Source organism: Oscillospiraceae bacterium (assembly GCA_025757985.1).
In the GTDB taxonomy this organism is placed as follows: Bacteria; Bacillota; Clostridia; order Oscillospirales; family Ruminococcaceae; genus Gemmiger.
In genome coordinates this window covers 2,297,413-2,412,755 of record CP107210.1, presented here as the reverse complement: position 1 = coordinate 2,412,755, position 115,343 = coordinate 2,297,413, and the positions used below count along the sequence as shown (strand labels likewise).

Below are 115,343 nucleotides of genomic sequence, written 5' to 3'. Positions count from 1 at the left end.
GTGCCACCGTGCGCGAGTTAGAAGCGGCGGGGTATATTATCCGCCGCCGCATCCGCGACAAGAACGGTCAGATGCGCGGTATGGAGTACACGGTTTTAGAGCAGCCGCAGCCCCCGGAACAGGGTCCCGAAGAAGCTGCGCCTAAGTGTGCCCAACCAAAACAGGCAGAGCCTAAACGGGAAAAACCTGTACAGGAAAATCCTGCACAATTAAATACTAAAGAAATAAAGAAAGAAGAAACAAATAACGTATCGAATCCTATCCGCGCTGAGGGCCAGCGGACAGAGTACCGCGCCCTGCTGCTGAAAAATATCGAGTATCCGATTTTGGCGCAGAATAACCCGATGGATACGATGCGATTGGATGAACTGGTGGAGTTGATGCTGGATGTGGTTTGTTCCAGACGCGCGGCTATCCGCATTTCGGGTGAGGAAATGCCTGCCGAAGTAGTAAAATCTCGATTCCTAAAATTGGGCGCAGAACACATCCAGTATGTTCTGGATTGTATCAAGGACAACCCGCCCCGCATCCGAAACATCAAGCAATACTTACTGGCGGCGCTCTACAATGCGCCGCTGACGATAGAAAATTACTATGCCGCGCAGATCGACCATGACCTGTGCGGCAGAAATTGAGGTGATGCAATTTGCAGATGAAATTTTATTCTCCCTTGACTGCGGACTTTTTCCCTGACGAACCGGATTGGGAGGACGAATCTTACAACGAGTACGAAGGCTATCCAATGGACGGCCATGACCTGCTGCAATACGCAGACGCTGTTGATGAGGCTGTAAAAAAGGACATTGCTGATTTCAACGGCGACCTGATGCAGTACTACCACGAGGATGATTCTGTCCGCAGCAAGGTGGTAAATGCCGTGCCGTCCGTGGAAATTCACGGTAACAAGCTGTGCGGCTGTCTGAACGTGGAACTGCAGGAGTCCTTGAACGAGGGTGAGCAGGCTGTTCTCTGCGACTACATCTCCGGCCAGTACAGCGACGGCTGGGGTGAGGGCTTTGAGCAGAGGGATATTCGTGTGGAGGATGGCACGTTGGCCGTGCACTTCTGGCAGGAAGATGGATTCAAGATGACGCCGTCTTTTGAGAAAATTCAAGACCATATGCAGATGACCCAGCGTCCCAAGATGCAGCTGATTGGGCAGGACGGCAACATTTTCGCCATTATGGGGCGCGCATCCCGGCTGCTGAAAAGCAGCGGGCAAGGTGACAAAGCCAAAGAAATGCGTGATCGCGTTATGTCCTGCGACAGCTACCAGAAAGCACTCAACATCGTTTCCGAGTATGTGGAAACCGAACTGTCGCCCAGCCATACGCCCAAGCGTGACCGGGGTGATGCCAGATGAAGAAATACGAGATCACCGACATTGCCCATCCCGACAATCCCAACCTGCACCGCATCCGCGCGGTGACGGACTTAACCGAGGATGTCCTCAAAGGAATGCTCGGCGGCTATGTGGAAAGCTATGACAACCTCGACCAAGAGGGTCGCGCGTGGATTTCGGAGGATGCCATCGCCTGTGAAAACGCAGTTGTCTGTGGCGATGCAGTCCTTACAGATCACGCCGTTGCAAAGGGCTGCGCCTATGTCGGAAAGAACGCCACCGTAATGGGGGATGCCACTGTGCAGGATGATGCCATCGTATGCGGCGGGGTCATTATGGGAAAAAGCTGTGTCTGCGGTTATGCCGTGATTCGGCAGGATGAGCAGACCTTGTGCGCACCGATCATTGACGGCAGCGCCCGCATCTATGGTGAAATCTCCGGCAATGTAGTCTGCCGCGGCAATGCCGTTATCCTGCCCGGCACCAAGCTCGACAACAGGACGCAGGACTGCTTTGTACTCGAAGATGACCGTGTTTCTGTGCAGACAGCCAGCCGCACACCGCCCCCGAAAGAACTCTGTACCCATGATTTTGAACGATAAAACGAAAGGAAGATGCCTTTGACGAACACTCCCGAAACGCTTAACATTCTCAACCCGGATTTCCGGATGCCCGAACACTGCGGCGGTGACCGCTGGTCAATCCTGCACGGGGATTCCCTGCAGATCCTCCGCCAGTTTGAGCCGAACAGCTTCGATGCCATCATCACCGACCCGCCCTATGCCAGCGGCGGCAGCAACCAGACCACCAAGAACCGCAGCACCAACGAAAAGTACAGCAGCATGAGCAAAGAAAAGGCGCTGCCCGACTTCGATTCCGACCAGATGGATCAGCTGAGTTGGATGTTCTGGACGGCGGCATGGCTGCAGGATGCCCGCCGTATTGCCAAGCCCGGTGCGCCCGTCTGCCTGTTCATCGATTGGCGGCAGTTGCCCGCCATGGTGCTGGCTCTGCAGTGGGCAGGCTGGATCTGGCGCGGCGTGGCGGTTTGGGATAAGGTCGCCAGCCGCCCGCAGAAAGGACGCTTTCGTCAGCAGTCCGAGTACATTGTGTGGGGGTCGAACGGCAAAATGCCGCTTGAGAGAAATGTTGGGTGTCTGCCGGGCGTGTTCCGTTACCCGAATCCCCAGAACCGCATCCATGTCACCGAAAAGCCCTTACAGCTTATGCGGGATGTGGTGCAGATTTGTGAGCCGGGCGGGCGCATCCTTGACCCCTTTGCCGGGGCAGGCACCACCGTGCTGGCCGCTGTGCAGGAAGGCTATGAGGCTGTCGGCATTGAAATGTCGGACGCCTACTTCCGCCGCAGCACTGAACGGCTGAAAACTGCCCTTGAATCCGAAGTGAATCAGAACTGATTCACTATTTTACAAGAAATACCGAAAAGTGAATCAAGTCTGATTCACTCCCGAAAATGAAAGGATTGAACCGATATGAAACGACCCTGGGCTTTTATCTGCGCCAGTGAGGGCGCAACCTCCAAACATCTCCGCAACTATTGCCGCGAGGTGTACCTGCTGGGCTACCTGCCTGTATGCCCTAAATTGCAGGACAGCCAGTATTTGGTGCTGGAAGATGCCATGGAACGCAGTGAATACACCGCCATTGTGCGGGATAAGCTGCTGCGCTGCCCGATGCTGGTGGTCTGCAGCCGGAATCAGGACGCTACCACCAACGCACAGATCGGTTTGGCGCAGAAGTACAACCGCATTGTAACCACGCTGGACGGCTTGAAGAAAGCCGTTGCGGAGGGCGACGACCTTGTGTCATGAACCGTTTTGCGGGGTGTCGTGTTTGGCAAGCATAGCGTTTGGATATCCAAACGCACTTTTGGGGAGTTCCCCAAACCCCCATTGTGCGTAAACGCAGTCATATAATCCCGCTGCGGCTGAACGAGCGCGAGTACCGCCATCTTTGCGAACAGGTCAAAACAAGTGGATTCTCGCGCGAGGAATACCTGCGCTCCCTAATCTTGGGCAAAGAAATCTATCCCCGCCCCTGCACACATCATACGGAACTTGTGCGGCAAATTTCCGGTTTGTGCAACAACGCAAACCAGCTTGCGCACCGCGCCAACAGCACGGGCGTGGCGGGGCAGCAAAGCGTGGACGAGATGACGCGCATCGCCAAGGAAGTCTGGCGCGAGATAAAAGAAAACTACTAGGAGGCCCTATGAAATATGGCTTACACATCCGTGATCCCTGTCCGCCGCCTTGACCAGGCGGTGAAGTATGTGATGAACAAAGAAAAGACCACGGCGGTATCCTTGCAGGACGCCATCGACTATGCCGCCAACCGTGACAAAACGGAGCAATCCTGCTTTGAAAGCTCGTATGCCTGCACGCTGGAAACCGCCTTTGCCGATATGCGGCAAACCAAGGAACAGTGGCACAAACCGGGCGGCGTGCAGGGGTATCACCTTGTACAGAGTTTTGCAGCAGGAGAGGTTACACCCGAACTGGCGCACCAAATCGCAAAGGAACTGGCAGACCGTGTGCTGGGCGGGCGGTATGAATATGTTATCGGTACGCACCTGAACACCGAGCATATCCATTCGCATATTGTCTGGAATTCGGTCAGCTGCGTGGATGGCAAAAAGTATCACAGCAATGGCAAAAGCTATGTAACACAGATTCGCACAGTGTCAGATGAACTTTGTCGCAAATATAAGCTGTCCGTCATCGACACCGAAAACTCTAATCATGTGGCAAAGCCCTACGCCGAGTGGTTGGCGGAGAAAAACGGTCACCCCACATGGCGCACGGCTATTCGGCAGGATGTGGACGCTGCGATTGGGCAGAGCCTTACATGGCGGCAGTTTCTTAGCGCACTGGAACGCAAAGGGTATGAAGTCCGCATGGGGCGCAAGTACCCCGTCCTGCGTCCGCCCGGAAAAAAGCGCTTTGTTCGATTCAAAACGCTGGGCAAGCGGTACACACCCGAAGCAATTCAGACGCGCATTCTGTATCCACGAAGCTACCGTCCTTATGTGGAAAATCCACCAACAATCCAACGTGCTCGTCTGCGCGACAACGGCAAGCCCCGCCGCAAACTAACTGGGCTGCGGGCGCTGTACTACCGCTATCTGTACGAGTTGGGCGCACTTCCTCGCAAACCTCGCCGCCCCAGCTATGCCGTGCGGCAGGATGCTTACAAGTTGGATCAGCGAATTCGGCAGATGGAGTTTCTATCTAAGAACAACATTGACACGCTGGCACAGCTGGAAACTCACCGAAAAGCCCTGCAAACAGAAATTGGGCAGTTGCAGACAAAGCGTAAACAACTACCCAAAACCGATGATGTACAATCGCAGCATGAATCGGTCAACACAGCCCTAAAGCAGCTTCGCCAAGAAGAACGCCTCTGCCGTAAAATCGCAGAACACTCCCTAGAGGTGCAGCAACACCTCACCGAAGCTCGCCGTGACCGTGCTGAACAACAACAGCGCGAACAGGAACACGAGCGTGACCGCCGCCCTAACATTGATTTGACACTATAATCTTGAAAGGAAGGATGCCTATGAAATACCCCAACAAAGACTACATCGAACACCTGCGCCGCAAGTACCCGCCCGGCACGCGGCTGCAACTCAGCTGTATGGAAGATGAGATGGCCGTGCCTCCCGGCTCTACGGGAACCGTTGATTTCATCGATGATGCCGGACAAATCCACATGAATTGGGACTGCGGGCGCAGTCTTGCCCTCATCCCCGGCGTGGACTCGTTCAGTCGCTTGCCCTCGCCCAAAGAAAAGGCCGGTGATGCCAGATGAATTACGGCTCTGAACCCGCAGACCAGATCGTCCGCTACTCGTTGGAGGGCGCGGAGTTTGCCCTGCGCATCTCTGGCACCGCTGCGAAAAACTTCTTTATTTTCGCACAGGCAGTGCTGCACGACAGCAAAAAGACCCACGGCAAAACGCACCTAATCCGTTTGCTGAAAGAGCAGAAGCCGCTGAAATTTTTCACGGTAGACAAAGACCGTATGCACGATTTTGCCCGTGCCGCTAAAGCGCATGGGCTGCTGTTCTGTCCCATCCGTGACAAGATGGACCCCGACCACATTGAGATTGCTATTTTGCAGGACGACGCATCCAAAGCCAACCGCATCATTGAGAAATTGCAGTTGGATGTTGTTGACACCGGCATGGCAGAAATCATCGAGGACGCCCAGCAGAAATACGGAGAACCCACCCCAGAAACCGAGCGCGTCCAGACCGAGGACGGTGCGGTAGATTTTGAGGTCGGCGCAGACGAGGAACAGTTCAACATGGGTTTTCCGCAGGGCTCGGAGAACGCCAGTCCGTCCGAGCCTTTCTCCGACAGCAGCAAATCTTTTGCAAACTCGCCGTCGCCGCGCGCCGATCAGCTTCGGGCCAAGGGTGAGCGCCCCAGCGTGCGCATGGAATTAAGCGACATCACAGCTTACCTGCGCCGCAAAGTTGAACCGCCGAAAAACCGTATGCCTAGGATGCCGGTAAAAATCAAGCGAAAGGAGAAAACACTGTAAATGGACCTGAATAATTATCTCAACAACGTAGCGCCGTCAGAACCGCAGTATTCTAAGGAAGAATACGCTGCTATGAAGAAAACCGAGCGTGAAGCGGTTTGGGTGCAGGTGGATGCCCGCATGGGTGAGGTGCTGGCAGATGCCTCGACCTTGCAGGGATTTCTCGACTTTATGTCGCAATGCCGCAACTCGCTGCCGAACCAGCTTCTGCTGTCCGGGCAGAACGCCGACATCACGGACGCCCGCACATTCCAGCAATGGAAGGATGCCGGAAGGCATATCCGTACCGGAGAGGAAGGTTACACGGCCATTGTGGGGCAGGTGTACGAGAATAACGGCCGAAAGGCTTCCGGGTATAATATCGGCAAGGTGTTCGACATTACACAGACGCGCGGCAGACCGGTACCGCCGCCCGCTAACTACCAAGTGGATGAACTGGTCGCCGCGGCCATCGAGAGCAGCCCAGTGCCGATTCAAATCTCGGATAGTCTGCCGGACGGCATCCAAGCGCAGTATGTTCCCAAGAACCGCACGATTTATGTCCGCAACGGCATGGATGCAGGCACGACGCTGTGCGCCATCGTTCGGGAGTGCGCACAGGCAGATTTTCACAAGGATTACACCTACAACCGCCAAGCCTACGCTGCGCCGAGTTACTGTGCCGCCTACATGGTCGCGCATCGGTATGGGCTTGACACCACCGCTTTCAACTTTGACCGCGTGGTTGCCTTGTATGGCAATCTGGGCAAAGAACAGCAGCGAGGTTTTCTGTCGGATGTGAACACCGTCGGCGGTGGGTTGCTGCGCAGTCTGAGTCGCACGCTGGCTGTACAGACCCGCGAACTGCCCGCCGCAGAATACGCTGTTGCCGTGCCGTCTGCCAAGAAGCAATCTCGCCAGCAGGAACGCGGCTGATTGTTTTCCGTTTGTTTTCAAATGACGGATAGCTATTGCGGCGGTTCTATGATATGCTGTGAGCAAAGGATGGTGAAAAACAATGACAGAACGTAAAGTTAAACTTGACCGTGCCAACAAAAGCATCCTGCTCCGGGCGCTGGGTGATGTCTACTACGGCCAGCGTGCCAACGGCGGCAGCACCGAGGTGACCGGACGGCTCATCCTTCGGGTGAACGATCTGCCCACGGGCGGCAAACTGACGCTGTCGGCAGCAGAGTATCGGCTGGCAAAAGCAGCCCTCAACCAACTGCGCACCCAGCGCTTGGCCGAAGGTGGTTACACCGATGCCGTGGATGACGCACTGACCCGGCTGCTGCACGCGCACACGCCGCTGTTTATCTGGTGAATCCGACTATGACATGGGAAAAATTCTGGTCGATCATTGACCGAGTCCGCGCCCAAGCAGATATGCAGGATGAAGCGTCCGTGAAACAGTTCCTTTATCGCATTCAAAAAGCAACGACCCCTTCTGGGAAAAGTCCGAAACGGCGCTGCTCCAAGCCCTCATGCTGTACCTGCTGCACGAGGCTCCGCCCGAAGAACAAAACTTCTCGATGGTGATGGAAATGATCGCCGCTGCTGAAGTCCACGAGGATGATGACAACTACCAATCCCCGCTGGATATCCTGTTCGAGCGCTTGGAAATGCGTGAACCCGACAGCATCGCCTGCAAGCAGTACCGCATTTTCAAACAAGCGGCTGGTAAGACCGCGAAATCTATCCTCGTCAGTGTGGGTGTACGCTTGGCCGCATTCAATCTGCCGTCCATCGCCAAGCTGACGATGACAGACGAACTGCACTTGCAGGAATTGGGCGAGCGCAAAATTGCGCTGTTCTGCTGCATCCCGGATTCGGACAAATCCCTCAACTATCTGGTCGGTATGATTTACACACAACTCATCCAAACGCTGTATCGCCAAGCCGACCGCATACACAAAGGTCGTTTGCCTGTGCCGGTGCATTGCCTTATGGACGAGTACGCGAACATTTCCTTGCCGAAAGACACCTTTTTGTCTGCCCTTGCCACCATGCGTTCCCGCGCAATTTTCTGTTCCATCATCGTGCAGAACATGGCGCAGCTCAAAGCCATGTACAAGGATGATTGGGAGTCGCTGGTGGGCTTATGTGACGAGTTTCTCTACCTTGGCGGAACCGAGAAAGAAACCCACAAATATGTTTCGGAACTGCTGGGCAAAGAAACCATCTCCACGACCAGTTACAACCAAAGCAAGGGGCGCAGCGGCAGTTACAGCATCAACCACCAGCAGTCCGGGCGCGACCTTATGACCCCGGACGAGGTGCGGCTGCTGGACAACAGCAAGTGCATCCTGTTCATCCGTGGGGAACGCCCCGTGGTTGACCTGAAATACAATCTGCTGAAGCATCCGAACATCCGCTATACCGAGGACGGCGGCGCGGCTCCCTATGACTACACCGCCGCCGACAATGCGCTGGACGATCTGCCCGGTGCACCCGAAAATTATGAACTGCTGGATATGGACGACTTTCTGCCCGCCGAAGCGGCAGAAATGAAGCCAACCATACAAAGAATTAGGAGGCCCAAATGAAGCTGAATAACAACAAAAAATCCGTAAAAATTTCTCGCAGCCTGTTCATGCTGTACGCCGTCATGGTGTGCGGCGTTGTTTTTGCCCTGCCCGCCTTTGCCGCAGATGACCCGCTGGTCGTGGTCGAAAATCTCTCCACATTCATCTTTTCGCTGATCCGCGCGGTGGGGCTTATCCTGCTGGGGTGGGGCATTGTGCAGGTCGGTCTGTCTTTGCAGAGCCACGACCCCAGCCAGCGCAGTCAAGGCTTTTTGACGCTGGCGGGCGGGCTGGTGATTACCTTTGCCAAGGAAATCCTCGACATCATCACCGCGTGAGGGCCGCACCAAGAGGAAAGGCGGTGATGCCCTGTGGGTGAGTCATGGATCGTCAGCAACTTAAATGCCGCGCTCTCCACATGGAACGACAAGCTGGCGGAGATCTGGTCGCTGCTGACCGAAAGCCCGCAGACATTCAAGGGCGGGCAGGTCTGGGGCGTGATGACCGGCATTCACGGCACTTTGCAAGCGATTGGCTATGGGCTGCTGGTGCTGTTTTTTGCCGTAGGCGTTATGAAAACCTGCGGCAGCTTTGTAGAAGTCAAGAAACCGGAACACGCGCTAAAGCTGTTTATCCGCTTTGCGCTGGCAAAAGGCGCGGTGACGTATGGGCTGGAATTGATGCTGGCGGTGTTTTCTATCGTGCAGGGCATGGTGTCTACGATTATTACCCAATCGGGCAGCTCCGGGATGAGCAGCGTGACACTACCACAGGAGTTGATCGACGCCATAAACAACGTGGGGTTCTGGGATAGCATCCCGCTGTGGGCGGTTACGCTAATCGGCGGGCTGCTGATTACGGTTTTATCCTTCACCATGATCCTCACGGTCTACGGCAGAATGTTCAGCCTGTGGATGTATGCAGCCATTGCACCGATTCCGCTGTCCACGTTTGCGGGTGAACCCACCAGCAGCGTGGGTAAAAACTTCATTCGCAGCTATGCGGGTGTCTGCTTGCAGGGCGTGGTGATTGCCTTGTCCTGCATTATTTTCTCCGCCATCTCGTCCAGCCCACCCGCCGTGGATACCAGCGCATCCGTTGTCACGGCTGTCTGGACCTACGTTGGGGAACTGGCGTTCAACCTGCTGGTGCTGGTAGGAGCCATCAAGGGCTATGACCGCATCGTTAAGGAAATTATGGGACTATAAGGGGGCAATCTATGGAAATCAAAATACCGAAAGAAGTCCGCGACTACCACGAAAACATCTTTTTCGGGCTGAATACGCGGCAGTTTATTTGCTCGGTGCTGGCGGTCGGCGTAGCGGTGGGCATTCACTTTGCCTTGCAGCCGTATGTCGGCACCGAGGAAATCGGTTGGATGTGCATTTTAGGTGCTGCGCCGTTTGCCGCCTGCGGGTTCTTTACATACCACGGCATGACCGCCGAACAGGTGCTTTGGGCGTGGTTCAAGTCTGAAATCCTCTGCCCGAAACGCCTTGTGTTCAAGTCCGACAGTTACTACTACGAAGCCATGCAGCCCGCCATCCGCGCGGGCATGAAACGAAAGAGAGGCAAGCCTATGAAGAAAAGCGAGGATAACGCTTGATTAAAACCCTGACGAAAGCGCAGAAGATGGAACGCGAAAAGTTCCGGATTCCGCGCAGTGTACAGGACGCCATTCCCATCCGCCGCATCCTTGCGGATGGGATTTTCCAAGTCGGCAACCAGTATTCCAAAACATGGTCGTTTACCGACATCAACTACGCCATCGCCAGTAAAGAGGACAAAACGTCCATGTTCCTTGATTACTCGGAACTGCTGAACGCCCTCGACTCCGGCGCATCGGCAAAAATCACAATTTACAACCGACGCATCAACAAGGCCGAGTTCGAGCGCAGCGTCCTGCTGCCCGACAAGGATGACGGCTTGGACGAATACCGCCACGAATTCAACCAGATGCTGACCGCACAGGTCACCGGCACCAGCAACAGCATTGTGCGGGAACGCTATCTGACCGTGAGCGTTGTAAAGCGCAACCCAGACGAGGCCCGCAGCTACTTTGCCCGCGTCGGCACGGATCTGGTGACGCACCTTGCACAGCTTTCCTCGGTGGCAACCGAACTGACACTGAACGAGCGCTTGCACATTTTCCGCGACTTTTTCAAAGCAGGGGAACAGGCTGCGGCGGAGTTCAACATCCACGAACACGCCAAGCGCGGGCAGCATTTCAAGGACTGGTTCTGCCCCGACAGCATGGAATTTGCCGCCGATCATTTCAAGCTGGATGCCCGCTATGGCCGGGTGCTGTATTTGCAGGACTACGCCAGCTACATCAAGGACTGTTTTGTGTCGGAACTCTGTGACCTTGACCGCGACCTGATGCTGTCCATCGACATCCTGCCGGTTCCCACAGACGAAGCCGCTCGCCAGCTGCAAAGCACACTGCTGGGCGTGGAAACGAATGTGGCAAACTGGCAGCGCCGCCAAAACGCCAACAACAATTTTACAGCCACGATTCCCTACGATATGGAACTCCAGCGCAAGGAAACCAAGGAGATGCTGGACGACCTGACCACCCGCGACCAGCGGATGATGTTCGGGCTGGTGACGCTGGTGCATCTGGCGGACAGCAAGGAGCAGTTGGACTCCGACACCGAAACGCTTTACTCCACAGCGCGCAAGCACCTTTGCCAGCTTTCCACGCTGCGCTGGCAACAGAAAGACGGACTGGACACGGTGCTGCCGTATGGACTGCGGAAGATCCAAGCTCTGCGCACGCTCACCACCGAAAGCACCGCCGTGTTGATTCCGTTCCGCGCACAGGAAATCATGCAGCCGAACGGTCTGTACTACGGGCAGAACGCCGTCAGCAAGAACATGATCGTGGCGGATCGCCGCTTGCTGCTCAACGGCAACAGCTTCCGTTTGGGCGTTTCGGGTTCTGGCAAGAGCATGAGCGCCAAGGAAGAAATTGTGCAAATTGCGCTCTCTACCGAGGATGACATTCTCATTCTCGACCCGGAAAGTGAGTTCGGTTATCTGACCGAAGCCCTCGGCGGCGAGGTGATCAGCATCTCGGCAACCTCCGATACCCACATCAATGCGCTGGACATGGATCGCGCCTACGGTGACGAGCGCAATCCCATCGTCAGCAAGTCGGAGTTTGTGCTGTCGCTGTTCGAGCAGCTGATCGGTGACGGCATGGTGACCGCGAAAGAAAAGTCCATCCTCGGTCGCTGCACCGAGCAGGTGTACCTGCCCTACATCCGCAACGGCTACAAAGGCACGCCGCCCACGCTGCAGGACTTTTACCGTCTGCTCCAGATGCAGCCAGAACCCGAAGCGCAGGGGCTGGCGCTGTCGTCCGAGTTGTTCATTACCGGCACGCTGAACACCTTTGCCCGGCATACCAATGTGGACACGCAGGCGCGCATTATTGCCTACGACATTCGCGAATTGGGCGAGCAGCTTATGCCGCTGGGGATGCTGGTGACGCTGGATGCTATCTACAACCGCGTTATCCAGAACTGGAAGAAGGGGCGCAGAACGTGGATTTTCTGCGATGAGTTTTACAGGGCGAGACGTTCTGTGACTTAATAGGTCACAGGGTCAATGAGATTTATTGATACAACTAATAGAATGTTGCTCAAATGAGTGGCTAACACCACAAAGGGGCGCACATAAACTGCCTACGGCATGAGTAGCAGCGCCATGTGAAAATGTCGGAAAGCTAGGCTGGAGAGCAAAAATTCGACCCAAACAGTTTTAGCTGTGGAAATGTTTGTAGAGGTACAGGCTGTCGAAGATTATGTAGTGGGCTGTATATGGTGAGAATCCCGCAAGGGGGACGAACTGACGATTTAAAGGGTCTAAAATTCGAATGCGTTGAAAAGCGTATGTCCTAACAGGACGCTGATTACCGAAAAGTAGTTGGGTAGAAATGAAAGTCGGAATACTGTTAAAGGCAGTATAAATCAGCAGGCTCAAAGGAAGCACCTAAGTACAGTATCGCATTCTATTGGAACGTCGGAAGCAGCAAACGGTGAGCAGTGGCGACTGCTAAGACCCGTTGGCAGACAAATACATAAGCTGCCTTTATTGTTGTGAAAGCGGAGGCACGAGCGATGAAATTTCTGTAATGGAAATGGAGCAACAGCCTCTAGTGGGAGTGCCGCAACTAGCAGCGGCACAAAAGTAAGTGCAATAAAATAATGTAGTCAACATTCATAGGTTCGAGTATGACTAAGAGAAACCAACCAACAAAGGTGGTGTTGACTATGCGAAGAAAGGATATCAGAAAGCGGAAAGGTATTCGGTACGCCGAATACTACAATATGGTAGAAATTCAAGACGAATTATATCGGCAAGGAATGATGAAAAAGAAATTCTACCATCTTATGCCGATAATTGCCAGTCCACAAAATATCCGACTGGCATATCGCAATCTGAAAAATAACAAAGGAAGTAATACTCCCGGTGTAGATGGAAAAACCTTTGCTGACTATGCAAAACTTGAAGATGTTGAACTAATAAGAAAAGTGCAGGAAAAGCTGCTCAACTGTCAGCCCAAGGCTGTTAGGCGTGTATACATTCCTAAATCAAACGGGAAATTGCGCCCATTAGGGATTCCGACTGTACTGGATAGATTAGTACAACAGAGCATATGCTCTGTAAAGAAGGGTATGCAGATGTGTTATTTGAACTTGGGAACCGTATGTCACCCTTACAAAGTGTGGAATACTGCGATAACAGACTGGCAAGGTTTGTGGCATCCAAAGGAAAGTGCGAAATCACAGGGGAATTGTTATCTGTGAATGAAGTTCACTGTCATCACTTTCTGCCGCGACATCTAGGTGGAACAGACCAGTATTCAAATTTGCGTATAGTTCATGTGGATGTACACAGGCTTATCCATGCTACTACTCCGGAAAGTATTCAATTTTACTTGCGAAAAACAGGTTGTTATAAGAAACCATGTCTTGATAAAATCAACCGCTGGCGTACAAGTGCCAATCTTCCCGCTATTACGTTATAAAAATATATATAATCCTTACTTTGAAAGTGACTGCATTAACAATGAAAAACTTATCCCATGGAACGCCGTGTGCAGTGAAAGCTGCTTGCACGGTGTGGACCGGGGCGAAAGGCTCGAAAGAGTCTGACCTATCGGTATTTTTGTTCCGCTATGAGTACAGCGCCAACTTTTTCTATAAGCTGTGGAAACGGATTCGTAAGTACAACGGACTTGTGACCGGGCTGACGCAGAATGTGGATGAACTGCTGCGCTCCGACACTGCCCGCCTGATGCTGGCCAACTCAGAGTTTCTCGTGATGCTGAACCAGAGCGCCACCGACCGCGCGGAACTGGCGAAGCTGTTGAACATCTCGGATAACCAGCTTGGCTACGTCACCAATGTCCCCGCAGGCTGCGGGCTGATTCGCTGCGCGGGCAACATTGTTCCATTCACCAATTCCTTCCCGAAGGATACAAAGCTCTATAAACTGATGTCGACCAACCCATCTGAGAAAAGGGAGTAAATCTTTGCGTTATAAAAATAAAGGACCGCCGAAGCGGTCCCATGAATGCGACAAACTGGAAATTGTGATACAGAAAGTCTTTAACAACCCTGTTGAGCTGCTGTTCTATCAATCGAAAGTGAAATGCTATTTGTTTGGATACAAATGGCAACCTTTTACATGGTCATTGACAATCCCTATTGCCTGCATATAGGCATATATAATTGTACTACCAACAAACTTAAAGCCAAGCTTTTTTAAGTCTTTACTAATTTGGTCTGAGAGTGCAGTCCTTGCGGGTATATCAGTTTCAGTTTGGAACTGATTGAGAATTGGCTTACCATCAACATAGGACCATATAAACGAATCAAAACTGCCATACGATTCTTGGATTTTTATAAACTGTTGAGCATTTGTTATTGCTGATTTGATTTTTAACCGATTACGAACAATGCGGCTATTTTGCATTAGCTTTTCTATTTTTGCATCATCATATAGCGCTATTTTTTTGCAGTCAAAGTTATCAAAAGCAATTCTAAATGCCTCTCTTTTATTTAGTATTGTCAGCCACGATAGTCCTGCCTGCATACCTTCAAGTATTAACATCTCAAATAGTTTATTCTCATCATGAACGGGCTTTCCCCATTCATTATCATGATACTCTTTATATAAGTCGGTAGTTGCCCATGAACATCTTTGTATCAATTCTTCCATAAGTTTCTCCGTCCTGCAAATTTCGATTTTTATGTCTGCCTTAGTGCATCCAGATGTTATTTTCCAAGTCTTTTAGTCTACCTTTGTAGTCATCGATAAGAGGCTGTGCATTTTCGCCGTCCGGGAAAGTCAGCAAGTAGCCGTCCCCGGCCTCATGAAAGCCGATGATACCCGCCAGACCGGCCATTTCGGAAACTTTCAGCAAGGTGTGGTAGTCATATTCGGCAGCACTGATATATAGATTCATTCGGATACAGCCTCACTTTTGTAATGTGACCCCATTATAGCAAATATCCGGACTTTTGCAAAGAAAAAGAAAAACGATGTGCCAGCTGTCGGTTGACACATCGCTTGATTTTTATATGTAATGGCCATACAGCCTTGTTTGTTGTCTGGCCTTGACCGAGCAATTGCTCTGGCATGGTCTAAGGCGCAGTGTGTAATGCTTGCGGGAACCCTCCCGCGTCTGTTTCTTGATTACAAGTATAGTATACCAGCAGTTTGTGTGCGGAGTATAAAAGACTCTTGAACGATTTTGAAATTTCCTTTGAACAAAATATGACCGGAGTGATGCAATGAAAGAAATCAAAGAAAAGCTGTCAGGCGGAGTGCTGACAGAAAATGCTGCAGGGAATATCCCCAAAACAGCACTGAAAAAGGCATGGACAGAGGCCAAAGAAAAACGGAATATTCCTATGGAAAAGCAGGACGGTTCTGGTGAGCAGGGAGCCTACGCGGAGGCAGACCAAGCTTGGGGAAACATAGCCGATGGAACAACCGCTGCGGTTAGTGGAAGCCTCGATTTCAGCTATAAGCAGGGGCGCCAACTGGCCCAAAAGCAATACGAAAAGCGCAAGCAACAGCGCTCTGCCGAATGGGTCGCAGAAGAACGCGCCCACGCCGCCACAGAGCGCCATGTAAGCCCCGAAACGATCATCGGCGGCAAGCGGCTCGATGTACACGGTTCGGCGCAACGTGGGGCAAATTTGCCCCGCAAGTGCGCAAGAGAAAAGGCCGCAACCATCAAGGTTACGTCGCACGAGATTCGCGGCGTAAGCTATGAACAAAAGCAAGTCCGTACTGTGGCCAACGAAACTGTGCGGAATATAACAGGACGGGAGCGATTACAAAATTCTGCACAGCAAATTAAAATAGCTTTACAAAGCAGAGCCGCAGCAATACAGCAGAAAACCAAAGCCGCGCTTTCCGCAATTCGCCACTTCCTCGAAAGTCTGCGCAGTCTTGTAACAGCAATGATTGCGGGCACAAGTATTGCCATGAACATAGTTATTATAATCTGCCTTGTGGCCTTTGTGTCCGGCTCGGCCTATGGCATATTCTTTGCAGCCGATGTGCCCGGTAAAGATGCCATTTCCGTGCAGGAGGCTGTAGAAACACTCACAGACGAATACCGCGACAAACTGGAAACAATTTCCGATACCGTACAGCATGACCGCCAAGACATTGTTGCCAACGATGATGTATATTACATCCGCTGGCAGGACGTCTTGGCGGTCTTTTCTTCGTATGTATCCGGGAACGAACACGGCTCCCCGGTGGCTTCGTTGGGAAAAGAACAGGTGGATACGCTGCGAGAAATCATGTGGGCTATGAACGAGGTTGATTACACAACCCGCACCGAAACAACGGCCATAGAAACCACCAACGATACCGGCCAGCCGACCAGAACAACTATAACCGAAACCGTGCTTGAGATAGAACTAACACATAAAACACCGGCCGAGATGGCCGCAGACTATCACTTTAACACCCGCCAAAGCAACTACTTGCAGCTTTTGCAGGACCCGCAATATGAACAACTCTGGGCTGAACTACTCGGCGGCTATGCGCAAGGCGATGGAGAAATCCTGACCCCGGACAGCACCCGCGCCCCAACCGGCACGCTCCAATGGCCGCTGCCGGTGGCTGGGACAATAACTTCCCAATTCGGACACCGGGTGGACCCCATCACCGGCGAGGTCAGCTCCCACACCGGCACCGACATTGCCTGCGCCGAGGGTACTCCCATCCTCGCCGCCGCGGAGGGAACTGTCACCGTTGCCAACGGCCTTGACAGCTGGGGCGGCAGTTACGGCTACTATGTCCAAATTGACCACGGCGGCGGGCTGGAAACACTATATGCACACTGTTCGTCCATCTGCGTCACCACCGGTCAGCAGGTGCAGGCCGGGCAAATCATCGGCTATGTCGGCCATACCGGCCGCGCCACCGGCAGCCATCTGCATTTGGAAGTCAGGATAAACGGAAATCGTGCAAATCCGTTGCAACATTTTCTCTAATGGATGTGTCACCATTCCGTCAAAACACTAAAATAAAGGAAAACTGGTTTTGATTTTACTAGGATAGCTCGTATCCGTACCCTGTTATAGTTTTCGCGTGCTGTATACACAACTCCGATTTTTCTGCGTGTTTTTGCACTGTACATATCGTCAGTTCTGGTTTGAATCGGCAAAACAGTATAGCATGGCTGTATTGCAGGAAACAGGGTGCCAATATTGAAAATAATCTGCAAAAAAATTGCAATACACAGATGAGAGCGGATGGCGGTGCCAAGGGTGGACTCGACATTGGAAATGCCGATCTTTGCCAAGATCCAGGTCAGCATGGCGAACACGGCTGAGCCGATCACGTACAGAATGTGGGTGTTGCCCTTTGCAGAGGAGCAGCCGCTTTCTTCTCAACCACAAGAATAACGCCGCCAGATTGACAGCCAAACGGCCGTAGGCAGCTCGCGTCAGCGCGGTGCTATTTCTTGTGTGCCTTACGGTAGGCGCGAGGAGTGGTTGCTTTCATTCTGCGGAAGATGCGCCCAAAGTAGCTGCTATCTTGAAAGCCGCACCGAAAGGCGATGTCGGTAATGCTGATCTGCGTGTTACACAACAGTTCTGCCGCGCATTCAATGCGGTAATAATTTAGATATTCCATCGGAGTTTTACCGGTGACCTGGCGAAATGACCTGCAGAAATAGTTTGGGTTTAAGCCAGCCTCGCTGGCTAAATCCTGTAATGTGAGTGATTTTGCATAATCATTGCGGATACGGTTTAGTACATTTTTGACCGCACGGATTTGATGTGACTGCCGCAGGTTTTCTGAGTTTGTAGTTCGGTAAAGGCGGTGGACCAAAATTTCACCCAGGAGCTGCCAAAGGAGGCCGGTCGTGGTAAATTCGTATCCACTGTTTTCGGTCTCCATGGATTGAAACAAGTCGCTTGCCAGCGTTGCCGGTGTCGAACCTGCAGAAAAACGGTATTCCAGGCGTGCGCCTGATGCACGTAAGTCCGCAAGTCGGGTACCGCATTTGCTTGCATCCGGCATAAAGCGTTCCAGATCAAACACAACGCACTCATAGATGCAGCTGTCTGGCGTACCCCCGTGAATCGCCCCGTCAGGGATCATCAAGCTGTCACCCGCAGCTAAATCATATTGCGTTCCGTCAACAGCGAGATGGAGTGTACCCTGTAAAACCAGGACCAGTTCGTGTTCCATATGCCAGTGATAGGGCATTTCGTAGCGCAGATGCGTAGAGTCAACATAGTACAGCTCAATAGGGAAATCAAAAGTCCCACGCACACTGCGCTCATAGCTTGCGAGATATCGCATACAGCACTCCTCTCTCGACGCAAAAGTGAATAATATCCTATTATTTCTGATTATACACCGAGACGTTCAAGGCGGCAAGACGCTATAATGCCAATTGATTACAGATGGCACCGATGCGAAAGCTGATTTGAAAAAAGCAATAAAAAAGCAAGGTTTTATGGTATTGTTTACTTTGCGGCACAGAGGCGCAAAATTGAATTACTGTGCTTTTCACAATGCTTTGTTGCAATAAGGAGAAAATAGAATGGGAAAAAAGATTGTTCCCCGCGTGGTTGGGGTTTTGGTTGCCGTTATATTGATGGGCTTTTCCATTTCCTGGCTGAACCCGTGCGGCTTTGGCACCGACAGCTACACCGCCATGAACATGGCTATCTCCCAAAAATTGGGCATTTCGTTCGGCAACTGGCAGGCCGGACTGAACATTCTGCTGTTTTTGGTAGTGTTGGCCTGCGGCCGACATTATATCGGACTGGGAACTTTTGCCAATATGCTGCTGGTTGGGTACTCCTGTGACTTTTTCTCCTGGATATGGGATCAGGTTCTGCCAGCAACTTTTTTCAATACCTTTTCTGTTCGGGTGTTGGTAGCAATTCCGGCGTTAGCACTGTTCGTTTTGGCTGCGGCTGTGTACATGGATATGGATCTGGGCACCTCACCGTATGACGCGCTATCCTTCATTCTGCACAAAGTGATCGGCGAACGGGTGCCGTTCAGCGTTCTGCGAATTTTGTACGATTTGTTTGTAACGGTGTTGGGATACTTTTTCGGGGCTCCCTTTGCAGGCGTTACACTTGCGATGGCGTTCCTGCTGGGACCGGCTGTCTCGGCTGTTGGCCGCTGGCTGGAGAACATGACGTGCAGGATCCCTGCAAAAAACTGAAGGCATACCGGGTATTCGCAAAACAATCACCGTGTATGTGGTACAAGACCCTTAACAATGCAAACCGATTTTACAAATGCTTTTATTTATCAGATACACCCAAATTAAGCAATCAAACCGGTGCGTTTGGACAAAATTCACATATTATACAAACAGCTTGAAAAAACTTGAGGAATATTTTATAATATAAAAACACCAACTTGTCCATATACCAAGCGGGAAATCCGATTTGAAGGAGCCATGAAGATTGAAACACACTGTAAAAAAGATCACAGGAGCCTTCAAATACCGCTACCAGCGCATTATGTTTCTGGTTTTTATGGCGATTGCACTGGGCATAACGATATTCGGGACGGGCAATGTTATATGTAATACAGCGCAAACCGAGAGAAACCAAAACCGTATGTTGGCACAGAGCAACGCCCAGTCATTATCGGTGACTTACACAGTGGCGGCACAAACCGTTAACAACATTCGGTTAAGCAGTGAAGTCTCGCAATGGGCTGCCGCCGCTTCGGCTGCAGAGGAACGTCTGGCTGCGGCAAGCCTGCATAGTGTTGTGGCCAGGCAGATGACTGGTTTGGAAGGTTTGCAGTACACGGTTGGCATGTGGAAGTTAAACTCCTATGCCCCGGCCGTGTATATCAACGGCTATTCTTTTGACAAGGACACGTATATTTCAGAACAGTTTGGCATGGACGCGACCGCTTGGGAACAAGCCGTAGCTACGGCACGGGAAGGCGGAAGCTATTTTCTGGCAACTGCCGGTACGCCTTGTGCTGAAGAGTTGGTCTGCCTGTATTATCATAAATATGTAAGAGGTGAAGTTGTATTTTTCATCCTATTGCCCTGCGGAGAGGACGAAAACTCCTGGGCGTTAGCGTCAGGCGGGCGGCTCTTGGCCAGCAATGATCCAGAGAACCAGACCTTGGTCAAAACAATTGATGGGAACAGCGCCACGCCGAGAGGCGTCTATATTGAGCCGATAGTCAACGAACACCTTCAATATGTTTACCTGGTGCCGGACAAATCGCTGCAGCAGGCAGGAACCTATATTCTTGTGTTTCTTCTGCTGTTGGGGATCGGGACTGTTTTTATGTTCTTGATAACAAGGCAGATCTATAAACCGATTGACCGGCTGTTGCATGAACTGGATATCCAGCCTGTAAAGGGACAAACCGATGAATTTGCCTTGTTGAGAGATAATACAGTGCATTTGCAGCTGCTCAACAAGAAAATTCACGACGCCCTGAATGATACGATACTTCAGCAGAAAGAGGAAAAATACATCCGGCTGCTATATGGATTGGCCCACGATCCGGAAGACCCGGGTACGCGGTCTATCTGCCTTGTTCTGTTTGATTTTGACGAAAGCGCCAATGGGGACCAGTTGTTTGCCGCAAAAAACGATATGCGGCTGTATACGCAGCAGGATCATTTGGTGTTCTTGGGCATTCAACCCACGCGCTGGGCTTTGATTTTGTATGACACAACGCCGGAAGATGCGTGCGAAAAAACCCGCAGGTTACTGAATCTCTATTTGGCAGAACTGCCGGTCACAGCCATTGTTGGTGGGCAAATGCGCGGCATAACCGCCTTTCGCCAGGCATATCGGCAAGTGCTGCGCACGTTGGACATGCATGCGGTCACCCATACCGGCGAAATTTTGCGCGCCGACCAATTCAAGACGGGCGGCCCTGCCAATTTCCGCTATCCTGTTTCGATTGAAAGTGAAATCATACACGGTGTGCTGGAGGGTGACAACGCAGCATTGGAGGCGCTTGACGATAATCTGCGGGACAATCTCGGCCGTAAAACATTGCCGCCTCAGCAGGTCGAAAATTATCTTCTCGCGCTCAGCAGCACGGCGAACCGTATCTATAATCTGCTGCCCGCGCAGGTACAAAGTATGGCGCCACGTCCGGTCTCGGGGGCTGAAGTGCTCATGCAGTACGATTCCCAGGGGGAAACAATTGCTGTGAAAGCACTGCGCGGCTGTATGGAAGGAATGACCCATGCTGTGGCGGGACGCCGCAGTGCTGACAATACGCAGCTGATGCAAAAAATGCTCACTTACATCCACGAAAACTATATGCGCGACATCGGTTTGACGGATGTGGCCGATCATGTAGGCATCACACCGCAGTACTGCAGCCTGGCGTTCAAACAGCTTACCAACGATAACTTCAAGAACTATCTGAACGGATATCGGATCAAGCAGGCGCGGGCATTGCAGGATGCGAACCCAGGCATATCAACGACGGAATTGGCTGACCGCGTCGGGTTCAACAGCGCCAACAGTTTTATTAGAGCTTACAAAAAATATACGGGGATATCACCCCAGAACTACCGCAAGGGTGTCTCGCAAGAAGAAGCACAGAATAAATAATAAGGTTTTGCCCTGTCAGCTGTATAGGCACAGCTGGCAGGGATTTTTTGCGTTTTTGCAACAGCAGAGATTTGGGTGAACTGCAGAAAAATGAAAATAACACGCCTTGTCGTAGTGCACGAATAAAGGTAATCTGCATTGGTGAATATGCTCAAAAAGGCATAATTATTGCACGTGCGGTAATTTATTGGTGATTTACAGCTGTGAAATTTCAGTGATAGGATGATGAAGAATTAAGGCAAGGAGGAAATCAAATGATGAAACAACAAGGCCGAAGTTTACTTCGAAGAGCGGTAGCGTGCATCACATTGCTTTGCCTGGTGGCGGGGCTGGTGCCGCCAGTTCATGCCGAAACTCCAACAACTAAACTGCGAACGGTTTCTCTTGATGCGGCAAATTGGGAATGGGCGATCCGCCTTGGCCCGGAAAGCAATCCAGAGGCAAAGATTCAGGACGATGCGCCTTATCTGGACTCCTTTAAGGGCGGCGCGTTGGTCTCGCTGGGAACGTATGACATTACAGACGTCAGCAAGATAAACGTGTCCCTCGGACTGAAGGGAAAAAGCGACACCATCACACTTTTGGCAGATTGCGAGGTCGATGACAGCAGCTGGAACGCCAGTATATCGGTTACGAACACCAGCTCGCACATACAGGCGTATGATCGTGCCTGTGCGGATCAGGTGACGGGCGGGGTTGCGCTCGCTACCCTGACCGCTGCGGGCGGCTCCGGCTGGGATGCGCAAGACTATGAGGGAAAAGTGGTGCTTCCGGCAGGTTTCTCTGGCGAACATTCTCTCTATCTGCGCGTAGACGCTAGCAATAGCACTTCTTGGATGGGTAACTTGTACGGCGTTACCCTTACGGTAGCTCAGGCTGGTGACGAGGGCGAACCGGAAGGTTCGGACCTTGGCGCGGGCAAAGAAAAGCCGGGTGCGGACGGGCAGGAATCTGGTGAAGGCGAAGATCAGTCGGATGAAGAGACAGAGGCTGCGGAACCGGAAAAGCTGGATAGCACAGTAAAAATTGGGGATGTCATCTCCTTTGACAATGTCCAGCTGTTTGGCGCAGAACTTCAGCCGAAAGAGACAACGCCGACCGGCTTTCTGGCGGACTGGCCGTGGATGATTTACACGGGAACCAGCAGTGCAAAAGTCGGAAGCGACGGTGTGACCGATTCTTTCCGGGGCGGGTATATAGTCTGTCTGGGTGATCAGGATCTGACCTATCTGAACGAGGTCTGCATCAATATGGGGCTGAACAGCTCCTCCAGCGTGACCCTTCAGGTTGTGGCGGATTATACCCTCAGCCAGCCGACTGATACCTGGATGACCAGCTCTGCGGTTGCCAACGAGACGGAAAAGCCTGTCTATGACAAGGGCTGCGCCGCCTATTGTACCGATGGCACCCTGCTGGGCGAGCTGAGCACCGCGGGCGCAGATTCGAGCTGGAGCAACCATCCGTACACAGTCAGCGTCGAGATCCCTGCAGCCATACGAGGCCAGCACACGCTTTATCTGGTAGTCAGAGGTTCCGGCTGGTCTGGCAATCTGTATTCGGTAAATCTAATCGACCAGGAGTACACACCGCTGGGCGGCATTGGCGCATTGACTGCTGTTAGCAAAGATGGTGAACCATTGGAACTGGAGCAGACACAGGCCCTGGGCATTGAGTTCGTAGAGGGCATGTTCAGCTGGAACACTCTGGCGCTTGAATCGTCCGATGCGGGCAGCTATGCGCTGACCTTCACGCCGGATGCGGGCACCACTGCACAGGAGCGGACCGTTACTATACAGGTCGAGGCAAACGGCGATTACACCCATCCCGGTTTGATGTTCTCGTCTGACCAGATCCAGACCATCCGCACCAACTACCAAAATGGCATGGAACCCTGGGTAAGCGCGGGCAATGAAATCTTAGAGGAAGATGGTGTAAGGGAGAGCAAAGATGGTGGTTATGTCATAAAAGGATATGAAACTGTGGTGAATCAGGGTAACACCATTTGGACGGACACATCCACAGTGAAAGATAGCCCTTACGGGTTTAATAACCTTTTCCGGCAGGACTGCCAGACTGCCTACCAGGATACCCTGGCATATATCATTACGGGAGAAACGGGCTACGCCCAGTCTGCCATCAAAACTCTGAATAAATATGCTGCGCTTAGCCCTGCAATCGACGGGCACGATGCCGTCTTTGTGGCTGGGCAGATGGCTTTTCGGCTGTGCAACACAGCGGAAATCCTGCGCACCGCAACCGATGAAAAGGGTGAGCCTTTGTGGAGCAAACAGGATATCTTCAACTTTAAGAGTTGGATGATGGAGGACTTTGTCCCCTGGATCGAAGACTTTGGTGAAGCCAACGGAGGTGCCTGCGCGCTGAAGGGCATGCTTGCGATCGGTGTGTTCTGCGAAAACGATGCCATTTATCAGTCTGCCGTGAACGCGTTCTTCCACGATGAAAACATCGGCGTCACTGCGGCCATCAACGAGTTTGGGCAGAACCGGGAAAGCGGACGGGATCAGATCCATTCCCAGCTACTCATCGGCCATTTGGCGGAATTTGCCTGGTCCATGTACAACCAGGACCCCAGCATTGACTGCTTTGGGGCAGGCGACAATCGTATCCTGACCGGCTATGAATATATGGCGAAGTACATGGCAGGCGAGGATGTACCCTATGACAACACCTTCTACAGCAACAACTATGTCTATTCCTCTGTGATCTCCAGCTCCAACCGGGGATGGCTGCTTCCAATCTATGAGATCGTTTATAACTATTATGTGAATATTGAGGACATGGACCCCTCTGAGCTACCCTATACAACGCAAGCTGCAACCTTTGTGCGCAACGAGGGAATCACCTGCTATAATGGCGGCTATGACACCTACCACATGATTGGCTACGGTACCTTGACAGCTGCGGTTAATTTCTGCCCGGCAAAGGTAAAGGCGGACACCGTTCAGGTTACTACGGCTGTGGGTGGCACTGCCACCTTGCAGTGGGGTGCCGTCCAGGGGGCAACTGGTTACAACATTTACCGTTCGAACCAGCAGGTGACCAGTGACAATCCCGCCCAGTACCCTGCCATGTGGTTTGAAAAAGTCAATGAAGAGCCGGTTTCGGCTACCTCGTACAGCGACGATGGCCTTGTTGCAGGGGAAAAATATCTTTACAAGATCACTGTAGTGAATTCTGACGGAAACGAGAGCGGATGTTGTGCACCCATCCCTGTGACTGGACACGAGAGCGCTCCGAACCGGGCACCGGCTGAAATCCATACAAGTATTGTTAGCGATGACATTATCTGCATCAAGTGGGATGCTGTAAGCGGCGCTTCCGGGTATGACGTCTATGTTTCCACGGATGCACAGAATTACGAAAAACTTAACACGGCAACACTTACTGACACCAAGTGTTATCACATTGGTGTGAGCCCCTCCACGAAATATTACTATAAGGTACGCGCGGTCAACGCCTATGGCGAATCGGAACTGTCCGAGGCAACCGGCGCGCGCACATCGAGCGCCAGCGCCTACGGCAACGGCCTGGGCGAGATCAGCAGCTACCCGCTGACTGTCACGATGCCCGCGGTGGCTGAGTGCGCTGTGAAGACCGACAACACGGTTTTAACTTTTGAGCAGAGCACCACTGCCGATAGCAGCCAAGATGCATTCCTCAAGGTGGACCTGCGCAGCCTTGGCCTGAAAGCAGGTGAGGTGATTAGTGACGCCCGGGTGATGATCTATCGCAGCGGTTCGACAAGCCCGATTGCAGTGGACTGGATCGAGTCTGACGAGACGGACTACGATGACTGGGCCAACCTGACCTACGAAATCCCTGAGTATGCTGTTACCCTGCTGGGCGAAGCGGCAAAACCCTCTGGCGACAAGAGCTACAATACGGGTGATAGCGAGGGAATTGATATTACCGAGGCCGCGGCAGAGGACACCGACGATATCATAACCCTGCGAATCAGGGCGACCGGCACCGGCGGCAGTACGTCGATGAGTTTCCACTCGCTCACCTCAGAAAATGAGGCCCTGCGTCCGCATGTGATCGTGACCATCTCGAATCCGGTAATTTCGGAGTTTGAAAACAACCAACAGGAGCAGCTACCCGAGGAAAGCATCCCTACTGCTGAGGAGGAAACAAAACCTGGCGAATTCGATGAAGATACGGATGTTGAGGAGGGCGATACAGAGCCCGGCCAATCAGGTGGAGATACTGAAACGGCACAGGACGGCCAGGGCAGTGCCGGAAATCAGGTCGATGTCCACGAAAGTGACAGTGCAAACACCCCGGACAATGACAATGTGACGGTAATCACGGACCCCAATGGGAAGGCGACATCGTCAGTTCCCGCAACAGCTGACGAATCACCAGTTGAGTTGTGGGTGACTTTGACGATAATCTCGGCGGTTGCACTGGTCTGTCTCAAGGGAAAAAGAGGTGTCAGCCTTAAAATAAAGGGCAAGTAATAAGTACGCAGGTATGCATAAATTTTGGCAAGCCATTAAAAAATGTACGCGGCAAGAAAAATGTACAACCAAACAATTTGGCAAGATGCACAAAATGCACGGCTATTATTGCATGATTGCGCCAAAGGTGCACACAAAAATGCACGGCTCAAAAAAACAAGCGATTTACGCGATCGGCGGTTTGGTGTTATAACAAGGGCAACAAGGGCAGCACTGGCCAGCGACTGGCGGCTATGCGGCCAGAAAGAAACGAAGGAGGACTTGCAATGAAACTTGCTCTAAAAAAGCGGCTCAAAAAGACGGACTGGCAGTTACTGTTGATTCTACTGCCGGGGCTTGCGTGGATCATCCTGTTTGCCTATGTGCCGTTGAACGGCATCCGGATGGCGTTTTACAACTACAACGCCTTCAAAGGATTCGAGGGCAGCAATTTTGTAGGCTTACAGAACTTCATCTCCCTTTTCACAGGGGTAGATTTCCCCAGAGCGCTTAAAAACACCTTGATCCTGGGCGGTCTTCAGCTGCTGATCTGCTTCCCATTTCCGATCCTGCTGGCGATTCTGATCAACGAAGTCCGGGTGAAATGGCTCAGCAAAGTTACACAGACCGTTACGTTTATCCCTTACTTTATCTCAACGGTTGTTGTGGCCGGTATAGTCGTCAATTTCTGCTCGCCCAGCACCGGTATCATTAACCTGATCCTCAACAAACTTGGATTTGACTCTACCTACTTCCTGGTACAATCTCAGTACTTCCGCCCGATCTATATTATTATGACCTTGTGGCAGACTGCCGGCTATAACACTGTTGTGTACATTGCGGCGCTTGCAGGAATTGACAAGCAGCTCTATGAGGCCGCCAGCGTGGAAGGCGCGAACCGTCTGCAGCAGATCTGGCACGTCACCCTGCCCAGTTTGATCCCCACCATCGTGGTGATGCTGATCCTGAACGTTGGCAGCATTATCAAGGTCGGCTACGAAGCCATCATTTTGCTGTATCAGCCTTCTACCTATGAAACAGCCGACGTGATCAGTACGCTGACGTATCGCCTTGGCATTGTGCAAAATAACTTTGGCCTTTCCACTGCGGCTGGTTTGTTTGAGTCTGTGGTTGCGCTTGTGTTGGTACTGGTTACCAATTATCTGAGCAAAAAGTTTGCCGACTCTTCGGTGTGGTAAAAAGGGGAGGTAAAAATGAATCGTATACTCACAGAAAAAAAGATGCACCGCCATCATCATATCAAGATGACATGGGGCGACCGCATCTACAGTTGGATCGTTAATCTGATTGCTGCCATTATTTGCCTGCTGGTATTTTATCCCCTGTGGTATGTCCTGATCGCATCGGTCAGTAAACCGTTTTATGTCAGCGATGGCACCGTGATGTTCTGGCCGGTAGGTTTCAATCTTGATTCCTATGTGCAAGCACTACAGACAGACGGCGTGCTTCGCGGCTACCTCAACACGATCATTATTACGGTCGGTGGCACGATCGTGAATATGTTGCTGTCTGTTACGCTTGCCTATGCGCTGAGCAAAAAGAGCCTCCCGTTCCGCAAATTCTTTACGCTCCTGGTCTCCTTTACCATGTGGTTCAGCGCCGGTATGATCCCGCTGTATCAGACCATCCGAGACTACCATCTGACCAATAGCTACTGGGGAATTATCATCAGCTTCGGCATCAACGTTTACAATGTTGTGATCCTCAAGAGCTTCTTCGAGCAGCTCCCCGGTGATTTTGAGGAAGCAGCCAAGATTGACGGCGCAAACACCTTCACGATTTTTGCCCGCATCTATCTCCCGCTTTCCAAGGCCAGTTTGGCCACTGTCACCCTGTTCTACCTGGTCACCCGGTGGAACGGCTACTTCTGGGCAAGCGTGCTGCTGACCAATGATAAGTTACAGCCGCTGCAGGTCGTCCTGAAAAAACTGCTGGTGGAACAGCAGAGCCTGTCTGAATCCACCCTGACGATCACCCCGGATACCACTTCGGCTGCGGTCACAGTTTCCTATGCGATCATCGTCGTGGCGATCATCCCGATGCTTGTTGCTTACCCGTTTATTCAAAAGTATTTCAAAAAGGGCGTCACGCTTGGCGGCGTCAAAGGCTGATTGCCAACATCCAAACGTAAAACGAGGGATTCTACCCGTTTTAATGAAAAATTAGGAGGTATACCATGAAAAAATCGTTCATTTCCCGCTGGCTTCGCCCTGGCGTTGCCACACTGCTGGCAGCCACTATGCTGGCCGGTTGCAGTTCTGCTGGCTCGTCGAGTTCCAGTTCCAGCTCCGAATCGGGTACCGTCAAACTGACGGTGCATGACATCTACGGCACTGATGTTGCGGATTTCTCCCTGCCGGTTGCACAGGAGCTGCAGAAGCGTGTCGGCGTGACCCTGACCAACACCATCTCGGCTTCCAGTACAGATGAGAGCCAGGCATGGACGCTGATGATTTCCAACCCTGACAGTATGCCGGATATTGTTGTTTCCTCGGATATGAGCAAGATCGAGAAGCTCGGTATGGACGGCGGACTTATTCCACTGGAAGATCTGATCGAAGAAAAATGCCCCAACATCGTTGCAGCGTTTGAGAAGTATCCCGAACTGAAAACTGCTTCGACTGCCTCGGATGGCCACATTTACCAGGTGGCTGGCATGAAGGAAATGTCGGTGGCCAACGTCTGGGTCATCCGTCAGGATTGGCTGGACAAGCTCAATCTCGAAATGCCCACGACCACCGATGAACTGTACACCGTGCTGAAAGCTTTCCGGGATCAGGATCCCAATGGCAACGGCCAGCAGGACGAGACCCCGTTCATCACCCGCTGGCTGACTGCCCCTGATAACTTCACCGAGCATGCGCTCAGCTTGTTCTGCTCCAGCACCGGCCTGATGGTCCGCCAGGGCGAAGTGGTCTTTGATCCCCTGGAGGAGGACTTCAAAACCGGTATGGAGGCGCTGATCCAGTGGTATGCCGAGGGCCTGATCGACCCTGAAGTCTTTACCCGTGATGATGCCCGCAATGTTATGTACGGCAACAATCTCGGCGGCTTGACCTATGACTGGGCTGCTTCTACGACCCAGTACAACAAGACCCTGGCCGACAGCATCTCGGGCTTCCAGAACGTGGTCATGGCCCCGGTGCAGGCCCCCAATGGCCGTACCGTTGTGGACCACCGCTCGGCACCGTTTGCTGGTGCTGGCATCACGCAGAACTGCGAGAATGTTGATGACGCACTTCGTTTGATTGACTACCTGTACAGCGATGAGGGCCAAATCCTGATGACCTATGGCATCGAGGGCGAAACCTACACCATCGATGAGGACGGCAACTATCAATTCACCGAGGATATGCTCAACAATGAGGCTGGTCTGACCGATGCCCGCCAGAATGTCGGCTGCCTCCTGCACCTGGGCGGCATCGAGCCGATGGAGCTGGAGTATGCTGTCGCCACCAATGAGGAAACCCTGGCTGGCTACGAGCTTTACATGGAGCATCCTGAATGGTACCCGGAGGATGAACATTTCAACTTCAACTTCAAGTACACCACCGAGGAATCCGATGAAATCAACCAGCTGCTGCCCGGCATTACCGACTTTGTCAATGAAAAGTGCATGGGCTGGATCCTGGGCAACGGTAACTTTGAGTCCGAGTATGACAGCTTCATCACGGAGCTGCACAACCGTGGTGTGGACCGTGTGGTCGAGATTTCTCAGACTGCCTATGACCGCTTGAAGGGAACTGAGAGTTAGACATCGAATGATTGTGGGCTGAGAGTAAACGCAGGTGCGGAATTTTTCGGTGCCCGCAAACCCTTGGAAGGGGCGCCGCAGTAGATATGGCGCCCCTTCCTAATTTATTGAGAAGAAAAAAATTGGAGGAACCGAGAATGCAGTTCCCGTTGACGGAGAAAGAGCGGCAATTTGCCAGCCAGATTTCGCAGCGCATCCAGGCAAAGATGGACTGGGTCACAGATAAAAACAAAGACAAATTGCCTTATACGACAGGCAGCGATGGAAGCTATGACAATCACTCGGCCGACGGAATGGATGCAAGCTGGTGGACGAATGGCTTTTGGGGTGGATTGCTGTGGCAGTTGTACCATCGCACAGGCGAGGTCAAGTATAAACAGTACGCTGCCTTGTGTGAAGAAAAGCTGGATTGCTGCTTTGACACATTCAGCGGACTGAATCATGACGTTGGTTTTATGTGGCTTCCAACAGCAGTCGCAGACTATCAGATTACAAAAGATCTGCATTCGCGCACACGCGCATTGCATGCAGCCTGTTTGCTGGCAGGCCGGTTCAATCCTTCGGGACGCTTCCTGCGCGCCTGGGACGACTTGCCCGATCAGGATACCCGCGGCTGGGCAATCATCGACTGCATGATGAATATCCCGCTTTTATTTTGGGCGAGCAGAGAAACCAATGATCCTCGCTTTGCGCAGGTTGCAACCCAGCACGCGGATACCGTACAGAAAAGTTTTGTGCGCCAGAATGGCTCGGTTTGCCACATTGTCGAGTTTGATCCTGTTTCAGGCGCACGTGTGTGCAGCCACGGCGGCCAGGGATATGGCCACGGTTCTGCCTGGACAAGAGGACAGGGTTGGGCGCTGTACGGCTTTTCGCTGGCGTACCGCTATACACAGGATGAAGCGTACCTTCATACCGCAGAAAAGGTGGCGCGCTATTGCCTGTCGGTATTGCGCTCAGATGGTTTTGTGCCGATTGATTTTTGCCAGCCGGCAGATGCGCCGCAAGAAGACAATTGCGGCGCCTGTGTAATTGCATGTGGGATGTTGGAGCTGTATGAACAAACCAAAGATGAATCTTTACGTCGGCAGTGTCTCGAGGTGGCCCTGCATATTTTGCACCGCGTTGCAGAACTGCGCAGCGATTGGACCGATCGATGCGATGCCATTGTACAGTTTTGTTCCGCTTCTTGGCAGAACGGGGTCAACATGACGATGTGTTATGCGGATTATTTTTTTGCGGAGGCTATCTTCCGTCTGGAAGATAAAGCGTTCAGGATTTTCTGAGCGATTCCCTGACGTTCTTGCGGCGCAGGAACAAAATAGATTGCAGCAATTTGTAAGGAGAATTTCATGTCACTGCTTTTTGTGAATACAAACCGTTCAGTCGGTACGATCCATCGCAATCTCTACGGTCAGTTCGCCGAACATCTTGGCCATTGCATTTATGGTGGGGTGGCCAATCAGGATGGCAGTTTGCGTGCAGATGTTATCAGTGCGCTGCGAATGTTACATATCCCGGTGGACTAACCCGTAAAAGCAATACCGACTCAACAATACAGGATTAGGAGTATTTCTATGGTTACAATCAACTGCAAAGATACGACCACCCCGCTGCCGCACACGTGGTCGAACTGCGTTGGGGCCGGGCGTGCCAATGAGGGCCTGCGCGCTGACTGGCAAAGGCAGCTGGCGATGGTGCATAAAGAGTGTGGGTTCCGCTATCTGCGCTTTCACGGCCTGTTCCATGATGATATGCACGTCTGCGCTCTGCAAAATGGAAAGCTACATTACAATTTTCAATATGTAGATGCACTTTTCGATGCGTTGCTGGATATGGGGGTTCGCCCTTTTGTCGAGCTGAGCTTTATGCCCAAGGATCTTTGTTCCAACGACAAGAGCCTTTTCTGGTGGAAAGCTCGCATTGCCCCGCCGAATGATTACGGTAAGTGGGCTGACCTGGTAGAGGCTGCCGTCCTCCATTGGGTGGACCGCTACGGTATTGAGGAGGTCCGCAACTGGTACTTTGAGGTGTGGAACGAACCGAACCTGGATTCGTTCTGGGCGGGCACTCGCTCACAGTATTTTGAACTTTACCGTGTTACGGTGCTGCGCATGAAAGCAATCGATCCGAAACTGCGCGTGGGCGGGCCCGCCACCAGCAACTTTGTCCCGGACGCCCGGTTTGACGGTGAGGTTGAGGATGTGGCCGAGCAGGCAACCTTCAAGGTGGATGACCTGGACAGCCTTTCCTGGCACGGGGTTTGGATCGACGCATTCTTGCGGTTCTGCGCGCAAAACAGCCTGCCGGTGGATTTTGTTTCATGCCATCCTTACCCGACGGACTTTGCTCTGGACGGGCACGGGGTAAGCAGCGGGCGGACCCGTGGCAAAAACTCTTTGATGCAGGACATCCAGTGGGTCAGGGCAGCCATCGCCCGCAGCGCTTACCCGGATGTGGAACTTCACCTGACGGAATGGAGCTCCAGCCCCTCCTCCCGCGATTGCAGTCACGACTATCTGCCTGCCGCAACGTATGTGCTGCGCAGCAACCTACAATGTGCCGGGCTGGCGGACAGCCTGTCCTACTGGACGTTCACCGATGTGTTTGAGGAAGAAGGCGCCGGGCCGAAAGCCTTCCACGGTGGATTTGGCATGATGAACCTTCAAGGAATCAAAAAGCCGGTATTCCACGCTTACCGCATTCTGAACGAGCTTGGGGAGGAATGCTTGGCCAGTGGCGAAGGGTATATGGCCACCCGGCGGAATGGACGGCTGGCGATGGCCGTCTATCACTACCCCGATGAGATCACCGAGACGGTGCCGATGTCCATGTACCCTGATCAGAACCGTGCGCAGGAATTTGAGCGCCGCGGGCAGCCGCGCCGCTATGCCTTCACCCTGACCGGCCTGCGTCCCGGCGACAGCTATACGTTGCGGCTGCTCAAACCGGGGGCTGAGGCCGTGCATCTCTGGAACGCGATGGGGGCGCCCACTGCCCCGACCCGCGAGCAGGAGCAGATGCTGCGTCTGCAGGGGGAGATGTTGGAGCAAACCGTTTACACGGTGGGGGCCGATGGCAAATTGGAACTGGACTTTACCGTGCCGGCCTGGACGATTGGACAGCTGGTGTGACACAGAATAGGGTGAGTCGTATGGAACTATGGTACCGGCAGCCAGCTGAAAGCTGGGATCAGGCGCTGCCCTGCGGCAACGGGGCGTTGGGCGGTATGCTGTTTGGCGGCACACAGGCTGAACACATCCAGCTCAATGAGGAAAGCGTCTGGAGCGGCGGCCCGATGAACCGACTGAACCCGGATGCCCGCGCAGCTCTACCGAAAATTCAAGAGCTGGTGCGGCAAAACCGGATTCAAGAAGCACAGGACCTGGCGGTGGAAACGCTGTCCGGCGTGCCGGATTCAAGCCGTGCATACCAGCCTTTGAGCGACCTGTACATCGAACAAGCGGATGCGGCACCCTTTGAGAAGGCGTCCGGTTACCGCCGCTCTTTGAATCTGGAAACTGGGGAACTCTCCGTCCACTTCAACAGCTGTGGCACAGACTATACGCGGACAGTCTTTGCCAGCGCCCCCGATCAAGTCCTTGTGATTCGGCTGCAAGCCAGCGGTGGGCAGCAGCTGCGGCTGCGCTGCCACATGACACGCCCGGCCAACATTGACCGTGTAGGCAGTGAACACGGGAATACGATTTGGACGGAAGGCGCCACCGGCGCAGATGGCATATCCTATTGCGCGATGCTATCAGTGGTCGAATGTGATGGAGAGGTGTGCACTGCCGGTGAGTTTCTAAAGATAGATGGGGCGAATGAGACAATTCTCTGTCTGGCCGCCGCAACAAACTTTCGATGTGATGACCCGCGGGCAGCCTGTCGGGCAAGGATTGATCAAGCTGGACAGAAAGGGTACAGGACGCTGCGTACCCACCATCTGGCAGAATACAAGAGCCTGTTTGACAGTATGCATCTGGAACTGGGCGCACGGGACGTCGCCAAGGAAACTATGCCCACAGATGAGCGGCTGCGTAGCTATGCGCGGGGGCAGGCAGACCCCGGATTGGAAACGCTTTACTTCGCCTATGGGCGGTACCTGTTGCTGTCCAGCAGCCGTCCGGGCTGCCTGCCTGCCACACTGCAGGGATTGTGGAACGATAAATTGAATCCCCCTTGGGGCTCCCGGTATACCATCAACATTAACATCGAGATGATCTACTGGGCGGCAGCGCCCAGCGGGTTGGCAGTGTGTGAAGAACCGCTTTTTGATCTGCTGGAGCGGATGGACGGCGAACAAACCGGCAAACGCACAGCGCGGGAAATGTATGGCTGCCATGGCTTTGTGGCTCACCACAATACTGACCTGTATGCCGATACCGCACCCCAAGATCAGTACATCCCAGCCAGTTACTGGGTCATGGGCGCGGCCTGGTTATGTACCCACATTTGGCGGCATTATACCTATACGCTGGATACACAATGGCTGCAACGTCGGTATGTTCAGCTGGAAGATTGCGTGCGGTTCTTTCTGGACTTTCTGCAGGAGGATGAGGAGGGAAACCTCGTTACATCGCCCTCTGTCTCACCGGAAAATACATATGTTTTGCCAGACGGCAATACTGGCTGCATGTGCATCGGCCCCACAATGGATAATCAAATCCTGCGTGAACTTTTTACCGGATTTCTGCAGGCCAGTAAAGTGCTGGCGCGTAAAGGCGCGCTGATTGAACAGGCGGAAGACGCATACAGACGGCTTCGGCCTACGCAGATCGGGCAGGATGGAAGGCTACTTGAATGGCGCCACCCGTATCAGGAAGCTGAACCCGGCCACCGCCACATTTCCCACCTGTACGGGCTGTATCCAGGACGGGAAATTACCCAGAACACGCCTGCTCTGTTTACAGCAGCCCGCAAAACTTTGGAAGGCCGCCTGGCTGCAGGCGGCGGGCATACAGGCTGGAGCCGTGCCTGGATCATCGGGCTGTGGGCAAGATTGCGTGACGGTGGTAAAGCACACGAAAACCTGCGCGCACTGTTGAGCCAGTCCACTTTTGACAATCTTATGGATAACCATCCCTGGCAAGACGGTGCGGTATTCCAACTGGATGGCAATCTTGGCGCAACGGCTGCTATCGAGGAAATGCTGGTTGACAGCGGTCCGGGGCAGCTTTATCTGCTGCCGGCGCTGCCTACTGCGTGGGAAGAGGGCAAGGTGGAAGGGCTCTGTATTTGTGGCGGTGCAACGATTTCTCTGGTGTGGAAAAAAAGCAAATTAGAGCAGATCCGGCTGTGTGCCGGCCCTGCTTTGTCCGTTACGGTGCATTACGGCACTTTTTCTGCGGCAGTGAAGCTTGCAGCTGGCGAACAGCAGGCATTGGATGGAACACTGAATGAAGTCCGTTTAGTGAAAATGAACAACGGCGAGGAGAAAACGCAAGATGGAGCGGATCAAAGACTTTGACATCGCTATTATTCGAGACCCGAGCATTACGGCGCAAAACCGTCTTGAGCCGTACCCGGATACCATTTGGTACCACGATGAAAACGAGTACAACACCGGCAGCAGCAGTCTGATCCTTTCCCTGGATGGCTGCTGGCAATTTGCCAATGCGGAACGGCCGGAGGAAATCCCCGCTGAGTTTTGGTCTGGCGATACGGCCAGCTGGGCGCAGATTCAGGTCCCAGGGCATATCCAACTGCAGGGGTGGGGGCGCCCGCAGTATGTAAACTACCAGTACCCTTGGGACGGTTTACAGGATGTAAGCCCTACTGGTTGCCCGGAACAATACAATCCGGTTGGCTGCTATCAAACGACTTTTTGCCTGCCGATGGCGATGCAGGATAGGGAAGTGCATATCGTGTTTGACGGCGCAGAGAGCGCCCTGGCTGTCTTTCTGAACGGGCGATATGTTGGCTACGGCACGGATGGCTTTACGCCCAGCGAGTTTGATCTGACCCCGTTTTTACAGGCGGGTGAAAACCGGCTTGCCGTGTTGGTGTTCCAGTGGACCGCGGCAGCACATCTGGAATGTCAGGATTTTTTCCGGTTCTCGGGCCTGTTTCGCAGCGTCCGCCTTGTGGCAGTGCCGCAGTCTGCTGTAACAAGCGTTACGCTGAACCCGGAACTTTCGCCAAACTATGATTCCGGAATTCTCGGATTTTCATTGCAAGCACGCGGCAGTGGAACAGTCACTGTACAGCTTCGTCGCAACGAGGAGGTATTCAAGCAGGACTGTGTTGCCCTGCCGGGCCGCCTGGATACCCTTGCATTGGCTCTGCAGGTGAATGTCCCCGCGTTGTGGAGCGCTGAACAGCCAAATTTATACGAAGCCGTTGTCAAGGTAGCGGATGAAAACGGGCAGGTTCAGCAATACGCAGTGCTGCCCTTTGGATTTCGCAGGATCGAAATCAAAAACGGTTTAATTTTGCTCAACGGCAAGCGGCTTATAATCCGTGGCATCAACCGCCATGAGTTCTATTCCGAGTGTGGGAGGGCAATTTCTCCTGATTTAATCGAAAAGGATATCCAGCTGCTAAAACGCCTCAATGTCAATGCTGTGCGTACCTGCCATTATCCCAACCAGAGCATGTTTTATGCACTCTGTGACCGGTACGGCTTGTATGTGATGGACGAAGCAAACTTGGAAGGCCATGCCGAGCTTGATCGGATGATGCGCCAAAAGACAGACGGCAGCAACCTTGCGCCGGGAAGCAATACTCTTTGGCGCAATGCCGTTATGGCAAGGGCAAAGGCGATGCTGGAACGCGACCGCAATCACCCCTGCGTACTGTTCTGGTCGTGTGGCAACGAGTGCGGTGGCGGCGAAAATCTGGCTGCAATGGCAGATTATTTCCGAAGAGCCGATCCGACACGCCTGGTCCACTACGAAAACGCCAATCAGGACCCTGTTTACTGGCGCATCAGCGACATCGCGGGAACTATGTATCAGCCGGTTGATGAGGTGCGAAGGTTGTTGGCTACCCATAAGGACCGCCCTTACCTGCATTGCGAGTATGAGCACATGATGGGAAACTCCGGCGGTAATCTGGCTGAATACACGTCATTGGCCGACGAACTGCCACAATATCAGGGCGGGTTTATCTGGGATTTTGCCGATCAGGCGCTGGAGACAAAAGATCCTTGGGGCGCGCCGTGCCTGGGCTACGGCGGTGATTTCGGGGAGCGCCCGCATGACGGCGCGATGAGCGGTAATGGTATTCTATACGCAGACCACACCCTTTCCCCCAAGGCGCAGGAAGTCAAAGCTTGCTATTCGCCGGAGGTGTTCGAGTTCAGTGACAAGAGCGTGAAGCTGCACAACCGGAACCTGTTTACCAGCACGGATGCTTATCGCTGTGTTGCACGCCTGATGCGGGATGGCAAGCCTTTGCGTGAGATCGAGATGGCAGACATCTCGGTGCCACCGCTCTCTGACGGCAGTTACCCGCTTCCGCTTGATGCGTTGGGATATCAGCCAACCGGCGATGGCGCAGAGTATTGTCTGGAACTGTCGCTGCGATTACGAGAGGCGACCGCCTGGGCGGAGCCCGAATACGAGGTCGCTTTCGGGCAAAAAGTATGGCGTGACGGTGCGCCGAAACGGCAAACAAAACCGGAGAACACGCTCCATGTCGAGGCTGGCAACTTGAACATTGGAGTTTCCGGTGCGGGCTTCTCGCTGCTGTTTTCCAAATTGCATGGCGGGCTGCTCTCCTACCGCTGCAACGGAGAGGAGCTGTTGGCGGCAGTGCCGCGCCCGAATTTCTGGCGTGCGCCGACGGACAATGACCGCGGCAACAAAATGGGCCGAAGATACGGCGTTTGGAAGCTGGCGAGTATGTACTCAACTTTCAGCGAGACTCCAAAGGTAGAGCAGAGAGATGGCCGGGTGCAGCTGACCTTCTTCTATGACTTGGCGACTCAGCCAGCAGCTCCCTGCACAATCACTTATATTGTTGAGCAGGACGGTCGCGTGACAATGCAGCTTTCGTATACGGCGGTTGCCGAACTTCCGGCCATGCCAGAATTTGGCTTCCTGTTTGAGATGAATCCTGTGTTTCATCACTGCCAGTGGTACGGCCTTGGCCCCGAAGAAACCTACTGTGACCGCTGTTCAGGGGCGAAGCTTGGCATCTGGCAGAACAGTGTGGAAGATAATATGGCGCGATACCTGCGCCCGCAGGAATGCGGCAACCACACCGGCGTCCGTTGGGCACAGATCACGCGGGCGGATGGCTTCGGGTTGAAGTTTGAAGCGGACACACCGATGGATTTCTCCGTACTGCCTTACACACCGCACGAACTGGAAAATGCCGACCACAGGTATATGCTGCCGTGTGAAGGCGGAAAAACGGTCGTGCGGGCAGCGCTGCGGCAAATCGGCGTTGGAGGGGATAACACGTGGGGGGCATACACGCACGATGAATACTTGATTCATCCCGTGCCGGGGCAGCCATTGCGCTTTACGCTGCACCTATCCCCTGTTAGCAGCACTGACGCAAAGGAGGCAGATTGATATGCCGGACACATTGACCCTCAAAGTGATGGGAAAGACAACGGGATGCAAAGCACAGAGCAGCGGCGAGGGATTCGTCTCAATGGTGTATGATGCACTCTATCAGGCGGGAGATGCGATTGTTTTGGAGACGGAGCGCCAGGGAACGTACTGTGTCATCCAGCTGGAGGATACAAAGGCACCTGCACTGGTCTACATTCCTGGTCAGTGGATGACCTATCCGATCCCATCAGAGAATGCCCGTATCAACCATTCCCCGCGCAGCTTTACAGGCAGTCGGCATCTGATCCATGCACGGCTGGCCAGCCAGCAGGAGATTGCCTGCCGCCGGAACTTGGCCTTGAATCCATACGATAGCCATGAAAGCGAAGGGCTTTATCCGCACGCGAGCGCGAATGTGGAGACGCGCGGGGAACTGGTATTTGCCGCGTGCAACGCAATCGACGGCTTTTACGAAAATACATCCCACGGGATGTGGCCCTATCAGAGCTGGGGAATCAACCGCAATCCAAACGCTACGATGCTGCTGGAATTCGGGCGACCGGTCCTACTGGACGAACTGCGGCTGACACTGCGTGCTGATTTTCCGCATGACAGTTGGTGGACATCTGCAACCGTCACGTTCAGTGATGACAGCACAGAAGTTTTGAGCTTGGGAAAAAGCTGTCAGCCACAGCGTTTCCCCATCAAGCCTCGCTGTGTGGAGTGGCTGCGTCTGGAACAGCTGATCAAGGCAAACGATGACAGCCCATTTCCGGCACTTACTCAAATCGAGGCTTGGGGAACGGAAGGTGACAGATAAGGAATCACGCAAAAGCAAACGTATGTTTTTCCTGCTATAACAGGCATGGACCAATACGAACCGGCAAACGTAATGCGTTCGGTATACAAATTATAGAGTAACAGAAACATAACAGCCGGCACTCACCACATTACTGTAACGTGGCGGGCACCGGCTGTTTCAAGTAAATGGCCAAATAACTGAATCACAAGGCAAAAGCGTCTTCGGGAGGGACAAATGGCTACTTTAGGTGTGGATTTGGGAGGAACAAATATAAAAGCTGCTTTGGTGGACGAAGCAGGTTACATTCTACGCGAGATCAGCAAACCAACCAATTTGCCACGTCCGGCAGAGTCTGTGTGCGATGACATTATTGGACTTTGCCGTGAATTGATGGTTGGCAATGATGTGCGGGGAATCGGTGTTGGATGCCCCGGAACAGTCGATGATAGCTGCGGGATGGTTTTATATTCAAACAATTTGGCGTGGTTCGATTTTGCAATGGGACCGTACCTGGAACAGCGCCTGCAGGTGCCTGTCCGTTTGGCGAACGATGCCAATGCGGCAGCCTTGGGGGAAGCTCTGGCTGGATGTGCAAAAAACGCCGACAGCGCCGTGATCCTTACGCTTGGCACGGGTGTCGGCGGAGGTGTGGTGCTAAATGGAAAATTGCTGACTGGATATACGGGGGCGGCTTCAGAACCAGGCCATATGGTAGTCAACGATGCACAAGACGCTCCCTTGTGCTCCTGCGGGCGGCGCGGGTGTCTGGAAGCATACGCCAGCGCAACGGCACTGATTCGTATGACACAACAAGCGATGCATCTTCACCCGGAAAGCGCTTTGTGGAAGATTGCGGGACCGATGGCCGTGACCGGGCGCACGGCTTTTGATGGGCAGGCAATGGGCGATGCAGTGGCAACCGCTGTCGTGGAAGAATATACCCACTGGTTGGCAATTGGCACTGCAAATCTGATCAATATTTTCTTTCCACAGGTGGTGGGGCTGTCAGGCGGCATCGCCAACCAGGGGGAAAATCTTTTGGCACCACTGCGTACACAAGTGGAGCCGATGATATTTGGCAATGCCTTTACGCACAAAAAGACGAAACTAGTCGCTTGCACTCTGGGATATCGTGCCGGTGTAATCGGTGCAGCCCTGCTTGCAAGAAAGTAACATTTTATTTTTAAGCTGGATAGGGGGCAAATTATGCCTTTGTTGAAACTTAAGCGTATCAGTTTTCAAGGTAATATTTGAGGGCTGAATAGTGCTATAAATATACTTACTAATGCTTATTATTGGCTTCTTTTATACAAATCAGGTTGTGAAGAAAACTCAATAAGGAGAAAAATACCGACTGAGCTGTAGCCAAATAAAAGGGAAAAACGAACATTTAGTAGGAGAAAGGCAGGTCATGTACAACACATGACCTGGGCAGCATATGCAACAGCCTATGTTGGAAGATATAACTACTCTGCTGTGATGACACTGCCGGCACTTATTGTGTGCTATTTTTTGGAAAACAACTGGAAAAGTTTTTTGCGAGAACAGGAAACAGAAGATGCCTGAAATTTTAAGATAAAGGAGATTCGTATGAATATTCTCAAATTAACGCCCAGCTGTAAGGATTATCTGTGGGGCGGCAGCCGCCTGCGCAGTGACTTTGGCATCAAGAGTAATCTGAACCCGCTGGCGGAGGCGTGGGTGCTTTCCTGCCACCCGGACGGTCCGAGCTATCTGGCGGACGGCACAACGCTGGCAGACTATGTGACCGCCCACCCCGGTTGCCTTGGCACCGACTGCGACAAGTTTGAGCAGTTCCCAATTCTGACAAAGTTCATTGACGCCAAGAACAATCTGTCCATTCAGGTACACCCCTCCAACGAGTACGCGCTGAAAAACGAGCATCAGTACGGCAAGACCGAAATGTGGTATGTGCTGGACTGTGAGCCGGGTGCCTTCCTGTACTATGGCTTTGACCATGAAATCTCCAAGGTGGAGTTTGAGGAGCGCATCAAGAACAACACCCTAACCGAGGTGTTGAACGCCGTGCCGGTACACAAGGGCGACTGCTTCTTTATTCCGTCCGGCACGCTGCACGCCATCTGCAAGGGCATTGTCATTGCCGAGGTGCAGCAGAACTCAAACGTGACCTACCGCGTTTATGACTACGGACGTGTGGGGGCGGACGGCAAGCCCCGCGCCCTGCACGTGGAGAAGGCGCTGGATGTAACCCTGCGCACCCCGCCTGTCAAGCATGACTTTGGCAGCCATCTGGCGCAGTGTGAGTATTTCACCGTGGATGCCAAGGACGGCGCGTTTGAGGGAACCGCGGACGAAAAGAGCTTTGTTTCGCTGCTCGTCACAGACGGCGAGGGTGAGCTGACCTGTGGCGGTGAGACCGTGACCGTCAAGAAGGGTGACAGCTTCTTCTTGCCCGCAGGCAGCGGCAGCTATGCCGTACACGGCACCTGTCAGACCTTGGTGACAAGGGTGTGAAGTAAGACAATGAAGAATAGGAGGTAATTGTGAAGCGACCTAATATATTGGTGTTACATTGTGACCAACTTCGGTGGGATTGTCTTGGATTCAACGGGAATAAAGATATCAAAACCCAAAATTTGGATAAGCTTGCAGCAGACAGTGTAAACTATTGTAATCAGTTTACGGTGTATCCTATTTGTACGCCGTCGAGATATTCATTGTGGAGCGGGATGTATGTTCACCAGCACAGAGATATTTCATTGAAGAACTTACACTGAATCTTTCCATTTGAGACAGGAACTTTGCCGCTATTGGCATATAATCGGAATAAAAAACTTCTAATGCAAAACACCGCTGATTCCTTTACTGAAATCGGCGGTGTTTTTTAAACTTCAAAATTCACAAAAAGTTCAAATAATTAGTGCAAGGTTTTTGCACTAATTACATTTAAGATGAGGTTTAGAGAAATGAGAGGAGGTGATGGAGTGTCTGACGTCGAAATACGCCGCAATGAAATCATTGAGCTTTTATATACATATAAAAAATATAGCATCGATGATTTTGCGAAACGGTTCGGCGTTTCTCGCCGCACAATCAATTATGATATTGTTTACCTTATGGACTTTTACGAAATTAACACGAAGTCAGGTCCGCATGGAGGGATTTCTCTTATAGACCGCAGACCCAATTCTCATACAGCATACTTAAAACCGATAGAAATTGAGTGGCTTCGCAGAAAGTACAATGAGGCAGAAACAGAAGAAGATCGTATGGCGGCACACTCCATTCTCCGACGCTTTTCTCTTTAACGGATATAGTCCGTTCCTCGCACCTTGACAACCGAATACCCAGCATAACAGGTACGTTCCTTTCCCGGCAGGCCCGGCGGGCGGTTTGGCAAAACCACAAGCTGCCAAGGGAAGGGCTATAATGATACACCTGCAGCCTCCCGCGTCAGAGGGGGTGACCGAGCCGGAATTGTAAGCAGTAAGATTCCGGCAGAGTCAGTGAACGGCCGCCGCCAGCGGCCTGCCTGTTGTGTTCCCTGTGTCAGGGGTGCGGGCGGCAAATATGACACAACAACGAACCATGAACTTTGCCGTTTAGGGCAAATCGTGGGCCGCAGGTTCCCAAGCGCCTGCGGCCCATTATTTTGCGTTAAACGGAACAATAGGGGTGAACAAAATGCAAACCTATTCTACCGGCTATGCACAATCCCACCGCATGGCCGAGCATATCTTCCGGGATGTATTACCCCGGCGAGGCATGGCGGTGCGCGAGGAACAAATCGCACTCTGCCACGAAATTCTGGATACTCTTTATAATAAGGAAATTTCTTTGTGTGAGGCCGGTGTCGGCACCGGCAAAACGCTGGCCTATCTTGTGGCCTGTGTGTTGTGGCAGATGAACCGGCCCGGCAGCTTGAAACTGCCCATTGTAATTTCCACTTCCAGCGTGGCCTTGCAGGATGCCATTCTCACCGAATATTTGCCTGATTTATCCGCAATTCTGCTGGCAGAAAGCAGTATCCAAACGCCGCTTACGGCGGTTGTCCGCAAGGGCAAGGAGCGCTTTGTCTGCGATGCCCGGCTTATGGAACGCGAATCACAAGTCCCGACAAGCCGAAAACGCCAGCAAGCCAGCTTGCGCATGGCGGGCAAAACGCTGGATATGGACCATATCCCGGAACTCTCTCACTTTGACCGCAGACATATCTGCGTACCGCAGTCCTGTCCGCGGGATTGCATTTTACAGCAGGATTGCCGCTATCAGCGATATCTGCGGGACGCGATGAAACCCGATATTCAAATCTGCAATCACAATTACCTGCTTGCCAACGCTGCGCACCGTCAGCGGGATAGACCTTTGCTTTTGCGCAGCTATCAGGCGCTGGTTGTTGACGAGGCGCACAAGCTGCCGGGTGCGGCCCGCCAAATGTACACGGAGTCCTTGTCGGAACGCGATATGCAGGAGCTCTGTACACTGCTGCAGCAAGCGCACTATTCCCACATTGCTCAGAACTTGCGCACGGCATTCCGAACATTGGTTATTGCCTGTCAGCACAGTTTGCCTTGGAAAGAAAGAACCGTCTGCGTACCGTTTAAGCCTACGCTGTTTCGCAACAAGGCGTTGGCCGACTGCATTGAACAGCTGCAATTTGCCGGGTGTCGGTTAGACTTGCCCCGCTACTTGCAGAACCGACTGGGCGAGGCCGAAAGCACGCTGCGCCTTTTTCTGTTGGAAGTCCCGACAAGGATTCTCTATATCGAATCGGACATTCACGGTCAGTTGACCTTTTGCGCGGCCAGTAACCGCGTGCCGCAACTTTTGCGCAGTGCGTTGTGGAACACGGGAGAGCCGGCTATTTTGACCTCCGGCACGCTGGCTGCTGCTGGTAATTTCGACCACACCGAGCAGCTTTTGGGCCTTGCGGCTTACAAACCACTGCGCCATTTCAGCGCAGAGTCGCCATTTTTATACAAGAAAAAATGTCTGTTATACCTCCCGCATCGCCGCAAGGAACGCACGGATAACCGGCAGCTGGCCGATGAAATTGTTCGGCTTGTCCATGCCTGCTGCGGTCATGCGCTGGTGCTGTTCACGTCCTACCGCCAGATGGCAGAGGTGAAAGCCCTGACGGATGGGCGTTGGCCGTACCCGACCTTTCAGGCGTGGCGCAACGGCGGCAGGGTGATTCAACATTTCAAGGAATCCGGCAACGGCGTTCTGTTTGCGGCAGGTTCCTGCTGGGAGGGCATCGACTTTCCCGGCGATATGGTGTCGCTGCTCATTATCCCCAAGCTGCCGTTCCCAATCCCCGACCCGGTCAGCGACTACGAACGGCAGAAATATCCCACTTTGCAGAAGTACATAGCCGCCGAAATTATCCCAGAAATGCAGAAGAAACTTCGGCAGGGCTTTGGTCGTGCCATCCGTACCGAGCAGGACTCCTGTGTGGTGGCGATTCTGGACGAACGCGCGGGCATCGGCGGCAAATACCATGATGCCGCGCTTGCCGTTTTGCCCGATTGCCAAAGCACAAGCAAAATCGAAGATGTACAACAATTTATCCGGGAGCAAAAGCACCCGGACTATTTTTGTGAAAAGGGGCTCTAAGATGAACTACAGACAAGACCACCCGGCGTGGATTTATGTGCGGTGCGCATCGGTCAACGCGGCAACGGCCTTTGACCGACTGTATGACCTGATTGACGAGGCGGCCGGTCACGGGTTTCTCGTGCGCGGCACATCCTTTGACCATTGCAGCGGCAACACGCTGAAGGACCGCAACGGTCTGCGGGCCATGCTGGACGCAGTGGAGAACAATCTGGTCGAGGCCGTCATTGTCCGCGACTTGGAGCAAATCAGCCGCAACAGTTACTTGCTGGTGGGCGTTATCGAGATTTTCCGCAGGCGGGATGTCTACCTGATTACCACTGAATGTGACCTGAACACCGAACTCATCAACTGCGGATTAGAACGCTTTGTCGGGGACAGATTCACAAGGGCCTCTTTCGGCAAGCCGCGATTTGATGTGCGTCTGCCGCTGATGGACCAGTTTTGAGGTGCCGCTATGACAGAATACAAAGTCTGGGCCTACGCCCGCAGTGGGGTGCCCAATCTTCCTGCGCTGGAAAACCAACTGGCCGAGGTCATGCGCGAGGCCGACCGCCGAGGGTACATTATCATCAACTCCAGCATGGAGCAAAAACGCGGTGATGAATTCTGGCGGCCGGGCCTGTTTGCTATGCTTGCTGCCGTGCAGCAGGGACGTGTCAATGCAGTGATGGTCGAAAGCCTTGACCGCTTAAGCCACGATCTGACCACGCTGTATCGCATCCTACGTTTTTTGCAAAAGCACGGCGCGGTGGTCATCACCACTAAAACCAACCTGCAATATGAACTGTATTTGACCGGGCTGGAGAACAGACTCTTGGCCCACACGCCGCATACCCGGAAAAAGCTCCTGTGGGAGGTGTCCGCCGATGTTGACTGAACCTCTCCCGATAAAATTAGAACAAGAGCTGCGATACGAAATCGCGTATACAGCGCTCACGGCGGCCGCTACGAACGGAAAACTGCCGCAGGACGTCTGCCAGCGAGTAAATGTTGGTTATGCCCGGAAATGCGGCGTTTTGTGCCGCGATATTCAGTGGTTATAGTGAATAGCTTTTGACCAGCCTTTCGGGTATGTTGTATGTGACAAAAAGAGTGTCACAGCGATAAAACTCGGAGGAAAACACCATGCCGCAAGTACAAATTATCCAGCCGATTCAGCCGCAGGCTAAGCGTCTGCGTGTGGCAGCCTATGCCCGCGTCAGCAGTGATTCGACCGACCAGCTAAATTCACTGTCCGTGCAGGTGGATTATTATACCCATCTGATACAGGAAAATCCAAACTGGGATTTCGCCGGAATCTACACCGATGAAGGCATTACCGGCACCAGCACCAAACACCGTGAGCAGTTCAACCGTTTGCTGGATGACTGCCGCGCCGGGCTGATTGACCGTGTGTTGGTCAAGTCTGCATCCCGCTTCGCCCGAAACACGGCGGATGCGCTAACATCGGTGCGCGAAATGAAAAGCCTTGGCGTAACGGTTGTTTTTGAAAAAGAGGGCTTTGACACCGAAACTGCCAACGGTGAAATGATTCTGAGTATGATTTGCGCTACAGCACAGGAAGAGTCGCTGTCAATCTCTAAGAATCTAAAGTGGGGTATCCGCAAACGGATGCAGGACGGCACATACCTGAATGGTATGTCACCTTTTGGTTACGAAAAGCAGGAAAGTCAGCTGGTTCCCATTGAGCGCGAAGCGGAAATCGTCCGCTACATTTACAGCAGTTTTCTGGTCGGAGTAGGTACTGTGCAAATTGCAGAGGAATTGAATCGTCGGTATCCGAAAGAGAACGGCACATGGTATGTATCTGCTGTGCGGCGCATCCTTATGAATGAGAAGTACATCGGGGATGTCCACCATCAAAAGAACTTTACCCCCGATGATCTTCCCCTGCTGTGCCAGAAAAACAGCGGTCAGCTTCCTCAGTATTATGTGCAGAACCATCACAAGGCGTTGGTCTCACGACAGGAATTTGAAAAGGTGCAGACCTTATTAAAAAGAAAAGGCACGGAACGAAAACATCAGAATACCTGCGCTTTCAGCAATAAGCTGTACTGTGCCGAGTGCGGTTCTGTCTTTTCCCGAAAAGTCAGAGCCAACGGTGTCGTTGTATGGGGCTGCAGAAAGCATCTGGATAAATCTGAATTATGCCCGGTAAAGCCTGTGTACGAAGCAGACCTTTGCCGGGTATTCTTATCCATGTACAACAAACTGCAAGCAAACCGCGAGAAAATCCTGCGCCCGGCAATGGATGACCTTGCCAGTCTTCGATATCTGCAAGAGCAAAGAAATGCCGAGCGTGTAACGATAACGAAAGAAATTCAACGATTGGGCAAACAAAACCATAACCTGGAGCGTCTCCGCACCACAGGCTGTATTGATAGTGCCCAATACTGGGAGCATCGTGCGGTAATTGAACAGCAGCTTATTGAAAAGAAGGCACTGCTGATGCGCAGGTTTTTCAACAAGAATGTTGAGAAGGTGCTGCGGCAGACAAAGGGGATCAGCACGCGGCTGGCAGCCGGACCGCCGCTGACAGACTTTGATGAGGCGGCTTTTACGGCTCTGGTAAGCAGAGTGAAAATCAGCAGTACAGCGATAACATTTGGACTAATCAATGGAATGAAGCTGACAGAGGGGAGAACAGAACCATGAAAAATCGCTATCTCCCCTTCGGTTATAAAATTGCAGATGGTAAAATCGTGGCAGATTCCGAACAGGTCGAAGATGTACGCCAGATATTCGATGCCTACACCGCGGGGCGGACATTTCAACAGATTGCCGATGCGCTGTCTGCCCAAGGAATCCCCTATCGCCCGGATTCACCCCACTGGAACAAAAACATGGTAAGCCGCATCCTTGCCAACGCGGACTACTGCGGCACGGCGGAATATCCGCAAATCATCACCGCAGAACAGCTTGAAATGGCAGAACAAATCCGGAAAAGCAAGTCCGTCACCTACTCGGAAACGCTGAAACCGTTCCGCAAAGATATGCAGTGTGGCTGCTGCGGCGCAAGGCTTTACTGGCATCCTAAAAGCAATCAATGGTTTTGCCGCGAATGCGGAATGTGGTCGAAACCGACACAAGCCGAGGAAACTTTCAATAGCATTGTGGAAAAACTGCGATGGCTCCGGCAGAACCTCGAACTCATCCACCCGCCAGCGGGCAAGGCGAATGTGCAATCAATGGGAACTACCCTGCTGGATTGTGAAATTAGGCAAGCACTGATGGATGCTGAACCTGATGCGGATGCTCTAATCACTAAAATCCTGCACCGGGCGGAACTGGAATATAAATTCTGCTCAGCAGGAGATGCCGACCCGGCAACCTTGCTGATACAAAAGGCGTGTACCGAGTATAAGCCGACAGAGGGATTTCCGGAAACCTTTTATAAAGAAGTCGTCAGCAAGGTCATCCTGTACCGTGACACCCATGTTGAATTCAAACTGCAGAACGGACAAATTGTGTAAGGGGAAAAGCCATGAGCAACATGAGAATCATTGAAATTCCCGCTTCTATGAGGGAAAACGCCGGACGGAAAAACACGGTGCGCAAGCTGCGGGTGGCGGCCTACTGCCGTGTCAGCACCGAGGAAGAAGAACAGCAGGGCAGTTTTGAAATCCAGAAACTGTACTACACCGAAAAAATCAATTCCACCCCGGAGTGGGAAGTCGCGGGCATCTACGCGGATGACGGTATCTCCGGCGTACATACCAAGAAGCGCGATGGTTTCAACCAGATGATTCAGGACTGCAAGAAGCACAGAATCGACCTTATCCTGACGAAATCTATTTCACGGTTTGCCCGCAACACGCTGGATAGTATCCAATACGTCCGAATGCTGAAGCAGATGGGAATCGCGGTGGTATTTGAAAAAGAGAACATCAACACCGCCACCATGAACTCCGAGATGATCCTCACCGTACTGAGCGCCTTTGCCCAGGCCGAAAGCGAGTCGATTTCCCAGAATGTAGCCCGCGGTAAGCGCATGGGATATAAGCACGGTAAATTTGCCTTCCCTTACGGAAGGATTATCGGCTACCGAAAAGGGGCAGATGGCAAGCCGGAAATCATCCCGGAGCAGGCTGAAATCATTCGGCTGATTTTCAACAGCTACCTGCAAGGGGACAGTCTGCAAAGTATCAAGGCAAAGCTGGAAACGGCGGGTGCACTCACAGCTCGCGGTAATACCGAATGGTCAGCACAGAGCATCCAGCGCATCCTGCAAAACGAAAAATACTGCGGTGATGTGCTGCTGCAAAAGACCTTTACCGAGGATGTGCTGACGGGTGTACATAAGAAAAACACCGGGCAACTCCCACAATATTACATTGAAAATTACCACGAGGGCATTGTCAGCAAACAGATGTTCCGAGAGGTGCAAGCTGAGATTGCCCGCCGCAACAGCAAGTCAGCTGCTAACCAGCGCAAGCGCCGCCGGGGCCGCTACAACAGCAAGTATGCCTTGTCCGAGCGACTGTTCTGCGGTGACTGCGGCAGCCCTTACAAGCGGGTGACTTGGAATATCCACGGCAGAAAGCAAATCGTCTGGCGGTGCGTAAATCGCATCGAGTACGGAACGAAATTCTGCGGCAGCTCGCCGTCCGTCCCGGAAGAAGAACTGCACCGCGCCATTTTGAAAGCGGTACAGGGTTTGGCGGCAAACTTCACCGATGAAGTTGCTGCCCAGATCAACGGCATCCTGCATAACATCCAGACCGGCGAAAGCACAAAGCCCAATTTGCAGGAGCAACTGGAGCAGACCCAACAGGAATTTGACCGCCTGCTGGAAATGTCCTTGGACTTTGATGAGGATACTCCGTTTCTGGATGACAGGCTGAAAAAGCTGAATAATAAAATTAAGAGTCTGAAAAAAGCCATCGAGGACAGCGCCGCCCGACAGGAAAAAGCCAGCCAGCCGGAGATGCTTCTGTCCGCCAAGGATCTGCAAATTCAAGAATACGACGATGCACTGACCGCGCGAATCATTGAGAAAATCACGGTGAGGTCGCGTAATGAAATTGAAATACGGTTCATCGGCGGCTATAAAAAGACAATGCAGCTGACATAAAAATAAAGAGGTCATACCCAATCGGAGATAAGGCATCTTCGATTGGGTATGACCTTTTTCACTTTTATCGGAAAGGGGTAGTTATGAAGCTGGGAGAGAAAATCAAGCTGGTGCGTAAGCACAGAGGACTAACGCAGCGGGAACTGGGAGAACGACTGCACTTGGATGGAAATGCAGCAAATCGCATTGCCCAATATGAGTCGGGATTCCGAACGCCCAAAGAGAGCAGAACCAAAGAAATAGCCAAAGCGTTGAATGTCCGCGAAGAAAATTTCTTTACAAGGGCAGAAACACCGGAGGACATTATTCGCTTGATGATTTGGTATGACTGGGAACATGGCTGCGGCGGGAGCGTTCCGATTGACACGATTCTGCTTTTTGATAATTTTGAGGAAGTGGAAAAATTATTGAAAGAGTGGTATAGCCAAAAGGAAAAATTAAGGACGAGGAAAATTACAGGAGCAAAGTATCTGGAATGGATGCTGCAATGGCCCACAGAGAAAGAAAACAATTAAATTTTTCTACTATCGTTGATTTTTCCCTCTCAAAACAGGGTATCTTTTTTGTCACACTCAGACAACAAAGAACGGTAAGACGTCAAGTTTTACCGTTCTTTTTCTTTTTGCAGGCCGCAAAAAAAGAAAAGTGGTAACAAAGTGGTAACTCATTTGTTACCATCTCCGAAAATCACGCTGCTCAGGGTGTCCCCCGCCCTGATTTTGGCGGAGTCGATGATGTGGGCATAGCGCTCGGAAACGGTGGCGGGTTTGTCACCGATGAAGGCAGCTGTCGTCACAATGTCGGTACCGTTCGCCACAAGGATGGACGCAACGGCATGGCGGAAGGCGTGGGGGTTCAGGTGGGGAAAATTCGGGTTTTCTTTTTGCAGCCTGTCCCCCATGCGGTTCAGATACTGTGTAATGTTGTCCGGATTCATAGGTCCGCCGTACTCATTGGTAAACAAGTAGCCGCTTTCCTGCCAGAGATCCCCGTACCATTCCGGCTGTTCGCCGCGCCACTTTAGGTAGCGGCGCAGGATTTCGTCCATCTGCGGGGTAATCGGCAGCTGGCGCGGCTTGCGCTTTTTGGGGTAGGGCTTCTCGTACACACCGTTCTTGGGGTCGTACATGACGCAGGAACAGATGGTGATGGTCTTGCCCCTCAGGTCTACGGCACTTAGCTTGATGCCGGCGCACTCCCCGCGCCGGATGCCGTAGAGCATCAGCACATGGATCAGCGTGTACCACTTGACGCTCTCGTTCTCCAGCGCCTGACGGATCAGCGCCAAGTCGGTGGGCTGATAGTAGTTCGGCATCGGCGGGTCTGCCACAGGCGGCGTGGCATCGCGGCAGGGGTTGAACGCAATCAGATGCTTGCGGATGGCGTGTTCCATAATGGTGGAGATAACATGGTGATGTTCCAACACCGTTTTGCGGGAAAGTCCGCCGCCGGTTTTCTTGTTCTGCCCCGGCTTGAGCAGCATGGCGTAGAAATCATCCAGCATATCGCCAGTAATTTCGTCCACGGGCGTCTTGCCTAAGTACGGATTGATGCGGGAATCCAGCATATCCTGATATCGTGCGAGGGTGCTTTTCTCCTTGCCGGTGCGCTCCTTAATTTCCATAACCTTAACGGCAAAATCCTCGAACGATATACATTTCGGTTCGGCGGCTTTTGCCGCTTCTTCTTTTTCACGGGCTGTGATAAGCTCGCACTCCTCCTCAAAATGGACGGTTTCGCGCTGGATCAGCGTTTCGATCTGCCGCGCATTCAATTCGGGCGGAACACGGACCGTTTTGATAAAAGGCGGGAGCTGCTTGCCGAATTCGTCCCTCCCATGAAAAACATGGATACGAAAAGAAATAAGGTTTCCGGCCTTATTGTAGCGTTTCTCAACCGATGCCATGGTTCAGTTCGTTTTCGTCAATGGTAAGCCCGAAATAGCGTTCTACATCGTCCAGCGCCACCAGATACTTTGACCCGGCTTTACGGCTGGGAATTTCCTTGTGCAGCACCAACTGACGGATGTTGTGTGCGCTGATGGCACAACCGGGATCACGTTTGCGCAGTTCATCGGCTGCGCCTTGAATGGTACGGATACGGTTCATAAGAGAGGTCCTTTCTCGCGTTTTACAGATGCGAAAGCTGTTTCGGAAGGTTTGGCATATTGGATTATCAAGGCGCTATACAAATGTACTTTTAAGTTACATATGCTGCATCTGAATTATATAGTACTTTTAAGTTACTGTCAATCGTTTTTACAAAAATATTTTAAGGAAAACACAAGAAAATTCTCGCTCTTGTATAGATAGCAAAAGTTTGTTATAATGAGGTTGTTCCTTAAAAGTACAGAACCGAGGCGGAGGGTAAAGGTATGTCAATGCGTTGGACAACTGTGAGTGATAGAGATTTTACGTTGATGCGTGATGAATTCGGAAACTACTCTCACTCTGCAGATAAGACACCGATCAGTTTTCAAGAACAGAAGAAGATTTTGGGCAACCGTATCAAACGGTTGCGCCTTTACCGAGAAATGACGCAGGAGGAAGCCGCAGAAAAAACAGGAATCAATGCGACCCTGTGGCGGCATTATGAATATGGTCTGAAAATGCCCCGGCAGGAGAATTTGGAAAAAATCGCACAAACGTTAGATGTTCCGATGCAAATGCTGTTTCCTATCGACACCTGCACCCCGGAGGGAATTGCCACGCTGCTGCTGAATATGCAGCTGCAATTTGGCAGTATGGAAATCGTCGAGGTTGACGGCAGCATCAGCTTGAAATTCCCCAAAAATGAATTTTCGAAAACCGCAACAGATACGCTCCATACAGTTAAGCAACTGCTGGACAAAATCACTTGGGATGATGGTGTTGATTTGACAGCAGAACGCTTTCTATGCAGCCGTTATGCGGTTCCTAGAGAAATGGGCGCAGAAATTAAAGAAAAACGTGAGCTATGGAAAGAAATTTTGGACGGACGTATGGACGAAAGTTCTATACCTGAAGGTGAAAGCTGGTTGTATCTGGAAGATACTGCAGGCTCTATAGAGGAAGCCACCTATCGCCTGAAAAATATGGCGCTGCTGGATTATATTACAGAATGTTATAAAACCAAAAAAGAAAGCCAATAAAACAATAAGCACCACCAAGTTAAACTTAGTGGTGCTTATTGGCTTTCTGCAGTTCAGACCGTTCCGGCCATCCCTATCGATTTTATAACCTATGTTTCAGTTCTTCTATAATGCTGACGCTGGCTGTGGAGCCGATGCGGGATACGCCCAGCTCGATCATACGCAAAGCGGTATCCAATGTGCGGATGCCGCCGGCTGCCTTGATTTTCACCTCATCGCCAACGCATTTTTTCATCAGCGCCACATCCTCAAAGGTTGCGCCGCCGGTGCCAAAGCCCGTGGAGGTCTTTATGAAATCCGGGCGAACCTCCCGCGCGATGGAGCACAGTGCGCGCTTTTCCTCCTCGGTCAGGTAGCAGTTCTCAAAAATAACCTTCGAGATCACCCCTGCACCGCGGCATTCCTCTACAATACCGGCCATCTCATGCTCAATAAAATCGTAGTTTTTTTCTTTCAGCTGCGTAATGTTGATAACATAATCGATCTCATCCGCGCCATTGGTGATTGCATCTACGGTTTCGTATTTCTTGACCTTGGGCGTACTCTGCCCCAAGGGGAAACCAACCGCTGCTCCTACATGGACCGATGTTCCCGCCAACAGCTCCTTGCACAGGGAAACCGGAGCCGGGTTGATGGCCACCATGGCAAAGCCGTACTCACGGGCCTCTGCACAGAGCTTTTCAAAATCCTTGCGCTGCGCATAGGCGCGCAGCTGGGTGTGGTCAAAATAAGCTGCCAGTTCGGCAGGCGTAATAGGATTCATAACAAAACATTCCTTTCGTTTCGTGTGCGGTATCGCCTTATAAAAACGACGCCGTCTTGCCCGGGTCAACAAAGCCCTCGCCGTAAACCTCGCCGGTTTCCGTCACCATGACCATACAGCCGGGGTCAATGCGGTAGGCCGCCATCCGGATGCGGTACACCTGCGGTCTGGCACAGACGCAGAGCAGCATCTGCCGCTCCGTACCGGTGTATGTGCCCACTGCTTTGACCATTGTTGAGCCGCGCTCGCATTGGCGGGAAATTTCGTCCGCAATTTCCTGCCCCTTGGTAGTGATGATCGTCAGCATTTTGCCGGCATTGCTGCCGTACATGATTTTGTCGATAACCAGCGAGGTAACCGCCGTTGTGACAAGACCGTACAAAACGGCATCGACAGAGCCAAACACAGGCCAACCTAACAGGATGACCACAAGGTCTATCGCACCGGTCACAACACCGACCGACAGATGCGGGCGCAGCACTTTGATCGACATCGTCAAGAAATCGGTGCCGCCGCTGGACGAACCCCGCATATACAAAAGCGCCAACGCGCCGCCCCATGTGATACCCGCAAACAGGGCCGCCAGCAACGGATCTCCGCCGTAGCCGGGCTGGTCTGCAAAGGCAACATCCTGAAAAAAGGTACACCACAGCATACTGATGACGGTTTTCCCCAGAAAGGCGCGTCCCACAAAGCGGAAACCAAGCAGAACCAGGGGCACATTCAGCACCAGCGTTGTGATGCCGATGGGAAACCCCCACAGATAGTTGCCCAGCAAAGCAAGACCCGACAGCCCGCCGGGTGCAAAGTCCGCGCCCTTGGCAAAATAACAGATGCTCAGGGCGTACAGAAACCCCGCAGCCAGGTTATACAGCTGATCCGTTACAAGGGTCTGCGTTTTTTCTTTCATCATAGAACACTGCCCCTTTTGGAAAACGAGGAGCCTTTCTTGCGGGAAAGCGTTCCTCGTTTTATAATTTATCCAATCAGTTTTAATTTTTGGAGTGCATGGGCGATGCCGTCATTTTCCACGGTGTCTGTGACCATATCGGCACAGGCACACACCTGCGGCAGGGCATTGCCCATTGCCACGCCGATACCGGCCAGCTGCAGCATTTCCAAATCGTTGTCGGCATCTCCAAAGGCAATGGTTTCCTCCGTGGTGATACCGATTGCCGCACACAGGGCACGGATACCGTTTTCCTTGCCGCCGGATCGGCTCATCAGATCCACCACGGCATCCCCCCAGCGCTTTGTTCGGCAATGGGGCATCTGCCGCAGCAGTTCTTCTTCCTCCTCCTCGTTCACGAAGGGGATGACCTGATATATGCGGCGGTTTTCCAGATCGGAAATATCGCGCACAGCCGGCACGGCGGTGCCGATTTTTGCCTGCTCGACCTCCATGCGGGAATCCACACAGTTGGCGTACATCCGGTCTTTTTCAAGAAAAATACAGCTGCGGTTCTTTTTCTGTAAGAACTGTTTCAATGCCGACAGATCCTCGGCAGGAATGGGTGTTTCCCGCACGATCTGCCCCTGCAGCTCGCAGAGCTGACCGTTCATATAAACCGCACCGTCAACCGTGATGCCGGGCAGCATGTTTTCTTCTTCAATTTCCAAAGCGTGGCGGCCGGTGCACAGAAACACCTGCACGCCGCTGCGCTGTAAAGCCTGCAATGCAGGGGCTACACTGGGCGGCATCCGATGCCCGCCCACGGTAATCAGGGTGCCGTCCACATCAAAGAAGGCTGCGCGTATCCTTTTTCCGCCGCACGCCGCCAGCGCAGGCAGCTCGGCAAGGCTGTCGATATGCAGCTGCGCCGCCCGCTGGTCAAACGGGAATCTTTCGTCCCGCAGGGCAGCCACAACGCCGCCCGCCGCCGTACCTGCCTGCACACCGTAGGTGGAGTCCTCCACGATCAGACATTCCTCCGGCTTGCGCCCCAGCTTGTCCATGGTGAAACGGTAAATTTCAGGATCCGGCTTGCTGCGGGTAAATTCGTGACCGCTGACGATGCAGTCAAACAGTTCCCGAATCTCGCATTGTGTCAGGACCTGCTCAATACATTCCCGGCTGCTGCTGCTTGCAAGGGCTACCTGCAGCCCCATCTGCTTTAATTCATGCAGCAGCGGGCGAACCTCCTTGCGCAGAATGTCCGGGTAATACACCTGACACCCGGCGTTCATGGCGTCCATTTCCTGCCGGAACGCGGCATCGTCGGTACGGCGGCAGAGTTTCGCCATAAAGGGCATATATTCCTGCCCGGAAATGCCCACCAACGGGTACATGCTTTCCAGGGTGATCCACGGGTAGAACGGTTTCAGCTGCGTATACTGATGGTGCAGGTAGACCGGTTCACTGTCGATCAGCACGCCGTCCATATCAAAGATGACTGCCTTGATCGGCTTCATGGCGTTTCTCCCTTCAGATACCGTCCTCGTCCTCCTGCGGCTGGGCGGGAACCTCCAGCACAAATTTGCCGATGTTTTCGTGCCCGGTCTGCATAATGTCGGCAGCCAGTGCATCCACATCGGGGCATTCGTCACCGGTGATGTTGCGCATGCACAGATCCATCAGCATACTGCTGTTCAGCCCGGAGATCACGCGCACCTTGGGGCGGGTCATCGAAAGTCCCGCTGCGCGGTTGTACGGCGTACCGCCGGCAATGTCTGCCAGCACCAGAACAGCCTCGCAGTCTGCATAGCTGTCGATTGCCTCTGCCAGCTGCTTTTCAAACACTTCCACATCCATGCCATCGGCAAAATCCACGGCCTTTAGTTCCGCATCACTGCCTGCCAGCATTTTTACATTGGCAGCCATACCGGCGGCAAAGCCGCCATGCCCGGTCACAACTACACCTACCATAGCAAACTACACTCCTTTAGCAAAATCGGGCGCACAGTCCCGGCTTATTGGTTGACAACTTCAAATTCAAATTTCTGGGTAACGCCGTCCAGATATTCTTTACTGAGGTCGATCGGACGGTCGTTTTGGTCCATGACCACGTTTTCGACATACAGCACGGGGGAACCGCGGTGTACGCCGAACAGGTTGGCAAACTCGACGTTGGCGGTCTGCGCCATCAGCACACGGCGCGATTTAACGATCTTCTCGTGATAGACGGTTTCAAAGACATCGTACAGCGAGCGCTGGGCAAAGTCGTAGGCATCAATACCGGGAAACACAGATTCCGGCACATAGTTTTCCACGAGAACAAAGGGCTTTCCGCTGGCGTAGCGCATACGCACAAGATGGTAGCAGCGATCCCCGCGTTCGAGCTTGAGCCGTGCAAAAAGCTCCGGGGTATAGCTTACCCACTCTGCACGCAGCACCTCGGTACGGTGCTCCAGATTCAAAACCCCCATCTCGGCGGCAAAGCTCAGCTGCTTGTTCAGAAAGCGTCCGCGGGTATCAGGGCTGCGCACAAAGGTGCCGCGCCCCCGCATACGTTCCACAAAGCCGTCTTCGATCAGCATATTGTAAGCCTGCCGTGCAACAGGGCGTGAAATGCCGAACTGGGCGCACAGCTCCTCCTCCGTCGGCAATTTTGTCCCTGCCGACAGCTTCCCGCTGGTGATAGCCTCCAGCAATGCCTTACGCAGCTGTTCGTACAGAGGAACTGCGCTGGTTTTGTCAAGCTGTATTCCGTTCAGTTCGATCATGATAGGAAATCTCCTTCTTGTTATTCGGTGCCGTCTGGGGAGATTTCCGCTTTACAGCCAAAGCCGCCCTGTGCCATGCAGTTGCGTGCCGAGACTTGCTGCCCGGCAGCCAGTGCAGCCAGAAGCGCCTGCTCCGGCATGGGCTTTGCCTTTTGCCACCCCGCAGTATACAGCGAGCAGAGGAAGGCAGCAAGGAAAGAATCTCCTGCCCCCATTGTATCACTTGCCTCTACCATTTGGGTAGTCTTTTCCACGATTTTCCCTTGTACAGACAACATTTGCCCGGCTGCGCCCATTGTGGCCAGCACATGCACCACGCCGCGACGATGCAGCGGCGCGCACAATTCCGCAAAGGCAGTCTTGTCCATCGGCTTGCAGGAAAGCATCGCCAGATCTATGCCGTGGCAAACCTCGTCATAGTAGGCATCGGTGCGGTACTTCTCCTTTTCGCCGAAGTCATAGGCGAACACAGCGGGCAGCGCCTGCACAGCCGCCATCTGTTCGGGCATTTTGGCGTTGCAGCTGCTGACGATCAGATCGGCGGTTTTCAGCTCGTCCAGCTCCCGCGCACCGATCTGCAGCGGGCCGGTCCAGCTTTCCCCGGTGATCACCTCGATAAAGCTGCGCTCCCCGTTGACCACATCATAGCTGCACACCTTGGTGGTGCGCCCCCGTAAAACGGGGCAATGGCTGATGTCCACGCCGTTTTCCCGGAGTGCTTTCTCCACAATATGTGCCATCTTGTCATCGCCAAGGGAGCCGAGATACTCGGCCTGTGCCCCCAGCCGCGCCGCATGAACTGCGACGTTTACCGCATTGCCGCCGGGGAAGCACTCCTGTGTGTTGTGGTAATAGTCTATTACGTTATCCCCTAATGCAATCAGTTTCATACTCAATAACTCTCTTTTCTGTAATAGCGGCGGATATCCAGAGAATGATCCGTGATGACCTCAATGTTCTTGCTGATGCGCTGCAGAACAGCCGCCATGACAACGGGGCTGAGCAGCGGGCGGAACTCATCGCTGATGCCGGGCAGTGCATACTCCTTTGTGTCAAAGCAGGTCAGCTTTTTGGTATGGCGGGCGGCAAACTCCTTTACGCGCTCGTCCTGCGCACGGGTGGGGCCCTCAGTCAGCAGCAGCGTGGTGCAGACATCGTCCTCCAGCAGCTCCAGCGTGCCATGGAAGAATTCCGGGCTGGAAACGCTCTTGGTGCGGATCCACTGGCTTTCCTCCAGCACGCACATACTGTAGCTGTAGGCGGTGGGCCACAGATCGCCGCTGCCGATCCAGATGTTATACGGTTCCTTGCAGTAATCCTGCGCATATTTCAGGCACTTGGCATCCGCCTGCTTGCGTACCTGTGCCAGCGCAAAGGCAAGGTTCTTCAGCTCATCCGCAAAGCGGGGGTAGGCATCAAAGCTGCCGCTGCGGTACAGGATACGGCCGATCAGAAGGTAGAACACCAGCTCCTGCGGGCGGCCCTCGCCGTAGACGATGGTGTCATCGCAGATGGATTCCAGCGTGGAGTTCTCCTTGCCGACGGCGGCAAACAGGCGCACGCCCTGCTCTTTCAGCCAGTTGGCTGCCTTTACGGTCTCGGCGGTGTCGCCGGACTTCGAGGTCAGGAACGCCACGGTCTTATCGGTGATGCGGTTGCAGTCACCGGTCAACAGGTTGGCGGACAGTACATTTTCGACCGGCAGACGGGACATATGGCGGATGTAGAAGGCGAACGGATCCAGCATCGCCTGAGAACCGCCGCTGCTGGTGAACAGCAGCAGGTCAAACCCGTTATCCACAATCGAATCGGCGATAGCCTCGATCTTGGCGCGCTGGTCGTAGATCCTGGCACCGTTGGCAATGATCTGGTTTTCGTCAAAGTTTACCATGCTCATAGGTACAATAGCCTCCATTTGTAATTATGTCATGACAATATAGTCCGTGAAAAATGCGGCTCGCGGGGGAATGCTGAACCGGCGCGAGCCGCCGCAGTAAAACTTACATGATGCCCAGGAAGGACAGTGCAACCGACAAAGCAATGACCAGCAGGATCAGCTTCATGGTGTTGACATTCTTCTTCTTGAACAGCCAGTAGAGCAGGAACACAAAGCCCAGCGGCAGAATGTTGGGCATGATGGAATCAAAGATGCCCTGCACGGAAACGCTGGAGATGACAAGCGTTTCGGGGAAAGCAAAGGATACATAGCTGGGGATCAGTCCGCCGACGACCATAACGCCCAGAATACCGGCAGCCTTGCTGATATAAGCGGCGTTATCGCCGATGAACTTGATGGAGCTTACACCGGCATTGTAGCCCAGACGCACGAACCAGATGCGGCTGAAGATAGCGGTCAGTGCCCAGAACAGGATGTAGAAGATGGGGCCCAGAACATTGTTCTGCGTTGCCAGAGAGCAGCAGATAGAGGCAATGATGGGCATGGCGGTGTACCACCAGATGGCATCGCCCAAACCTGCCAAAGGTCCGAACAGACCGGTTTTCAGGCTGTGGATCATCTCACGATTCTGGCCTGCCTCCTCCATGGAGACGATCAGGCCCTGCAGGATCGCGGCCATGTGCGGCTCGGTGTTGATGAAGTCGAGGTTGTTTGCCATCGCGGCGGCCATTTCCTCATTGTTGTCGCCGTGAATCTTACGGAAGCACTTGGTCATGCCGTAGCAGAAGCCTACGGCCTGCATACGCTCAAAGCTGAAGCAGCACTGCTCCGCCATAGAACGGACGGCCATTTCGTTGAGGTCTTTTTTGGTAATCTTATTAGATGCCATCTTCAAAATCTCCTTCCTGGGCGGCAGTTGCAGCGGATGCAGCCGTCAGCTTGGCAGTCTCCGTATCGCGGGTGAAATTGACATAAGCGATGCAGCCCGCAATAACAGCAATGGGCAGGATGTTCTGGCAGTTGGTAATGACCATGATGACAAAACCAGCAAGCAGATAGGCTGCGTTTTCCTTCTTGAGCATAACGACCAGCAGCAGGGCAAGGCCGACAGCCGGCATCAGACCACCGGCAACTTCAAAGCCGTGGACAAGCCATGCCGGGAAGGCGGCCACAAAAGCGGAAATACCGCTCTGCAATGCGTAGGTGGACAGGAACGCGGCAAGGGCAAACATGGCGGCATACAGGATCCAGCCGGTATACATGACCTTGGCAATGCCTTTTTCGTCACCGGCGGCAGCGCATTTGTCAACCTTCGGCAGGAAGCCGGCGTAGAAGGTGTTGGTGCCGGTGTTGATCCACTGGCCGATCAGTGCGAACGGAACCGCAAGACCCAGCGCCGTGTTGACATCGCAGCCGGTGGTGTACGCCAGCACGGTGGTCATCAGACCGGCAAACAGGGGGTCCGGCGGCACGGTGCCGCCAACGGTCAGCAGACCCAGGTAGGAAAGCTCCGCAACGGCACCTGCCTGCATACCGAGCCGTACATCACCGAGGATGATGCCGGTGAAGAACGCTACGACCAGCGGGCGGAACCACATAAAGGTTTCCATGTGTTTGTCGATCGCGCAGATGAAAACGAGCAGCGCAATCAGCAAACCTTGCACGAGTGTGATTTGCATAGATTTTCTCTCCTCTTTATAAAATATATTTTTTGCTCTGCAGACCGCCTGCAGAGCCGGAACCATGGGTTACTTCTCAAAGTCCAGCTTGTGGTCGCCGGGTGCGATTTGGATGTAGACATCCACACCCTTGGCACGGATGGCGCGAAGGTCTTCCTTGTCCTTCTCGTCCATATAAACGTGCACATCGCCGGTCACTTCCTTGCCGGGGCCGACATGCATATTGCCGATGCACAGTTTATCAATGGGAACGCCGCCCTCGACCAGCTTGCGGGCACTCTGCGGGTTGCGCACGACCAGAAAGATGTGCTGGCTGGCGGATGCCTTGTGAATGACTGCAATGGTCTTGTCCAGCGTAAAGAACCGGATGCCGCAGCCGGAACTTTTCGCGGTGGCAGCCATCAGGCTTTGCTGCAGCGGGTCAGCAGCTGCCAGATCATCCGCCACAACAATAAGGTTGACACCTTGTAAGGCGGTGGTCCACGCCACACCGACTTGCCCGTGCACTAAGCGATTGTCGATTCTTGTCATCAAAATATCAGGCATAAGTTTTTCCTCCTTGTAAAATGCTGCAAAGATTTTTAGATTTTTTCTTAATTTTTAGAAATTTTCTCTAAAATCTTTGTAATATTGTAATGACAATATACCAAAGCTGTGGTATAATGTCAATAGAGTTCGGGGACTTCCCGAAGATTTTAACGTTTTACACAAAGTAAGCGTTAGAAATTTAGACAAAACGTGAAGGAGACTGCTTTATGGAACACAAAAAGACTATGCTGGACTACATTGCCGACTGCCCGGAGTTTATCCGCAACAATGTCGCCGACAGCGCCGCGCTGACAAAGCCCCTTGTGGATGAGTATGTAAGCGGCGGCTACAAGAACATCTGGATCGTTGCGTGCGGTTCTTCCTCCAACGGCTCACTCTGTGCGCGGCAGTTTATCCGCCGCCATCTGAAGTGCGAGGTCAAGATCGTCACCCCGTTTCATTTTGTATCCAGCGAGAATGATTTCAGCGAGACCGATATGGTCGTTGTCGTCAGCCAAAGCGGCTACAGCCTGAACGCGCTGGACGCCATCAAGGTCATTGAGGCAAAGGGCCGCCGCTGCATCGGTCTGACCGGCGATGTCAACAGCGATCTGGGCAAGGTGTGCGATGTTGTTGCCAACTACGGTGTCGGTCGCGAAACGGTCGCTTATGTCACCCGCGGTGTCACCACGCTGGCACTCTTCTTTATGCTGTTTGCCGTGGAGGCGGCTGTCCGTCTGGGCATCAAAACTGCCGCCGAGGGTGAGGCCGTCAAGCAGCAGCTGCTGAAGGCCGCAGACATCAATGCCGCCGTACAGGCACAGACCCCTTCCTTTATTAAAGAGCACTACCGTCAGCTGTCCGGCATGACCAACGCTTATGTCTGCGGCGTGGGTGCCAACCTCGGCACCGCAAGCGAGGGCGCACTGAAATTCGGCGAGACCGTCAGCATCCCCACCGCTGCCTATGAGGTCGAGGAGTACATCCACGGCCCCAACATCCAGATGACCCCCCGCTACAGCGTATTTCTGATTGACGGCGGCGAGGGCACGGAGCGCATCCACCGCATTTTTGAGGGTACCAAAATTGTGACGGATAACGCTTTCCTGCTGACGCGCTGCGCCGATTACAAGGACGAGCACAATGTTATGTATGTGCCTATGGATGTGTCGGAGGAAATCACCCCGCTGTGCTGGCTGCCCTTCTTCCAGATGACTGCCTGCCGGCTGACGGATGATCTGGACCGCTGGAACAAGCACCCGCTGCAGCGCGCGATGGAGAAGTTTGTTTCCTCCAAGAGCGCCAACTATGTCAACAGTCCCTTCAGTGAAGACACGCCGGGTCGTGCGTAAGAACGATGGCGTGGATATCTGCTGTATTTTTCTGCCTGGGTGCTGCGGACACCTTGTTAGGTGATCGGCTAGGGTTGGGTAGTGCCTTCCGGCAGGGCTTTGCCGCCGTGGTGGATCTGCTGCTGCTCATGACCGGTTTTATGGCACTGGCACCGTGGCTGGGGACCCATCTGGCGCCTGTTATCACGCCGGTGTTTTCCGCCGTGGGGTGTGACCCTTCCCTGTTTGCCTCACTGTTTTTGAGCTGCGATGCAGGCGGTGCCGTGCTGGCCGCGCAGATCGCGCAGGAACCCGCCGCCGGGCTGTATAATGGTTTGATCGTGGCGGCCTTTCTCGGTGCCACGATCAACGGTACGATTCCGCTGGCGCTGGGTGGGCTGACAGGCACCAAACGAGCCGCTGCCGTTCGCGGATTGTTTCTCGGCTTTCTGATCCTGCCGGTGGGCTGCCTGCTCACCGGGGTGCTGTGCGGCATCCCCTTGTCGGTTCTGCTGCACAACACATGGCCTGTTCTGGCAGTAGCGGTCCTGTTGCTGCTGCTTTTCAAATCCGGCAGCAATGCGATCGGCCCGATATTCAACGGCATCTCTCTGGCGGTGCGCGGCCTGACCTTGTTCGGCTTCTGCATCTCCGTTTTGCAGGAAACGACCGGTATTGTGTTGCTGGAGGGGTTGACCCCCTTGGCGGAAATCTACCCGGTCATAGGCAGTATCGGCGCGTTTCTTGCCGGGATCCTGCCGTTTTTCGCCTTTGTACAGCGGCTGTTGAGCGCACCGCTGGCCAAGCTGGCCGCACGGCTGCAGCTGGAGCCTGCCTCCATCACCGGTCTGGTCGTGACGTCCGCCAACTGCATCCCCACGTTGCTGAGTCTTGATACGCTGGAGGAACGCGGCATCACACTGAACACGGCCTATGCTGTAGTAGCTGCTTACAGCGTCGGCGATTTTCTGGCATTTACCCTGCAATTCAGCCCCGCACACGCCCTGCCGATGATGGCAGGCCGCCTTTTAAGCGGCTTGCTGGCAGTGGTGCTCTGCCTGAAAACAACACCCAAAACCACCTGAGTAAACACCCCCAACGGGCAGCTAAAGCCCGTTGGGGGTGTTGGTGTTTTCCTATAGCGTTCCCTGTGAGCCGCACGCATGTCTATAATGCGAGAATTGTGCGGCGATGCCTTAGAAAATTTCCCGCTTCACTGTCAGATACCCGTTTTTGATTGATTATCAACTTCCCAATGCCCGCTGAAGCCGCGACCAATGTAGTGAACATTATCTAACTTCTTTATACGCCGCAGAACGGTTCGGGTGCTTACACCCAGCATCATGCCCATTTTTTCGGTGCTGATTTTATTGTTCCGCTTGATGAGCGCGATGATTTTTGCATCCAAATCGTCTTGAGCGACATCTTGACTGACATCTTGGGTGACATCTTGACTGACACCTTGAGGAACACTGTAATTCAAGTTCGGCATAACGACCGTAAACTGGTAGCGGTCAGAACGGAATGTGGGACGCTTATCCTCGGTGTAGTTGATTTGCGCTTTGTAGCCGTTCAGAATTTTCCCAAAGCCGCTGCCCTTGCGCTCCATGTAGCCAAGGCGGTTGAACACATCGGCCAACACCGGGTTGCGCCGGGTGGACGGCACGGTAAGCGGGTCGCGGTCCTGGATCATCGACCCGTCCGGCATACCGCCCGGCGAGTAAATCTCTAAGCGGTCATCGTAAATGTCAATGTGGACCTCACTGCCGTAGACGAGATAATCGCGGTGCGCCAGCGCGTTGACAAGCGCCTCGTGGTAGCTGCGCTCAACGTATTCGGGCAGTTCCTCCCGCGAGTTGGGCGTTTTGCGCCACATCATGCGGGCATTGCGCTTGATGAACGCCTCGCCGTTTTCAATCAGAGAAAGCACACTGCCGGAATACTCGGCATCGTCCAGCGCGTCCATCGTTCCGCCGCTTTTGTCCAGCCCGTTCCAGCGTGTGCAGAACAACCGTGACCAGCGGATCGGGCTTTCATCGGCAATCAGGGCGCCGGCATTTGTCAAAAAGCCGCCTTCGTCTGCCAGACCGAAGGAAACAAGGTCTTTGTTGTCAAAGCTGTTTCCCGTCCACTTCTTATAGCGCTCCCGCAGCTTGGAAAAGGCATAGTCCTCCACCCTGTAAAGCGTCATCTGAGAGTCGTAGGAGGTGTTTCTGCCGCGCAGAACAAGGCGTTTCAGCTCGGTGGCGGATGCCTTGACGCTCTCATTTCCGATGCGTACAAACGCCTCTAATGTGCCGTCGCCGGAGTAATAGTAGGGCGTTTCCTCGCCTTTGAACACGTCAAGGATTAGCAGCACCTTGCCGTCCTCGGTCTTGTGAAACCGCAGCCGAAACTCCGGGATGGGCTCCATGCGCGTCTTGAGGATCTCGCTGATTTTCTCGGCGTCACTGTCGGGTTCGGTCAACCCAACGATCTGTCCGTCATCCGCCATGCCGAAAATCAGCGCACCGCCCAGCGTGTTCGCAAAAGCGCTGACACTCTTGCACCAGCTTTTGGGCTTTCGTACTTCAAGCGCCGCTTTCTTGTCATATTCGGTTGTTTCACCGATCAAGTTCTCCATATCCATCTGTTCCGACCACCTTTTGCGCGAAATATCGGTGCTTTCAGTATAATATAAAGTCGGGCGTTTTTCAAATAATCTTTTGAAATCAAAGTTCATACGCGCAGAAATCCCATATCTTTTCCAGAAGCTGATGCGTTTCTTTCCACTGGTCCTCTGTAATTTTCCCGGTTGCGTTCGCAAGATGGGCAATCTGATTCAGGTTATTTCCCACCGCAGACAACTCCTTTATGAGCTTGATGTAGGTGGCATTAGGGCGCGGTCGAATCTCGTAACCGACAAGCAACTTCCGAATGACAGGCTCCATTTTCAAGCCGGATGTTTCGCTCATCTCGCGCAGTTTGGCGTACTCTTTGTCGGTGAGCCGCACGGTGATTTTCTTGGTTCTGTATATCATTGTGTCAATATCCTTTTGAATCAAAAGCCACAAAATGAGGGACGGGGTTTCAGGGGTATTCCCCTGACAAGTGGGCGTTATGCCGTCATGACGGCAAGATGCCGTGCTTGCGCGGGGGACGTTCCCGCATTTCCATGCGGGAACAGCCCTCTGAAAAAGAGTTAAATATAAATTAACTCACAGCACACGATTTCCTCGGCTTGCGCCTGCAAAGCTTGCATCTGAGCCGCCCATTCCAAAGGGTGATGCCGTTTCAGATCCTCGGTGACTCCGCGCTGTTCTGCAAGCCGGCGCACCAGCGCGTAGACCTGATTGTGTGCCTCGCTGTCGATGCCGGCAAGGTGCTGTGCCAGCGTACCGTCCAGCAGCATTTGGTCGCGCTCAAAGGAGCGATGCTCGTCAAGAAAACGCGCCCGCATCGCACCGTATTTGCCCAACGGCGGTGTGCTGCCCGTGGGCAGGGCAAACGACGGAACCAAGTACCCGTTTACGTTAGTGTAATCCGTAGACATTTTTGACCTCCTTGTATGGCGCGGTTATACCGCTGATGGTGTTGAGTTTGTAGGTAGCAAGGCTTGTCCACAAAAGCGATTTCATGTACTGCGGCAGATTTTTGACCTTCCGCGTGGTGATTGCCTGCAAAAAGGTATCCAGCACATCCTCCACATACGGTTCCAAGCCGTCCTCCTCGCAACCGTTGCTGGCGCAGCTGATTTCAGCCAGCACCTTGTCAGCAGTGACAAGCGCACCGCGATACGACTGTGCGCCGGTGGCACAGCACATCTCGGTAAGGCAGGTATTGAGCAGCCCAAATGCGCTTTGGCGGGCGTCATCCGTGACGCCATTTGCTTGATACGGATGCTGCTGGCGGAAGTCGTATCCGGTCAGGTAGCGGATTGCCGCCTGCATAAGGGCGGGCTTAGCCATATACGCCTGCGGAATGGACTTGTGCTTTGTCAGCGCGGGCAGAACTATGTTTTCCAAAGCGTTTTCATCCATCTCTCCCCCGCCTTCAGGCGGCTCTGCCGCAGGAGAGATTGATAGATTAGTTTTTATGAGTTTTTCTTTATGATTTAGTTTTATATTACCGCCCCGGTTTCCACCGCAGTGGTTTCCACTATGGTGGTTACCACCGGGGTGGTAATTGGGGTGGTGGTCGGCGGCTGCTTTTTCAGCAGGCTGTTCGGCGGTTTCGGTTTTGTTTCGTGTCAGATTGGTGCTTTTCACATCGCCGTTGCGGTCATGGTAGAAAAGGTAGGCACCGTCCCATCCGCTGTTGTCGGGGCGCAGTTCATACTGATAGACGAAGCGCCCCTTTTCACCGGGATACACATGGATGAACAAATACCCCTTGCTTTTCAATTCGTTCCATGCCGTGTTGAAGGCGTATTCTCCCTCCGGCACGCGCTCCATAAGGCTGCCTTTGGTGAGGGTAATGTTCTCCATTGTGATATAGCTTTGGATGCGTGTATACAGCCCCAATGCGCCGCTGCTGAGGTTCCAGTCGCGGGCGACACTGTTCTGCACCACAGTAAAACCGGGCTTCGGGATAAAAGTGCCGTTATTGGCTGCTTGATTTTTCATTTTCCCTCCAAATGGTAGAAGAGTTTGATAATCCCAATATGCCGAATTCTTCCGAAACAGAGGGTAACAGACAAAAATTAGGAGTTGTTCTTAATTTTAAAAAGTGGTAACTAAGGTGGTAACAGATAAAGGCAAAATCGCGGTAAAACCACGCAAAACGTGCCTTTAAGGTACACAAGAAACGCAAAAATCGAAGAAAAGCGTATCTTTAAGGTACAGAAACAGATCGGTATGCGCTCATAACCCGGAGGTCGCAGGTTCAAGTCCTGTCTCCGCAACCAACAAAAGAGCGTTGAAACGATAAATTTCAACGCTCTTTTTCTTTGTCTGGGGCAAAAGTGGTCACTTTTCGGTCACTTTGACCCCAAAATGACCCCAAAACGCAAAAATGACTGCGCTCGGGCTGCTGAAATTTTCAACAGCCGGGGCGCTTTTTGTGGATAAATTTTGCGCAGCTGACAGGTAAATATAGGTGCGGTGTGACTGTCCTACTCTGCTTTCACCAGTACCAACACACTGTTGTCCGGTACGACAATCTACTCCTGTCTGGTGGGAATCGGCGGGTATTTGTACTGGTGCAGGACCTTTTGAATCTGCTGCTTGACCTCTAACAAGGCAGCGTCCAATGTGGCAGTGTGAACTGCGATTCTGGGGAAATCCGGGACGTGCGCAGTACAGCCGTCCGCTGTGATTGTACAAAGAACCGGATAAGGTTGGTTCTCTACCGAAATGCTGTACTGCACCCCGAACATATCATCCATCTTATTCATTTCGTTCCGCTTGTGTTCGTCCATGCTGTGGACATAGGTGCCCATTGTGAATGCTACGGAGTAATGACCGAGGATGGCTGACAACGTTTTGTAATCCATACCGCGTTCCAGTGCGCGGGTGGCAAAGGTGTGGCGCAAAGCGTGGAAGGTAAAGTGGCCAACGTCGGCATCCTTCAGCATGTGGTCGTAGCCGCTGAGAAACGGTCAAATATGTCGCGTCGCAAAGAAAAAATATTTTAAAGATTTCGCATCTGACTAAATGCCCAAATACACTTCAATACCAGCATATCCACCCATTGTGCTAAAAACCCTTGCACTTTTACAAAATATCTAAATCCATTTTAACAGGCAACGGGGCAAAAACCCTGCCACATTACTCAAAATTAAAACAGGCAAGCCACAGATTAAAACGGCTTGCCTGTTTTAATTGACGATGGTGACGGTAGTGACGATGTTTATGGGATATGGGTAGGGGTATGCAAGAAAGAACGTCACCATCGTCATCACCGTCACGCTTATAGTGAAATGACGCTTGCAGTTTACTACTGCTCGAAACAAAAACAATGATGCTACGAGAAACACAAAATCAGAATGACGCAGATGACGCTAATGACGCTGAATCCGGGATATGGTATAGGGATATCCTCAAAACAGCGTCACAAGCGTCATCTGCGTCACTATCGTCACGCAAGAACAGCGCGGGGGTCTGGGGTACGCCCCAGAAATGTGCATGTGGATGACCACATGCTATGCTAGCAAAACATGTCTACCCCTAAAACGGTGACAAACAAACCCGATACCCGCACAAATTCGTATATGCTCTCAAGAGTGAATCACTTCTGATTCATCCAAAAATCTTGACTCGAAAAAGTGAATCAGTTCTGATTCACTCTGTACAAATAAATGGGAATCCACTTTTCATTAAAAAATCCACCAAGATTTTCCTGAACAGCACACAAGGCTATAGAAAATCCTGATGGACGAAGCAGCTAAACCAGAAACAAAATCAGAAAGGCTCAGAACAGCGTCGGAACAATGTCTTACCCCGGCTGCTTGCCGATGTAAGCCAGGATGCCGCCGTCAACGTAAAGAATCAGGCCGTTGACAAAGGCGGAAGCCTCGGAAGCGAGGAACACAGCGGGACCGCCCAGATCCTCGGCCACACCCCAGCGCTCAGCGGGGGTCTTGGCAACGATGAACTGGTCGAACGGATGACGGGAGCCATCGGGCTGGATCTCACGCAGAGGTGCGGTCTGCGGGGTGGCGATGTAGCCGGGTCCGATGCCGTTGCACTGGATGTTGTACTTGCCGTACTCGGAGGCAATGTTCTTGGTCAGCATCTTCAGGCCGCCCTTGGCAGCGGCGTAGGCGGAGACAGTCTCGCGGCCCAGCTCGCTCATCATGGAGCAGATGTTGATGACCTTGCCGCCGCCCTGCTCGATCATATCGGGAATGACAGCCTTGGCAACGATGAACGGTGCGTTCAGGTCAACGTCGATGACCTGACGGAACTGGGCAGCGGTCATCTCGATCATCGGGATGCGCTTGATGATGCCGGCGTTGTTGACCAGCACATTGATGTGGCCGACCTCGGCGGTGATCTTCTTGACCATCTCATTGACGGCATCCTCGTTGGTGACGTCGCAGACATAGCCGTGGGCGTTGATGCCGGCTTCCTTGTAGGCAGCCAGACCCTTGTCCACCAGCTCTTGCTTGATGTCGTTGAAAACGATGGTGGCGCCGCAATTGGCCATAGCGGTGGCAATGGCAAAGCCGATGCCGTAGGATGCGCCGGTGATCAGCGCGACCTTGCCGGTCAGGTCAAAGGATTTGGGTGTGCAGACAGACATAAAAGTACCTCCTGTTGAATAAAAACGATTTATCTTTCCAGTCCGTAGGGCACCGGGTGCTTGCCGTAGCGGTTGGCGGGGCTGCCGGTCAGGGTCAGCGTCAGGGTGTTTTCGCCGGGGGTCAAAAGCCCCGCCAGCGGGAATTTGTGCGGCGGCCAGAAGGAGACGCCCGCCGGCTGGCCGTTGACAGTCAGCTCGGCCATCTCCTGCCCGGGCAGGGTCAGCAGCGGCGTGGCGGTCTGCAGCTCCGTTGCTGTGATCTGCAGTGTGGCGCGGTAGGTCTTGGTGAGATGGGCCGCGTCCTCGTCCGCAAGGGTAAAGTCTGGTGCGGCCAGCGACAGATAGGTAGGCGGCAGGGGAAGGGCCTCGCTTTCCCGCGCAGTGCAGGTGAACAGCAGCAGGCTGCCGCGCGCGGGCAGCTCCAGCGGCAGGCAGGCCCCTTTGGCGGTGCGCTCGGCCGGGCAGGCGCAGGGCTGGCCGTTCCACAGATCGTACCGGCAAAGCGGAGCATCCACCGGCAGGGTCAGCCGGGTCTTGATGGAGGTGTTGCCCTCGTTGACAAGCAGCCAGCAGGCGCGCTCTTCCTTATTAAAATAGGCGCAGCGCAGCATGGGCTGCGGCGGGTCGCAGCGGCAGTCCGGCTCGAGCGCCGAAACCTCCGGATGCGCAGCGTCCGGGAACAGCGCCTTATCCCCCAGCACGGCGGTGTATCGGTGCCCGTGTAACCAAAGCGCGCCGTCCTCGACCGTGCAGGCGGGAAAGCAGCTTTCGGGAATGTACTGAAAGCCGATCTGCCGCTCAAACAGCGGGCGCACGGTGTCGGGGCAGAGGTCGCGGTTGCGGCAAAGCACGGCGGCCTCCGCATGCAGGTCGATGTCGGTCATCAGCCAGGACAGCCGCCGCCAGTAGGTGCTCCACGCCTCGTAATGCGCCCACCAGATGCTGTGGGGGCCGACATCGGGCGGGCGCTCGTCCTTGCGCTTGCCGCGGATGCTGTAATAAAAGGCGTGCGGGATAAACAGGTTGACCCCGCGCACCGCCAGCCAGTCGGTGTACCATTTGATGTCCCCGCCCGAAAGCTGCCACGGGTTGTCGTCCTTGTTGCAGGCGCCAAAGCACTCGTTGGCGTTGCGGCGGCGGTGCATCAGCCGCGCGGCGTCGGCGCTGCACTTGGCCATCGTGGAGTCGATGCCCGCCAAGCCGTCCTTTTCGGGGGCGAGCCAGCGCAGCACCAGATCCTGCCCCGGCACGGCGAAGTATTTTTCTACTTCTATATCATCGCTCTGGTGGGGGTGCCCCATCAGGCCGATGCCGTGCGCCTCGCACCAGCGGGAGAGTGTGCCATAGTAGACCTCGCCCTCGCGCTGCAAAAGCAGCTTGTGATACAGCCTTGTATCGTCGTTTTCCCTGCCGTCAAACAGGGCGGTGAGGTTGGCGGCGTTGCCGCCCGCATGGCGGAAAATCTCGGCAAAGCCGTGCGTCCACGGGAACATACCGCTGACATTGCGCCCCAAAATACTCGGCTCATCGGTAAAAAAGCCGATGATCGCGGCTCCGAAATACTCTTTCAGTTCCCGATAGTAGGCTTCGTGGGTCAGTTCAATAAAGCGGCTGACGGCCGCAGGGTTCAGAATATCAGCAGTCTTGGGAGCATTTTTCTCGCCGTCATCCTCGCCCCAGTGCAGCCCGCGCATCGTGCCGCCGCTTTTGCGCACGACCAGCGCGCCGTTTTCCGCCTGTGCCAGCAGCTCGTCCCCCGGCAAAACGGTTTGGGTCAGTGTGATGCCCTCGCTGGCCAGTTCGGGGTGGTCTTTCACCACAAGGCCGCAGGCCGAGCCAGAGGGGTACATTCCCTCGTCATACAAAACGATTTTCATATCCAGCGCGGCGGCGGCTTCGACAGCCGTGTGGATAAGGGCAAAGTAGCGTTCACTCAGATAGGTGATGTCGGGGCTAAGCCCCATACGCGGGTGCAGTACCACGCCGTAAATGCCGTGGGCGGCAAAGTCCGCCAGCTGACGGCGCAGCTCCTCAGCGGTCAGCTCGCCGTTCAAAAACCAAAACGGGATGGCGGTAAATTCTCTGGGCGGGTTTTGCAGTTGGGCAAGAAACTTCATTATGCGGCCTCCTGTGCTTCGGCGCGGGCGCAGATGTCCGCCCATGCGTGGGATTTATAGTAGAACAGCATCGCCAGCAGCCCGACAACAAAGCTGAGCGAAACACCCGCCATGGCGTAGCCGCCGTAGCCCAGCCACGCCAGCAGGTAGGATGCCGGGATACGCACACCCCACAGCAGAATGATGTTGACGATGGTGGAATAGCGGATCTCGCCCATGCCGTTGGCAAAGCTCATAATAGCATTGAAGGCTGCATAGCACCACTGGAACGGCAGCACAACGCGGATATAGCGCACGGCAAAGGCAAGCACGGCCTCGTCCTGCGTAAAAAGCAGCAGCAGCGGGCGGCAGCAGGCCGCCATCAGCAGCCCGCCTGCGAGGGAGAGCAGCCCCGAGGCCGCCGGGAGCAGCCAGCCGCCCCTGCGCAGACGGCTGTAGCTCTGTGCGCCGAGGTTTTGCCCCGCAAACACCGAGGTCGCCTGCGACAGCGAGGTGACCGTGATGTTGGCCAGCCCGCCGACCTTGCCCGCCACCGAGCAGCCCGCCACAAAAACCGACCCCTGCAGGTTGTACAGCACCTGCAAAAAGATGTGACCGATGGAGTAGAGCGCCGAGTTCAGCCCCAGCGGCAGACCGATGCGCACAATCTGGCGCAGGGCTCCGGCATCAAAGCCGCAGGGCAAAACAGGCAGCGCAAGCTCTGTGCAGCGGCGGCGAATGTAAAAAATGCTGCATATCCACGACAAAAACAGTGCAATCGCCGTGGCTACCGCCACGCCGCCTATGCCAAGGCCGAGCGCGCCGGTAAGCACAAGATCCAGTACGATGTTGGCGGCGCAGCTGATAAACAGCAGCAGCAACGAGGACGAGCTGTTGCCTATGCCGCGCAAAAGACCGGCGTTGAAGTTATAGCCCATGTTGCCCAGAATACCCAGCATCGTGATACGCAGATACAGCACCGCCCCCGGCATGGCGTCCGCCGGGACCTGCATCAGCCGCAGCATCCACGGACCCAGCAGGAACCCGATGACGGTCAGCGGCAGCGACGCTGCAAACAGCAGCCAGACCGAGGTGCGCACGAGCTTTTGCAGCTGGTCATGGTCGGCGCGGCCGACCGCCTGCGATACGAGGATGGAGATGCCCGAGCCGATGCCCACAAAGACACAGAGCAGAATTTCGAGCGGCTGGGAGCTGGTCGCCACCGATGCCAGCGCCGTAGTGTCGCAGAAATTGCCGATGACGAGCGTGTCCACCGTGCTGTACAGCAGCTGCAGAATATTGCCGGCGCAGATGGGCAGCGCAAACAGCGCCGCGCGCCCCAGCACGGAGCCGTGGGTCATATCAACTTGTGCGGATTTTCGGTAAGACGGCATAGCCCTATCCCCCCCGGTATGACAGATTTTCTTATCCATATTGTACGAGGAAACCGCGCCGGTTGCAACAATCATTATCCTTTGGTTTTTGGATGAATATAAACGATGCGGCGAGCAATTTCGGCAGTGCGGTGTAAAAAACAATCACGCCCTTTGCGGCGGTGGGAGGGCGTGCTTTTTTACCGTTTTGTGCAGGTTCCACAAACAAAGATGGACAAAATCGGTAACATTGACAGCAAGATTTGCCGCAAAAGGGCTTGCCTCTGCGGCGCAAAATGTGCTATCGTTAAAATCAAATTCAGTAAAAAGGAAGTAAAATTTGTATGCGGAAGCCTCTGACAAGACAGAACAGCACGCGCGACAAGCGCAGATACTCTGCTTATCAGAACCGTATTTTTTTCTATCTCGTGACCCTTGTCACCGCCCCGCTGCTGCTGTTGGGTGTGCTGTCCAGCGTGGTGTACTACCGGCAGACCGTCACGCGCAGCGATGCCCTGCTGGCCTCGGCGCGGGAGAATGTCGAGACGCAGATGGAAATTGCGCTGAGCAACCTGCGCGCCTACTACAGCGCGGTCGTCAGCGCGGACAATTACCAGACCCTGTGCCAAAAAACTGTGCCGCCGTACAGCGAGTACACCCTTGTGCGCGATATGCAGACCGCCATGCGCGGCGGCAATCTGGTGGATAAATATGTCGAGGGGTATACCTACATCAACCTGCGCAGCGGGTGGATTTTAAGCAACAACGGCATGTACCGGCTGGCTGATGCCGCCAACCGGGATGAGGTCGCCCACCTGCTGAACGAATGGGCGGAGCAGCATGCTGCCATGATGTGGGTCAACCGCACCGACCAGCCCACCCCCGCGCTGGCAGACACACCGCTGAACACGGTGGATCTGACCGGCGAGCTGCTCGTGCTGCGCAGCAGCTCCTACCGCACGGGCAGCTATGCGGTGCTGATCGTCAAGCTGGATCTTTCGCCGCTGTATGAGATGACCGAGAGCTGGCAGACCGGCGGCTACAGCATTGCCGCGCGGGATTTCACCGGCAAGACCGTGCTGAGCACCTCTGCTGCGCTGACCGCCCTGCTGGACGCCGACACCCCCGCCGAGGGCGGCTGCGTGCTGGGTGGCTGGCGGCTGAACAGCGGCAAGATGGGCGTGAACGGGCTGACCTACTATGCGGCGCTGCCGCAGCGCACGCTGGCGGCTACCGCCGGCATGGTGATTCTGATCGCTTTTGTGCTGGCCGGGGGACTGGTGGCGGTGCTGCTGATCTGCCGCCGCTCGACCAGTGTGCTGTACGCCCCTGTGGATGATCTGATGCACGCGGCCAGCGGTGTGTTCGGCCAGCCCGGCAGCGATGAGGAGGAGTTTGCCTATCTGGCCGCCGGTGTCAAGCAGGTGGCCCGGGACAAGCAGGCAATGCAAAGCCTGATGCAGCAGCAAAACCGCCGCCTGCAGCAGAGCTTTGTGGAAAATCTGATCCGCAGCGAGGTCACCGATGAGGCCGCTGGCCACACGATGCAGAAGCTGGGGCTGGCAGTCTGCCCCGCGTATCGGCTGATCGCGCTGGCGCTGGATACCCCGGCGGGCACCTCCGGCCCGGTGCGGGAGACGATGCTGCTGACCGCCATACAGACGATGCCCACCGAGCTGCTGCGCCGCTGCGCGTTCCAGCCCGTAATGCTGAACTTTACCCTGCTGCTGGTCGTGGGCGGCGAGGAGGCTGATCTGAACGAGGCCTGCCGCGTGGTATATACGGCGGCGGCGCGCAGCATCCGCACCGCGCTGGGGGTCAGCTGCCGCGCGGGCGTCAGCCGCCCCTTCCACAAGCTGCACCACATGCAGCTGGCCGCGCAGGAGGCATGGGAGGCCCTGCGCCTGCCGGAGGCCGATGCCCCCGAGGCAAGCGGGCAGATGCTGTACTACCAGCCGCCCGACGAGCAGTGCGCCCGCAACGGCTATGATACGCTGCTGGAGCATGAGATCACGGCAGCTGTAACCGCCTGCAAGGCCAAGGAGGTGCGCCACCTGCTGGAGCGCTTTACCGCCAAAATGCTGGAAAAGAACATCCGCGGGTATGAGCGGCAGTTTTACATCCAGCGGCTGGTGGCGGCCATGCTGGCCGTGGCGGAAAACGCCGGGCTTTCGGTCAATCAGGTGCTGGCAGACCGGCAGGCCAACCTGTTTGAGACGATCGGCAAGATCTACACCGCCGACCAGATGCAGAATTTCCTGATGGACGAGGTGGCCGTGCCTGTTATGGACCTGCTGACTGAGTTCCGCCAGAGCAGCTCCAGCGAGCTGGTCAAGAATGTGCTGGCGCTGATCAAGCAGACGCGCGGCGACATTACGCTGAACGAGTGCGCCGACCGGCTGAACTATAACCCGAGTTATATCTGGAAGGTGCTGCGCACCGAGAAGGATACCAGCTTCAGCGATCTGGCCAACAATGAAAAGCTGGAGATGGCCAAGGAGCTGCTGCTGACCAGCGACATGACGGTCGTGCAGATCGCCGAGACGCTGAACTATTCCAATGTGCAGAATTTCATCCGATTTTTCAGCAAAAAGGTCGGCATGACCCCCGGCAAATACCGCAAGGATTACCAGAACGAGAAGAAGTGAGGGGGATTTCCCTCACCGACAGCAAAGACCGCACCCGATGCGTTTCGGGTGCGGTCTTTGCTGTTATTCGGTTTCTATGCGCAGTACATTGACCTTGTCATCGTACTGGGTGCGGGTGCCGGTGATGTAGGGGATCAGGGCGTTGACCTCCATGACCAGCGCGCCCTCGGCGGTCAGATAGGGCTGGCCGTCCATCAGGTTTTCCTTGCCGTCAACCAGCAGGTGGGTGACGCCGACCTGCGCGGTTACGGTCTGCCCGCCGCTGTGCAGCGTCAGGCAGCCCCCGGCGGCGTTCCAATCATAGCGGAAGGCATCGGGGATGACCGTCTGCAGCCGCTCCAAAATGCAGAGCACCGCGCCCCAGACGCGGCCGTTCTCGTTGACGCTGCGCACGCCGCGGGTGTCCGGCTCCTGCCCGTTGACGAGGATCTTGGTGTAGCACTTGTCCTCCGGCTGGTATTTCGCTGCATCGGCCTGCGGGATGGGGACGAACGCATCGCGGCGCTGCGGCGCACAGGCGGCATAGTCCGGCAGGCGGCAGGGCAGCGGTGCGGCTGTCAGCGGTGAGAGGTCGGCAGGCATGCTCTGCAGCGTGATGACATTGCGGAGGCTGCCCATCACGGCGGTCAGGCGGATGGTGCCGGGCGCTGTGCCCGCGCGCAGAAATACGCGGTTGGTGCCGCACTCAGCATAGACATGGTTTTGGTGGATGACGCTGTCGTCGTGGCCGTAGCCTGCAAAGCGGCCGCTGTTGTAGCCGCCCAAAAACTGCGCGGGGCCGTCCAAGGTGAAGTCGATGCGCGCATCGCAGAGCGGGCAGATCCGCCCGGCGCTGTCCTGCACGGCAATATCGACATAGGCGATGTCGGCCCCGTCGGCGGCAAGGCCGCTCGGTGCGGTATGCAGCGTCAGCCGCAGGGCGGCGGGGCTGTCGGCGGTTTCCAGCCGGTCAGACGCGGCGGGCGTGCCGTCATAGCCGTAGCCCACGGCCTCGATCCAGCCGGATTGGGTCACATCCACACCGGGGAAGGCGAACACAAAGGTGTTTTGCGGCTTGTCGCACCGACCGACACGGCGCCCGTTGACGAGCAGTTCGACCGCGGCAACAGGGTAGCTTGCCACCACATACACGGTCTTATTGTGGGGGTCGCGGGTGTGCCAGACGCCGGTGCCCTCCCAATAGGTGCCGTTAAAGCGCTTTTCTTCATAGCGATAGTTGGCAGCGGTGAGGGCGGGGTAGTTCCAGTGGCCGATGATCTTGACGGCGGGAACCTCGCTCTGCATAACGCGGAAGCAGTCAAAGCTCTGCTTTTTGGTTCGGCAGGGATCGACGCGGCCGCTCATACGGGCATTTTCGCTGTAGGACTGGCGGCCATGCTGGGCAGAGTCCGTCCAGCAGAGCGCCGCACAGGCGCTGTAGTAGTTCTTGCCGGAGGCACCGCCCATCCGATCATTGAAAAACTCGGCGTAGCCGCGCGCATTTTCAAGCGCGAGATCTTCACTGGTCAGATCGTAGAAGTCGTACCCCATGGCTTTTTTGCCGCCCTTGCCGACCCAGCGGTTGCGGTAGTCGAAATCCGGCGGGGTGAAGTCGTCCCAGATGCGGCGGGGGGCCTCCTCGCGGCTGTACTCGGTCTCGGTGACGGGGCCGTGCTGCGACAAAAAGCGGGCGGCGTGGCGGTTCAGCATCGTGCCGACATACTCGCTCTCGTTGACGACCTCCTCGGTGTTCAGGGTGCGGCAGCCCATAAAACGCCCGCCGTGGGGGTCCAGCCGCTGCTTGAGCAGCCGCATCTCCCGCATGTGCTCGCGGGAGATCGAGTTGTTGCCGGCCTCCCAGAACAGAATGGACGGGTGGTTGCGGAAGGCGATGATGACATCGCGCATCAGCTCTACGCGCTGGTCCCACTGGCGGCCGAAGCTCTCCTTCTCCTTGTCACCGGCAGGCTGGGTGCAGACGATGCCGCGGCGGTCAAATGCACGGACATCGGCGGGGCTGCCCGCCACATGCATAAAGCGGATGTGGTTGGCATTGCTCTCGCGGATGAGGGCGGCGTCCTCATCGTGCAGCCACTCGGGCGCAATGCCGATGGCCGCCCACTCGTTGGCGGCGCGCTGGGCGTAGCCGCGCAGCCACTGCACCGCGCCGTTGATGCGCAGGCCCCGGTCTTTGTCGTAGCTTACGGCGCGGAAGCCGGTCGTCAGCTGTTGGGCGTCGGTCTTTTCGCCGTTTACAAACAGCTCGGCCTCCACGGTGTAGAGGTAGGGGTCGTCGATGCTCCAGAAGCGCAGCGGCAGGGTGTCGGCCCCGGCGTGCAGTACAGTGACCGCCATGGAATCCGTGGCGGTCGGTGCGGGCAGGCTTTCGTCCTCCACAGGGCGGTAATGCCCGGGCACAGCCTCATCGGGGATATAGGCGTCCGCCGGGGTGATGCTCAGCGGTGGGACGGCGCGGCCCGTGGGGGCTGCGGTGGCCGGGGCGCCGTCAAAGATGGCGGCAACGCTGCCGTCCGGGCGGCGCAGCGTGATGCGCAGCTGGGCGGAAACGGGGACCTTGCCCTCGTTGCGGACCTCGGCCTCGACCCGGATATCCGCCGTGGCGTTGTCTAAATCAAAATTCTGGCCGTAGACATAGAGACCCTTGGTCTGCAAATTGGAGTAGAGCGGCAGCGTCAGATAGACATCGGGCTTGAAAAATACCTGCACGGGGCGGGTGATGCCGCCGACCGAGGGATTGAAGTCGTTGCAGTTCCAGAAAAAGGGGACGCCCACGCGGTCGGCGGGGACGGCCTGCTCCTGCGGAAAGAGATAGCTGCCGGGGACAACATCGGGCTTGTTGGGGGTCTCGGCAATGCAGAACGGCGCGCTGCGGGTGGCGGTGTTGTCGGTCGCAATAGCGATGAGGTTCGGCGCATCGTACCGCACATAGGGGGTAATGTCAAAGCCGAACGGCGCAACGCCGGCCTCATAGTAGCCGGCCAGCGTGCCGTTTACATAGAGGTAGCAGGTTTGGCGCATCCCCTCAAATGCCAGCAGCACCTTGTGGTTTTTGTGCTGCGGCGGGATAGTGAGAATATTGCGGTAGAACGCTGCCGTGCGGCGCTGGCCGCTGCCGCCGTCCTGAATGCGGTCACGGAACAGATCCTCGTCATTGAAGGTGTGGGGCAGCGTGACGGGCTGCCAGCCGGTTTCCTGGTAGTCGGCCTCGTAAAAGGCGTGCCCCTCAGCGTCCCGGTGCGCGTCAACGGCCTTTGCCATGGGGAAGGCATCTGCCCGCAAAAAGTGCCAGCCGTGGTGGAAATAAAAGCTTTCGCCTTGCAGTGTAGACATAGCGTTTTCTCCCTGTCAGATGTGCTGTATACAGTTGCAGGCCCGCGATCTTATCTTTATCATACGCGCTGCCGCGGCGAAAAACAAGTGTCATTTGATGGGCAGAAGGTCTTGAAAGTGCGGTGCAGCGATAAATATCAAGATATGGAAACAGGACCTGTTTGCTGGCAGCGGGGCGGAGTGACCCAACCCCGCCGGCAAAGCGGGGCAGTCAGGGCAAGGCCGTGCGGTAAAGCCTCCGCAGTCCGTGAGGCTGCAGCAGGCCTAAAAACGCCATTTGTCAAAATGCACAAAACAGGCAGGCACCATGTATAAAATATTCACAATTTCAACCCGAAACAGCAAACGATAGTGCCGGTAGATATAAGGATTGTTTTGTGTGTCATCTGCATTGATAATTGCGCTGCATCGTGAAATATAATGAAAATTTTCGCATGCTTTTGATTGTAGCCAAATCCGCAGAGCAGGGGATACAATGGAAGCAACGAAACAGCCGCCGCCGGATGACGAGGGCCCGCGATCCTGACCAAAGCACCGCGGCCGCCGGCTGATGAGAACACAAAGCAAGGAGGAAACGCTTATGGCACAAACCGCTGCGGTCAAGCAGAGCAAGGCCAATGCCCGCGCCCAGAAACAGCTGGGCCACAACACATGGCGCAAGGCGTTCATGCAGCATTACTGGTTATATCTCATGATGCTGCCGGCGCTGCTCTACATGATCATCTTCAATTACCTGCCGATGACGGGCCTGTATATGGCATTTACCGATTTCAGCCCCTTCAACGGCGACACGATTCTGGAATCTGTGTTCGGCAGCCCCTTTGTCGGGCTGAAGTACTTTAAAAAGCTCTTCACCGGCCCGGACTTCTGGACGCTGTTCCGCAATACGCTGTCTATCTCGCTGGCCAACCTTTTCTTCGCCTTCCCGGCCCCCATCATTCTGGCGCTGATCTTAAATGAGCTGCGCTGCAAATGGTTCAAGCGCACAGCGCAGACGCTGGTCTACATCCCCCACTTTGTCTCCATCGTCATTGTGGCGGCGCTGACTTTCCAGATGTTCTCCACCACGGACGGCGCCATCTACCATGTGCTGACCCAGATCTTCGGCGCGAATGCGCCCGACCTGCTCAGCGACCCCAAGCTCTTTCCCGCGCTGATCGTCGGCCAGAATATCTGGAAAGAGACCGGCTACGGCACCATCATCTATCTGGCGGCGCTGTCCAGTGTGGATGTGCAGCTGTATGAGGCTGCCAAGATTGACGGCGCAGGCCGTTGGCAGCTGATGTGGCATGTCACGCTGCCCGCCATCCGCGGCACCATTGTCCTGATGCTGATCATGAAGGTCGGCCAGCTTCTGAACACCAGCTACGAGCAGATCTTCCTGATGCAGAACTCGATGAACCGCGCAGCCTCCGATGTGTTTGACACCTATGTCTACACCAAGGGCATCACGGGCGGCCAGTACTCGCTGGCAACCGCCACCGGCCTGTTCAAGTCCACCATCAGTATGCTGATGGTCGTCACCGCCAACAAGATCGCCAAGCTGTGCGGCGAGTCCGGCCTGTACTAAAGAAGGGAGCTGTGCTACAATGACAATGCCCTTTACCCATAAGAAAGACGAGGTGCGCGCCACCGGCACGCTGGAAGCCCGCACTCCCGGCGATCAGGCTGTACAGGTTCTTTTGTATGTCATCATTGCGCTGGTGGCGCTGGCCTGTGTGCTGCCCTTCATCTATGTGGTGGCCGGCTCCTTTGCGACCGAGCGCGAGCTGACCGAGCGTCCCTTCTTCCTGATCCCGCAGGATGTATCGCTGAACGCCTACCAGTACATCCTCAAGCAGGGCGATGTGTTCCGCGGACTGAAAAATTCGGTGATCGTCACCGTGATCGGCACGCTGATCAATATGTTCGTCTCCTGCACGATCGCCTACCCGCTGTCCCGCCCCTACCTCAAGGGCCGCAACGGCTTTATCAATATGGTCATCGTCACGATGCTGTTCACCGGCGGCATGGTCCCCGCCTACATTATGGTGGTCAATGTGCTGCATCTGGGCAACACCTACTGGGCGCTCTGGCTGCCCACGGCGATGAGCGCCTTCAACATGATCATCATCAAGAACTACTTTCAGGGCATCCCCATGGAGCTGGAGGAGGCCGCCATCATTGACGGCTCCAACGATCTGATCACCTTCGTGCGCATCATCCTGCCGCTGTCCGCGCCGGTGCTGGCCTCGGTCAGCCTGTTCTACGCGGTCAGCCACTGGAACAGCTACTTCAATGCGATGCTGTACATCAACAACTCCGACATGGAGGTCATCACCATCGTGCTGCGGCGTCTGGTGTTCCTGACCACGCAGGTGGCCGAGGATTCCACCTTTGACTGGGGCGCGGCCGGTATGCCGCCCATCAAGGCTGTCAAGATGGCAACCACGGTGCTGTCCACCCTGCCGATCCTCTGCATCTATCCGTTTGTGCAGAAGTTCTTTACCCAAGGTGTCATGGTCGGCTCGGTCAAGGGCTGATACCAAGCAATACAACCACTTTTATACAAAAAGGAGAAAAACGAAAATGAAAAAGGCACTTGCCCTCTCTATGGCGCTGGCGATGTCCGCCGCCATGCTCGCAGGCTGCGGCGGCTCCGCCTCCGACAGCACCTCCGCTTCCGGCGCTGCTTCCTCTGCGGACAGCGCTGCCTCCGGCACCCCCACCGTCAGCTTTATGATCCCCGACTTCACCGGCCATGTGCTGAGCAATGAACATTCCGATGAGGTCATCGCCAAGTACGAGGCCTACACCGGCACCCATGTCGAGTGGCGCACCGAGGCCAATGACACCTACAGCGAGAAGTTCGGCCTGACCCTGATGGACAAGGACAACATGCCGATGATCCTGACCGCAACCAAGACGCTGGACCAGAACGCCAACGCAGCCGATGCTGCCAAGCGCGGCGCCTTCTGGGATCTGACCGAATACCTGCAGGACAGCGAGGCCTACCCCAACCTGTCCCAGATCAGCCCCGATGTTCTGAAGGGCCTGACCGTGGACGGCCAGATCATCGGCATCCCCCGCTCCCGCGCCATCGGCCGCAACGGTCTGGGCTACCGCACCGACTGGGCCGAGGCCGTGGGCATCACCGAGGCCCCCAAGACGGTCGAGGATGTCTATGACATGCTCTATAAGTTCACCTATGACGATCCGGACGGCAACGGTGCCAACGACACCTACGGTCTGGAAATGTGCAAATACACCGGCCCGTGGGATATTATCCAGACCTGGTTCGGCTGCGGCAACGGCTGGGTCGAGCAGGACGGCAAGCTGGTTCCCGTACACCAGACCGCTGAGTATAAGGAAGCCCTTGACTGGATGCGCAAAATCTACGCCGACGGTCTGGTTCGCCCCGACTGGGCGACTGTAGACACTGCCAACTTCCAGGTCGACAGCCAGAAGGGCGTCACCGGTGTCTTTGTCGACACGATGGACGGCACCAAGCGCATCTGGAAATACTTTGAGGACAACGCCATTGCCGATGTAAACGATGCCTCCAAGATTGCAACCATGACCTCTGTCGGCCCCATCAACGGCCACACCCTTGCCACCACCGGCTACAACGGCTTCTACCTCATCACCAAGTCCGGCGCCAAGACCGAGGAGGATGTCAAGGCCTGCCTGCACTTCCTTGACAAGATGTGCGACCCCGAGATGATGGCGCTGGCCGACTACGGTCTGAAGGACATCTGCTATGACATCAACGAAAACGGCAAGATTGTTCCCAACGGCAAGTACGACACCACCAACTGCCCGCACGCAGGTCTGAATCAGGCTGTGCCTTATGTCCCCTACCTGACCGAGCAGAACCCCGATTACCAGCTTGAAAAGGCTGACTATCAGCTGGCTTACGAGGAGAGCATTGCCAACAATGTGCAGTATGCCGTGTTCAACCCCGCGCTGGGCTACCTGACCCAGTCCGACACCTACGCCGAGTGCGGCAGCGACCTTGTCCAGATTCTGGACGATGCCCGCACCCAGTATATCTGCGGCCAGATCGACGAGGCCGGTCTGCAGGCTGCCTTCGACCAGTGGAATGCCCGCGGCGGCACGCAGGTCATTGAGGAAGTCAACGCCCTGTACGCAGCAGATAAAGCCTAATTGAATGTGAGCGCCGCAGCGGATGTTGCGGCGCTCTTTTATGATGGAGGGAAAGTCCATGCAAATCTCTGTGCGCAGCCAGACGGCTGCCCAAACCACCCTTAGCTGGCAGCCGGTGGCCGGGGCCGCCCGCTACCGCATTTTGTGGAGCGACCGCCCTGGCGAGACCGTGCGGTTCAAAACGGCGGGCGAGAGCGGGGAAAGCCTTTTCACCTTCTGCCGCTCAACGCATATCCCCTATTACATCAAGGTGCAGGCGCTGGCAGAAAACGGGGCCCTGCTGGAGGAAAGCACACCCGTGCAGACCCCCGTGGGCCGCGTGCTGCTGCAGCAGCTGGAGGCGCTGTCCCGCGGTTTGGTAGCTGTCACGGCAAACACCGGCGTGTTTATCAGCTGGCGGCTCTTTAAAAGCGAAGTCACCGGCCACAACGCCACCGGCCTGACCGGCACCGACTTTGTGCTCTATAAAAACGGGGTCAGGCTCGCCACCGTGACCGACAGCACGAACTATCTGGACGCGCAGGGCACAAGCGGGGATACCTACGCCGTGGCCCCGCTGTTAAACGGCGTAGAAGGGCCCGCCTGCAGGGGCGTAAAGCCGTGGCAAAAAGGTTACTATGAGCTGCCGCTGCAAAAGCCGGCGGACGGCGTGACCCCGGCCGGGGAGCCCTTTGCCTACCACGCCAATGATATGAGTGTGGGTGATATTGACAATGACGGCGAGTACGAGTATTTTGTAAAGTGGGACCCTGACAACTCCCACGATGTGTCGATCAAGGGCTACACCGGGCGGTGCTTTATCGACTGCTATAAGCTGGACGGCACGCTGGTCTGGCGGCTGGACATGGGGCAGAATATCCGCGCCGGAGCGCACTACACCCAGTTTATGGTGTACGACTTCAACGGGGACGGCAGGGCCGAGATGGCTGTCAAGACCGCGCCCGGCACCGTGATGACCCGCTTTGCGCCGGACGGCACCGTGCTGTCCCGCCAGTATATCACGATGCCGCAGAAGGATCTGGACGCCGGGTACAGCCACGCGGATAACTATGTCTGCACGGCGCAGGATTACCGCCTGCATATGGCCGAGGTGTTCCGCCGCTGGCACACCCACCCCGAGGTCGTAAATGGCCGCTGGCCCGCCACGGTGGAGCAGTGCTTCGGCCTTGCGCCGCAGTACGCCTACCCCCTGTGTGAGGCTGATGCCCTTGCGCTGGCCGACTATTTCCTTGATGTGTACGCGCCGAGCCGCAGCCCCAAAAACGAGCTGCGCAGGTTCGAGGGCTTTGTCTATGACGGCCCCGAGTACCTGACGATGTTCGGCGGGGACGGCGCCGAGCTGGACACGATCGACTACCCCTACCCCCGCGTGGATGACGGCCTTTTGTGGGGCGATTATGCAATGCCCCGCATCGAGCCGTGCAACCGCGTGGACCGCTTTAACGCCGGGGTGGCCTATCTGGACGGTGAGCGCCCCTATCTGATCGCCTGCCGCGGTTACTACACCCGCGCCACGCTGGCGGCCTACGACTTTTTTGAGAACCGCTTTCACAAGGTATGGGGTATCGACTCCGGCTTTGTGCCGATGGCAAACCCCTTCAACGACAGCGGCTGCCACCTTGCTGTCGGCACCGACCCTGTGTACGGCATTCTGGCCGGGCAGGGCAACCACAGTATTTCGACTGCTGACATTGATGGGGACGGCTGCATGGAAATTGTGTACGGCGCAGCAGCCATCGACCATGACGGAAGCCTGCTCTACTCCAAATACGGCACCCTGCCGGACGGCAGGACCCGCGCCAAGTTCGGCCACGGCGATGCGATGCATGTGGCCGATATCGACCCTGACAGCCCCGGTCTGGAGATCTTCAATGTGTATGAGGAGGGCGAGCGCGCCCCCTACGGCTGGGCACTGCGCGACGCCGAGACCGGCGATGTCCGCTTTGGCGAATATGCCGAGGAGGATCTGGGCCGCTGCATGATCGGCAAGATCGACCCGAACACCCGCGGCCTGCAGGTCTGGGTCAAGGATGTGTACGATGTAAACGGGCGCACGCTGGAGTTGCCCACCCCCGGCACCAACATGAAGATCTACTGGGCGGGCGATCTTTCGACCCAGATCACCGATGGTGCGGACTATCTGCACGGCGATCAATACGGCGTCATTAACGATCTGACCCACGGCGTCATGCTGCAGCCCGCGGGCACCGCCACCAACAACGGCACCAAGGGCAACCCCTGCCTGGTGGCCGATGTGCTGGGTGATTTCCGCGAGGAGCTGCTGGTGCGCACAGCGGACGACACCGCCATCCGCATCTACACCACCACCGATCTTACCCCCCACAAGCTGTTTACCCTGATGCACGATGCGCAGTACCGCTGTGGCGTGGCATGGCAGAACAACTGCTACAACCAGCCGTGCTACCCGTCCTTCTACTATGCAGGCGACATGGATTTTGCCAATGTGCTGCCGCAGCTGAACGCCAAGCCTACCCTCTGGATGGCGGGCGATTCCATCATGCAGAGCTACGCCCCCAGCGATAAGCCGGTGACCGGCTGGGGCGAGGTGCTCCACACGCTGGCGCAGGGGGATGCTGTATGCTGCGCTGCCCACCGCGCGGACTGCCCCTTCCCGCAGGAGATGCGCTACGAGCTGCCGGGCCTTGTCATTGACAACTGCGCCATGGCGGGCCGCAGCAGCAAGAACTTCCGCGAGGAGGGGCGGTTGGACGACATTGCCGCGCATATCCGCCCCGGTGATCTGCTGGTGGTCAGCTTCGGCCATAACGATGCCAACCGCGCAAAGGCCGAGCGCTATGTCCCGGCGGATGCCTTCGGCGAGAGCCTGCGCCCCTTCTGGGACGCTGCCCGCCGCCGCGGCGCAGTGTGCATCTTTGCCTCCCCCGTGGCGATGCGCGAGTTTGACGAGGACAGCGTCTGCCACCCCTCGTTTGCCGCCTACCGCGAGGCGATGCGCGCCTTTGCCGCCGAGGTCGGCGCACCGTTTATCGACCTTGGCGCCGCTACCGCCGCCGCCAACACCGCCTTTGGCGCTGAGCGCTGCAAGGCCCGCTATATGTGGGTGGGCGCAAAGCAGGACAACGCCCACCAGCAAAACGCCGGCGCCTGCCGCACGGCACAGGCCTTTGTGCAGCAGCTTTTGCAGGATACCACCCCGGCACTGGATGTGCTGCGGGCAAATTTCAAATAAATTTTGACAAAAAAGAAGGTTTTGTTTATGAACTACACCGAACCGAAGGTCATTTACACCTGCTTCCCCGGCGGCAAGCATAAGGTGCTGACGATGAGCTATGATGACGGCCGTTTGGAGGACCGCCGCCTTGTCGAGCTGTTCAACCGCTACGGCATCCGGGGCACCTTCAACCTGAACGGTGGCCTGCCCCGCCCCGAGCGCATCCCGGAGAGCGAGTGGGTCGAGCTGTACAAGGGCCATGAGGTCGCCTGTCACACCTACCACCACCCCACCATCTCCCGCAGCCCGCTGGACCAGACCGCCCGGCAGGTGCTGGCCGACCGTATGCAGCTTGAGGGTGTCATGGGCTACCCCGTGCGCGGCCTTGCCTACCCCAACGGCAGCTGGACACCGGAGATCGCCGCCCTGCTGCCTGCGCTGGGCATCCGCTATGCCCGCGTGGTGGGCGATACCCATGACTTTGCGATGCCCCACGATTTTATGACATGGAAGGCCACCTGCCACCACACACACAACCTGCTGGAGGACGGCAAGCGCTTTGTTGAGCTGTACAAGACGCAGTACCTTTATATGATGTATGTCTGGGGCCACAGCTTTGAGTTCCGCACTGAGGAGGACTGGACCCTGATGGAGCAGTTCTGCCAGCTGGCCGGCGGGCGCGAGGACACCTGGTACGCCACCAACATCGAAATCGTGGACTACATGGCCGATGCCGCCCGCCTGCAGTACACCGCCGCGGGCGATAAGGTCTGCAACCCCAACGCCCAGTCCATCTGGGTCGAGGTGGATGGCCGCCACTATGAGATCCCCGCCGGAAAGACGGTGGCGCTGGTATAAGCGGATTCGCGATTTGAAAAGGAGAGAGCAATGGCAAACCTGATTTTTGACAAGGCCCAAATTGAGGCTACCATCGACAAGATCGTGGACCGCACGATGCGGATGGACATGACATGGGACTGGCCCTGCGGTGTGGCCTACTACGGCATTTGCGAGGCGTATGAGGTCACCAAGAATGAACGCTACCTGCAGCTGGTCAAGGACCGCGTGGACGAGTATATCGAGCTGGGCCTGCCGCGCTGGACGGTCAACACCTGCTCAATGGGGCACTGCCTGATCACCCTGTATGAGCATACCGGCGATGAAAAGTATCTGGACATCGCCAAAAGCAAGATCGAGTATCTGGAAAAAGAAGCGCTGCGCTTCGGCGATCATGTTTTGCAGCACACCGTCTCGGTCAACAATGACTTCCCCGAGCAGGCGTGGGCAGACACGCTCTTTATGGCGGGTTTCTTCCTGCTGCGGATGGGCGTGCTTTTGAAGGACGAGGCCCTGATTGATGATGCGCTGAACCAGTATTACTGGCACATCAAGTACCTGCAGGACCCCGAGAGCGGACTGTACTACCACGGCTACAACAACATCACCGGCGACCACATGTCCGGCATCAAGTGGGGCCGCGCCAACGCATGGGCGGCCTACACAATGTCGCAGGTCGGCGTGCGGCTGCCGCAGTGCTACCTCTACCCCAAGTTCTTAGATGTGGTCGGCAGCCTGAACGACCAGCTGGCCGCGCTCAAGCTTTACCAGACCGAGAACGGCCTGTGGCGCACGATCGTGGACGATGCCGCCTCCTATGAGGAGGTCAGCGCAAGCGCCGGCATCGCCGCCGCCATGATCACCAAGGGCAACCCCCTGCACATCAAGTACATCAACAAGGCTATCCCCGGTATGCTGGCCAATGTCAGCCCAGACGGCCGTGTGCTGAATGTCTCGGGCGGCACGGCGGTCATGAAGGATGCCGACGGCTACCGCGGCATCAGCCGCGACTGGATTCAGGGCTGGGGTCAGGGTCTGGCGCTGGCATTCTTCGCCGGTGTGCTGAACTACGACAATGTCCGCTCGGACGGCGCGTTGTAAATTGTCTGACAGGGCAAAAGCCCCCGCTGCCATAAGCAGCGGGGGCTTTTGCCTGCATATCGATGTTTTGCCTTTTCTCAATCCAGCCGGAACACCTGCTCCAGCTTTGGCTGGGCACCGGTGACGGGATCCATCTCCAGCTCCAGAATGTCCTTCATGTAGTCGTTCCAGCGGTCAACGACCGGGCTTTCGGCCTGCACCTTTTCGGCGTAGGCAACACCCTTTTCGCACTCGTAATAGCCGAACAGCTCATCGTTGCAGTAGAAAATGCTGTAATTGCAGATGCCTGCATCCTTCAGCACCTTGACCATCTCGGGCCAGATTTCCGCGTGGCGGCGCTGATATTCTGCCTTGCAGCCGGGCTTGATGCGGCCCTTCCATGCCATATGCTCCATTTGTATACACTCCTTTTGTTAGGGCAATAGCGCATAATTCTAAGTGCCGATACGGCGAGCGAGGTGCGGCAGCTACTAAGCCAAAAGCGCAGATAATACTAGATGTATTATCGAGCATTTTGGCAACGCAGATGCCGTGCCGCAGCCGCCGGAGCGGTGCTTAAGCCGTTAGGCGGGAATTGTGCGGTGTTGCCTTATACAAGCTTTCCCAGTTCCAGCTTTGCGCGGCGGCAGTGCTCCAGCTCGGCTACGCTGCCGTCCCACGCCTCGTTCTCACCGACAAAGCGCACGGTGCTGTCCTTGACGGTCAGGCCGTCCACGCAGCGGGCGTACAGCGCCGGGATGGCGTGCGGGTAGATGTGCCGGGCCGAGGGCTGCTCGTCAAACAGGCCGCCGGGCTGGGTGCCGTGGTGCTGCAGCGTCAGGTGCATCTCGCTGATGCGCAGGTCCTGAATTTCGCTGTCCGGCTCGCCGGCCGCAAAGGCGCAGCTTTCACTTGTCAGGTACAAATGGTCAAAGCTGACACGGCGGATCACGCCTGCCGGGCCGGTCTTGCCCTTGCGCGGCGTGGCGCTGACAAACAGCGGCTCGCCCTTGCCCCACCAGCCCGGCGCACCGGGCAGCTGGTAGGAGTCGGCGTAGCGGCGGGTGCAGCCGGTCAGATGGTGGACATGGATGTCCTCCACCGTGCCGCCGTCCCGCACCCAGACGCCCACCGCGCGGGAGCAGTCGTCAATGACGCAGTCGCTCAGCGTCACATTGCGGATCACACCGTGGGTCTCGGTTCCGATTTTCAGCGCAGAATCGCGGGAATGTAAGATGCAGCCCGTGATGGCCACATTCTCGCTCGCACCGTAGCGGCGGGACATCGGCCCGGTGGATTTGACCACGATGGCATCATCGCCGGTGCGCACGATGCAGTTGGAGATGACGACATCCTGGCAGCAATCGGGGTCGATGCCGTCATTGTTCGCGCCGCGGTCATCGTTTAAAATCATGATGTTCTGGATGCGCACATGCCGGCAGCCCGCCATGTGCAGCGTCCAGAACGCCGCGTCCTGCAGGGTCACATCGCGCACGGTAAAGTTTTCGACTGCCTCAAACAGCATCATGCGCGGGCGGAACGCCTCGCAGAATTTCGGGCATTCGTGGAAGCCGTTGTCCACATTCTTGTCCAAAAACACCTTGTCGCCCTGACCGTAGATCGTGCCCATGCCGCTGATGGTCACATTTTTGGCGTGGCTGGCCCCCAAAAAGAAGCCGCCCTCCCAGCCGTCGGCGGTGTCGTCAGGGTCGGTGCCGTCCCCGCCCTGCGGGAACGGGGTAATATCTGCGGGGTTCAGGCTGCTGATAAGCACCGCGCCGCTCTCCAGATGCAGCTCCACATTGTCCTTCAGCAGCACGGAGCCGCTCAAAAAGCGCCCGGCCGGCACGATAACGCGCCCGCCGCCCGCCGCTGCGGCCGCATCGACCGCCTGTTGGATGGCTGCCGCGCAGTTGGTCACACCGTCTGCCACAGCGCCGTAGCGTAAGATACTGTAGTCCATCGCTCCTGCTCCTTATTTTGTCTATGGCAACACCGCACAATTCCCGCCTGACGGCTTAAGCACCGCTCCGGCGGCTGCGGCACGGCATCTGCGTTGCCAAAATGCTCGATAAGACATCCAGTATTATCTGCGCTTTTGGCTTAGCAGCTGCCGCACCTCGCTCGCCGTATCGGCACTTAGAATTATGCGGTATTGCCCTATATTCTTCCTTCAGCATAGCACAGAAGCAGGGGTATGTAAAGTGCAATTATCACAAAGGATACTGCACTATGCCGCATATCTTTTGCTGCCCCGGCATTGTACAATAAAGAATAATTACAAGGTACAGGAGAGGAATGTTATGCCCTGCACGCTGCCTGCATCGCTGGCCGATGCCGCCGTCTGCCGCGGCTCCTTTCATGCCGTTTTGGGCAGGGAGGTTGAGGATACCGTTTTTGCCGACTTTTCCGCCGCGCTGCAAAAAGCACAGGCGGAGGGGCGGATCCTGACCGCAAGCCTTTTCCGGTATGAAAATCACCTGTTTTTTTATGCCGAGGGGCTGAACCGCCCGTTCACACCGCAGGGGCTTTGCCCCGCGCTGGACGCGGCGCTGCTGCCGTGGCCGCCCGCTCTGGGTGAGGCGGCACCCCGCCCATGGGCCGCCATGCAGCCGTATTTTTACCACGATGTACCCACCACCGCCGCCGACTGGCAGCGGGGCCGCTGCCCGCAGCGCCGCCGCGGCCGCATTGCGCTGCTGCCGCCCGACAGCTGGTGCAGCTATATGGAGCATCACCTGCGCATTGTCACCGAGGGGCTGGTCGAGGGGGACCGCTGGCATCTCATCTGCGTGCAGGAGGGGGTGCTTTTCTCCTACCTTGAGGAGCCGCGCACCAATGTGAACATCAAGCACCGGCCGGGCGCGCACAGCCCCGAGCTGGACGCATGGATCGCCGCCGACCCCGAAAGCCACTTTGCACGCTTTACGCCGGAGCAGAAGGCCCACCCGGACAGCGGCCACAACTTTGTATTTTTGCCCCGCATTGCGGGAACGGAGGACTGAACCATGACAAGGATCGGATGCCGCGCCCATGACTACGGCAAGCTGCCCGCCGCCGAGTTGGCCGCTGTGCTGCACGCCAAGGGCTACACCGGCGCACAGCTGGCCATGCCCCGCGGCATTGCAGGCATTGCAGATTTTGCCCATATCACCGGGGAACAGCTTGCAGAGATCCGCACGGCGTTTGCCGCGCAGGATGTGGAAATTTCGGTGCTGAGCTGCTATCAGGACCTGTCTGCCCCTGATGCGGACGCCCGCCGCGCCGCTGTGGATGCCGTAAAGCGCACGCTGGGCTATGCCAAGGTGCTGGGTGCCAAAATGGTGGGCAGCGAGACCGCGTGGGGCTCCTGCACGGACGAGGAAAAGGCTGCCCGCCGCCCGCTGATGCTTGACAGCATCGCCCGCATCACCGAGGAGGCCGCCCGCCTTGACACTGTGTTTGCGGTGGAATCGGTGGATGTACACCCGCTCTGCACGCCGGAGCTGCTGCGCGAGGTGCTGGACGCCGCCGCGGACGAAACCCACTGCCGGGTCATTTTTGACCCTGTCAACCTGTTCTGTGCCGCGGACGGGCAGGACAGGGCGTATCAGGCTGCCCACTGGAGCCGCTGGCTGGAGGTCATCGGCGATCAGCTTGGCGCCGTGCATGTCAAGGACTGCCGCATCGAGGCCGATGGCAGCAAGGCGCTGCTGCCGCTGGGCGAGGGCGATATGGATTATTCTGCCATTCGCGCCTTCCTAGCGAACCGTGCGCCCGCAGCACCGCTGCTGCGCGATGAGGTTATTCTGCCCGCCGACACCGCCGATGTGCGGTATCTGCGCAGGATGACCGACACTGTGTAAAAGTAAAAAAATTGCCCAACCGTTTTGCGGTTGGGTTTTTTCGTATTTTGTCAGCGATTCCAATAGGCCGCTGCGTTTCTGCCGGCTTCGGTGCCTACAGCGTTGTAGGCGGGCTGCAGGTAGTGGAAGCAATCCTTCATCAACCCTTTTGCGGCGAAGGTCTTGAATTGACGGCTGACCAGCACGATGTCGCCCTGTTCGGCGGCCAGTTCCTCCTGCGCCTGCTGCATGGGCAGGTACAGCTCCGGCTCATCGCGCTGGTTGCCGATTTGGATCAAAAAGCAGGTTTGCGCGCCTGCGTCCTGCATAAAGCTGTGCAGAACGCGCTCGGTGTCGGCTTTGTAAACGTCCTTGGGGGTGTGCAGGTCGCCGTCGGTGCAACCCTGGCACCAGACCATGGCGCTGTGGCGGATGGGATAGCCGTTTGCCTGCAAAAAGGCGCGCGCCTTGCGGGCGCGGCGCACGGCATCCTGATAGTACGGTGTGCCGGGCAACCACTTGGCAATGGCAGAGCCGCCCTTGGCGCAGGACACGCCCACCACCGGCACACCGGTTTGGGCGGTGCAGGCATTGACGAAGGACGACACCATCGCCCCCGTTTTCATGCCCGGTTCATACACACCAGCGGGGTCGTTCTCGTTCACACCGAAGGGTTCTTCCAGCGGGTGCAGTGTGTCGGGGTCGGTGACGGCGCGGTATTCGTACCCCATGCCGGGGGCGACAACAGGGGCAAGGGCGGCTTCCCCGCGCCCCGCCATATTACTTTGCCCCATAAAAAAGAGAAGATCTACGGTTCTCATAAAAGCTCCTTTTATCTAGGCAATACCGCACAATTCCCGCCTTACGGCTTAAGCACCGTTCCGGCGGCTGCGACACTTAGAATTATGCGGTATCGCCTTAAAACAAGAAAGATTTCACTGAGCGCCCACTGTGCGGACACTTTTTGTTTATGTCGATGCCACGGAAACCGTCGCCTTACGAGCAGGATTTTTCTGCGTCTTACGCAACAGTATGCAACCGGTGTGGCTGATAGGAAAATTATACCGCACGGAAGTGCCTAAGTGCAATCGTAAGTTGTACTCTCCGGTATTAAGTTGTACGCATCACGGCAAGATTCCGGCGGCAAAGCCCGGATTTGTATGTTTTGCAGATAAGATAGGATTCGTATTTGCTTTTTAGTATTTTATTTATTTAGTATTTATTAGTGCAGGCTTTTCCTGTACAGGTGAAACCCGTCTGGGCAAAGCCTGCACAGGAAAAGCCGTTCTTGGGTAAGAAAGCCCCAAAGGCGGGGAATTTGGGGCGGTATTTGGCTGGACAGGCACCGTGCCGATGTGGTGCGAACGCGCCCAAACAGGGGCGTTTCTCGCGGCGACAGGGGTGGTATGTGGGGCTGCTGTGGCGTGGTACTTTCGTACAATTTCTTGCCGGAAAGTAAACCTTATATACCGGTTCGTTGGGCTTTTCCTGTGCGAGAACCTCGTGATATTGGTATCCGAATTTCTCAATGGAACAAAAACTGCGCATTTATTTGATTGGAGTGTGCGAGAATCCGTTTCGAAGATTTGCCCCCAAAACTGCCCCCAAAAGGGTTTGGAACGGGTCAGCACCATGCAGCACTCCTTTGTACACATGGGACAAAATCCGTTCTGAGCCTAGGTACGCAATACCACCAAACCCAACAAAACAACATTCCAACGCATAAACTTTGAATTCCTCATAACCCGGAGGTCGCAGGTTCAAGTCCTGTCTCCGCAACCAACAAAAGCTCGTTGAAACGACAAGTTTCAACGAGCTTTTTTCTACATCATGGAAAAAGTGGTAACAAGCTGGTAACTTTGACCCCAAAATGACCCCAAAACGGGAAAATGACTGCGCCCGGGCGGTTGAGATTTTCAACCGCCCGGGCGCTTTTTGTGGATAAATTTTGCGGAGTTGGCAGGTAAATATAGGTGCGGTGTGGCGTCCTACCCTGCTTTCACCAGCACCAGAACGCTGTTGTCCGGTACGACAATCTGCTCCTGCCTGGTAGGAATCGGCGGGTATTTGTACTGGTGCAGAGCTTTTTGAATCTGCTGCTTGACCTCTAACAAGGTAGCATCCAGCGTGAGGGTGTGAACTGCAATTTTGGGGAAATCCGGGACATGCGCAGTACAGCCATCCGCTGTGATTGTACAAAGAACCGGGTAAGGCTGGTTCTCTACCGAAATGCTGTACTGCACCCCGAACATATCGTTCATCTTGTCCATCTCGTGTCGTTTGTGTTCATCCATGCTGTGGACATAGGTGTCCATCGTAAAAGCCACCGAGTAATGCCCCAGAATTGCCGACAGTGTTTTATAGTCCATACCGCGTTCCAGCGCACGGGTGGCGAAGGTGTGGCGCAGGGCGTGGAAGGTAAAGTGTCCGATGTCGGCATCTTTCAATAGACGGTCGTAGTAATCCTTGAAGGTTTTCTGCTCAAAGTAGTGTCCAAACTCGTTGGTGACGATGAAGCCATAGTCGGTGTACTTATCCCCTGCCCGAATCTTGTCCTGTGCTTGCTGTTGTTTCCAGCGGGTAAGCTCGTCTGCCATTGTGCGGGTCAGAGGAATCGTGCGGCGAGAGTTTTTCGTTTTGGGTGTGCCGAATACGATTTCGGTTTTGTTTTCGCCATCGTGGGCTTCGTACTTGGCAAGGCGGTTGATGGTGCGGCGTACATGGAGTTGGGTGGTGGAAAAGTCGATGTCCTCCCACTTCAGTGCCAGCAACTCCCCCATGCGTAACCCCGTACACAAATCCAGCCGGATAAATACCCCGTAGCGGTGGCAGTAGCTGACCTGCACCAGCGCACGCTGCTGGGCGTTGGTAAAGACTACGACTTCGGGTTTCTCTCCGCTGGGCAGGGTAACGGCATCGCAGGGGTTGTAAATCAGCAGACGCTCTTTTACTGCTTGCTGTAAGCACTTATGCAATGCCATGTGGTAGTTACGAAGCGTCTTGGGCGACAGCCCTTCCTCGCGAAATTTGTAGTTGTAAAATTCCTGCAGGGTATGAGGTTCAAGCTTCTTGAGCAGGATTTTTCCCAGTACACAAAAGTGCTTGTTGAGATAACTGCGGTAGCTGGCGTAGGTGGATTGCTTGACCGTGTCCTTCATATAGGTGTCCAGCCAGTATTCATACCATTCGCCCAGTGTCACCGACATAGGATCGCGCCAGCCCTGTGTGCGGACTTCGTGGGCTTGCTGCTGCAGGATTGCGATTGCCTCTTGCCGGGTGTTGCAGCAGGTGGATGTACGCCGGGGCTTGCCTGTCTTGTAGTCGATTCCGGCTGACAGTCGAACCTCCCACCGCCCGTCTGTTCGCTGACGGATGTTGCCCTCGTTATGCCCACGGCGCAGGGCTTTTTTAGATGTGTCTTTCACGGTGCATCGTCTCCTTTCTTGACACAAAGACTACCACAGGCTTGCGGAGAAAGCTATTCATCAGACCCGACAATCTTCGGGTTCTCGTTTTGGGCTTTATTGACCTTTTGCCGTTCCAGCCAGCCCAGCAGTTCATCCCGCCGCACCAGCAGTCGGTTTCCAATGTGGAACGCAGGAAAAGTCGCGTCGTGAAATATCCGATAGGTGGTCGAGCGTGAGATACCGAAGTAAGTTTGCACCTCCTTGGGACTTACAACATTGGGTAAATCTTGAAATTCCGTGTTCATGGGTTCCTCCTATGTAGATAAAATTAAAAGTTCTTCACTATATAGCCGCTGAGAACGGCGAAAATTACGAGGTTTTTTAAACTGTTTAGAAAAAGTTCAAATTTTTAGAAAGATTCCAAATCATATCATACAGACCGGTAGTCGCAACTTTTGCAACTGTCCTCAAAATTTTCGAAAAAATTATCTCTACTATATAGCCACTGGGAAAAGGCAAAAGGTAACGCTCGCTGAAAAAATAATGGAATTTTTTCATTAAATTTCAGTATAACAGTATAACTTGCAGGATTCCTGCAAGTTTAGAGATGTAAAGCGAAGAATTTTTTCTCAAGAACTGGCCTAAACGCCAAAATTACACTTCAAAAACAGCATATCACCCATTGTGCTAAAAACCCTTGCACTTTTACAAAATATCTAAATCCATTTTAACAAGCAATGGGGCAAAAACCCTGCCACATTACTCAAAATAAAACAGGCAAGCCGCAGATTAAAACGGCTTGCCTGTAGAATGACGATGCTGACGGTGATGACGATGTTTTTGATATACCCCTTTACCCTATCCCACGAACACCGTCACCATCGTCATCACCGTCACGCTTATAGTGAAATGACGCTTGCAGTTTACTACTGCTCAAAGCAAAAACAATGATACTACGAGAAACACAAAATCGGAATGACGCAGATGACGCTAATGACGCTGAATCTGGGATATGGTATAGGGATATCCTCAAAACAGCGTCATTAGCGTCATCTGCGTCACTATCGTCACACAAGAACAGCGAGGGGGTCTGGGGAACACCCCAGAAATGCGTTTGTGGATATCCAAACGCTATGCTAGCAAAACACATCTACGCCCCCAAAAACGATAGCACCCAACCCAGATGCCAATACAAATTCGTATATCCCCAGAGTGAATCACTTCTGATTCATCCAAAAATCTTGACTCGAAAAAGTGGATCAGTTCTGATTCATTCTTTCAGATAAGACACGATTTAAACAAAGGAAGAAATCCACATCGAAAGGCATCCACCTGATTTGAAAATTTCCCACAAAACATTCCGCGTTACCCCCTTGCCAAATTCTAAAAATCCTGTATTATAATAGGTGTGGCGCTGAAATTTGCAATCCATTGGGATCGGAGTTTCAGTATTATGAAAAATACAATGTTGGAAATGACCCGCTATGCGGCACTGGCTCGTCAGGCTGTGGCGGAGGGTGTTGTCCTGCTGAAAAATGAGGCTGTCTTACCGCTGGCTCCCGGCGGCAGGGCGGCCTTGTTTGGGTACGCACAATTTCACTACTATAAAAGCGGAACCGGATCCGGCGGACTGGTCAATGTGACCCATGTGCCGAATCTGCCGGAGATACTGGGCGGTGACGGCGGCTATCGGCTGGATGCCGAGGTGCAGGCCCGCTATGCCGCATGGCTGGCAGACCACCCCTACGAGATGGGCACCGGCTGGGCGCAGGAACCATGGTTTCAGCCGGAAATGCCGCTGGACGAAGAATTTGTCCGTGCTGCCGCTCGGCGCGCCGACACGGCGTTTATCGTCATTGGCCGCACAGCGGGCGAGGATCAAGACAACACGAACACCCCCGGCAGCTTTCTGCTGACCGAGGACGAAGAAAATATGCTGGCGCTGGTATGCCGCTATTTCAATAAATCTGTTGTGCTGCTCAATGTTGGCAACATCATTGATATGCAGTGGGTCGCGCGATATAACCCCGGCGCGGTGGCTTACATCTGGCAGGGCGGACAGGAGGGCTGCCGCGGTGTGCTGGATGTGCTGAACGGCGCGGTCAGCCCCAGCGGCAAACTGCCCGACACGATTGCCCACACCCCGGCGGATTACCCTGCTGCTGACCACTACGGTGCGGACGACCGCAATTTCTATGCCGAGGATATTTATGTCGGCTACCGCTACTTTGAAACATTTGCGCCGGAAAAGGTGCTGTATCCTTTTGGCTTCGGTCTTTCTTACACAAAATTTGAGGTTCAGCTGTTGAGCGCGGACGAAAACGCCGAGGGTATCACAGCCGTTGCCACGGTCAAAAATATCGGTGCCCGCCCAGGCAAAGAGGTCGTACAGCTGTACTGCACCGCGCCGCAGGGGCTTCTGGGCAAGCCCTCTAAGGTGCTGTGCGCCTTTGCCAAGACCAAAACACTGGACCCCGGAGAAAGCCGGACTTTGACGCTGACTGTGCCGTGGCGTAATTTTGCCAGTTATGATGACAGCGGCGCCACCGGGTACAAGTCCGCCTTTGTGCTGGAAGCCGGTGACTATGTTTTCAGTCTGGGTACCGATGTGCGCAATGCCGCGGCGGTCTTTACGGTCACGCTGCCGCTGATGGTGGTGGAGCAGCAGGAATCCGCCGCTGCACCCGCCGCAGCTTTTGAGCGGCTGCGCCCCGGTGCGGACGGTTCCCCCGCATGGGAGCCCGTCCCCACTGAGGTCGAGCTGCCCGAGACCCATCGTGCCATCCGTCTGCCGAAAGAGCACCCCCAGACCGGGGACAAGGGCATCCGCCTGCAGGATGTGGCTGACGGCAAGGCGGACATGGCTGATTTTGTCGCGCAGTTCAGCGACGACGAGCTTTGTACGATCGTCAGGGGCGAGGGAATGAACTCCCCGCGCGTTACGCCGGGTACAGCCGGGGCTATCGGCGGTGTCAGCGATGCCCTGCAGCACTACGGTCTGCCTGCCGCCTGCTGTTCCGACGGTCCCAGCGGTATCCGCATGGACTGCGGCACGGTTGCTTTCGCCATGCCCAATGGCACCTGCCTGGCTGCGACATTCAACGAGGAATTGAGTGCGGAACTCTACTCGATGGAAGGGCTGGAACTGCGCAAAAACCATGTGGACACGCTGCTGGGCCCCGGCATCAACATCCATCGCCACCCGCTGAACGGCCGCAATTTTGAGTATTTCTCCGAGGATCCGCTTTTAACCGGAAAGATGGCCTGCGCTCAGCTGCGCGGGCTGCACCGCTGGGGCGTGACCGGAACCATCAAGCACTTTGCCGCCAACAACCAGGAGCATCGCCGCCACTTTGTGGAGTCGGTCATTTCGGAACGCGCTTTGCGGGAAATCTACCTGCGCGGTTTTGAAATCGCTGTCAAGGAAGGGCGTGCCCGCTCGATCATGACATCCTACAACCCGCTGAACGGCTACTGGACGGCGAGTGATTATGACCTTGTAACGACGATTCTTCGTGATCATTGGGGCTACACTGGCCTTGTGATGAGTGACTGGTGGGCCGAGGGCAACGACCGTGGCGGTGCCGGCAGCACCAAGCATGTGGCCGCCATGGTACGCGCCCAGAATGATGTTTTTATGGTCGTGACCGACCCGGAGCATAACTCCGGTGGGGACGATCTGGCAACCGCATTGAACGAAGGCCGCCTGACCCGAGGTGAATTGCAGCGCAGCGCGGCGAACATCTGTCGCTTTTTGCTGCAAACACCTGCTTTCCGCCGCAGTATCGGCCACACGAGTGTACTGGATGACCAGCTGGAGGCAATGGCCGAGCAGGATATGCAGCAGGCGGCACAAAACGGTTTTCCCTTGACGCTGCGCGATGGCACAGCCATCGACATTGCCGCCATCGACAACGGCTACCGCCGCACGACGGCGTTCTGCGTGACAGCAGCCGAGGGCGGCAGCTACACCTTGCACCTGCGCTGCCGTGCCATGCCGGGCAACAGCCCGCTGGCCCAAATCCCGGTATCGGTGTTCGCAGGCCGTGCGTTCCTGAAAACTATGACCATCACTGGCGCTCAGACAGACTGGTGCGATTTTACCGTCAGCTTGCCCGCGTTGAACACAGGAGACGAGTTCTTCCTGCGGTTTTATTTTGGCCAGAGTGGCATGGAACTGGGCGCTGTTATATTGAAAAAATGAGAACTGCAAGGCGAAGTGGGAGGGAGGCTACGGCCTTATGAAACTTGACAGCATAAAACTTCCAAGGCAGAAAAGTGTGCGCGGCGGTTGGTTTTTATCCTACATCCTTGTACTGATCGTGCCGCTGCTGCTCTGTTTGCTTTTATATAATTACTCCGCCGGTATTATTACGGCGGAGTCCAAGCGGATCTATGGTTCGGCGCTGGATCAGGCCCGCATCGACCTGGACAGCTACCTGACCGAGATCAAGCAGACGCTTTCCCGCACAATGCAGGACCAGGCCGTGCAGCGAATGGTCACGACCAAGAAGCCGCTGGACGGTTATGATCAACTGGCATTGGTCAACACCCAGAGTGCGCTTTTGACGATTGAGGCCGGGCACCCGAATGTTACCAATGTGTGGGTCAGTCTGAACAATCTGGACAGCGTGATTTCCAGCTGGGGCTACCTTGACCAGCATCTATTTTATCTGTCCCGGTTCAAAAACAGCAGCATGAGCGAGGATGCATGGCATGAGCTGCTGCACGAAAGCCACCCCCGGTGGGAGATGGTCCAGTTAGAGAACGAAGGCGGCACAGACTTTCTTTTTATCCGCTCTGCACTGACGAGCGGGCTGTCCTACGCCGACGCTACCGTTGTGGTGACGGTGAACAAAGATCTGTTCGTCAAGCGGTTGCAGCAGTTCTGCTGGGACCCGGAGCTGGATTTCTATGTCTTAGCTCCGGACGGCACAGCCATCTGCAAAACGGCAGCGGGTGACCCGCCCGCTATGGACATTGTGCAGGCAGCGGCCGACGGTTCGTTTGCCTTTGGATCGGGCGGTCAGCAAGCCTACCTGACCCGTGCCAGCAGCGTGACGGATTGGAAGTATGTGCTGAACATTTCCAATAAGCTGCTGATGAAAAACACCCGGATGACCCAGCTGTTCACCTGGGGTGGCATGGTGCTCTGCATGATGTTAGGGTTGGGGTTGTCTGCTGGGCTGACAAAGAAAAATTATCAGCCGCTGGGCGCGTTGGTCAGCCCCTATGACGGCACCGACGAGGCTCCCGATCTGATTGAGAAAAACGAGTTTGAGCGGCTGGAATACTACTCCCAAAAGAGCCGCCGCGAGCGCAGCGACCAACAGCATGAGCTGTGGAAAAGCCAGCAGACCCTGCGGCGCTACTATTTAAAATCCCTGTTGGAAAGCCCGATGGGTCTCAGCCAAGAGACTGCCGAGCGCGGCGGCATCCGGTTTGACGCGCTGTTTTATACGGTGGTCGTCTTTAAAAATCCGATGGCCGACAGCGCACCGGAGGGGGATGGCTCGCTCTTTACGGCGCTGCAGATCGCTATTATGAACATTTTCCAGGAAATTGCCGAGCCGCACTTTGCACTGGAACTGACCGCCCTGGGTGAGACCTGCGTGGCCATCGTGGGCATGCAGGAAAACACCCTCGCACAGGATGAGCAGCTGCTGGCGGACATCCGTGAGACACAGCAGCAGATTCGTGCCCACTTCCGTGTGAACCCGGGGGCGGCCGTGGGCGAGACCCACGCCGGGGCGGCGGACATCCGCGCAGCCTATCAAGAGGCGCTGGAAGCGCTGAGTTACCTGAGGGATGACGGCGAGCCGGTGGCCTACCGTGGCATCCATGATGCCCGCACGGCCTACACATTCCCTTTGGAGACCGAGCGCAAGCTCATGGATTTGATTTCCTTGGGCAGCGAGGAAAACACCGCCGCCCTTATCCGGCAGGCGTTCCCGCTGGACGGTGAGGTACAGGACCCCAATGTGGCACGCTGCCTTGCCTATGACATTACGGCGGCCCTTATCAAGGGCGCAGCTATGGCCGGGCTGGACGACCAGAAGGACATCCGCTTCTCGCCCGGGGATGCGGGCAGCCCCGAGGAATTGCAGGCACATTTGATTAAAATTTCCGCTACGCTCTGTGGCCGTGTGCGGCTGCTGAAGGGCAGCACCAGTACGACCCGCGCCCTCTGCGACCGGGTGGAGCAGTACATCAGGGAAAACTATGCCGACCCGGACCTGAATATCTCCCAGGTGGGGCAGCACTTTGACATGACGCCCACCTACTTGTCCGCGCAGTTCAAGAAAGAGACCGGGGTGGCGTTGTTGGCCTATATCAGTAATGTTCGCGTTGAAGCTGCTAAGCAACTGCTGGCGCAGGGGCTTTCGGTGGCAAAAATTGCCGAGCAGACCGGCTACCGGGACAGCGGCTCACTGATCCGCGTGTTCAAAAAGGTTACCGGCATGACGCCCGGGCAGTACAAGGCTGCACACAGCGAGGAGTAACCCCCAAAAGCAAAAGCCGGACTGTCGCAGTCCGGCTTTTGCTTTTGCACATGGCACTTATACAAGATGCACAAAAATAGACCTGTGCATTTTGTGCATAAATTTTGCCGTTTTGGAAATTGCCTATGAATTTTGGAAAATTCCCATGTTCGATTTGAGGTTTTGCCTATTTTTTAGGGCTTTTTATTCTGGTTTTGCTGCTGGCGGTGTGGTAGGCTCTAAGCACGGAACGAACACCGGCCACCGAAAATCAAATCCATTCAGCGCCACAAAACCTCGGCAGCCGGGCCTCGTTCAATAAGAGAAAACGACCACAAACACAAAGAAGAAGGAGGAACCCCAACATGAAAAAAATCAAGCAGGCCACCGCGCTGGCCGCTGCGGCAGCCCTGTCCGCCACAATGCTGGCAGGCTGCGGCGGCAGCACCGAAAGCACGGCATCCACCGCGACCGAGACCGCCAGCAGTGCCTCTACCGCTGCCGAGAGCGGTAACGCAGGTGAGTTCACCTACCCGATGGCCGCAGGTCACAGCATCACCTACTGGTGCAACCTGAACGAGAACATCGGCTCCTATTATAAGGACATGGGCGAAAGCCCCTTTGGCAAGGGGCTGATGGAGAACACCGGCGTAAACATCACCTTCCTTCACCCGCCAACAGGCGGCGAGAATGAGCAGTTCAACCTGCTGGTTGCTGATGGTGATCTGCCTGATGTTATGGAATGCCACTGGCAGAACTACCCCGGCGGCCCCGAAAAGGCAATCTCCGATGGTGTTATCGTCTCGCTGAATGACATCATCAACCAGTACTGCCCAAACTTGAAAGCCTACCTGGACGCCAACCCCGAAATTGCCCGCCAGTGCCGCACCGATGACGGCAACTACTATGCATTCCCGTTCATCCGCGGCAATGAGGAACTGCGTGTCACGGAGGGACTGTTCATCCGGCAGGACTGGCTTGATGAGCTTGGCTTGGAAATCCCCACCACCATTGACGAGTGGCACACCGTGCTGACTGCCTTTAAGGAAGAAAAGGGCGCAACCGCTCCGTTCTGCTATGAATGGACGATGGGTTCCCTGACCGACAACAACCCCTTTGCTTACGCTTATGATACGAAACGCGGTTTTTATGTAGGCGAGGATGGAAAGTCCCACTACGGCGCGGCCGAGCAAAACTACAAAGAGTACCTGCAGACCATGCACGATTGGTATGCCGAGGGTCTGCTGGACCCCGACATGATGACTTCCAGCTACGAGACGGTCAGCGCCAAGATGAGTAACGGCAATGCCGGTGCGTCCTTTGGCTGGGCAGGTTCCCGCATGGGTGTCTGGAGCAATGCCGGTGTCGAAATCGAACCCAAGTTTAACCTGCAGCCCTGCCCCTATCCCTCCCGTGATAAGAATACCATTGTCAAGATGGGGCAGATTGACAGCGCCTGTCCCAACCAGGGCATGGTCGCCATCACCACCTCCTGCAAGGATGTTGAGGCTGCTGCCCGCCTGCTGGACTGGGGTTACAGCGACGAAGGTCATATGTACTATAACTTCGGTACGGAGGGTGTTTCCTACGAGCTCGTCAATGGTGAGCCTGTCTACACAGACCTGATCTTGAAAAACTCCGATGGCATGGCTCCCGGTATGGTTATGACCCATTACATCCGCGGCAACTACAACGGTCCTTTCGTGCAGGATCTCAGATATTTGAAGCAGTATTACACGCTGGATGGTCAGAAGAAGTCCAATGAGACTTGGGCTGTGGCGACTGCTGCCCAATATGCCATGCCCAATGTCACCCCTACGGCCGAGGAGAGTGAGGAGTACTCCACCATCATGAACGAGGTCGAGACCTACCGCGATGAGATGACCAACAAGTTCATTCTGGGTACCGAGAGTCTGGATAACTTCGACCAGTATGTTGAGACGCTGAACAGCCTGGGTCTGCAGCGCGCCATCGAGATTCAGGACGCTGCTCTGGAACGCTACAACAAGCGCTGATAACACCCTGTTTCGGCAGCCATAACATGGGACGGGCAGCTGGCCCGTCCCACTTTTTTCTCAAAGGGAGAAATTCTTATGAAAACACCTACCGCCAACAAGACGGAAAAAACGACCAAGCCGGTCAACCGCAACGGCTTTGCGTTCCGCGCCCGCCGGGACTGGCAACGCAACTGGGAGCTATACATCATTATCATCCCCGTGCTGATGTATTTTATTCTGTTCCAGTATAAGCCGATGTACGGTGCGCTGATCGCATTCAAAAACTACAAGCCTGCACTGGGATTTCTCGGTAGTCCGTGGGTCGGCTTGGACAATTTTACCCGCTTTTTCACAAGCCCGTTCTTTGGGCGTCTTGTCCGCAACACGCTGCTGCTGAGCTTTGAGCTGCTGCTGTTCGGCTTCCCTGCGCCCATCATTCTGGCGCTGCTTATCAACGAAGTCCATCATAAGGGTTTTAAAAAGAGTGTTCAGACGCTGACCTATCTGCCCCACTTCATCTCGCTGATCGTCGTCGTCGGCATGATTACCGACTTCTCGATGACAAGCGGTCTGTTCAATGACATCATTGTCTTTTTCGGCGGTGAGCGCAGCCCGCTTTTGCAGAACCCGGCACTCTATCGCACCATCTATGTGCTGTCCGACATTTGGCAGCAGGTTGGCTGGGGCTCCATTATTTATCTGTCGGCTTTGTCCGGCGTGGATGCCCAGCTGTATGATGCTGCTTCCATCGACGGCGCGGGTCGCTTCCAGAAGCTCTTGCATGTCACACTGCCGGGCATCATGCCCACCATCATCACGATGCTGATCCTGCGCATCGGCAGCTTGATGAGCATCGGCTACGAAAAGACCATCCTGCTCTACAACCCATCCACCTACGACACGGCGGATATTATCTCGTCCTATGTTTATCGCGTCGGTCTGCTGGAACAGGGCTGGAGCTACTCTACGGCCATCGGCCTGTTCAACAGTGTCATCAACTTGATTTTACTGGTGCTGGCGAACAAGCTCAGTAAAAAGCTGGCCGACACGAGCCTTTGGTAAGGGGGAACCACCATGCAGAAAACAAAAAGCACGAAGATCAAAATGTCCACCGGCGAAAAGATCTTCTCCGTCATCAACTATATTTTCCTGGCACTGGTGGCCGCCGCCTGTCTGTACCCGATGCTGTATGTGTTGTTTGCGTCTTTCTCCAACAGCAATCAGCTTATGCGCCACACCGGCATTCTGTTGTGGCCGCAGGGTTTCAGCGCCGGCGCGTATGAAATGGTGTTCAAAAACCCGATGATAGCGCGCGGCTACCTGAATACGATGTTCGTGCTTGTCATGAGTTTGATTTTGCAGATCACGCTGACCTCGCTGGGTGCGTACTTTCTCTCCCGCCGCAATGTCATGTTCCAGAAGCCCATCATGCTGCTCATCACCTTTACAATGTTCTTCTCCGGCGGCATGATTCCCACCTACTTGAATATGAAGAGCCTGCACCTGACGGGCAGCCTGTGGGGCTTGATCCTGCCGTTCATGATCAGCGTGTACAATCTGATTATTCTGAAAACCTCGTTTGCATCTATTCCGGAATCCTTGATTGAGGCCGCCCGCATCGACGGCGCAAGCCATCTGAAGGTGCTGTTCTCCATTGTGCTGCCGTTGTCCAAGGCAATTCTGGCTGTTATGGTGCTGTATTATGGTGTCGGTGTGTGGAACGGCTGGTTCTGGGCGTCTGCTATCCTGCGTGACCGCGAGATGTACCCCCTGCAGCTCGTCCTGCGCGAGATCTTACTGCAGAACAGTACCTCCAACATGACGGGCGGCACCAGCGTCGGCGATGTGGAATCTGTGGCCGCCACTGTCAAGTATGCCACCATCATGGTCGCAACGGTGCCGATCCTCTGCATCTATCCGTTCCTGCAGAAATACTTTGCCGCCGGCGTCATGGTCGGCGCAGTCAAGGAGTAAAGGAGAAAAAGTATGTCTGAACGTTTCACTGCGCCGCAGGATGATGCGCTGTATTTACAGATGTGCGCGGAAATCGAGGAAAAGCTGCGCCGTGCCGCGCCGCTGTACACCCGCCGCTACCCCCATGTCAGCACCCTGCCCGCCGAGGGGCTGCGCTACACGCCGGAGGAAAACAACCTCTGGACTTCCTCTTTTTTCCCCGGCATGATGTGCTTGGCCGCCAAGCGCACCGGAGACGCTGCGTTCCTGCAATACAAGGACGACTACCTGGCATCGTTCAAGGCACGGCTGGATAACCGCGTCGGCATCAGCCACGATCTGGGCTTTTTGTACACCTTGTCCGCTGTTGCTTTGTACAAGCTGACGGGGGATGAGGAGGCCAGAGCGCTGGCCCTGCGCGCTGCCGATATGCTGTGTGAGCGCTACAACGAGAAAGGCCGCTACATTCAAGCGTGGGGCGAGTTCAATGTCGGCACGCCCTATGTGAAAATCATCGTGGATACGATGCTGAACCTGCCGCTGCTGTTCTGGGCCGGCGAGACGACCGGGAACGCCCGCTATACGAACATTGCCATCGCCCATGCTCACACCTGCGCAGACTATCTCGTGCGGGAGGATTACTCCTCGTTCCACACCTATCTGATGGATCCCGCCACAGGTAAGGCTGTTGAAGGTCGCACGCATCAGGGTTTCCACGATAACACAACTTGGGCGCGCGGGCAGGCATGGGTCGTGACCGGGTTTGCGCTGGCCTATACCTACACAAAAGAACCGCGCTTTCTGGAAGTGAGCCGCAAGGCCGCCGCGTTTTTTTTTGCAGAACCTGCCCGCCGACTTTGTTCCCTACTGGGATTTCACCTTTAACGACCGCATCCCCGATATTCGGGACAGCTCCGCCGCGTCGATTTTTACCTGTGGTCTGCTGGAACTGGCACAGTATGTGGACGACGCCGAGGCCGCGCAAGACCGCGCCGCCGCCCGAACCATTGTGCGCAGCCTCTACGACCATTATTTTCTGCATGACCCCGACCGCGCGGGCGTGCTGACCGACGCCATCTACCACCGCGATACCGGTGCAACCTGCGTCATCTGGGGCGACTATTTCTTCTATGAGACCCTGTTGCGCCTGCTGGGCGGGGATAAGTGCTTCTGGTAAAACCAAAAGGCGAGGCGGAAGCCCCGCCTTTTATTGCAGTAGGAAAGGATTGCTATTATGGATGTTTTTGCATCGGCTTTAGCCGCTAACCCTATGCAGACCCGACAGGACGCCGTCACGGCGCTGCTGGATTTGATTCGTCCGCTCAAAGCTTTTTACTCACCGGGGGACGCCCTGCTCAAGGTTGGCAACACAGCTGCGCACTACGGTGAAAAGGACGCCCGCATGGAGGGCTGGGCGCGTATCTTATGGGGGCTTGGCCCGCTGTTTGGCGGCGATAACACTACGCTGCCTGCTGAACAGCAGGCAGAAATCGCGGCGTGGGGCGACCTCTACCGCACGGGTCTTATCCATGGCACCGACCCAAGCCATCCCGAATACTGGGGGGATATCTTCGATTATGACCAGAAGATGGTCGAGACTGCCGCGCTGGATCTGGCGCTCTGCCTTGCCCCGGATATGCTTTGGACACTGCTGACCGACGCCCAGAAGCAGAACGTCTACCGCTGGCTCAATCAGATGAATGCCCACCGCATCCACCCCAACAACTGGCGTTTTTTCCGCATCTTAACGAATATGACCTTTGCACGGCTGGGTCTGCCCTATGATACCGACCAACTGAAGGATGATTTTGGCGTTGTCGAGCATTGCTATACCGGCGGCGGCTGGTATTTTGACGGCAACCCCGGTCAGCTGGACTACTATATTCCCTTTGCCATGCACTTTTACTCGCTCATCTGGTCGGCGCTCTCCCCACTGGACGCCGATGACTACGCGACCAAACTCAAGATCCGCAGTAGCGAATTTGCCGGGGATTTCATCCAGTGGTTTTCCGATGACGGCGCGGAGATTCCGTTTGGCCGCAGCCTGACCTACCGCTTCGCCCACGCGGCATTCTTTGCGGCGTATGCGCTTGCAGGGGCGCAGAATGAAACGATCCCATGGGGTGCGGTGCGTCATACCGTGCTGACCAACCTGCACCACTGGTTTCAATACCCCATCACCGACGCGGCGGGCGTGCTGACCATCGGCTACCAATACCCGAACCTACTCATGAGCGAGCGCTACAACGCCCCCGGCAGCCCCTATTGGGCGTTTAAGGCGTTCCTGTTTTTGGCGCTGCCCGCCGATCATCCGTTCTGGACGGCGCCCGATGCAACGGTTCCGCACCCGGCACGGCAGCGGCAGGACAAACCGCATATGCTCGTCTGCCACGACGGCGGGCATATCACGGCGTTCACGGCGGGGCAGCACTGCATGAACCATGGGGCCGTCAGCGCCAAGTATGAAAAGTTTGTCTACTCTAACCGCTTTGGCTTCAGCGTTGGGCGCGGCACCGATCTGGAGGACGGCGCGTTCGACAACACATTGGCTGCCAGCCCGGCAGGGATGAACTTCTATCGTATGCGTTACGGTACGGACAGCTTTGCCGTGACGGACGCTTACACCTACGCCGCCTATACCTTGCTGCCCGGCACCACGGTGCAGAGTTGGGTCGTGCCCTGCGGCGGCAGCTGGCATGTCCGCGTGCATAAAATCATGACGACTTCGCCCGTAGATATTGCCGACGGCGGCTTTGCCCTGTCTGTCGAGGAGCCGTTCACCCGTCGCGTCGGAGCCGAGGACGGCAAGGTGCTGCTGCAGCGGGTCGAGAATGTCAGAGGCGGCAAGGCTGTGTTTCTGCCGTGGGGCTGCACGGCGGCGGTCAGTCTGCTGGGCGGCGCACAGACCGAGTTTGTGCGCACCTTCCCCAACACGAACTTGATGGCAAACCTCTGCGCTGTGCCCTATTTGAAAGCCGCCTTGCAGCCCGGTACGCATATTTTGGTGGACGCTTTCTACGCCCGCCCGGCGGATGCCGATGAGCGCGGCGGTTTCGCAGTCAAGCCTTTTGCTACGCGCAAAGGCAATGCAATCGAGATCTCCTGCGCGGACGGCCGCACGATTCGTATTGATCCGGAGGGCTGAACCATGCACAAAGCGCTGCTGCGCCGCTGGTGCGACGCGATGCTCAAATATCAGCTGCATGACACAGGCGATACCCGGCTGGACGGCGGGCTGCTCTGTCCTGCCTGTATGCGGGTACATGGCCGCAGTGCCGATGCGATTTTGCCGCTGGTGACCCAGTGGCAGACCGACGGCGACGAGCGCTGTCTGCATGCGGCGGAAAAGCTGTTCGCATGGTCGGTCAATATGCGCCGCCCCGACGGCAGCATGAACAATGACACGAACAGTAATTGGAACGGCATCACGGTATTTTATGCAAACGCCTTGGGTGAAACGCTGCTCTGGTACGGGGACAAGCTGCCCGCTGCAGACCGCGATGCATGGACAGCCCGCTTTGCCGAGATGGCGGAGTATCTCTGCCAAAATATTGAAAGAATCGGAGGCAATGTCAACTATCCCATCACCTGCGCCTACACAATGGCACTGGCCGCGCGCCTTTTAGGTGGGGAGCTGTTCGCAGCCAAGGCAAAGCAACTGGTGGACTTTGCCGTGACACACATCACGGCGGACGGTCTTTTGTACGGCGAAGGTCACCCTATGGCAGCCGTAACGCCCAAGAACTGCCGCCCGGTGGATCTTGGTTATAATGCGGAAGAATCGCTGCCTGCGCTGATTCTGTACGCTGAATTGACCGGGGATGAGGATGTAGGCCGCGCTGTGCTGCGCACCGCACAGGAGCACCTCAACTTTATGCTGCCCGACGGCGGGTGGGATAATAGCTTCGGCAGCCGCAGTTACAAGTGGTGTTGGTGGGGCAGCCGCACCTCAGATGGATGCCTTGCGGGCTTTGCAGCCCTGAGCCGCCATGACCCGGTGTTTGCCGCCGCTGTGCAGAAAAATCTGGAATTGCTGAAGCAATGCACGCATGACGGTCTTTTGTACGGCGGACCGATGTATAGAACAGCAGGGGAACCCGCTTGCATCCATCACACATTCTGCCACGCCAAGTCCGTGGCGGCGCTTGTGCATGATGGCTGGCAGTCCCCGGCGGCGCTGCCCAAGTTGCCATCGGAGACTGCGGCTGGAGCACGGTATTATCCCGCCATCGATACGGTTCGCATCGCGCAAGGCAACTGGCGCGCGACTGTGACGGGGTATGACTATGAATACCTGCCCGGCGGTCACCCCACGGGCGGTATGGTGTCCCTGCTGTGGCACGCCGCCCGCGGTCCGGTGCTGGCGGGCAGTATGGACCCTTACCGCCAGAACGAACCGAACAATATGCAGATGCCGCGCTGGCAGTTTGACATTTGCACCACGCCGCGCATCGAACTGCGCCGCGACGGTAAAACCTATTGCAGCAGCAACGATTTGACTGCCGCCTTGACTGTGGGCAAAAATGAGACGAGCGCGGGCGGCAGACTGCGCACTGCGGCCCAAGACGCCGCCGGATGCTACGATTTTGCCGTTTCCGTAATGCCGGGAAAAGTTACCGTGACGGGTCGCAGTGAGGACGCGGACGCAAGGTTTATCCTGCCCGTCATCTCGCCGGAGGGGGAAAATGTTGCGTGGCAGGATGTTAACACCGTGCGCATCGGCAGCGGTCCCGCTGCCCTGACCGTGCAGGCAGACCGCCCGCTGACCCTGCCGCCGGAGTACGGCACACCCGTCCGCTTCCGCCGCCTGTTCAACCCTGTGGGTGGTTTTCAATCGGTAGTGCTGACCCTGCCCGCCGAGCATCCATTCACTGTCACTCTGAGAATTGGAGAGAAAGAATGAACGATATATTGATTAAAATCACAAACGGCGACACAGCACTGGCGCAAGCCTGCAACCACCTTGTCTACCCGGCAGCCTACGCACCCGGCGATAGTATTACCATGACCGTGCCGGAACCGGGGTACTATGTCATCCGGCTGGACGATGCCATGAATGAGGAATTTGTCTACATGAAAGAAACTTCTTTCACGTTGGAAATCCCCTTTGCGGAGGCGCGAATCAGTTACAGCCCGCGAGCTTTTTCCGGACCGATGCACTATCTGTCGGCACGGTCTGCGCGGGTCGAGGAGATCGCCGCACCGCGCAATCTGGCCCGCAACGTTTACGACTGCCACGGCAATACGACCTGCTACCCCCACACATGGGCCAATGTGGAAACGCGAGGGGAAGCCGTTTTTGCAGCCCGCAATGCCATTGATGGCATCATCTGCCCCGAAAGCCACGGTGCCTACCCTTACCAAAGCTGGGGCATCAACCGTGATTCGGAAGCTTGTCTGACGCTGGAATTCGGCCGCCCGGTCAGGGCTGATACATTGGTGCTGACAACCCGCGCAGACTTTCCCCACGATGCGTGGTGGAAAAGCGTGAGAGTCACGCTTTCAAATGGAGATACACGGATTCTTACGCTGGAAAAATCCCCCGATGGCAAGGGGCAGCGCTTTGATTTGGGCGGCGCCGTCATCACAAGTCTGCTGCTGGACAACCTAAAAAAGGCCAACGACCCCAGCCCATTCCCGGCACTGACGCAACTGGAAGTATGGGGAACGAATGTATGAGATTAGAACATGTGACCTCTGCCGCACACCCGATGTATACGCAGGCGATGGCACTGTATAAGAAGAGCTTCCCGCCCTATGAGCAGCGCGAAGCGCCGTCCCAGGCGTGTATTTTAGGAGAGAAAGCTTACAACTTTACGCTGGTGTACGACGGCAAACGATTTGTCGGACTGGTGCTGTATTGGGAAACCGCAGAGTATCTGTATATCGAGCATTTTTGCATTTTGCCGACTTTGCGAAATCATCATTATGGGCAACGGACGTTGGAACTGCTGGCGGAATTCGGCAAGACCTTGATTTTGGAAATCGATCCGCCGATGGATGCAATCGCCTGTCGCCGCAAAATGTTTTATGAGCGCTGCGGCTTTGTCGAGAATCCTTTCTCGCACATACACCCGCCCTACCACGCTGAAAATCACGGTCATGCCCTTGTCGTTATGACGTATCCCTTACCGATTACGCAGGAAAAATACAACGACTTTTACCGTTATCTAACAGAAAAAGTCATGAAGGACGTCTTTTGACGGAAAGGGCAAATTCATTATATCTCATGATCGTAGCTGCGCGCAATCGTAAGTTGTACTCTCTGGTGTTAAGTTGTACGAATCGCAGCAAAACCACAGTGGGAAAAATCCTGCTTTTTGTGTTTTACGGATAGGATACGATAGTATCTTAGTATTTTATTTATTTAGTATTTATTTGTGTTGGATTTACCTGTACAGGGAAATCCAGTCTAGGTAAAAGCCTTTGTGGTAAAATAAAAAATCCCCCGGAAAGCGGGGATTTTGGGGCGGTATTTGGCGGGACGGTACACTGCGCCGATAGGCTGCGAACTCCCGCAAACCGGGGCGTTTCTCGCGGCGACAAGGGCGGTGTGCAGGAGTGCCGCGGAGTAGAGCTTGCGTACAACTTCTTGCTGGAGAATAAAACTTATATATTGGTTCGTTGGGCTTTTCATTTGCGAGAACCCAGTGATATTGGTATCCACATTTCTCAATGGAACCAAAGCTGCGCGTTTATTTGAGCGATACTGACGAGAATCCGTATCACGAATTCGCCCCCAAAACTGCCCCCAAAAGGGTTTGGGACGGGTTGGCACTATGTAGTGCCCCTTTGTACACATGGGACAAAAACCATTTTGAGCCATGGTACGCAATACCACCAAACCCAACAAAATAACATCCCAACGCATAAACTTTGAATTTCTCATAACCCGGAGGTCGCAGGTTCAAGTCCTGTCTCCGCAACCATGTTAAAAGCTACATTCAAGTTGATTTTGAATGTAGCTTTTATTTTTACTTTATACAGTGTTTTCCCCATGTTATAGTTAACATGGGGAATTTTTTATGCAGAAAAAGATACGCGTAATTTTACCAAGAATTGAGGGCAACAAGAAAACCAGGCACAAGATTCTGAAAGTGGCCGTATATTGCAGAGTAAGTAAAAACACACCGGAGCAGCTACAAAGCCTTGAAATGCAGGAACTGTATTTTGAAAAATTAGTAAACGAAAATCATGATTGGGAACTTTATAAAATTTATAAGGATGTCGGGTCGGGAACACGGAGAAAAGGGCGTGATGGTTATATTGAAATGCTAAAGGATGCCCAAAAGCATCGATTTGACTTAATTCTGGTTAAGTCATTAAGTCGGTTTGGAAGAAATATAGTAGAAACATTATCAACGATAAGGAGACTGAAAAAAATGAATGTTGCAATGTTCTCCGATGTAGAACAAATCAATACAATGGAAGTCAATGAAGCACTGCTGTCGATTTTACTTGCGGTAGCACAGGAAGAAAGCGCCGCGAAAAGTGAAAATATCAAGTTTGGCATCCGTCAGCGGATGCGCAGTGGGAAAGCCATATTAAACCATACTCGCTTTTTAGGCTATACTAAGGATGAAGACGGTAGGCTGGTAGTCGTACCGGAAGAGGCTGAAATTGTGAGGAAGATATTCTCGCTGTATTTAGCGGGTTATGGAGTTCGCAAAATTAAACGGTATCTGGAGGAAAATGGCATAAAGACTGTCACCGGAAAATCTGAGTGGAGTACATCCACAATAGACCGTATGCTGAGCAATGAAAAGTACATGGGAAACCTTTTACTGCAAAAGACCTGCACACCTGATTTCCTGACCGGAAAACAAAAGAAGAATTGTGGCGAGCAGAGTATGTTTCTGGTGGAAAATGCGCATGAGCCGATTGTATCAAAAGAAATATTTGAAGATGCACAAAGACGGAAACATAAAATGTAAGATGCTTGGTTTGAGTTAAAAACATGGAGAGTTTTTCTTGATAATCCGTGTGAAATTTGCTATCCTATTAATAGGAAATCTCTTGGAAATCGGGTGACCTTATAATGAATGAAAACGAACAGCTTCAGCTTTTTGAAGATCAGGCGATTCGTACTGCGTGGGACGAGGAAAACGAAGAATGGTATTTCTCCGTTGTGGATGTGGTATCCGTGCTGACTGATGCAAAGGACTATGACACGGCGCGTAACTACTGGAAAGTCACCAAAAAGAGGCTGAAAGACGAGGGCAGTCAGTTGGTAACAGATTGTAACCAACTGAAATTGAAATCCCCCAAAGACGGTAAACGCTACAAAACAGACGTAGCCAACACACAGCAGCTGTTTCGCATCATCCAGTCCATCCCATCCCCCAAGGCGGAACCCATGAAATTGTGGCTAGCGCAAGTTGGACGGGAGCGCATAGAGGAAACACTCGACCCGGAACGCATTGCGGAACGACTGGTTTCCACCTATGAGCGAAAAGGGTACACGCGGGAATGGATCAATCAGCGTTTGCAGGCAATTTCGGCCCGCAAGGAATTGACTGATGAATGGAAGGATCGCGGCATCGAGAAAAACGCGGAGTATGCGATTTTGACCGACGAAATCACCCGCGCGTGGAGTGGTATGAGTACCCGGCAGTATAAGAACCTGAAAGGACTGAAAAAGGAAAGCCTGCGGGACAACATGAGCACCTTGGAATTGGTGCTGAATATGCTGGCAGAAGTGTCCACAAAAGAAATCTCCCAGACCGAGCAACCGGAAGGCTTACAGCAAAACCGCGATGTGGCACGCCGTGGCGGTTCGATTGCAGGTGAAGCGCGGAAGCAAATTGAACAGCAGACGGGACGGCCTGCAATCACCAGCAAAGGCGCAGCAGAGTTGAACCATGTTGTTACGGAGATGCTGGAGGCAAGTTCCGGCGTTGATTTAGAAAAAGGATCGGAAGATTAAGCTATAATGAAAATTTAATAAAGGGTAGTAGAAATTGTCTTGCACATATAGAATTTTTAGAACTATATGATATAATTAGCAT

At 54.8% G+C, this 115,343-nt stretch carries 96 protein-coding genes and 2 pseudogenes (1 of these 98 running past the window's edge); 69 read left to right on the top strand and 29 right to left on the bottom strand.

Annotated features, from left to right (window positions below; translation table 11 throughout):
• The 18 genes and pseudogenes from OGM67_11550 to OGM67_11465 form a co-directional block, all read left to right on the top strand.
• Nucleotides 1-635, top strand: partial view of a helix-turn-helix domain-containing protein gene (locus OGM67_11550; protein ID UYJ34210.1) — the 3' portion only. The gene continues 184 nt to the left of window position 1, outside the view; 635 of the gene's 819 nt are visible here — the last part of the coding sequence; its start codon lies beyond the left edge, outside the window; its stop codon occupies nucleotides 633-635.
• Between the two features lie 17 nt (nucleotides 636-652).
• On the top strand, nucleotides 653-1,363 hold the full coding sequence (locus OGM67_11545) for a hypothetical protein (GenBank protein ID UYJ34209.1): 711 nt from the start codon (nucleotides 653-655) through the stop codon (nucleotides 1,361-1,363).
• Nucleotides 1,360-1,944, top strand: a complete 585-nt coding sequence (locus OGM67_11540; GenBank protein UYJ34208.1) for a hypothetical protein — start codon at nucleotides 1,360-1,362, stop codon at nucleotides 1,942-1,944. The genes OGM67_11545 and OGM67_11540 overlap by 4 nt, the downstream gene beginning before the upstream one ends.
• Nucleotides 1,945-1,956: 12 nt before the next feature.
• Nucleotides 1,957-2,760, top strand: a complete 804-nt coding sequence (locus OGM67_11535) for a site-specific DNA-methyltransferase (GenBank protein ID UYJ34207.1) — start codon at nucleotides 1,957-1,959, stop codon at nucleotides 2,758-2,760.
• Nucleotides 2,761-2,835: 75 nt separating this feature from the next.
• A complete protein-coding gene (locus OGM67_11530) occupies nucleotides 2,836-3,174 on the top strand; it encodes a hypothetical protein (protein UYJ34206.1) in 339 nt (112 codons plus the stop codon).
• Nucleotides 3,175-3,257: 83 nt separating this feature from the next.
• Complete coding sequence (locus OGM67_11525) at nucleotides 3,258-3,566, top strand: MobC family plasmid mobilization relaxosome protein (GenBank protein UYJ34205.1); 309 nt, start codon at nucleotides 3,258-3,260, stop codon at nucleotides 3,564-3,566.
• A 15-nt stretch (nucleotides 3,567-3,581) separates the two neighbouring features.
• Nucleotides 3,582-4,901, top strand: coding sequence for a relaxase/mobilization nuclease domain-containing protein (locus OGM67_11520; protein ID UYJ34204.1), 1,320 nt, complete (start codon nucleotides 3,582-3,584; stop codon nucleotides 4,899-4,901).
• A gap of 20 nt (nucleotides 4,902-4,921) precedes the next feature.
• Nucleotides 4,922-5,173, top strand: coding sequence for a DUF4314 domain-containing protein (locus OGM67_11515; GenBank protein UYJ34203.1), 252 nt, complete (start codon nucleotides 4,922-4,924; stop codon nucleotides 5,171-5,173).
• Nucleotides 5,170-5,910 carry a PcfB family protein gene (locus tag OGM67_11510; GenBank protein UYJ34202.1) on the top strand — a complete coding sequence of 247 codons (741 nt, stop codon included), beginning with the start codon at nucleotides 5,170-5,172 and terminating at the stop codon, nucleotides 5,908-5,910. The genes OGM67_11515 and OGM67_11510 overlap by 4 nt, the downstream gene beginning before the upstream one ends.
• The gene (locus tag OGM67_11505) at nucleotides 5,911-6,825 is read left to right on the top strand and encodes a hypothetical protein (protein ID UYJ34201.1); all 915 of its coding nucleotides are present in this window, start codon (nucleotides 5,911-5,913) and stop codon (nucleotides 6,823-6,825) included.
• A gap of 82 nt (nucleotides 6,826-6,907) precedes the next feature.
• Nucleotides 6,908-7,213: a hypothetical protein gene (locus OGM67_11500; protein UYJ34200.1), complete on the top strand. Its 306-nt coding sequence runs from the start codon at nucleotides 6,908-6,910 to the stop codon at nucleotides 7,211-7,213.
• Between the two features lie 103 nt (nucleotides 7,214-7,316).
• Nucleotides 7,317-8,435: pseudogene (locus OGM67_11495) on the top strand (type IV secretory system conjugative DNA transfer family protein).
• A 47-nt stretch (nucleotides 8,436-8,482) separates the two neighbouring features.
• Complete coding sequence (locus OGM67_11490) at nucleotides 8,483-8,752, top strand: glutamyl-tRNA amidotransferase (GenBank protein ID UYJ36226.1); 270 nt, start codon at nucleotides 8,483-8,485, stop codon at nucleotides 8,750-8,752.
• A 33-nt stretch (nucleotides 8,753-8,785) separates the two neighbouring features.
• A complete protein-coding gene (locus OGM67_11485) occupies nucleotides 8,786-9,622 on the top strand; it encodes a hypothetical protein (protein ID UYJ34199.1) in 837 nt (278 codons plus the stop codon).
• An 11-nt stretch (nucleotides 9,623-9,633) separates the two neighbouring features.
• On the top strand, nucleotides 9,634-10,020 hold the full coding sequence (locus OGM67_11480) for a PrgI family protein (protein ID UYJ34198.1): 387 nt from the start codon (nucleotides 9,634-9,636) through the stop codon (nucleotides 10,018-10,020).
• A gap of 26 nt (nucleotides 10,021-10,046) precedes the next feature.
• Nucleotides 10,047-12,011 (top strand): TraE family protein, encoded by a 1,965-nt coding sequence (locus OGM67_11475; protein ID UYJ34197.1) that lies wholly within the window; start codon nucleotides 10,047-10,049, stop codon nucleotides 12,009-12,011.
• A gap of 737 nt (nucleotides 12,012-12,748) precedes the next feature.
• Entirely contained in the window at nucleotides 12,749-13,228 is a 480-nt protein-coding gene (locus tag OGM67_11470; protein UYJ34196.1) for a hypothetical protein, read from the top strand.
• Between the two features lie 361 nt (nucleotides 13,229-13,589).
• Nucleotides 13,590-13,952 (top strand): annotated as a pseudogene (locus tag OGM67_11465) (TraE family protein).
• A 126-nt stretch (nucleotides 13,953-14,078) separates the two neighbouring features.
• Here the strand turns inward: OGM67_11465 and OGM67_11460 are convergent.
• On the bottom strand, nucleotides 14,079-14,645 hold the full coding sequence (locus OGM67_11460) for a DNA-3-methyladenine glycosylase I (GenBank protein UYJ34195.1): 567 nt from the start codon (nucleotides 14,643-14,645) through the stop codon (nucleotides 14,079-14,081).
• A gap of 40 nt (nucleotides 14,646-14,685) precedes the next feature.
• On the bottom strand, nucleotides 14,686-14,892 hold the full coding sequence (locus OGM67_11455) for a hypothetical protein (GenBank protein ID UYJ34194.1): 207 nt from the start codon (nucleotides 14,890-14,892) through the stop codon (nucleotides 14,686-14,688).
• A 328-nt stretch (nucleotides 14,893-15,220) separates the two neighbouring features.
• Here OGM67_11455 and OGM67_11450 point away from each other — a divergent pair, with 328 nt between their 5' ends.
• Together OGM67_11450 and OGM67_11445 are read left to right on the top strand one after the other, a co-directional pair.
• The gene (locus tag OGM67_11450; GenBank protein UYJ34193.1) at nucleotides 15,221-16,945 is read left to right on the top strand and encodes a M23 family metallopeptidase; all 1,725 of its coding nucleotides are present in this window, start codon (nucleotides 15,221-15,223) and stop codon (nucleotides 16,943-16,945) included.
• A 288-nt stretch (nucleotides 16,946-17,233) separates the two neighbouring features.
• Nucleotides 17,234-17,359, top strand: a complete 126-nt coding sequence (locus OGM67_11445; GenBank protein UYJ34192.1) for a hypothetical protein — start codon at nucleotides 17,234-17,236, stop codon at nucleotides 17,357-17,359.
• A 52-nt stretch (nucleotides 17,360-17,411) separates the two neighbouring features.
• Here OGM67_11445 and OGM67_11440 read toward each other — a convergent pair whose 3' ends face one another.
• On the bottom strand, nucleotides 17,412-18,266 hold the full coding sequence (locus OGM67_11440; GenBank protein UYJ34191.1) for an AraC family transcriptional regulator: 855 nt from the start codon (nucleotides 18,264-18,266) through the stop codon (nucleotides 17,412-17,414).
• Nucleotides 18,267-18,510: 244 nt separating this feature from the next.
• Here OGM67_11440 and OGM67_11435 point away from each other — a divergent pair, with 244 nt between their 5' ends.
• The 24 genes from OGM67_11435 to OGM67_11320 all read left to right on the top strand — a co-directional run bounded on the left by OGM67_11435 (nucleotide 18,511) and on the right by OGM67_11320 (nucleotide 50,269).
• Nucleotides 18,511-19,146, top strand: coding sequence for a hypothetical protein (locus OGM67_11435; protein UYJ34190.1), 636 nt, complete (start codon nucleotides 18,511-18,513; stop codon nucleotides 19,144-19,146).
• A 247-nt stretch (nucleotides 19,147-19,393) separates the two neighbouring features.
• A complete protein-coding gene (locus OGM67_11430) occupies nucleotides 19,394-21,535 on the top strand; it encodes a helix-turn-helix domain-containing protein (GenBank protein ID UYJ34189.1) in 2,142 nt (713 codons plus the stop codon).
• A 254-nt stretch (nucleotides 21,536-21,789) separates the two neighbouring features.
• Nucleotides 21,790-26,016: an alginate lyase family protein gene (locus tag OGM67_11425; GenBank protein ID UYJ34188.1), complete on the top strand. Its 4,227-nt coding sequence runs from the start codon at nucleotides 21,790-21,792 to the stop codon at nucleotides 26,014-26,016.
• A gap of 60 nt (nucleotides 26,017-26,076) precedes the next feature.
• Nucleotides 26,077-26,286 carry a hypothetical protein gene (locus OGM67_11420; protein UYJ34187.1) on the top strand — a complete coding sequence of 70 codons (210 nt, stop codon included), beginning with the start codon at nucleotides 26,077-26,079 and terminating at the stop codon, nucleotides 26,284-26,286.
• A complete protein-coding gene (locus OGM67_11415; protein ID UYJ34186.1) occupies nucleotides 26,283-27,194 on the top strand; it encodes an ABC transporter permease subunit in 912 nt (303 codons plus the stop codon). Before OGM67_11420 ends, OGM67_11415 begins: the two co-directional genes overlap by 4 nt.
• 15 nt (nucleotides 27,195-27,209) lie before the next feature.
• Nucleotides 27,210-28,127, top strand: coding sequence for a carbohydrate ABC transporter permease (locus OGM67_11410; GenBank protein ID UYJ34185.1), 918 nt, complete (start codon nucleotides 27,210-27,212; stop codon nucleotides 28,125-28,127).
• 65 nt (nucleotides 28,128-28,192) lie between these two features.
• Nucleotides 28,193-29,770, top strand: coding sequence for an extracellular solute-binding protein (locus OGM67_11405; GenBank protein ID UYJ34184.1), 1,578 nt, complete (start codon nucleotides 28,193-28,195; stop codon nucleotides 29,768-29,770).
• Between the two features lie 137 nt (nucleotides 29,771-29,907).
• Entirely contained in the window at nucleotides 29,908-31,056 is a 1,149-nt protein-coding gene (locus OGM67_11400) for a glycoside hydrolase family 88 protein (protein UYJ34183.1), read from the top strand.
• Nucleotides 31,057-31,122: 66 nt separating this feature from the next.
• Nucleotides 31,123-31,299 (top strand): hypothetical protein, encoded by a 177-nt coding sequence (locus tag OGM67_11395; GenBank protein ID UYJ34182.1) that lies wholly within the window; start codon nucleotides 31,123-31,125, stop codon nucleotides 31,297-31,299.
• 48 nt (nucleotides 31,300-31,347) lie between these two features.
• Nucleotides 31,348-32,904, top strand: coding sequence for a xylann 1,4-beta-xylosidase (locus tag OGM67_11390; protein ID UYJ34181.1), 1,557 nt, complete (start codon nucleotides 31,348-31,350; stop codon nucleotides 32,902-32,904).
• Nucleotides 32,905-32,924: 20 nt separating this feature from the next.
• Nucleotides 32,925-35,240, top strand: coding sequence for a glycoside hydrolase family 95 protein (locus OGM67_11385; protein ID UYJ34180.1), 2,316 nt, complete (start codon nucleotides 32,925-32,927; stop codon nucleotides 35,238-35,240).
• Entirely contained in the window at nucleotides 35,218-38,295 is a 3,078-nt protein-coding gene (locus tag OGM67_11380; GenBank protein ID UYJ34179.1) for a DUF4981 domain-containing protein, read from the top strand. The genes OGM67_11385 and OGM67_11380 overlap by 23 nt, the downstream gene beginning before the upstream one ends.
• A 1-nt stretch (nucleotide 38,296) precedes the next feature.
• Nucleotides 38,297-39,097 (top strand): carbohydrate-binding protein, encoded by an 801-nt coding sequence (locus tag OGM67_11375; protein UYJ34178.1) that lies wholly within the window; start codon nucleotides 38,297-38,299, stop codon nucleotides 39,095-39,097.
• 216 nt (nucleotides 39,098-39,313) lie between these two features.
• On the top strand, nucleotides 39,314-40,252 hold the full coding sequence (locus tag OGM67_11370) for an ROK family protein (protein ID UYJ34177.1): 939 nt from the start codon (nucleotides 39,314-39,316) through the stop codon (nucleotides 40,250-40,252).
• A gap of 249 nt (nucleotides 40,253-40,501) precedes the next feature.
• Nucleotides 40,502-40,645: a hypothetical protein gene (locus tag OGM67_11365; protein ID UYJ34176.1), complete on the top strand. Its 144-nt coding sequence runs from the start codon at nucleotides 40,502-40,504 to the stop codon at nucleotides 40,643-40,645.
• Between the two features lie 24 nt (nucleotides 40,646-40,669).
• Complete coding sequence (locus OGM67_11360; GenBank protein UYJ34175.1) at nucleotides 40,670-41,575, top strand: class I mannose-6-phosphate isomerase; 906 nt, start codon at nucleotides 40,670-40,672, stop codon at nucleotides 41,573-41,575.
• 470 nt (nucleotides 41,576-42,045) lie between these two features.
• Nucleotides 42,046-42,369, top strand: coding sequence for an HTH domain-containing protein (locus OGM67_11355; protein UYJ34174.1), 324 nt, complete (start codon nucleotides 42,046-42,048; stop codon nucleotides 42,367-42,369).
• A 376-nt stretch (nucleotides 42,370-42,745) separates the two neighbouring features.
• Nucleotides 42,746-44,677, top strand: a complete 1,932-nt coding sequence (locus tag OGM67_11350; GenBank protein UYJ34173.1) for an ATP-dependent DNA helicase — start codon at nucleotides 42,746-42,748, stop codon at nucleotides 44,675-44,677.
• Nucleotide 44,678: 1 nt separating this feature from the next.
• Nucleotides 44,679-45,125 (top strand): recombinase family protein, encoded by a 447-nt coding sequence (locus OGM67_11345; GenBank protein UYJ34172.1) that lies wholly within the window; start codon nucleotides 44,679-44,681, stop codon nucleotides 45,123-45,125.
• 9 nt (nucleotides 45,126-45,134) lie between these two features.
• Nucleotides 45,135-45,557 carry a recombinase family protein gene (locus OGM67_11340; GenBank protein UYJ34171.1) on the top strand — a complete coding sequence of 141 codons (423 nt, stop codon included), beginning with the start codon at nucleotides 45,135-45,137 and terminating at the stop codon, nucleotides 45,555-45,557.
• A gap of 302 nt (nucleotides 45,558-45,859) precedes the next feature.
• The gene (locus OGM67_11335) at nucleotides 45,860-47,335 is read left to right on the top strand and encodes a recombinase family protein (GenBank protein ID UYJ34170.1); all 1,476 of its coding nucleotides are present in this window, start codon (nucleotides 45,860-45,862) and stop codon (nucleotides 47,333-47,335) included.
• Nucleotides 47,332-48,153 (top strand): recombinase family protein, encoded by an 822-nt coding sequence (locus OGM67_11330; protein ID UYJ34169.1) that lies wholly within the window; start codon nucleotides 47,332-47,334, stop codon nucleotides 48,151-48,153. The genes OGM67_11335 and OGM67_11330 overlap by 4 nt, the downstream gene beginning before the upstream one ends.
• 11 nt (nucleotides 48,154-48,164) lie before the next feature.
• Nucleotides 48,165-49,754 carry a recombinase family protein gene (locus OGM67_11325; GenBank protein ID UYJ34168.1) on the top strand — a complete coding sequence of 530 codons (1,590 nt, stop codon included), beginning with the start codon at nucleotides 48,165-48,167 and terminating at the stop codon, nucleotides 49,752-49,754.
• Nucleotides 49,755-49,837: 83 nt separating this feature from the next.
• Nucleotides 49,838-50,269, top strand: coding sequence for a helix-turn-helix domain-containing protein (locus OGM67_11320; protein UYJ34167.1), 432 nt, complete (start codon nucleotides 49,838-49,840; stop codon nucleotides 50,267-50,269).
• A 149-nt stretch (nucleotides 50,270-50,418) separates the two neighbouring features.
• Here OGM67_11320 and OGM67_11315 read toward each other — a convergent pair whose 3' ends face one another.
• On the bottom strand, nucleotides 50,419-51,660 hold the full coding sequence (locus OGM67_11315; GenBank protein ID UYJ34166.1) for a site-specific integrase: 1,242 nt from the start codon (nucleotides 51,658-51,660) through the stop codon (nucleotides 50,419-50,421).
• Complete coding sequence (locus OGM67_11310; protein UYJ34165.1) at nucleotides 51,647-51,862, bottom strand: helix-turn-helix domain-containing protein; 216 nt, start codon at nucleotides 51,860-51,862, stop codon at nucleotides 51,647-51,649. Before OGM67_11310 ends, OGM67_11315 begins: the two co-directional genes overlap by 14 nt.
• Nucleotides 51,863-52,128: 266 nt before the next feature.
• On the opposite strand from OGM67_11310, the gene OGM67_11305 reads away from it, so the two are divergent.
• Entirely contained in the window at nucleotides 52,129-52,884 is a 756-nt protein-coding gene (locus OGM67_11305) for a helix-turn-helix domain-containing protein (protein ID UYJ34164.1), read from the top strand.
• Nucleotides 52,885-52,966: 82 nt separating this feature from the next.
• On the opposite strand, the gene deoC is transcribed toward OGM67_11305, so the two are convergent.
• The 10 genes from deoC to agaB all read right to left on the bottom strand — a co-directional run bounded on the left by deoC (nucleotide 52,967) and on the right by agaB (nucleotide 61,432).
• Nucleotides 52,967-53,647 (bottom strand): deoxyribose-phosphate aldolase, encoded by a 681-nt coding sequence (gene deoC / locus OGM67_11300; GenBank protein ID UYJ34163.1) that lies wholly within the window; start codon nucleotides 53,645-53,647, stop codon nucleotides 52,967-52,969.
• 37 nt (nucleotides 53,648-53,684) lie between these two features.
• A complete protein-coding gene (locus OGM67_11295) occupies nucleotides 53,685-54,560 on the bottom strand; it encodes a YitT family protein (protein ID UYJ34162.1) in 876 nt (291 codons plus the stop codon).
• Between the two features lie 65 nt (nucleotides 54,561-54,625).
• On the bottom strand, nucleotides 54,626-56,059 hold the full coding sequence (locus tag OGM67_11290; GenBank protein ID UYJ34161.1) for an HAD family hydrolase: 1,434 nt from the start codon (nucleotides 56,057-56,059) through the stop codon (nucleotides 54,626-54,628).
• A gap of 13 nt (nucleotides 56,060-56,072) precedes the next feature.
• Nucleotides 56,073-56,513 (bottom strand): PTS sugar transporter subunit IIA, encoded by a 441-nt coding sequence (locus OGM67_11285; protein UYJ34160.1) that lies wholly within the window; start codon nucleotides 56,511-56,513, stop codon nucleotides 56,073-56,075.
• 44 nt (nucleotides 56,514-56,557) lie between these two features.
• Complete coding sequence (locus OGM67_11280) at nucleotides 56,558-57,310, bottom strand: GntR family transcriptional regulator (GenBank protein ID UYJ34159.1); 753 nt, start codon at nucleotides 57,308-57,310, stop codon at nucleotides 56,558-56,560.
• 20 nt (nucleotides 57,311-57,330) lie between these two features.
• The gene (locus tag OGM67_11275) at nucleotides 57,331-58,200 is read right to left on the bottom strand and encodes a PfkB family carbohydrate kinase (GenBank protein UYJ34158.1); all 870 of its coding nucleotides are present in this window, start codon (nucleotides 58,198-58,200) and stop codon (nucleotides 57,331-57,333) included.
• A 2-nt stretch (nucleotides 58,201-58,202) separates the two neighbouring features.
• Nucleotides 58,203-59,207, bottom strand: coding sequence for an SIS domain-containing protein (locus tag OGM67_11270; GenBank protein UYJ34157.1), 1,005 nt, complete (start codon nucleotides 59,205-59,207; stop codon nucleotides 58,203-58,205).
• Between the two features lie 103 nt (nucleotides 59,208-59,310).
• Nucleotides 59,311-60,096, bottom strand: coding sequence for a PTS system mannose/fructose/sorbose family transporter subunit IID (locus OGM67_11265; protein UYJ34156.1), 786 nt, complete (start codon nucleotides 60,094-60,096; stop codon nucleotides 59,311-59,313).
• Nucleotides 60,086-60,886 carry a PTS sugar transporter subunit IIC gene (locus OGM67_11260; GenBank protein ID UYJ34155.1) on the bottom strand — a complete coding sequence of 267 codons (801 nt, stop codon included), beginning with the start codon at nucleotides 60,884-60,886 and terminating at the stop codon, nucleotides 60,086-60,088. Before OGM67_11260 ends, OGM67_11265 begins: the two co-directional genes overlap by 11 nt.
• A 69-nt stretch (nucleotides 60,887-60,955) precedes the next feature.
• Complete coding sequence (gene agaB / locus OGM67_11255; GenBank protein ID UYJ34154.1) at nucleotides 60,956-61,432, bottom strand: PTS galactosamine transporter subunit IIB; 477 nt, start codon at nucleotides 61,430-61,432, stop codon at nucleotides 60,956-60,958.
• 209 nt (nucleotides 61,433-61,641) lie between these two features.
• Here agaB and OGM67_11250 point away from each other — a divergent pair, with 209 nt between their 5' ends.
• Nucleotides 61,642-62,766: an SIS domain-containing protein gene (locus tag OGM67_11250; GenBank protein ID UYJ34153.1), complete on the top strand. Its 1,125-nt coding sequence runs from the start codon at nucleotides 61,642-61,644 to the stop codon at nucleotides 62,764-62,766.
• Nucleotides 62,767-62,771: 5 nt separating this feature from the next.
• A complete protein-coding gene (eutH, locus tag OGM67_11245; GenBank protein ID UYJ34152.1) occupies nucleotides 62,772-63,830 on the top strand; it encodes an ethanolamine utilization protein EutH in 1,059 nt (352 codons plus the stop codon).
• 134 nt (nucleotides 63,831-63,964) lie between these two features.
• Here eutH and OGM67_11240 read toward each other — a convergent pair whose 3' ends face one another.
• The 8 genes from OGM67_11240 to OGM67_11205 form a co-directional block, all read right to left on the bottom strand.
• Nucleotides 63,965-65,368 (bottom strand): putative DNA binding domain-containing protein, encoded by a 1,404-nt coding sequence (locus tag OGM67_11240; GenBank protein ID UYJ34151.1) that lies wholly within the window; start codon nucleotides 65,366-65,368, stop codon nucleotides 63,965-63,967.
• Between the two features lie 88 nt (nucleotides 65,369-65,456).
• Nucleotides 65,457-65,765 (bottom strand): MobC family plasmid mobilization relaxosome protein, encoded by a 309-nt coding sequence (locus OGM67_11235; GenBank protein UYJ34150.1) that lies wholly within the window; start codon nucleotides 65,763-65,765, stop codon nucleotides 65,457-65,459.
• 161 nt (nucleotides 65,766-65,926) lie between these two features.
• A complete protein-coding gene (locus tag OGM67_11230) occupies nucleotides 65,927-66,277 on the bottom strand; it encodes a TnpV protein (GenBank protein ID UYJ34149.1) in 351 nt (116 codons plus the stop codon).
• Nucleotides 66,258-67,349: a hypothetical protein gene (locus OGM67_11225; GenBank protein ID UYJ34148.1), complete on the bottom strand. Its 1,092-nt coding sequence runs from the start codon at nucleotides 67,347-67,349 to the stop codon at nucleotides 66,258-66,260. The genes OGM67_11230 and OGM67_11225 overlap by 20 nt, the downstream gene beginning before the upstream one ends.
• A gap of 536 nt (nucleotides 67,350-67,885) precedes the next feature.
• Entirely contained in the window at nucleotides 67,886-68,299 is a 414-nt protein-coding gene (locus OGM67_11220; GenBank protein UYJ34147.1) for a tyrosine-type recombinase/integrase, read from the bottom strand.
• 860 nt (nucleotides 68,300-69,159) lie between these two features.
• Nucleotides 69,160-69,969 carry a gluconate 5-dehydrogenase gene (locus OGM67_11215; protein ID UYJ34146.1) on the bottom strand — a complete coding sequence of 270 codons (810 nt, stop codon included), beginning with the start codon at nucleotides 69,967-69,969 and terminating at the stop codon, nucleotides 69,160-69,162.
• Between the two features lie 29 nt (nucleotides 69,970-69,998).
• The gene (locus OGM67_11210; protein ID UYJ34145.1) at nucleotides 69,999-72,086 is read right to left on the bottom strand and encodes a hypothetical protein; all 2,088 of its coding nucleotides are present in this window, start codon (nucleotides 72,084-72,086) and stop codon (nucleotides 69,999-70,001) included.
• A complete protein-coding gene (locus OGM67_11205; protein ID UYJ34144.1) occupies nucleotides 72,086-73,459 on the bottom strand; it encodes an MATE family efflux transporter in 1,374 nt (457 codons plus the stop codon). The genes OGM67_11210 and OGM67_11205 overlap by 1 nt, the downstream gene beginning before the upstream one ends.
• 323 nt (nucleotides 73,460-73,782) lie before the next feature.
• Here OGM67_11205 and OGM67_11200 point away from each other — a divergent pair, with 323 nt between their 5' ends.
• The gene (locus OGM67_11200; protein UYJ34143.1) at nucleotides 73,783-76,086 is read left to right on the top strand and encodes a helix-turn-helix domain-containing protein; all 2,304 of its coding nucleotides are present in this window, start codon (nucleotides 73,783-73,785) and stop codon (nucleotides 76,084-76,086) included.
• 63 nt (nucleotides 76,087-76,149) lie between these two features.
• Here OGM67_11200 and OGM67_11195 read toward each other — a convergent pair whose 3' ends face one another.
• Nucleotides 76,150-79,416 (bottom strand): hypothetical protein, encoded by a 3,267-nt coding sequence (locus OGM67_11195; protein UYJ34142.1) that lies wholly within the window; start codon nucleotides 79,414-79,416, stop codon nucleotides 76,150-76,152.
• A gap of 580 nt (nucleotides 79,417-79,996) precedes the next feature.
• On the opposite strand from OGM67_11195, the gene OGM67_11190 reads away from it, so the two are divergent.
• Genes OGM67_11190 through OGM67_11165 form a run of 6 tightly spaced genes read left to right on the top strand, consistent with a single transcriptional unit; the run spans nucleotide 79,997 to nucleotide 88,693 of the window.
• A complete protein-coding gene (locus OGM67_11190) occupies nucleotides 79,997-80,986 on the top strand; it encodes an ABC transporter permease subunit (GenBank protein UYJ34141.1) in 990 nt (329 codons plus the stop codon).
• 19 nt (nucleotides 80,987-81,005) lie between these two features.
• On the top strand, nucleotides 81,006-81,938 hold the full coding sequence (locus tag OGM67_11185; GenBank protein UYJ34140.1) for a carbohydrate ABC transporter permease: 933 nt from the start codon (nucleotides 81,006-81,008) through the stop codon (nucleotides 81,936-81,938).
• Between the two features lie 46 nt (nucleotides 81,939-81,984).
• Nucleotides 81,985-83,562 (top strand): extracellular solute-binding protein, encoded by a 1,578-nt coding sequence (locus OGM67_11180; GenBank protein ID UYJ34139.1) that lies wholly within the window; start codon nucleotides 81,985-81,987, stop codon nucleotides 83,560-83,562.
• 40 nt (nucleotides 83,563-83,602) lie between these two features.
• Nucleotides 83,603-86,773, top strand: a complete 3,171-nt coding sequence (locus OGM67_11175; protein ID UYJ34138.1) for a GDSL-type esterase/lipase family protein — start codon at nucleotides 83,603-83,605, stop codon at nucleotides 86,771-86,773.
• Nucleotides 86,774-86,800: 27 nt separating this feature from the next.
• Entirely contained in the window at nucleotides 86,801-87,613 is an 813-nt protein-coding gene (locus OGM67_11170) for a polysaccharide deacetylase family protein (GenBank protein UYJ34137.1), read from the top strand.
• Nucleotides 87,614-87,643: 30 nt separating this feature from the next.
• Entirely contained in the window at nucleotides 87,644-88,693 is a 1,050-nt protein-coding gene (locus tag OGM67_11165) for a glycoside hydrolase family 88 protein (GenBank protein UYJ34136.1), read from the top strand.
• Nucleotides 88,694-88,770: 77 nt separating this feature from the next.
• Here OGM67_11165 and OGM67_11160 read toward each other — a convergent pair whose 3' ends face one another.
• The gene (locus OGM67_11160; GenBank protein ID UYJ34135.1) at nucleotides 88,771-89,088 is read right to left on the bottom strand and encodes an L-rhamnose mutarotase; all 318 of its coding nucleotides are present in this window, start codon (nucleotides 89,086-89,088) and stop codon (nucleotides 88,771-88,773) included.
• Nucleotides 89,089-89,282: 194 nt separating this feature from the next.
• The gene (locus tag OGM67_11155) at nucleotides 89,283-90,635 is read right to left on the bottom strand and encodes a glycosyl hydrolase family 28 protein (GenBank protein UYJ34134.1); all 1,353 of its coding nucleotides are present in this window, start codon (nucleotides 90,633-90,635) and stop codon (nucleotides 89,283-89,285) included.
• A gap of 340 nt (nucleotides 90,636-90,975) precedes the next feature.
• Here OGM67_11155 and OGM67_11150 point away from each other — a divergent pair, with 340 nt between their 5' ends.
• Together OGM67_11150 and OGM67_11145 are read left to right on the top strand one after the other, a co-directional pair.
• On the top strand, nucleotides 90,976-91,677 hold the full coding sequence (locus tag OGM67_11150) for a hypothetical protein (GenBank protein ID UYJ34133.1): 702 nt from the start codon (nucleotides 90,976-90,978) through the stop codon (nucleotides 91,675-91,677).
• Between the two features lie 3 nt (nucleotides 91,678-91,680).
• Nucleotides 91,681-92,517, top strand: coding sequence for a sugar phosphate isomerase/epimerase (locus tag OGM67_11145; protein UYJ34132.1), 837 nt, complete (start codon nucleotides 91,681-91,683; stop codon nucleotides 92,515-92,517).
• A 50-nt stretch (nucleotides 92,518-92,567) separates the two neighbouring features.
• Here OGM67_11145 and OGM67_11140 read toward each other — a convergent pair whose 3' ends face one another.
• The 3 genes from OGM67_11140 to OGM67_11130 all read right to left on the bottom strand — a co-directional run bounded on the left by OGM67_11140 (nucleotide 92,568) and on the right by OGM67_11130 (nucleotide 96,208).
• Entirely contained in the window at nucleotides 92,568-93,317 is a 750-nt protein-coding gene (locus OGM67_11140) for a sialate O-acetylesterase (GenBank protein UYJ34131.1), read from the bottom strand.
• Nucleotides 93,318-94,484: 1,167 nt separating this feature from the next.
• A complete protein-coding gene (locus OGM67_11135; protein UYJ34130.1) occupies nucleotides 94,485-95,921 on the bottom strand; it encodes a site-specific integrase in 1,437 nt (478 codons plus the stop codon).
• Between the two features lie 53 nt (nucleotides 95,922-95,974).
• Nucleotides 95,975-96,208, bottom strand: coding sequence for a helix-turn-helix domain-containing protein (locus OGM67_11130; protein UYJ34129.1), 234 nt, complete (start codon nucleotides 96,206-96,208; stop codon nucleotides 95,975-95,977).
• 1,148 nt (nucleotides 96,209-97,356) lie between these two features.
• On the opposite strand from OGM67_11130, the gene OGM67_11125 reads away from it, so the two are divergent.
• From OGM67_11125 to OGM67_11065, 13 genes are all read left to right on the top strand, one after another.
• Nucleotides 97,357-100,107 carry a glycoside hydrolase family 3 C-terminal domain-containing protein gene (locus OGM67_11125; GenBank protein ID UYJ34128.1) on the top strand — a complete coding sequence of 917 codons (2,751 nt, stop codon included), beginning with the start codon at nucleotides 97,357-97,359 and terminating at the stop codon, nucleotides 100,105-100,107.
• Between the two features lie 37 nt (nucleotides 100,108-100,144).
• The gene (locus OGM67_11120) at nucleotides 100,145-102,406 is read left to right on the top strand and encodes a helix-turn-helix domain-containing protein (GenBank protein ID UYJ34127.1); all 2,262 of its coding nucleotides are present in this window, start codon (nucleotides 100,145-100,147) and stop codon (nucleotides 102,404-102,406) included.
• A 344-nt stretch (nucleotides 102,407-102,750) separates the two neighbouring features.
• Nucleotides 102,751-104,400: an extracellular solute-binding protein gene (locus OGM67_11115; protein UYJ34126.1), complete on the top strand. Its 1,650-nt coding sequence runs from the start codon at nucleotides 102,751-102,753 to the stop codon at nucleotides 104,398-104,400.
• Nucleotides 104,401-104,478: 78 nt separating this feature from the next.
• Nucleotides 104,479-105,444 (top strand): ABC transporter permease subunit, encoded by a 966-nt coding sequence (locus OGM67_11110; GenBank protein ID UYJ34125.1) that lies wholly within the window; start codon nucleotides 104,479-104,481, stop codon nucleotides 105,442-105,444.
• Nucleotides 105,445-105,456: 12 nt separating this feature from the next.
• The gene (locus tag OGM67_11105; protein ID UYJ34124.1) at nucleotides 105,457-106,356 is read left to right on the top strand and encodes a carbohydrate ABC transporter permease; all 900 of its coding nucleotides are present in this window, start codon (nucleotides 105,457-105,459) and stop codon (nucleotides 106,354-106,356) included.
• 12 nt (nucleotides 106,357-106,368) lie between these two features.
• Nucleotides 106,369-107,220 carry a glycoside hydrolase family 88 protein gene (locus tag OGM67_11100; GenBank protein ID UYJ34123.1) on the top strand — a complete coding sequence of 284 codons (852 nt, stop codon included), beginning with the start codon at nucleotides 106,369-106,371 and terminating at the stop codon, nucleotides 107,218-107,220.
• A complete protein-coding gene (locus OGM67_11095) occupies nucleotides 107,171-107,512 on the top strand; it encodes a hypothetical protein (protein UYJ34122.1) in 342 nt (113 codons plus the stop codon). Before OGM67_11100 ends, OGM67_11095 begins: the two co-directional genes overlap by 50 nt.
• Before the next feature lie 93 nt (nucleotides 107,513-107,605).
• Nucleotides 107,606-109,480 (top strand): DUF2264 domain-containing protein, encoded by a 1,875-nt coding sequence (locus OGM67_11090; protein ID UYJ34121.1) that lies wholly within the window; start codon nucleotides 107,606-107,608, stop codon nucleotides 109,478-109,480.
• 3 nt (nucleotides 109,481-109,483) lie between these two features.
• Entirely contained in the window at nucleotides 109,484-111,238 is a 1,755-nt protein-coding gene (locus tag OGM67_11085) for a hypothetical protein (GenBank protein UYJ34120.1), read from the top strand.
• Entirely contained in the window at nucleotides 111,235-112,014 is a 780-nt protein-coding gene (locus OGM67_11080) for a carbohydrate-binding protein (GenBank protein UYJ34119.1), read from the top strand. The genes OGM67_11085 and OGM67_11080 overlap by 4 nt, the downstream gene beginning before the upstream one ends.
• Nucleotides 112,011-112,538, top strand: coding sequence for a GNAT family N-acetyltransferase (locus OGM67_11075; GenBank protein UYJ34118.1), 528 nt, complete (start codon nucleotides 112,011-112,013; stop codon nucleotides 112,536-112,538). Before OGM67_11080 ends, OGM67_11075 begins: the two co-directional genes overlap by 4 nt.
• 822 nt (nucleotides 112,539-113,360) lie before the next feature.
• Complete coding sequence (locus OGM67_11070) at nucleotides 113,361-114,269, top strand: recombinase family protein (GenBank protein ID UYJ34117.1); 909 nt, start codon at nucleotides 113,361-113,363, stop codon at nucleotides 114,267-114,269.
• Nucleotides 114,270-114,373: 104 nt separating this feature from the next.
• Nucleotides 114,374-115,261 carry a Bro-N domain-containing protein gene (locus tag OGM67_11065; protein UYJ34116.1) on the top strand — a complete coding sequence of 296 codons (888 nt, stop codon included), beginning with the start codon at nucleotides 114,374-114,376 and terminating at the stop codon, nucleotides 115,259-115,261.
• Nucleotides 115,262-115,343: the final 82 nt, after the last annotated feature.

Bases quoted from the DNA above. Each gene is read 5' to 3' on its own strand.
- OGM67_11545 (UYJ34209.1), top strand. From the start codon at position 653: ATGAAATTTTATTCTCCCTTGACTGCGGACTTTTTCCCTGACGAACCG.
- OGM67_11540 (UYJ34208.1), top strand. From the start codon at position 1,360: ATGAAGAAATACGAGATCACCGACATTGCCCATCCCGACAATCCCAAC.
- OGM67_11535 (UYJ34207.1), top strand. From the start codon at position 1,957: ATGCCTTTGACGAACACTCCCGAAACGCTTAACATTCTCAACCCGGAT.
- OGM67_11530 (UYJ34206.1), top strand. From the start codon at position 2,836: ATGAAACGACCCTGGGCTTTTATCTGCGCCAGTGAGGGCGCAACCTCC.
- OGM67_11520 (UYJ34204.1), top strand. From the start codon at position 3,582: ATGGCTTACACATCCGTGATCCCTGTCCGCCGCCTTGACCAGGCGGTG.
- OGM67_11515 (UYJ34203.1), top strand. From the start codon at position 4,922: ATGAAATACCCCAACAAAGACTACATCGAACACCTGCGCCGCAAGTAC.
- OGM67_11510 (UYJ34202.1), top strand. From the start codon at position 5,170: ATGAATTACGGCTCTGAACCCGCAGACCAGATCGTCCGCTACTCGTTG.
- OGM67_11505 (UYJ34201.1), top strand. From the start codon at position 5,911: ATGGACCTGAATAATTATCTCAACAACGTAGCGCCGTCAGAACCGCAG.
- OGM67_11500 (UYJ34200.1), top strand. From the start codon at position 6,908: ATGACAGAACGTAAAGTTAAACTTGACCGTGCCAACAAAAGCATCCTG.
- OGM67_11490 (UYJ36226.1), top strand. From the start codon at position 8,483: ATGCTGTACGCCGTCATGGTGTGCGGCGTTGTTTTTGCCCTGCCCGCC.
- OGM67_11480 (UYJ34198.1), top strand. From the start codon at position 9,634: ATGGAAATCAAAATACCGAAAGAAGTCCGCGACTACCACGAAAACATC.
- OGM67_11475 (UYJ34197.1), top strand. From the start codon at position 10,047: ATGGAACGCGAAAAGTTCCGGATTCCGCGCAGTGTACAGGACGCCATT.
- OGM67_11470 (UYJ34196.1), top strand. From the start codon at position 12,749: ATGGTAGAAATTCAAGACGAATTATATCGGCAAGGAATGATGAAAAAG.
- OGM67_11460 (UYJ34195.1), bottom strand. From the start codon at position 14,645: ATGGAAGAATTGATACAAAGATGTTCATGGGCAACTACCGACTTATAT.
- OGM67_11455 (UYJ34194.1), bottom strand. From the start codon at position 14,892: ATGAATCTATATATCAGTGCTGCCGAATATGACTACCACACCTTGCTG.
- OGM67_11450 (UYJ34193.1), top strand. From the start codon at position 15,221: ATGAAAGAAATCAAAGAAAAGCTGTCAGGCGGAGTGCTGACAGAAAAT.
- OGM67_11440 (UYJ34191.1), bottom strand. From the start codon at position 18,266: ATGCGATATCTCGCAAGCTATGAGCGCAGTGTGCGTGGGACTTTTGAT.
- OGM67_11435 (UYJ34190.1), top strand. From the start codon at position 18,511: ATGGGAAAAAAGATTGTTCCCCGCGTGGTTGGGGTTTTGGTTGCCGTT.
- OGM67_11425 (UYJ34188.1), top strand. From the start codon at position 21,790: ATGATGAAACAACAAGGCCGAAGTTTACTTCGAAGAGCGGTAGCGTGC.
- OGM67_11420 (UYJ34187.1), top strand. From the start codon at position 26,077: ATGTACAACCAAACAATTTGGCAAGATGCACAAAATGCACGGCTATTA.
- OGM67_11415 (UYJ34186.1), top strand. From the start codon at position 26,283: ATGAAACTTGCTCTAAAAAAGCGGCTCAAAAAGACGGACTGGCAGTTA.
- OGM67_11410 (UYJ34185.1), top strand. From the start codon at position 27,210: ATGAATCGTATACTCACAGAAAAAAAGATGCACCGCCATCATCATATC.
- OGM67_11405 (UYJ34184.1), top strand. From the start codon at position 28,193: ATGAAAAAATCGTTCATTTCCCGCTGGCTTCGCCCTGGCGTTGCCACA.
- OGM67_11400 (UYJ34183.1), top strand. From the start codon at position 29,908: ATGCAGTTCCCGTTGACGGAGAAAGAGCGGCAATTTGCCAGCCAGATT.
- OGM67_11395 (UYJ34182.1), top strand. From the start codon at position 31,123: ATGTCACTGCTTTTTGTGAATACAAACCGTTCAGTCGGTACGATCCAT.
- OGM67_11390 (UYJ34181.1), top strand. From the start codon at position 31,348: ATGGTTACAATCAACTGCAAAGATACGACCACCCCGCTGCCGCACACG.
- OGM67_11385 (UYJ34180.1), top strand. From the start codon at position 32,925: ATGGAACTATGGTACCGGCAGCCAGCTGAAAGCTGGGATCAGGCGCTG.
- OGM67_11380 (UYJ34179.1), top strand. From the start codon at position 35,218: ATGGAGCGGATCAAAGACTTTGACATCGCTATTATTCGAGACCCGAGC.
- OGM67_11375 (UYJ34178.1), top strand. From the start codon at position 38,297: ATGCCGGACACATTGACCCTCAAAGTGATGGGAAAGACAACGGGATGC.
- OGM67_11370 (UYJ34177.1), top strand. From the start codon at position 39,314: ATGGCTACTTTAGGTGTGGATTTGGGAGGAACAAATATAAAAGCTGCT.
- OGM67_11365 (UYJ34176.1), top strand. From the start codon at position 40,502: ATGACCTGGGCAGCATATGCAACAGCCTATGTTGGAAGATATAACTAC.
- OGM67_11360 (UYJ34175.1), top strand. From the start codon at position 40,670: ATGAATATTCTCAAATTAACGCCCAGCTGTAAGGATTATCTGTGGGGC.
- OGM67_11350 (UYJ34173.1), top strand. From the start codon at position 42,746: ATGCAAACCTATTCTACCGGCTATGCACAATCCCACCGCATGGCCGAG.
- OGM67_11345 (UYJ34172.1), top strand. From the start codon at position 44,679: ATGAACTACAGACAAGACCACCCGGCGTGGATTTATGTGCGGTGCGCA.
- OGM67_11340 (UYJ34171.1), top strand. From the start codon at position 45,135: ATGACAGAATACAAAGTCTGGGCCTACGCCCGCAGTGGGGTGCCCAAT.
- OGM67_11330 (UYJ34169.1), top strand. From the start codon at position 47,332: ATGAAAAATCGCTATCTCCCCTTCGGTTATAAAATTGCAGATGGTAAA.
- OGM67_11325 (UYJ34168.1), top strand. From the start codon at position 48,165: ATGAGCAACATGAGAATCATTGAAATTCCCGCTTCTATGAGGGAAAAC.
- OGM67_11320 (UYJ34167.1), top strand. From the start codon at position 49,838: ATGAAGCTGGGAGAGAAAATCAAGCTGGTGCGTAAGCACAGAGGACTA.
- OGM67_11315 (UYJ34166.1), bottom strand. From the start codon at position 51,660: ATGGCATCGGTTGAGAAACGCTACAATAAGGCCGGAAACCTTATTTCT.
- OGM67_11310 (UYJ34165.1), bottom strand. From the start codon at position 51,862: ATGAACCGTATCCGTACCATTCAAGGCGCAGCCGATGAACTGCGCAAA.
- OGM67_11305 (UYJ34164.1), top strand. From the start codon at position 52,129: ATGTCAATGCGTTGGACAACTGTGAGTGATAGAGATTTTACGTTGATG.
- deoC (UYJ34163.1), bottom strand. From the start codon at position 53,647: ATGAATCCTATTACGCCTGCCGAACTGGCAGCTTATTTTGACCACACC.
- OGM67_11295 (UYJ34162.1), bottom strand. From the start codon at position 54,560: ATGATGAAAGAAAAAACGCAGACCCTTGTAACGGATCAGCTGTATAAC.
- OGM67_11290 (UYJ34161.1), bottom strand. From the start codon at position 56,059: ATGAAGCCGATCAAGGCAGTCATCTTTGATATGGACGGCGTGCTGATC.
- OGM67_11285 (UYJ34160.1), bottom strand. From the start codon at position 56,513: ATGGTAGGTGTAGTTGTGACCGGGCATGGCGGCTTTGCCGCCGGTATG.
- OGM67_11280 (UYJ34159.1), bottom strand. From the start codon at position 57,310: ATGATCGAACTGAACGGAATACAGCTTGACAAAACCAGCGCAGTTCCT.
- OGM67_11275 (UYJ34158.1), bottom strand. From the start codon at position 58,200: ATGAAACTGATTGCATTAGGGGATAACGTAATAGACTATTACCACAAC.
- OGM67_11270 (UYJ34157.1), bottom strand. From the start codon at position 59,207: ATGAGCATGGTAAACTTTGACGAAAACCAGATCATTGCCAACGGTGCC.
- OGM67_11265 (UYJ34156.1), bottom strand. From the start codon at position 60,096: ATGGCATCTAATAAGATTACCAAAAAAGACCTCAACGAAATGGCCGTC.
- OGM67_11260 (UYJ34155.1), bottom strand. From the start codon at position 60,886: ATGCAAATCACACTCGTGCAAGGTTTGCTGATTGCGCTGCTCGTTTTC.
- agaB (UYJ34154.1), bottom strand. From the start codon at position 61,432: ATGCCTGATATTTTGATGACAAGAATCGACAATCGCTTAGTGCACGGG.
- OGM67_11250 (UYJ34153.1), top strand. From the start codon at position 61,642: ATGGAACACAAAAAGACTATGCTGGACTACATTGCCGACTGCCCGGAG.
- eutH (UYJ34152.1), top strand. From the start codon at position 62,772: ATGGCGTGGATATCTGCTGTATTTTTCTGCCTGGGTGCTGCGGACACC.
- OGM67_11240 (UYJ34151.1), bottom strand. From the start codon at position 65,368: ATGGAGAACTTGATCGGTGAAACAACCGAATATGACAAGAAAGCGGCG.
- OGM67_11235 (UYJ34150.1), bottom strand. From the start codon at position 65,765: ATGATATACAGAACCAAGAAAATCACCGTGCGGCTCACCGACAAAGAG.
- OGM67_11230 (UYJ34149.1), bottom strand. From the start codon at position 66,277: ATGTCTACGGATTACACTAACGTAAACGGGTACTTGGTTCCGTCGTTT.
- OGM67_11225 (UYJ34148.1), bottom strand. From the start codon at position 67,349: ATGAAAAATCAAGCAGCCAATAACGGCACTTTTATCCCGAAGCCCGGT.
- OGM67_11220 (UYJ34147.1), bottom strand. From the start codon at position 68,299: ATGCTGAAGGATGCCGACGTTGGCCACTTTACCTTCCACGCTTTGCGC.
- OGM67_11215 (UYJ34146.1), bottom strand. From the start codon at position 69,969: ATGTCTGTCTGCACACCCAAATCCTTTGACCTGACCGGCAAGGTCGCG.
- OGM67_11210 (UYJ34145.1), bottom strand. From the start codon at position 72,086: ATGAAGTTTCTTGCCCAACTGCAAAACCCGCCCAGAGAATTTACCGCC.
- OGM67_11205 (UYJ34144.1), bottom strand. From the start codon at position 73,459: ATGCCGTCTTACCGAAAATCCGCACAAGTTGATATGACCCACGGCTCC.
- OGM67_11200 (UYJ34143.1), top strand. From the start codon at position 73,783: ATGCGGAAGCCTCTGACAAGACAGAACAGCACGCGCGACAAGCGCAGA.
- OGM67_11195 (UYJ34142.1), bottom strand. From the start codon at position 79,416: ATGTCTACACTGCAAGGCGAAAGCTTTTATTTCCACCACGGCTGGCAC.
- OGM67_11190 (UYJ34141.1), top strand. From the start codon at position 79,997: ATGGCACAAACCGCTGCGGTCAAGCAGAGCAAGGCCAATGCCCGCGCC.
- OGM67_11185 (UYJ34140.1), top strand. From the start codon at position 81,006: ATGACAATGCCCTTTACCCATAAGAAAGACGAGGTGCGCGCCACCGGC.
- OGM67_11180 (UYJ34139.1), top strand. From the start codon at position 81,985: ATGAAAAAGGCACTTGCCCTCTCTATGGCGCTGGCGATGTCCGCCGCC.
- OGM67_11175 (UYJ34138.1), top strand. From the start codon at position 83,603: ATGATGGAGGGAAAGTCCATGCAAATCTCTGTGCGCAGCCAGACGGCT.
- OGM67_11170 (UYJ34137.1), top strand. From the start codon at position 86,801: ATGAACTACACCGAACCGAAGGTCATTTACACCTGCTTCCCCGGCGGC.
- OGM67_11165 (UYJ34136.1), top strand. From the start codon at position 87,644: ATGGCAAACCTGATTTTTGACAAGGCCCAAATTGAGGCTACCATCGAC.
- OGM67_11160 (UYJ34135.1), bottom strand. From the start codon at position 89,088: ATGGAGCATATGGCATGGAAGGGCCGCATCAAGCCCGGCTGCAAGGCA.
- OGM67_11155 (UYJ34134.1), bottom strand. From the start codon at position 90,635: ATGGACTACAGTATCTTACGCTACGGCGCTGTGGCAGACGGTGTGACC.
- OGM67_11150 (UYJ34133.1), top strand. From the start codon at position 90,976: ATGCCCTGCACGCTGCCTGCATCGCTGGCCGATGCCGCCGTCTGCCGC.
- OGM67_11145 (UYJ34132.1), top strand. From the start codon at position 91,681: ATGACAAGGATCGGATGCCGCGCCCATGACTACGGCAAGCTGCCCGCC.
- OGM67_11140 (UYJ34131.1), bottom strand. From the start codon at position 93,317: ATGAGAACCGTAGATCTTCTCTTTTTTATGGGGCAAAGTAATATGGCG.
- OGM67_11130 (UYJ34129.1), bottom strand. From the start codon at position 96,208: ATGAACACGGAATTTCAAGATTTACCCAATGTTGTAAGTCCCAAGGAG.
- OGM67_11125 (UYJ34128.1), top strand. From the start codon at position 97,357: ATGAAAAATACAATGTTGGAAATGACCCGCTATGCGGCACTGGCTCGT.
- OGM67_11120 (UYJ34127.1), top strand. From the start codon at position 100,145: ATGAAACTTGACAGCATAAAACTTCCAAGGCAGAAAAGTGTGCGCGGC.
- OGM67_11115 (UYJ34126.1), top strand. From the start codon at position 102,751: ATGAAAAAAATCAAGCAGGCCACCGCGCTGGCCGCTGCGGCAGCCCTG.
- OGM67_11110 (UYJ34125.1), top strand. From the start codon at position 104,479: ATGAAAACACCTACCGCCAACAAGACGGAAAAAACGACCAAGCCGGTC.
- OGM67_11105 (UYJ34124.1), top strand. From the start codon at position 105,457: ATGCAGAAAACAAAAAGCACGAAGATCAAAATGTCCACCGGCGAAAAG.
- OGM67_11100 (UYJ34123.1), top strand. From the start codon at position 106,369: ATGTCTGAACGTTTCACTGCGCCGCAGGATGATGCGCTGTATTTACAG.
- OGM67_11090 (UYJ34121.1), top strand. From the start codon at position 107,606: ATGCAGACCCGACAGGACGCCGTCACGGCGCTGCTGGATTTGATTCGT.
- OGM67_11085 (UYJ34120.1), top strand. From the start codon at position 109,484: ATGCACAAAGCGCTGCTGCGCCGCTGGTGCGACGCGATGCTCAAATAT.
- OGM67_11080 (UYJ34119.1), top strand. From the start codon at position 111,235: ATGAACGATATATTGATTAAAATCACAAACGGCGACACAGCACTGGCG.
- OGM67_11075 (UYJ34118.1), top strand. From the start codon at position 112,011: ATGAGATTAGAACATGTGACCTCTGCCGCACACCCGATGTATACGCAG.
- OGM67_11070 (UYJ34117.1), top strand. From the start codon at position 113,361: ATGCAGAAAAAGATACGCGTAATTTTACCAAGAATTGAGGGCAACAAG.
- OGM67_11065 (UYJ34116.1), top strand. From the start codon at position 114,374: ATGAATGAAAACGAACAGCTTCAGCTTTTTGAAGATCAGGCGATTCGT.